This is a genomic window from Flavobacterium maritimum (genome assembly GCF_040049085.1).
Taxonomy (GTDB): Bacteria; Bacteroidota; Bacteroidia; order Flavobacteriales; family Flavobacteriaceae; genus Flavobacterium; species Flavobacterium maritimum.
The window spans coordinates 115,344-230,686 of the sequence record NZ_JBDLZY010000004.1; the positions used below are offsets into that span (position 1 = coordinate 115,344).

Genomic DNA, 115,343 nt, shown 5'->3' on the forward strand with positions numbered 1-115,343 from the left:
TTTGATTAGTGTTAATTTTTTCAGGTTCTTCTTCTAATAACTCGAAAACTCTTTCGGTTGCTCCAATAGCTTTCTGAACTTGTGCATACAATTCTGCAATTCCGCCGGAAGAAGCTCCTACATAACTGGAGTACAGTATAAAAGTAAATAATTCTCCAACCGTTATTTCGCCAGCAATACTCAACTGAACACCGTACCAAACAACTGCTACTATGGTTCCGAATAAACAAATGATTATAAATGAAGCGAAATAACCTCTGAGTTGTCCTCCTTTGATGGCTACTTTCACCACTTCTTTGATTTTTTCTCTATAGCGGTTGATCTCGTACCATTCGTTTGCAAAAGCTTTTACAATACTGATGCCTTGCATGGTTTCTTCAACAACGACCTGACTTTCGGCTACCTGATCTTGAACTTTCTTAGAATATTTTCTGATAAATCGACCAAAAACAACCGCAGCAACGCCAACCAGCGGCACTACAGAAACCATCATAACGGTCAACTTAATATTGATACTGGCCAACATTATAAAACTTCCGATAATCAATATAAATTGACGTAAAAATTCAGCAATTGTAGTCGTTAAAGTATCTTGAATTTGCGAAATATCATTGCTGATTCTGCTGTTTAATTCGCCCACACGTTTTTGCGAAAAAAAGGACATCGGTAATTTTACTAAATTAGTGTAGAGCGCCAAACGAACATTGGCCAAGGTGTTTTCAGTGAAATTCACAAAAAGTGATAGTCTGAAAAAAGAAAAAACCGATTGTAACACTAAAACCAACCCGAGCCCCAAAGCAATTTGATTAGCAAGGGCACTGTCTTTTTTGTTTACACAGTCTACGAGCATTCCCATGAATTTTGGAAAAGCCAAAGCTGTTACACTTGTGAGAAGTAAAAAAACGAGACCTACGTAAAATTTCCAACTGTTTTTGCCTGCATATTTAAAGATAATCTTTGCTTTATTAAGGGAACTTGCAGTAATTTTTGATTTTGGTAAATCGTTTTCTTTGAATCTTGCCATCTTATATTATTTATCTCCCAAATGTAACACTATACACATAACATTACAAAAAAATAATACGGTTTGATGGTAGTATTAAGGTGCTGTAAAAGAGTGGTTAAGAAATTTGAGCTATTTTTTTTTACTTATTTTTTATAAAATCACTTGTAAATACGATTTCTAGGTGTATATTTGCACACGCAATAGGGCGATTAGCTCAGCTGGTTCAGAGCACCTCGTTTACACCGAGGGGGTCGGGGGTTCGAACCCCTCATCGCCCACCATAAGAGACAAGTTAGAAATATTCTGATTTGTCTCTTTTTTATTTGAGTCTAATTGCTTGTTAATCAGATACATTAACTGTACTGCTTCATTGATTCTTGTGGTTCGAAATCCTATTCCGTCAAATATCAGATTCTCAGGATATATTGAACCTATCAAATCCCTACAAGCTACAAATTCAGAATTATCATAGATAGAATGAATCCTAAACAAATTTTCAATTCCCTGATTAAGTAATTTTTCAATATCATCTTGATCAGTATTTAAACCTGAATATCTTGCTTGAAGTTTTGATAATGTTTCTCCATAATCAGATTTTATATCCCTGTAATCTGCTGAATCAATTTGGTTCGTCATTAGTAAATCTCGAGCCTTGCTCAATCTACCTTCATAATCCTTTATTTGATTTAATAGTTGAGCCTTTTCATTTTGTCTTTCCCTTGTTTGTTCTTTATAAGCTTCTAGAATTATGATACTATATACTTTTTTATATTCTCGTTTTGGAGCATATTTTAAAAGTTCTTTTATAAACATTTTATTTACATCATCTGCATTCGAACGATGGGTGCAGCCTTTAAAACAATGGTAATAGGCATAATATTTATTACGCCCTTTTGATTTACTTCCAGACAGCACTTTTCCACAAACGGGACATATTAAAAAACCTCTTAAAGGAAGTTCTAAAATAGTTTCAACTTTAGGACGAATTACCTTCTTTCTTCCGTCCACTACATCTTGAACTTTATAAAACAATTCCTCGCTGATAATTGCTTCATGCTGTCCATTGGCAAAATAGCTCTCCTCATCCTTATACCGAGGAACTTTTATTTTCCCACAGTACAAAGGATTTCTAACTGCAAGCCAAAAGCTGTGCTTTCCTGTTTTTATTCCTTTTTTTCTTGCCAATCGATGAATATCTTCAGTGCTGAATATACCTTTTGCAATCTCATTAAACGCCCACCGCATTATAGATGCCTCTGGCTCTTTTACGGCAATGTATTTACTACCGTCGTCTTTAGATCTGTTGACGTATCCTATGGGTGCCTGGCTCATATATCTTCCTTCTTTCTTGGCTCTGCGCATGCCATGAAAAACATTTAATGCTCTTCTGTCATTTTCTACTTCAGGAACAGCCAGATAAAAAGCGAGCATCATTTTATTTTCAGGAACAGATAAATCCAAAGGCTGTTCTATTGCCTGTGGTTCAACTCCAAGTTTTCTCAAGGTATTAATCATTTGATATGCGTCTCCCGCATTTCTACTAAAACGATCCCATTTGGTAAATAAAAGTAAATCTGTTTTATTTTTAAACCTTTTTAAATTTACCAATAACAACTTCCATCTAGGTCTAACAAATGTTTTGGCAGAATGGTCTTCATATATAATATCACGTATTACAATATTATTTATCTGGCAATATTTTCTTAGTACTTCTTCTTGGTTTCTTTGTGAGTACCCTTTGTCTGCTTGCTCGTCTGTACTCACTCTCACGTAAAGGTCTGCTATCTGTTTCATTTTGCTGTTTTAAAAAATTAGATACTGTTATACTCGCTAGTTTGCGCATAAATTCCAAGATTATCCTTGCTTGGTCAAGTGTCAGGTCTAAATTTTCTTCTTTAAACATTTTTAAAGCCTGTTCAGCCGTAAGCCTTCCTCTTTCATTTCTTTCATCGTTCTCCATTTGACATCTCACTTCATTAAAAAAAGACCATCACTGGTCTTTCTTGTTCTACAATCACTCATCGCTATAAAGATAGATCTCATTTTTGATTTGATCATAGGCAAAATATAGCTATGATGGCTTTGAATTGTTATTTTTTGAGAACATTTTCATCTTCATTTCTAGAACTTACAGGAAATAATAAACTGATTTCATTTAACAGTTCAAATTCATCAATTGGAAATAATTGCAAGGCGATCCCCAGAATAAGCCCCACATCAATTGACTGGTTTTTTATTGTAATAGGAACTTCGGCTCCATCATGATCCAGAGCAACAATACATAATTTCAGTAGGTTCCTAATAACGGAGGCAAGTTCGTAATAATCATATACTCTAATTTCAGCATTGTGAATCCCGTGTTTATCCTGGGTTGGTTTCAAAGTATTGAGACAGCTGGAAGTTAATCTTTTAATAGTCTCTAGGTTTTTAATTTCATCTGTTTCCATAATCTTTAAGTATTGGTTTAATTTTCTCTCTACATCCTCCATCTTTTATGGTTCGTCATTACTTAATACTTTAATGCGCCCCAATTCAGCTTCTGCAAGTTCGCAAGCTCTTTCATAAAAGAGGTTACATCTTTTCTCTAGAAGTTCTGTATTTAAAAAACTTGAAGTTTTCAGATTAGCCCAACGCAGGGAACTTGGATGCACCTTCAATAAATCAAATAGCTTCTTATCTTCCTCTGTTTTTCTGGGAAATATTTCAGAGGTTAGTGAAGTGAATATTTCACATATATCAAAAAGATAAGCTAATGCAAAATGATTAGGACGATATCCTAAAAATACATTGATAAGTCCTAGACAAATTTGTTCAACAGCCATATGCAACATAGATTCCTGAATAAATTCAGTATCAAAACCATCGATTTGATTTTCGCTTTCCAAAAAAGTTTGAGCAATTTTATTTCGGTTATTCCAATGTGAGTGGATACAATCTACCTTACGTCTTGGGATTTGATCAAAGGCAAGATTTGGAGGAACATTAACATGTTCATAAACTATTTGACATTTAGTTAAAACCTCATAAAAAAAATATAATTTATGAGGTGTCTGATAGCGTACAGATGTGGCTTTATGCAATAACAAAGTTGCCGTGTAACGACCTTCCGTTTTGGTTTTTATAATATCACTAATGTCATTTACAGCATTAGTGTTATTTTCATTGGTAAAAACCAATAGATAAAAATGCGTGTGTTCTACTTGTTTGGAAGCAGATTCTTGGAATGGGTTTTGAACTGCCTGAATTTGTTTTTTTTCTCCAAAACAATAAATCCCGCTAGTGCTAATACTTTCAATAATAATATTGCTAAGTATTTGTAATCCTGTGTTGTCAATTGCTTTCATAATTTTGATTTTTTAATTGTTACATGTCCGAAAAATTGTATTTTTGTTTAATACACAGCAAGTAAGCAATAGATTGTACCGTACCGAACTATTCGAAATTGTATCGTACAAAGTCATACTTGTTTTTTACCAAAACAGAAAAACTTCAAGAATTTTAAATATCTTTGAACTATGAACACAGCAACAAAACCAAAACATATTGGCAGAAATATTAGCCGAATCAGAGAGCTTAGAGGTATGAAACAAGAGGCATTGGCTACTGCAATTGGTGTAAGCCAACAGTCTGTTTCTAATATCGAAGCAAGTGAGACAATTGAAGAAGAAAAATTAACAGAAGTTGCAAAAGCTCTAGGAGTAAGTGTTGAAGCAATTAAAAATTTCTCGGAAGAAGCAATGATTAACTATTTCAATACCTTTAATGATACTGATTTCAGCAATAGTCAAGGTGCATTTGGTCACAATCATCAATGTACTTTTAATCCACTTGATAAAGTAGTAGAATTGTACGAACGATTAGTTCAGGCTGAAAAAGATAAGGTTGAGTATTTGGAAAAATTACTAAAAGGGAAATAGCCTTTATAGATGACAAATTAATTCCAAAAAGAGACTCAACAGGGTCTCTTTTTTGTTTAGAGTATTTTTGTTTTATTGTTCAATATTAATAAGAAACCAACAAGATGGATAAAATTATTAAACTCCGTGTGAAAAAGGAAATTGGTAACAGCAATGAAGTTAAAGTATTGAAATTAAAAGGTGCATTAATTACTAAGGGATATACTGAAATCATTCACATCGCCGATGAAAATGAAGACTTTTATCTTAACTCATTTTCTTCTTCACCAGCCCACAAAAAAGAGGCAGAAGATTTCATACTAGATTATATTTCAAATCATAATCTTACAGATACTATTACTCTAGTTAGCACAAAGAATTAAATAGTTTTTGATTGCCAATATCCCCCTAAGATATCCACAAAAATCTTTCTGAAAGGAGTCAGAATTTTGTGGATGTTAAAAGTATATTGTTTGAAAAAGTACGCTTCTTTTCTCTATTATTTTTTTATTGGATTTTGAGAAGCGTACACTTTCAAAAGACATTAAAAATTAATTATTTTAAGCTTTTTATAAGTTTAAAGTAACTCCATCCAAAGGAGTAAAATCCAGCCAAGGTATTGGATATCGGCAACTATGTGCGCATAATGACAATCCTTGTTCCTCGTCATGTCACCCTTCGGGACTTATAGCACTCCGTTTGCCGATGTCCAATTTCAAATCTGCTTTCTTTTTTTCCTTTTCTTTTGGAAAGTATTAATTAATTCAAGTTGCTAGTTAATAGCTTTATTTAATTGTATCCCAAAGACAAATAGCGTTAGTTTTATTAGAAAGCCTTCCTCTCTAGTGCAATGTCTTCCAGCCCATAATCTGTATAAGCACTATCACCATAAAGTGATGCTTCTACAGGTAATTTATCAATCATTTTCCCTAATGCTTTTGCATCACCAGTTTTTCCGGGTGTAAAATGAAAAGCTATCGGAATTCCATCTTTTGTTTTCAATAACTGTGCTTTAACACCATAAAAATAACTTTGCATACTGGCAGTGTAACCTCTCCATTTCTTATCTGCAACAATTTTGCAATTTGCAATCCTCATAATTGCAAACTGCAACAGGAAAAGAATCGATGATATAATGCATCTCACAACAAAAATCTTTAAAAATAGGAACTTACTATCTCAAATATCTATAAAAGTTTACCAACTTTGTGCAAACGTCTGTTGAATCTGCTCTTATCAAGCATATTGGGGATGAATCCATATTGCTTCATAAATTTTATAGCCGAGCAATGATTGCCATAAAAGCTTTCGCTATCACTAACTTGTCGTCTTACATCTTCTACGTGATTAATTCCTTGTAAAATATCATCTATTAAACAAAAAATTGATATAATTTTGTCTTTACAAAGCATTGGTAAGGTTTATTGGTTAGCAAAACAAATTTACTTAACCTTTGCTTTGTTTTTATTTTACTCCAACTAGCAACTTGAATTAATTATAAAGATATATTTATACAAGCTAACCCACTTTTTTTACAAATAGCAGTTTTTATATACATGTTGATGTTGCAATCAAATAGGATTAACCATTTTAATACACTAAAAATTAATAACTTAACCATAACTATAAAACATTGTGTCGTTATACTATTTTTATATATATTTATTTACAAAAAAATAGAGCATTCAGAATTCTTCCAAATAGCACAAATGGATAATAAAAAATACCCTAAATTCATAAGGTGGTTCTTAGACAGGCCAAAAACAACGGGTTTTATCACTTTCATATTCCTGAGCTATGTTGTTGGATTTATCGTTTCTCAGCAATATCAACTTATAAAAGAAGATGAGCAACGAGAAATGAATAATACACTTCACATTGTTAGCCAAAACATAGAGAAATCACTAAAAAACTGTTATACGACCACATTAACATTAGCATTGACTATTAATGACTTGGGCGTTCCAGAAAATTTTGATGATGTAGGCAAAAAACTAATGGAATCAAATACCAATATTAATGCTGTCCAATTGGTCCCTAATGGAGTGATAAAGTACATTTATCCAATAAAAGGAAACGAAGGGGCTATAAATCTAAATATTTTAACTTCTCGTAATCTTAAAGAAGAAGCCTTAAAATCGATTTCCTCTCAAAAGATGTATTTTGCCGGTCCACTTAAATTAAAACAAAGCGGAATGGGAATTGTAGGAAGGTTTCCTGTTTTTCGAAACAATAAATTTTGGGGATTTTCAGCAGTTATAATTAAATTAGATAATTTATTGAAATCTTCAGGAATAAATACTGTTGATGATTCAAAATATTATTTTCAATTTTCAAAGAAAAATACAACTACCAAAAAGGAAATTTTTTACTTACCAAATAAAACTGATTTTTCTAAAAAATACAATATTTCTACAATTATTCCGGATGGTGATTGGAAATTATACCTCATATCTAAGCATTCGAATTATCTTTATGTCCAGATTCTAATTCCGGGAATTATTGGATTTATATTAGCCGCTCTTTTTGGTATTTTGATATACACTTTATTAAAAATACCGGAAGAATTACAGTTTTTAGTAAATACTCAAGCAACAAAACTCTTGAATAGTGAAATAAAATTTAAAACCATTTTCGATCAAGCCTCTGTAGGAATAGCACTTGTTGATGCCATTTCCGGTAATTATATTGAAATTAATCAGCAATATTGCAATATGTTAGAATATACACCAAAGGAAATAAGGGAACAAAATTTTCAACAGGTACCCAATTCTAATGATGTATCGAACAGGAAAAAAAAGGATGAAAAAATTATTCCGGAAAATTCCGGAATAAAACAATACCTCACTAAATCAGGGAAAATTGTTTGGGCAAACTTGACTGTTACTCCACTTTTGGAAACAAGTGCAAGACCAAGTACCAATATCATTATTGTTGAAGATATTACTTTACAAAAAGAAACCGATGAAATAATCAAAAAAAGTGAAATACGATTTAAAAGTCTCTTTGAAGATTCTCCAATACCTTTGTGGGAAGAAGATTTTTCGAAAGTGAAAAACTATCTCGAAGAATTAAACCTTATCCATAAAGATTCAAATGAGGTTTTACTTTATTTAAATGAGCATCCTGAGGTTGTAAGCGAATGTATTTCCTTAGTTAAAGTAATTGATATCAACAATGCATGTTTAAAGCTTCATGAGGTCAAATCCAAAAAAGAATTAATCGCAGGACTTGATCAAATCATTTCTAAAGATTCTATTGATGATTTTATAAAACAGCTCATTGCGATTACTCAAGGCGAAAAACAATTGATTACCGATTCTAAAATAAAAAATTCTTTTGGTGAATACCGAGATGTAAATTTAAGGTGGAATGTCATTCGAGGTTATGAAAAAACATTGGAAAGAATTATTGTCTCTACTGAAGACATTACAGACCGTAAATCATCGGAAAATTTAATTCTTAAATCACAACAAAAAGTTGAATCCCTAATTAATAGCATCGATGGAATAGTTTGGGAGTGTGATGCTAAAACCTTTGCATTTAATTTTATAAGTCAAAAAGTAGAAAAAATATTAGGATATACTTCCGAGGAATGGTTAGCGAGTGAAACCTTTTGGGCTGACCATATTCATCCTGAAGATAAGGAATGGACCATGAACTATTGTGCTTTAAAAACTAAAGAAAATTTAAATCATGATTTTGAGTATCGGATGATTGCAAAGAACGGAGTTGTTATTTGGCTAAGAGATATTGTAAATGTAGTTTTCGAAAATAATCAGGCATTTAGTTTGAGAGGGATAATGATTGATATTACAAAAACAAAAGAAGCAGAGAAAGATTTAAATGACTCTTTCAATTTAGTGACCGAACAAAACAAAAGACTACTGAATTTTTCTTATATTGTTTCTCATAACTTAAGATCACATACCAGCAACATTGCCTCTATTATGTCTTTGATAGAATCTTCTGAATCAGAAGAAGAGAAAGATGAAATGATACAATTGTTAAAATCTGCTTCTAATTCCTTAAATGAAACAATGGTTCATTTAAACGAGGTCATAAATATAAGGGCTAATATAGATTTAATATCTGAATCATTGAACTTACAGCAATATTTAGATACCGCTCAAAAAGTGCTTTCTGAGCAAATAACCTCAAAAGATGTCTCCATTTCTACTATCATGCCAGAGGATGTTATGATAAACTACAATCCAGCCTATCTGGAGAGCATCCTTTACAATATTATTTCTAACTCCATTAAATATAGTCATCCGGAACGAAAACCAATTATAAACATTAAATGGATAGAGGAAAAAGACACAAAAGTACTTCAGATTTCCGACAATGGTATTGGCATTGATCTTGTTAAAAACGCGGATAAAATTTTCGGGATGTACAAAACATTCTCTAATAATTCTGATGCAAAAGGAATTGGGTTATTTATTACAAAAAATCAAATTGATGCCATGGGCGGTAATATAACCGTGGAAAGCAAACCCAATATAGGAACAACATTCAAAATCTATATTCAATGACAAAAAAAGCAATCTGGGTAATCGATGATGATCCTATTTATCAAATTATCATTAATAAAATCATTCAAAGATCTGAAATGTTTTCAGTCGTTACTACTTTCAAAAACGGGAAAGAAGCTATAGACGCATTGCACGACACAGTACATAACAAACTGGATACTACTGAAATACTTCCGGATATAATCCTGTTGGATATCAATATGCCAATTATGGATGGCTGGGAATTCATGGAAAAAATGGGGGCAATAAAATCTAAATTCAACAAACCAATCACCGTATATATCGTAAGTTCTTCTATTGCTGCTGAGGATAAAAACAAATCGAAAACCTATACAGACATATTGGGTTATTTATCTAAACCTGTCACCATAAATGACTTAGTATTGGTTGCTTCGAATGATTAGAATGTAACTTTTGTAAATCATCGTAATCAAAATACTTCGCCCACGAAGTCAGATTAAATAAATTTCGGACTTGCTTGATTCTTTTTGTAGTTTCAAAACTGGTTCTAAGAATGGCTTTATTATCATAATTTGGATTCTTTTTATGTTGAAAATTGACCGTTTCCTTTAGATAATTGGCTTCTAAATAATATAATTCATCCAGAGCATTATCTGGATAAAAATTGATCCAAGGTGCAAAACCTAATTTTATTTTAGAATCTGTTTCAGGTTCTAATGGTTCTAAACTCCATTTGCTGTTGGCCAATCGTCCCCAATGATTCGACAAGCGATACATCCCCACTTTAGTATAATAATATTTACTTCCCGATTTACTGTCGTATTGAAGTTCTAATCCATTTATGCTTTCTTTTTTCCTTTTTTATTGGAAAGTGATTTTATGCTGTAGCGGTTTCTACCACTTCTTTTCATAAAATTACTCTTTTGCTATCCTAAAAAAATCAGTCAATTTTTTCAAATACAAACCAAGATTGACTTTTTAAAAATCTCCAAGATTGCCACGTTCCTGTAATCGGCAAGATGTCCGGTTGTATCACAACCGATATCCTGCTGCCCTTTCACTCGGAACTCGTGGGCAGTGACACTGGAAAAAGAGAGTTTGAAAACAATGAAAATGAAAGATGATAAAAAGAGAAAATTCAAACAGAACACGCATTTTTGGATTAAGATTTACACCTGAAGAATATGTAAAAATCGAAAGCAAATTTAGAGCTAGCACCTGCCGAAAATTAAGTAATCATATTCGAAAAAAAATTATTCAATAAACCGATAGCAACCACTTATCGAAATCAATCTTTAGGTAATTTTATTGTAGAAACAATTACGGTTACCAACCAGTTAATTCTATTGGAAACGACATTACCCAAATTGCTAAAAAGGTTAATACACTAAAATAAATTCCCGAATTTAGCGAACAGCTACTTCCTTTCAATTTTGAGAAAAGAATTGCTAACACAATATTATTGATAATAATTTTTTAATAGATACACAAAAGGCAATTAAAATAGTAATTTAGTACATTATAAAAAGATCTTAAATGGATGAACAAAATAATGTAAGAATTTACAAAGACAGATTAAGAATATTTTTAATATTATACTTCTTTGCTGAAGATTATTCAGACTCTTCTCATCCAACCTATAAAAAACTTTTCAAAAGTGAAGTTAGAATTCAAAAAATAGATTTTTTATTAAGAAACCCAGATTACCTAGCATTTGAATTGCTTAACATTGCAAAAAAAGAGAGCGCAAAAAGTTCTGGAATAAAAAAAATCGTAACAGATATTTTTAAGAGTAAGGAACCAACTATAAGGCGGCTCGAAATGGAGAGATTCTTTTTTGGAGCTTATGAAGATATTGATGATGTTATTGGGTTTTTAAAAAGTATAGATTTTATAGACTTTTCCAGTAAAAAAAGTACAAATTTAAAAACAATTGAAAAGCATTATTTTATTACAAGTACAGCAATAAATAAGATGGATGATAATATCTCGGCACTTCCTTCTTTAAAATGGTATGTCGACAGATGCCTGTTAATAAAAGAATATTTTGGTGATTTAAGCGGTACTCAATTAAAAGTTGCCCAATATCAAGTTGAAGAATACAGAGATACGTCTTATAAAAATTATATTGGAAGTATTCAAGGTTTAGTAGTTGATGAATATAAAAAAATATACAATGAGCAATTATGAAATTTGATTTAAAAAAATTTACTCAAGAACTACAAACAGAATATAAAGATTCATTGTCTCCGAAGGAAGTAGAAGATCTTTTAGAAATTAATGAGCCATATAATAAAGACAATCCTTTGTCTACTGGTAAAAGTCTTGCATTGAGCCATATTTCTTTTTTTGGTGAAAAATCAACAAGTGAAAATCAAGATTATTCAGGTAAAAGAATCGATTATCATCAAAAAATCGAAACAGGTATTAATATTTGGATAGCAGATAACTTCAAGGGAAAATCAAGTGTTCTAAAAGTCATTAAATATGCACTTACAGGTAGAGACTCATTGAAGCCAAATATTAAAAAGTGGATTAACCATATTTTATTAAACTTTAGTATTAGCAATAAAGATTACACAATATATTTAGATATTGAGGGAAGGCTAAAGGCACTTCTATTAAATGGAACAGTTAAAACATTAACCGAATTAGAAGAGTATGAAAATGAGCCTCTAATAAATGTAAAAAGCGAATCTGAATATCAAATACAGATTCAAGATTTTTTCTTTAAACAGTTTTCTTATTATTCATTAAAATGGACACAAAAAAGCTCAGCAAAAGAAAGTAATGAATTATTGGAATCAAGTGCAAGTTGGAGTACATATTTCAAATCCATTTTTCTTGAGTCAAAAGATTCAACCAGTTTTTTTGGCGGACAAGATAAAAAAGTGTTTCAAATGTTATTGGGTTTGGAGCTGACATATCCAATAAATCAATTAACAGTAAAAAAGGAAATGCTCAGCAATCATAAAGGCAAGCAACAACTATTTTCCGAAATGACCATTAAGAAACAATCAGGAAATAAAATTGAACTAGAAGATGAACTTGCCAATATAAACAAATTAATAATTGAATTAAATCAAAAAAATTTAGAAAAAAGCAACATCAATGAACTTTATTCTCAGTACAATACAATACTACAAGAAATAGAAACTGAAAATAGTAAATTGTTAGCATATGAAAATGAAAATCAGTCTTTAAGAAAATCATTGTCTTCTTTTCAATCAAAGCTTTCATATAATGAATCTGAGTTAAAAAGAATAAAAAATGAATTGGTCAAAAATGATAGAAAGACAACTGACTTAGAAGAATATTTAGATATTGGTATTTTCTTTTCTAATCTTGACATCAAACATTGTCCAAGTTGTAATCACACAGTTTCAGAAAATAAAAAAAAGATCAAATTAGAAGAACATAAATGTGCCTTGTGTAGTGAGGGAATTGAACATTCCGAAACTGATTTAGATAAAGAAATTTATACTAATAAAATTGTAAACTTGAAAATTGCTGGTGCTCAATTTGCCAAAGAAATAGAACTTTTAGATTCAGATAATGAAATTCAACAAAATCGATGTAATGAAATCCATTCTAAAATAAATAATCTCACAAAGCAGAAAGAAAGCTTTAAAAATACAACTTTACTTAATAATCAACTAAAAGATATTGAGGTAATTATAAATATAGAAAAAGAAAAAATTAAACCTGATGATTCAGACAAAGAAAAATATATAGCCCGTAAAGCAATTATAGAATATAAAATCTCTGAAATAGAAAATTTAGCAATTCCGAATGAAGTTATTAACTATGATAAACAAATTGAATTGCTAAATAATGCAATAAGTAAACTAAATGTAATGCGATATGAATTAGGCAAAAATGCTCTAAAAAGATTAGAAGAATTGATGTTAAATGAAATTCATGAATTTGGTCTTAACTCTATCACTGAAATATATATTTCTGAGAAGTTTGATATTCAATATAAGCAAGACGGAGATTTTATCTCATTTGATAATATTGCAGAAGGAGAACAATTAAGAACAAAGATTGCTTTCTATTTAAGCTTAATTCAATTAGATATTGAGTATAATTTCGGACGACATACCAGATTTTTAATGATTGATAGTCCAAGTAAAGAAGAAGCAGATGCAAAATATTTAGATGGTTTATCAAATGTTCTTAAAAGCGTTGAAAATAGATTCGGAAATCAATTGCAAATATTGATTGGAACTGCCGAGAGAGGTTTTATTGATGTTATAAAAAATCAATATATTACACCTCCAGAAACATATGTCTTTTAATGCGCAACTCAATTAACTTATTAAATTTTAACCATCTATCTCTTTCAGAAAAATTTTATTTTTTTGATTACGAAGTCAACGAGATAATATACTCATCTGAAAATATTGATTTTAATATTCTTTTTAGCAAAATAATTCTAGATGATTATGAAAACAGTAACATTAGAAAAAGGGCACTAGAAATATTTATAGAATGCGTTTTTTTAAAGAAAATAAAAACAAGGCAAGCATTAAATTTATTAGTAGATAACTGGAATAATAATTCTGATGTGTTCTTAAAATTACAACGCCTAAAAGATTTATTCTTTTTCTATGACCAGGAAAGTAGTGAAATAGAAACTATTTTTAAAGACTATTTAAAAGAAGAGGAAACTGAACTAATTTCAGAGGCATATTTTAATCTCGGTTTAATAAATATGCAAAAAGGTTTTTTAGCTTTAACAAAAGATGAAACCCTAACTTATCTAAAAAAAAGCGAGACTTTTTTTAGATTTTCAAACGAATTTATTGAAAATAGAATTGATGCTCAATTTTATATAATTATAGTTTCAATATTGACCGATTCTATGAATGGTCTAAAAGGTAACTTTCAGCAAAGTTTAAAGATGGCTGCTAATATATTATTCAATAAAGAAGCTTTTTCAAATATTCACGCGAATAATCCATTCTATTTAGGATTTTATAGAGTGTTGAATTCAGTTTATTTAATAGAGCAAGAAAATCCCGAAAATTGGCTTGATTATAGAATTAGTTTGACTCAGCTCTACAACCAATATTCTGAAATTAGTAACCACATATTAAAAGAGAGATTAAATAAAAGTCTTTTGTCTTCGACTTTTAACTCGTTGGTTGGTAACCAATTTATTGAACCATATTTTTCTTTAAATTTTAATTCTCAAATTTCTAAAATCAACACAAGACTTTGTGAATTAGATTCGAAAAGTGAGGAATTCATTTTTCTGAATTACCTCAAAGAGTCAGCAAGTAATCAAGATTCTAATAAGAAGGCTGAATCTAATTCAATAAGACAATCTCTTAAAAACTTATTTCCACAAAGAAGTTATACCAGCATAGATGAAACATTACTGAAAATAAAAAATGATAGAAGTACTTTGGATTTTTTAAATGTAATTGAAGAACTAAAAGCTCCTTCGATTAAAGAATTTACTGATAAACTAGTTAATGCATGTATAAAACTTCAAGGAAATAGAATATACCGAGGGAATTATTCAGAAGATGATAGAAATACTTTTGTAGCTTCTATATTAGAAGCTAGTGATTACAACACAAAAGATCAAACGAGATGGAGTAAATCTGCTGCTGGTAAATCGGCTGGAGAAATCGATATTTTTATATATGACAAAAAAGGTTCCCCATTTACAATTATTGAGGCTTTAAATTTAGATTCACTTAAAACTGATTACACAATACTTCATATAAATAAGATTTTTACATATGACACTTCTGGTCTTGAATGCAATTTTATTTTAGTCTATTCATCAGCTAAAAAATTTAGTGAATTTTGGATTAAATACACCAAATTCATTTCCAAACATACTTATCAGTATCAATTTTTATCATTTGAAGAAATAAATGACTACCCATTTACAGATATCAAAATAGGAAAGGCTAAACATTTAAGAAATGGCAAGGAAGTATTGTTATATCATATAATGGTTGACCTTATATAACTTATACTGTAAACCTAGTTATTTATGTCAAAATATCTGTAATATACGACCATTTATCAATTGTTTCTGTGAATCATAAATATTTAATAGAATCTGGTGTATTAAGTGCCGATTATAAATGGGTATTGATTATATCTTTATATGACTTAATGATTTTTGCTGATTTAATGGAGAATGAAAATGACTTTAAAGAGAATATCGAAAATAAATTAAAGTTGTATGAAAGAAATAATATTGAATTCCAAGACGAAATAGACATTTTGGTTTTTTTTCTTGAAAATAAATTCCCTTTACCAAAAGAAAAGGAAAATGAACAAACACTTATGTTTTCATATTGAGATGAAATCGAGAATAATTACACTAAAAAGGATGTTGGAATTGCTGGAATTATAAAAACCAATCAAAAAGAGATAATATTATGGATATTATCTAATTGAAATTGTAGAAACACAAATAGATAAAGTTAAATGAACAAATTAGATGAAATTGTACTTCAATATTTGAAGATGAAAACAAATTACGCCATTGTCATTTCGGGAGAATGGGGAAGCGGAAAAACATATTATTATGAGAATAATCTAAAAAACTTAATTAGTGAAACTCATCTAGTAACAAACAATAATAAAAAACATACTCCAATCTTAATATCACTATTTGGCATAAATTCAATAGATGAAATACAAACACAAATTGTCTTAAATCTTTATCCTATTCTAAAAAGTAGGAAAACCAAATTAGCTGCAAGTTTAGGTAAAGCCCTTTTTAAAGGTATTCTTAAAATTAAAGGACTTGATGATTATTATAATATTGTATCAGAGGTTGAAATAGACAAGAAAGATTGGATAAAATTTAATGAGTTAGTGATTGTATTTGATGATTTAGAGCGTATAAGCAAATCACTTGAAATAGAAGACGTAATTGGTTTTGTAAATTCTTTAGTAGAACATGATAATGTCAAAGTCTTACTTATTGCTAATGAAAACAAAATAGAGTCCTCTAATTATAAAAAAATAAAAGAAAAAGTTATTGGAAATACCATAGAATTTATCCCTAATTTATCTGAATCATTTAATGGATTAATTAATAACTATAATGGATTTTCACTATATCAAGAGTTTCTAAAAAACAACAAGGAATTAATTTTAGATTTTTTTGGTAAAGCATCTGTAAATCTTCGGATTTTAAATTTTGCATTAGATTATTTTCAATTTACTTTTTCAGAAACTAAAAATAATTTATCATCGAATAAATCATTACAAAAGTTTGAGAACAAAATCTTAGATGATTTACTAAAATTTTCGTTAGCAATAACGATTGAATATAAATTGGGTGAAATATCTTTTAAAGAACGTATGGAATTGGATAGCTTTATTCAAAAAGATTATATCCGAAAGTTTTTAAGAGATAAAGAAAAAGGAAGTGCAGAAAAGGAAGAGAAATCATTTGCAGCTATTTTTCAAGAAAAATACTTTCCAGGAATAGAGTATAATTTTTACACGTCAATTTATGACTACATAACTGGCGGTAATATTTTGGATGTAGAAAAACTAATTAAGGAGCTAAAAGGGTTTAATAATATAGAAGATGAAATTTTACCAGCTCATGAGCAAGTAATTAAAGACTTGACTTACAGACATTATTCTAATCTTTCAGATCAGGATTATAAAATTAAGACCCGATTAATGATTGTATATGCTAGTCAAGGAAAGTATGATTTATTAGATTGTTTAACTGTCTTCCATTTTGCAACACGCCTTTCAAATATTTTAAAACTAAATGTCAATAAAGTAAAAACATCCATTATTACAGGCATGAAGAAGGGAATTAACACTTTTGAGTATAATCCAAGCTTGGAGCGTTATTTGAATGTTGGTGAAAAGGCAGAATTTAAAAGCCAAATGGAAGAAATAAAAGCTGAGAGTCTCAAAATAAATGAAAAAATTAAAACGCAATCTGAAAAATCAAAAAGCTCTGATTTAGAAAATATTTACCCTCAAAACTTTGATGACTTTTATTCTGAAGTATTCCAAAAATTTCATTACGAAGCTATTTTAAAAAACTTCAATATTCACAAATTTTACTTGTATTTTCTGAATGCAAATAATTCTACAAAGGAGAAGATAGTTAATTTAATATCACTCCGTTATCATGATTACAATTCAAATCTAAAAGATGAGACAGTTTTTATTAAGGCTTTAGCTGTAAAAGTTGAGAAGAAAGCTGCTACCTTAAAAAATAATAAATTTTCAGATTTCTTCATTCAGGAATTAGATAGAGTTTTAAAGCATGCGTTAAATAGATTAGAATCATATTAATTACTAATTCAAAACTTAATTTATGTACAGTTATTTAGGAATATTAAGTTCTGATTCGCTGAATAGAGACGGATATGTAATAGCTTTTGAGGCTCTTGAAAAAAGTATGGGAGAAACTGCAATTAAGGGAATGCCTTCGCTGATAGATCATGATTTTCATAGACCAGCAGGATGGATATTTCCATTTGGAATACTTATTGAGCCTAAAATTAGTAAAACTGTCGGAAACTTTCATATTTGTGATAATGAAGAAGATAGAACTATTCTTTATCCCAAAATACAAGACTATTGGCAATTCATTAATTATGAAGCCTGTAAAGATTATATTGATGAATTCAAAGTGCTTCTTAAGGACAATTTTTCAAATGAAGGAAAGTTTATTCACAAAGGCTGTGTAGCTTATAATCTCTCTGACATTGCTGAAAAAGAGTTTCCAAAATTATTTGAAAATTTAGACAAATCCGGATTGATTTTTTTGGATGATATTTTAGTGGATTTTGAATATGTAGGTTCAGGAATTTTCAAAAGTAAGAGTAACAATTTTTGTATATTCTGTCATCAATTTTTCAAACGAAATTTTTCTCTAATAAACAATTATAATACATATTTTATTGATGAGTTTATTCAGATGAATTCCAATAAGGAAATAAGACTAAGAATAGCCATCGACCGTAATTTAATTGGATTATCAAAAACATACCAAGGAGTTTTGGAATTCGATTATTGGTGGGGACCAAAATTTAATGATGATATTTCAAGTCTCCCTGACCAAGTTACAAGATATGAATGTAATGAAGAGCAAAAATTCTTTAATGGTGTTTTAGGAACTGAATTCTGGTGGAAAACTGATGAAAATGAAAAAACCCTGGAGATTGAAGAAATTAAAGAAAAACCTTCATTAGGTATCGGTACGGATTCATATGGCTGTAGATACATACATTCCATATATGATAATGTCAAAAAGGAATTTAATCATTTTGATGGTGCTGTAAGAATGTACTCTGAAGACCAGATTATGAGTAGATGGGAGACAAACATTAATAAAGCAGGAAAAAATACTGATTACACAAAACTTTTTAGAATAGATGGGAAATTAGACCTTGCAGATTGGAAAAAGTTATGTATTCTTTATTACAAAGGAAATCCATTGTTATTTGAATATTTTGGAGCAAAAGATGAATACGATAGTGTAAAAGATTCTATCAAAGTTCAGGATGGATTAACAAAATATATACCAAATAAGATTAATGTAGAGGATGGTATTAGACTATTTACTTCTTATCATCCTAAAAGTTCAGAATATATTTCATTTCAAAGAAAAGTAATCAACCCTGACGTAATAGAATTTCAAAATGGTGAGGTAATTAATGTCATAGAATATGATATCATAGAAATTGAAAAGTATTTAAAGCGAATTGGAGAGAAAATAGATTATCCAACTGAAATAAATTTTTTAAAGCCATTCGATTTTTACACTAACTATCCTATTATTTTACATGGTTCAGAAAATACAGAAATCCTTTTACAAAAAACTATAGCAGCATTTAAAACAATTTTTGAAATTCAAAACAGAACGTTGAATAAAACTATTTCTTTCACAATAGGATGGGAAATGCAAGATTTTGAAGTTAGACTTTCAGTCTTTGGGAAGTCTTCTGAAATTATTAAATGGCTAAATGGATTTCAAACTATTCCAATTGATTATGATAATTTTAGACAATGGCTAATTAAACAAAGAAAATGGATATATGATAATTATAATTACTTTGAGAAAGATTTCACACATTTATTAAAAAATGATGGAGTATTTTATATTAAGCGAAAATCTATTGATCACAAAATGATTTCTTTTCCAAATGAAGATGATGAAAATTATTTTGAAATAAGGATAAATACAAACACTGAACTAAATAAATTTATTGAAAAAAAGTTTATTTTTCCATCACGTCTTGGAATTATAAAAAAAGTAACTTGCACTAAAACTGGTTTGGATTACTCCAGTTCCGATACTTCTAAATATTTAGATAATGATGTCAAAATGGCAATTGAAAAAATTGAATTAGCAGGTTTTTTCTGGACAGATGAAGAATACTATTAAAAAAACATTTTATGGAAAACTGTCCTCTTTGGTTTAAAATTTTGTGTCATTTTGACGATAATAATTATTTTGAAAACGGATTAACAATTCCCTTTCTTCTTGGAGCAAGTTCAATAATTAATCCTAGTGATGAGATATTATTGGTTGACGATTTTTTTTTACAAGCAATAGATGAATCTTTACCTAGAAAAATATCATTGCAAAAATGTGGTGCAATTGGTCAATATGTATTTGGAACCATTGATAGAGAAACTATTAATTATCCTTACGGGAAAGCTATTACAAAACAATTCGGAAATATATGCATTACTGACAATTCATTTTTTAATACTACAAATTCTGATGAAGTAAAAAAAGGACTTATAGATGAGTCACAAAATTTATTAAATTCGAATCTGTATTCAATAAACCAAGGAAGTTGGGGAGACTATTCGAATATTGAAAAATCAAGGTTAGAAGAATTGAAATAGAGTTTTTTACAAAATTTTAAAAAGCAATGACACAAAGAGACTTAAATATAATTAGTGAACTTTTAGAACGTACAAATGATTTGCCAGATATTCTTCATTTGAGAGCTGCACCAATTGGTTATGAATTAACAGGAACTGATAAAGAATTACTTTTTGATACTTATCAAAAATTAGATGATATATTAAAAGAAGTCGCCGCTTTTATTAATGTCAAATTTCCTGAAAGACAGGATTATATTCAACCTTGGAATGAAATTGATTTTGATACGAAAATAGGTGTATTTAAAATAGTTACCACTGATAGAGAGCATACAAAATCAGCATGGAAAAAAGGAATTTTTGATTTAACAAGCCTAATAAAGACCCTTATAAACGAAACTACTCTTCTTGTTGACGAAGAAAAAGAAATTAAAGAAAATCTATTGTTCAATGAAAATGAATGGGATAAATATTATGACCAACGTTTGGAAAAAAGAGCCGACGAAGCTGATTTTTTTCTTGATATGATAATTGAAAAAGGGCTTATAAATTTAGAGAAGCTAACGGTAAGGAAATATTTCAAGAAATGGTTTAATGAATCTCATGATTTCGATTTACAAATTGAAAATGGAGACTTCGTAATTGAAGATGGGGATTTTCAAACTGTTCCCAATTTTAGCAAAGATAACATTCCTGAATTTCTAAAATGGTTTGAAAATAAGGGAAACAATTTTATGGATTATTTAAAAGAACAAGGCGTGAATGTAAAGAAAGGCTCAAAGGAAACAATTATCAATAATGGTAATCTTATAATTAATCAAAAATCAAAAATCGAAAAACAAATATTAAAGAGCGAAACTGAATCAAAAGAATCAAGTTGGTCAAAAGCGAATGTAATTATAGCTTTAATAGTCGGAATAGCAACAATTGCTAGCGTTCTGTGGCAGATATTCAGCAAATCGTAATACTAAAAAAGAAAAATATGAGTCTTGATTTATTCAAAAAAAATGAAGGAGTTTCTGAAGAAGACTTACATCCAAAGTTTAAATTACTTAGAGATGAAATAACGCTTCAAGGCGAAAGAGATATTCTAGCACAATGGACTAATGGTTTTATAGACAGAGATAATAAAATTGTGAAGGAGTTTCAAACTACATTTCATTCCAGTTTTTGGGAATTCTACCTATTTAGCGTGTTTCGTGAAATGAGCTTCGAAATTGATTTTTCTAAAGACAGACCCGATTTTATAATTAAGAAACCTATTGAAATTTTTATTGAGGCTGTTGTCTCAAATATTAAAAAAGAAGGAATAGAGGAATCGGAAAGAAATAGTGATGATGTTTTATCAATGATTGTTCCTCCTAATAACCAAAAAGATTTTTTTGAATTAACAGATGAAGCTATTGTTAGAAACTCCAATGCTATCCACGGAAAAAGTGTTAAGTATCTGAAAAAATATATTAATTGTGAATGGGTAAATGAAAACGTTCCGTTTATGATTGCTTTAAGTTCTTATGACCAAATAAATTACGGAAGAGAATATTTTTATCCTATGTTGGCTTTGTTATACGGCTATTACTTTATTCCTAAAATTGATAATTATGTTATAAGAGAAAGCATAATAAAACCTGGTACAGATTCTCCTATTCCTATTGGAATCTTTAAGGATAAATCATTTGAACACATATCAGCAATTATCTTTTCTTGTACAACCACACTGGGAAAATTAACATCCTTATCCATTTCTGAGGATAATAGTGATGTGCAATTTAATCGTGTAATAAATATCCGCAACGACTATGAGCCACCACACTACAAAATTCAAGATGTCACAAAAGAAAACCCAGAATATTTGAGCGATGGATTATTTATATTTCACAATCCAAATGCAAAAAATAAAATAAATTATAATCAATTTGAAAGTTCAAATGCAACACAAGTTACTTTTGAAGATGGCAATTTCAGATTTGAAGGTGAAAATACACCCATTTATTCGAGATTAAATCTTCCAAAATTTATGTTACCTGATGAAGTAATAGAAATGATAATGATGGATTTTAACTGCAAATAATTTAAATTAATGGGACAAGCTAAACAAAGGTGGATTGAATTAAATGAACGGAATATTGGTAATGTGCCCGATAAAAAAGTCTGCGTTAAACATTTTGAAGATAAATACATAAAAAAGTTCATCAGGCAGAATTATGATGACGGCTTTTGCGATTATTGTCAAAAGGATTTAAAAGTTGTTGAACTGGAAGATTTAATGAAGTTCATCATGAGTGGTATATCGAATTTTTACGAGGATGCTGCAAACTTCATGGGTTATAACTCTCAAGAAGGAGGCTATTTAGGAGAGATTTACACGCCTGATGAATTGATACAAGAATTCGTAGAATTAGAAGCGGAGCCATTTGAACTCATTGAAGATATTGTAAATTCAATAGAAGATATAGCTTGGGCTAAACCTGATCAATATTATGACAATGAAGGGGATGAATTTATGTCACAATGGAGGTTTTTTAAAAATATAGTGAAGCACAAATCAAGATTTTTATTTAGTTCTGGTGACGATGAAGAATATAAAAATGTTTACAAAATTCTTAATGAAGTAGGCAGGTTAATTGTTTCGTTAAATTTAATTCATAAAGTTCCTAAAGGGTCAAAAATCTACCGATGTCGTCAACATGATTCAAAAAAAATTATCAGGGAAAAAAAACAAATGATTTCCCCACCAATAGAAAACGCTATCTATCCTAATAGATTTAGCCCATCAGGTATCTCAATGTTTTATTCAGCGTTTGATAAAGAAACAGCAATTTTAGAAACAGTAAGTAGGGAAAACAAAAAAAGTAAATATGTAACAATTGCTGAATTAGAACTTGAAGAAGATAGGTATGTAATTGATTTTTGTAAACTTCCGAATGTTCCAAGCATATTTGGGAAAATTAAGAACTATTATCTAATTTACTTGATACATGACTTAGTTCGGGATTTTACAAAAGATATTGCGAAGGATGGGAAAGAACATATTGAATATGTTCCCACGCAAGTTGTTACCGAATTTTTCCGATTTTCATTTAATAAAAATCGGAAAAATAAAATAGATGGGATAATTTACCCATCTTCAAAGAACAAGAAGAATAAAACTTCAGTGTTTTTTTGGGATCATGAAGAGAGTGAAAAATTAATGAATTTGAAATCTCTTAAAAGGGAGAGAATCAAAAGATCCTAGTTTTTTCAACTAACAGTATCAGTACATTTTTTTTGCGAAATTGATACCTTCTGTATGATTTGAGCCATTTTTTCTTTTTATTTTGTAATGTTTAATTTCTTCAAATCATGTAAAAAATGGTTCGTAAACAGGTTCGTAAGGACCACAAAACTTCTCAAGAAATTGAGAAGTTTTTTTTTGCCCTAAATTTTCCTAGAATTTAAAAAAATCCCAAAACGGATCATTATTTCTATTGCCTTAATTTACTGAGAAAATTAATTCGAACATTGTAAGGTTTCAACATAAGAATTAAAACAGAATTAAACTGATTTGTCTCACTGGTTCGAAATCCAATTCCGTCATAAATCCAATTCTCAGGATACACTTAAATATAAAGATTTTTAACTAAGAAGCTATTCTTAAAATTAGTGCTTCTCAACTATAATTTTATTTTCAACCACATTTTTACGATGTTCTATTCCCCATTTATGTAGTGCTAAAACAACTTCGGTAAGTGTTTCACTATAAGGGGTTAAAGCATATTCTACTGTGACTGGTTTAGTATCGCAGACAGTTCTGCTTACTAAACCATTTATTTCAAGTTCTCCCAATTCCTTTGATAGAATTCTTGGAGAAATATTTGCCTCTCTTGATAATTCTCTAAAGCGTCTTTTACCGTGTCTCAAAATAGAAATTAAAACTAATTTCCATTTACCTCCAACAACATCAAGTGCGTCGTGAATTGCCATTTGAGCTTTGACACAATCTGAGCTATTTCTGTCTGTGCAATAATTTTTCATGATATGGTATTGTTTTTGTAACCGGTTACAAAAATGTAACAGGTTACAAATGTATAACATATCTATTTAACTTTGTATCAATTAATTCAAAAAAAATATTTATGATTACTAAAACAAAAAAAGTAACTCAATGGATTCTTACAGGAGTTATAGTACTAATTTTTATTGGTAGTGGAATTTTTAAATTAACAGGTGGTGAAGCAACTATCCAAATGGCTAAAAGTGTTGGAGGAGTATCTAATTTAACTTCTTTAGCAATATTAGAATTTGCTATTGTATTACTCTTTATTATTCCAAGAACAGCACTTATTGGTTCATTATTAATAATGGCTTATATGGGTGGTGCGATGGCAGTACTTCTTGCAAATAACCAATCAATTATTGCACCAACTATTATTCAAATTTTGATTTGGGGTGTTAGTTTTTACCGCTTCCCTGAATTAAAACAAAGATTGATAAACATTAAAAATTAACATTTATAAATTTAAATAAGCACAATATGAAACTATTAGAAAACTTCGTATTAGGAAATAATACACTAAAAAATAGAATGGTTATGGCAGCAATGACAAGAAGTCGTGCTGACAAAGAAGGTATCGTTGGAGATATAACGACAAAATATTATACTCAAAGAGCCAGTGCGGGATTAATCTTAACAGAAGCTATAAATATTTCAGAGGATGCTATTGGTAGTCCGCTAACACCCGGTATATACACTAAAGAACAAATCAATGCTTGGAAAGAAGTAACTAAATCTGTTCATGAAAAAGGAGCATTAATTTTTGCACAATTATGGCATACCGGTCGTGTGGGGCATTCGGTAGATCGTAATGGAAAATTACCAGTAGCTCCATCTGCAATTCCAATTAAAAGTATGCAACATTTTACATCTCAGGGAATGAAAGAATATGAAACTCCTGAAGCGTTAACTTTTGAAGAAATTAAGCAAACTGTTCAAGATTACAAACAAGCTGCAATAAATGCTATTGAAGCTGGGTTTGATGGTGTAGAACTTCATGCTGCGAATGGTTATTTACCACATCAGTTTTTGTCTGACAGTGCAAATCTAAGAACTGATGAATATGGTGGAAGTATTGAAAATAAAAGTCGTTTTATTTTGGAAGTCATGAAAGAACTGATTGATGCTGTTGGTGGAGAAAGAGTTGGTATCAAAATTTCACCTTTTCATCCTTATGGTGATATCTCGTTTGATGATCCAATCAAGTCTTTTACTTATCTGATTGAAAAATTAAATGAATTGAATTTTTCTTTTGTTGAACTCATGAAGAAAAGTCCAATGTTTCCATTATTGTCACATTATCCTGAAACAGATGAAATTGAATTGTTTGGAAGCTTAGTGAAAACAAAATTGATTGCCAATACAGCCTATAGTAGAGAAACATCTGAATTAGAACTAGAAAAAGGTATTGCAGATTTAATTTCATTTGGAGTTTCGTTTTTAGCAAATCCAGACTTGCCTAAACGATTTGAAGTGAATGCCGAATTAAATCTACCTGATAAAACAACTATGTTTGGAGGAGGTGTTAAAGGGTATATCGACTATCCTTTTCTTAAGTAAAAAATACTATCTACTTAATCAAAAAATAATACATCATGAAAAAATTTAAAAAAGAAGACACAGTAATGTTGTTGATTGACCACCAAGTTGGTACACTTAATTTTTGTGCAAACAGACCTCATGAATTAATTATAAGTAGAACAAGAGGTCTTGCAAGAGTAGCTAAAGCATTAGGGATTCCTGTAGTACTTACAACAAGTCAAGAAGACCATGCTCAAGGTCCACTAATCAAGGATTTGCAGGAGCTATTACCTGAAGAGTATGCAAATCGTGTAAAAAGATCAGGTATTACTAATGCTTGGACTGATGAAGATTATAAAGCTGCTGTTTTGAATGTAGCAAACGGAAGAAAAAATGTAATTATGGCAGGGCTTACAAATGACGTTTGTATTGTATGGCCATCCATTTCAATGCAAGAAGAAGGTTTTGATGTTCAAGTGGTTATTGAAGCCGGAGGTTCGCCTACAGAAATTGGAGATGATGTGGCAAGAAAAACATGGGAAAATCATGGAGTAAGAACCACTTCATTTAACCAGTTAATTTCAGAATTGGTTTATAGTTGGTCAACTGAAGATGGAGAAAAAGTTGTTCCGATTCTTTTTGACGAAATTTTCTCTAAAATGTGATTGATTTAATCAGAGGTGCCAATATTCATTTTCACCTCTGATTAAATTTATAAGAATGAAAATTAAAATATGATGTTACAAAAAATAGAACAAAAACACTTTAGCGGTAGAGGTGGAATACAAATACTCTATCCTGGACTAGTTATGAATGAAGGAGATACTGGAATTGGCAGTATTGGAAGAATAGACCATGCAGAGATAAATGGTAACGGTACAATTCCAATGCATCCTCACGTAAATGATGAGATTCTGTCTTATTTCAGAAGCGGAAAAGGTTTGCATCGAGATAGCGAGGGCTTTGAAGAGATAATTGGAAAAGAGAAAATGATGTATATGAAGGCTGGAAAACTTTTCTATCATGAAGAAACAATGATGAGTGAAGATGAACCCTTAGAGGGCCTACAAATATTTATAAGACCAAGTGAAAAAGATCTGAAACCAGAAGTAGTCTTTTGGGATTTAGACAAACTGCATTCTGAAAATGAATGGCGATTAGTTGCCTCTGGTACGAAAGAAACCCTATTTCAGTTTAGCAGTGAAACTTGGATTTATGATACCAAATTGTTAAGTGGATTTTCAATTAATTTACCTGATTTGCCAATACAAGATTTAACTTGTTTGCTTTATGTATTTAAAGGAGCAATAACGGCCAATAATATAAACTTGCAAAAAAAAGAAAGTATTATAATTAGGAATGAAACAATAAATATTTCTTCTAAAAATGGTGCCGAATTAGTTTTGTTTGTAACAAATGAAAAAGGAACAATTTTTAGAGATGGAATGTTTAGTGGTAATAAAATGACATAATTCAGCTAATGTATAATGTGATGAAAAGTGCTATTGATTTTTTTCGAAACAATTGGATTTTAATTACAACTATTATTGTCGTTATCATTACAGGATATCAATGCTTTATTTACTTAAAATGAGGAATATGGAGGAAGCAAGTAAAATTCAAAAAGTACTAAATTCTTTAAAGTTCATTACTGAGAAATATATTACTTACCATTTTAGCAACTACTTATTTGATAATGGATGCTTAAATTTTGATTGGGCTGGTAGTGAAGACCCTGATTTATTAGAAGAAAATAAATTACCAGCAGCAAAAATTTCATTGGAAAAACTAGATGAATCAATAAATGATTTTTGGGTTCATAATGCTCGATTCTATGTTTTTTATTTATATCAAAATTTGGATTTGCATGTAAAAAACAATTTGGCTATAATTGACTACATAAACTATCATTCAAAGCAAGACATAATAAATGCTATTACTTGCTTATGTGTTACAGGAAGAATTTATCAAACACAGTACATTCAACCTGAAGAGGTAATAATTTTTACTGGAAGTTCAAACAAAACTTTAGCTGAACATTATGCTGATCTGGATTTGATCGCAATTCAAAAACTAGATAATAAACTTTTTTTTGAGTATATAAAAAAAATGACAATATGATTAAATTTGGAGGACTTGAAACTTTTTGTGATGTTTTATTAGATATATTTTTTCATCAATCCTCAACAAGACATCAAAACCACATTGCTTGTGGTATCCAAAGACAGACCCTATATATAATAGGCCAATCTCTTTAAATCCTGCAAAAAATGGTTCGTAAACAGGTTCGTAAGGACCACCAATTTTTAAAAACCTCCCAAATCATTTGATTTTGGAGGTTTTTTTTTGGTTCTAAAATTATTCGAATTTTATTCAAAATTTGATCGCTCCCTAAATTTACTTGAATTGTTGATTCTAACACCTTAAGTTCTACTAAGAAAAACAGGTCATGAAATTCTAATCGGTTTGCGTCGAGCTACTATGTAACAAATTAAGTAAAAAACTACATATACAAAATCAGTACAGATTTTAGCATCGGAAAATAACTAGTAAAGCTCAAAAAATATGAACTTATCACAATGGCTCGTTTTTGTTTTAATCATGCAAATTATTCATGGAATATCTACTTGGAAATTTTATAAAAAAGCGGGAAGAAAACCTGTAGAGTCATTTATACCAATTTACAATTTAATAATTTTAATGAAAATTATCAATCGCCCTGTTTGGTGGGTCTTATTACTTTTTATTCCTATTGTAAATCTTTTACTAATTCCTGTAGTTTGGATAGAGATTATTAGAAGTTTTGGGAAAAATTCCAGACTTGATACTGCATTAGTTTTGCTATCATTTGGATTCTATATTACTTTTTTAAACTATAATTCTGATAAGCTAATCTATATTAAGAATAGAGATTTACAGCCGAAAACTAAAACGGAAGATATTGTAAGTTCTCTTTTATTTGCTATTATTGTTGCCACATTAGTACATACATACATTATACAACCATTTACAATTCCATCTTCATCGTTAGAAAAAACGTTGTTTACTGGAGATTTTTTGTTTGTAAGCAAGCTTAATTTTGGAGCAAGAACTCCTATGACTGCAGTAGCATTGCCTATGGTACATGACTCAATTCCTTTTTTTGGTTTAAAATCATATTTATTTAATGATGATGCTGCAAAAAAAGAAACCTTATTATTAAACAAGTTTCAATTACCCTATTTTAGATTTCCTGCAATAGAATATATTAAACGTAATGAAATTGTAGTTTTTAACCAACCTGCAGACACGCTGCGTGATATGGATAATTTTCATCCAGATAGAAATTATTACAAACCAATTGATAAAAAAACAAATTTAGTAAAACGATGTGTTGGAATACCTGGAGATTCTTTAGAAATTCGTGAGGGAAATATTTACATTAATGGTAAAATATCAAAATTGCCAGAAAGTGCAAAACCTCAATATAATTTTTTGATAGATACAAAAGGGGAAGCTATCAATCAAGATGCTCTTGTACATAGATATGGAGCTAGAGAAGGCCTAAAGTATGCAAATGGCTATTTTGCTCTTACAAATACAGGAGAGTATTTTTTGACATTAACAGATGAAGAAGCTAAACTAATAGCAATTAACCCAGTTGTAAAGGGAGTTAAAAAACATTTAATGTCAAAAGGAGAGAATGGAAATGTATTTCCTCATATTTCTTCTTTGGGTTGGAATATCGATAATTTTGGACCTATTTATATCCCTAAAAAAGGGTCAACGATAAAGTTGAATATAAAAACACTGCCCATATATAAACGAATTATCGAAGAATATGAAAATAATAGTTTGGAAATTCATGACAAGGAGATTGTAATAAATGGAAAAGTAAGCAATACTTATACTTTTAAACAAGATTATTATTGGATGATGGGAGATAATCGTCAAAATTCTTTAGATGCAAGATTTTGGGGATATGTTCCTTTTGATCATGTAGTAGGTAAACCCGTATTCATCTGGTTTAGTTGGGATAAGGATGGTATAGGTATTAACAAAGTTAGATGGAATCGTGTTTTTTCTGTAGTAAACGGAAAGGGTGAACCTAAGTCTTATTTAATGCATTTTTTATTATTAATAGTTCTTTACACTGGAGCAAACAAAATAATAAAGAAAAAGAAAAAAGAATAGGCTCGTGAATGTTTAAGAAATTTTCTTCAAATCCTGCATAAAATGGTTCATAAACAGGATCGTAAGAACCACTAGGAAACCCCATTAGAAATAAGGGTGTTTTTTTATGATTCTTTTTTCTTCAAACACCGTCCTCTCGGCTCATCCCCCTCATGAAGTACAATTTCTGAATGTAGGAACTGTGCGGCCTCTGCCGAATCTTTCACTTTGGTAGCACTGCGTTCTAACATTTCAGATTCAAAATCAGTTAATACACTTTCCCTCAGTCCAGCTTTTCTCCATTGAGACAAAGGTCTGCATCCTCTTACGATTGCCCGAGCCAGCATGAGAGCATCCAGCAGCGCTTGATTTGCTCCCTGTCCTTTGAATGGACTCATTGGGTGAGCCGCATCTCCAATCAGAGTTACTTGTTCCCCTTTAGCCAACAATTCTGATTTGAGTAATTCACGGTCATACACAGGATAGCCAGAAATCTGAGCTTCCAGGGTCGCCGCTAAAATCTGAGGAATAGGGTCGTGCCACTGAGTTCTACGACATGCTTCTTCCTTGAGTGCCTGAGGTCCTTGAGCACTTAACGCCTGAGCCTCTTTTTCTGGCATTGGGAAGCTAAGTTGCCACATCACTGAGTCTGACATGTAAGGCATCATGTAGATCCTCTCATTCCCATTGGCGGTTTGAAATACAGTGGACGAGTCCAGTAAAGAACTAGTAAGACCTTCGAGAGCACTCAATGGACAAATACCCAATATCACAATACAGCCTAGGTAGCGTAAAGGTGTAATATCCTCACCAATAAGTAACCTCCGCACCGAACTACGAATACCATCGGCCCCAACCACAAGATCCGCCTTGCAGCTTTTCATCTCGCCGTTAACTTGAAAGCTTAGATTAACGCCGTTGCCCTCTGATTCCTTAAAACCGACTAACTGGTGTCCCCACTGTATTGCATCATGTCCGCCAAGTTGCTCAAGCAGTGCTAAGCGCAAAGACTGCCTTGCGATATGTACATTTGTACGCTTCGGAGCCGTTTTCGCATCTGACTGTATCCACTTTCTGACACCCCATTCACCAATCATTTTTCCTTCTGTAGTATGAACCACATGTCTTGTTGAAATTACCCCTTCTTCTAATGAGAAAACACCCAATCCCTCAATTGCTTTACTAGCTTGTTGCAAAGTGAGTCCGTAGCCCTGGGAGCGAGCGTCGAAGTGGCTATCGCGCTCAAAAAGGGTAAAAGGGATTCCGCGATGCAAACAAGCCACAGCTAGAGCCACACCTCCTATACCACCACCGATAATAGCAACATGCGGGTAGTTTTCTTTATCAGCTATAGGATGGCTGGCAGAAGGAATCAGTCCGGATCCTGAACAGTTCAAACATAAGGACAGGTGAGACTTAGGACGGACAGGAGCAGTCCCTTCTTCTTTAGTTTTTTCAAATTGATCGAGTGCTATCTGATAGCGGAGTCGTACTTTCTTGCTGAGCCTTTGACTTTTTTTGCCACGTCCCTGACATTCGGGACAAACAGTCCAGCTTGCTTTTTCATTTTCCACTTTTTTCACTTCCTCTTTATTTAACATGATCTTGACTCCCATCTATAAAAAAACTTAACCTATACAATTGATGTTGAGCATAATTGTGGTAGTTGTCTAAGTTTAAGACAAAAGATTGGCGGCGCAAAACTACCTTTTTCAAATTGAAATAGAAAGGATTTATCAGAGCTATTTTATTGAAATTTTCTTCAAATCCTGCAAAAAATGGTTTGTACACAGGTTCTTATGGCTCACAAAAATTACAAACCTCCAAAGTTATTTGATTTTGGAGGTTTTTTTATGGTTCGAAAAAGCTATCTTTTTTACGGAGCAAGGCCAAACTAGTTTAATGTTAAGGCCCCTAAAATTTCTTCGGATAGGAAAGGACCTCCAGGATAGGTAGCAGTGTAATCAAGGTTTAGCCAAACTTGATCTCGTTCATCGATGTGGTAATGCAATTTTTGTTTGTGACTCTCATCAACAAAAAGTACATTTTTAATCAGATAATTTATTTTGTCCAAATCATTACGGGTACCAATTAATATTTCAGGGTAAATATGTCCTTTGGTATGAATGAGTCGGGGCGTACCACCAATGGATCTTATACTCGCAGCCATTAGAATCGAATGGTCATCACAATCACCGGAGAAATACAGCAGGGTTTCACTAGCGGTCGCGATATAATCACCTTCTTTGGGATCATTTACATAATGCCATCTATGATTGATTTCTTTAAAAACAGCAAAACACTGAATTATTGTTCTGTATTCAGAATATCCTTTAATGTCTTTGAAATGTTTGGTAGTGGCCATGATGGCAAAGTTCCTCACTTTTGGGTTCTGGTATTCGATAGCACTAACTATAGCTGTCTTATTAGGGAACGGAAGCAGTTTGGCAATGATGATATCCTGAGGATGCGGATTGTCTGACATGGAATACACCATGGAATTATAGTCTTCAAAAACACTGCTAAAACCATAATTCCCTAACACGGTTCCATAAAATAAAAACATGAAATACAGCGAAATACAGATAATAATAATGGTTCGTAATGCCGTTAAAAATAACTGAATAATAAGCAATAAGAATAGGAAAAGTAAAATACGGTCGCTGTTAAAAGGCCAATCCGGGTTAACGAGATTTTGGTGTGCGATAATAAAAACCGGGAACGTAATTAATAAATTCAGAAAAAAAATAATAACATGATCCCAAGGTTTTTTCACCTGAAGTTTGGTTCTTATCTTTTGAAAATCAATTTTATTATTTGGTACCATATTATCAAAAAGCAGAAGTCTATATCGCTTTTACAATTTTAACAAATGTACTTTTTTTATCAATAATACCCAGTTCAAACAACTGATTTTGAATTTTGTTTAACACTTTTTCATCTAAATTGTTTTGAGACCATTCGGTTATGGACAACCATTCCTGAATATCTTCCTTTTTTTGGCGGAAAGTATCTGATAATGTTTGGTCTATGTTTGGAATATTCTTAAATTCTGAAGTTTTATTATTGATGATTTTAAGAATTTTCGAAATGATTTTGGGTTCTTTTTCCAGTATTTCATCACGAACGGCAATTACGAAGCAAGGCCAAGGCGTAGGGCAATCAGCAATTCGACGAAAAATACCATTGTCAACTAATGGTTTGGTCATAAAGCGTTCCCACATAAAATAATCGGCAGTTCCGTTAGTCAATGCTTCGACGGCACCATCAATGGTATTTACGATTTCAAATTGTAGATTATCTGTTTTCCATCCCTGATTATTGGCATTGACATAGGCCATTAATTGCGAACCGGAGCCTAATCTGGAGATAGCTGCTTTGGTGTTCTCTAAATCATTAAGTGTTTTATAACTCGATTTTGCTGCCACATGAATTCCCCAAATTAATGGACTTTCAACATAAACCTGAACAATTTTGCTTGGATTTCCGCTTACAATATCTTTTACGATTCCTTCGGTTAGGATTACAGCAATATCAGTTTCACCATTGCGAAGCATTTGGCACATTTTTCCCGTTCCTTCGGGAACATCGGTCCATTGCAAATCGATGTTTTCTTTTTCAAAATCACCATTTTCAATGCATAAATGCCAAGGTAAATTGAAATGTTCCGGAACACCTGCTATTTTTATTGTTATCATAGATTAGGATTTTTTAATTCATACCAGTTCCAAGAAATGCCATCTTCCAAATATCGGTCGGTTTCTACCAGTCCAATTTTTTGCAGTATTCTGTTTGAGGCAATATTATCTGTATGTGCTGCGGCTTCCATAAGTTTGATTTTCATTACATCAAAGCCATAATCTAACCACGCATAACTTGCTTCACTTGCGTATCCTTTTCCCCAGAATTTCTCGTTTAAACGATATCCGATGTCATAAAAATTAACCTTGTTATTCACCATTTCAGTATTGTATTTTAATCCTGCCCAACCGATTAATTCGTTTGTTTCTTTTAAAATGGCTACAAATCTTCCAATATTATTTTGGATGTATTGGTTTCTTACCGATTCGATGGTTGCTATTGTTTCTTCAATATTTTTTTGGGGTTTATTCCAAAGATACTTATGGACATTGGGGTTAGAGTCCATTTCGAAAAGCGCTTCAGCATCTGATGGAAGCATTTCTCTCAAAATCAAGCGTTGGGTTTCTAGAATAAGATTCATTGTCTTTACAAAAAAGTTGTTGTTTAACGATTTAGCCCTGATCGAAACGGCATCCTTTTGTGCTCTTTTTTGAGCACAAAAGATACAGTGTAGAGCAGGAAATAGCTCCTAAAATTACACATTAATATCTTTAAAATTATTCATTCTGGCGTAACGGATCATATTGGTAAACGCCTCCTGGTCCAGTTTTGGTATTTCCAGAATAGAGTTTAATAAAGTAGTATCGTATTCATTGGCTTCGGTGATAAGATAGGGTTTCAAGTGTTTGCCAATACTCTCGTAATACAATTTTTCAATGGTATTTTTGTATTTAAAATCGAGTGTGTTTTGGATTAAAGTAAAATTTGAATACCCAACTTCTTTCATAATCAATTGCAATCCTTTTACGATATTGAAACTCTTATCATTCACAATATTAAGTTGTTGAATGTCATTTCTTTCGAAAGTAGTAACAATTACTTTTGCCACATAGTCAACAGGAATAATGTTTAATCCAGTTTTTTCATTGATTATAAAACGCACATTTTCCTGTTCGTTTTTTCTTTGAGCCGTAAAATGGAAGAACTTCGCCAAGAGATAAAAAACCATGTATTTCGAAATAAAATAGTTGCTCTCTTTTCCCAACATTTTTCCACCGATAACGCTCGGACGTAATATTTGATAAGGCAATCCCAAAGATTTGCATTGTTGTTTTACAAAGTTTTCTGAATGGAATTTGGCTTCTTCATATGCATTGCGATGTTCCAGGTCAAAATCTAAATTGTGAAAATCATTATCAATAAGACCTTTTCTTTCACCTGATGAAAAAGCGGTACTGATGTAAATGAATTTTTTTATAAAAGGATGGAACAGATTGAAAAGTGATTTTGTGATTTTGGTATTTTCATCAAAAATTTTCTCCCGTTGATCTTCATCTGTTGACAAGTTGACGTATCCTGCCGAATGGATGAAGTAAGCATCTTTTATCTGACTGGAAAAAGAATCCTTAATTTCAGACAAATCCGTATCGATGATTTCAAGGTATTCGTGCAGCTTTGCAAGCCCTTTGTCTTTGATGATTTTTGGGGTATAACTACTGGATAATATTTCATTAATTCGATCTAAAGCCGTGTTTTTTCCCTTGTTTCTCGCAATAAGAAAAAGTTTGCCATCAGTTTTAGTTTTGATGAAAAGCTCCAGAATTTCATACATAATATGAGAACCTAAAACCCCTGTAGCACCTGTAAGTATTATTTTCATTATCTTTTTGTTCTAAAAAACAAAGATAGTTTTAAAAAAATTAAGTCAATAGCTTTAAAAGGAAAGTGTCTGTCAATTTGTGTGTTGAATTGTATAGATTGGAATGTACTGTTTCTATTGGACTTTCCCAGAGCCATAGGCTCGGCATATTTTGGATTTCAACCCGTCTATGATAAAAAAGCAATGCATTGTTCTCTAATGGCCCATATTTGCTCAAAAGTAATTTCAGAATTTGTTTTAGAAAGCCAATTTTTAATAAAGCTTTGATGATAATCCACTTTGAAAACGCCAACCTGAAAAGGTTCAATTTCGATTTCCTCGAGTACATCATTTTTTATTTTGTCAAAATTAGATGTTGCTGTCGTACAATCTACCCGTTCATTATTTATTTTCAAATAGCAGTGGGCCTCCGGAATGAATGGAATATTGTTTTGAGACAAAATAGTTCCAATTTTAGTATTAGTTTTATTCATTCTATAAATCCCGATAATTAATTTGATATTCGGAATCCCATTTTGATTCGCGATTTCTTTTAAAAAGGCATGTTTCGAACTGCAGCTGCCTTTGTTTTCTTTTAAAATTAAAGACAAATCTTCTCGATTGGCGTTTCGACCGTAGGGAATTTTTCGGGTAAAAAGCAACAAATCTTCCCAAGTATCAATTCCTGAAGATTGTACTTGCTGCGTTAAGGAATCAGAAGAAGTTAGAATGGTTTTAATCATTTATTTTGCCTTTAAAGGAGAAATAATAATTCGGAATCCATCAGGATCAAGGAACATTTTGCCTCCCGAAACTTGAGGATTATTCCAATATGGATTTTTTGAAATTACAAGCGAAACGTGATTTGCTGAAATTTTATTCAATAGATTTTCATATTCTAAAATTGTTTCGGGATAAAGCACTAGAATATCATCTTCATCAAAATAATGATTTGCTTTTTCATTTGATTTTGTAAATTCAAAATGCCAATCCAAATTTGGTTTTCCAATAAAAATTCCATCATAATTATTATGATTTTGAAAGCCACCTAGACGTTCAAAACCCAAAATATTTATATAAAAATTTTCTATTTTTTGTAAATTATCGGTATGTCTGGCAACTCGTAAAACCATGGCTAAGATCTAATTTGATTAATGTGATGTTCTAAATGCTCAACATAATCGATCATTAGAAATTTTAAATCAATTACAGATTGATCCTTCATGATAATTTGATAATCAAGTGCTTTTTCATCGACAGATTTAAAAATTCTAAAAATTTGCTTATTTATTGAAAGCCAAAGCTGTGTTAATTCGCTAATATCCATTGTTTGATATTGATTCAAATTAACTAAATCATTTTGACTATAAGACCTGTGGAGATAGGGCTTTTCGAGGTAATTTATTTCTGTAAAACGAACTAAATTATGAATAGCCGAATCTACTAAATGCCCTAAAATCTCTTTTTTAGACCATTTATCTGGATTTTTCGCTTCTAAAATGACAGTATCAATTGTTGTAAAATAAATGGCATTTTCATTAAGCAATTGCTCAAATTTAAAGATTGTATTTTGCATTTAGATACCGCTTGCAAGTTTATTTAATGTATAAGCAATCAGTTCATCCACTGCTTTGTATGGGTCTTCGCTAAAAGTTCCGGAAGCACGGTTGGCAATAATGGCGTTTAGCGAAAGCGCATGATGGCCTAAAAGAGCTGAAAGTCCATAAATAGCGCCTGTTTCCATTTCGAGATTGGTAATGCGATTACCTTCAAAGTTGAAATTATCCATTTTCGAATTTAAATTTTCATCCTGAATGTTCAAACGCAATACACGTCCTTGGGGACCATAAAAACCACCTGCTGTAGCTGTGATTCCTTTATGAATGCGATCGCTTTCGATTATTTTTTCCAGTTTTTCGGAACAGGCAATAACGTATGGTTTTCCTTTTCGCAAATCCCAATGGGTGTGTTGTACAAAGGCATCTTCGATTTCGATATTTGAAATTTTGTCAATCAAATAGGAGCGGAGCATATTGTCTAAACCTAGCCCAAACGTCGACATGACAAAACTATCCACAGGAATATCAGCTTGTAAAGAGCCAGATGTTCCTATGCGAATAATATTTAATGAGGTAAGATTTTCTTTGGGTTGTCTGGTTTCTAAATTGATATTGACCAAAGCGTCCAGTTCGTTCATGACGATATCAATATTATCAGGGCCAATTCCGGTCGACATCACCGTAATTCGTTTCCCTTTATACTTTCCGGTTTGGGTCTTGAATTCTCTTTTTTGAGCAGAGAATTCGATGCTGTCAAAAAGTTGTGTGATTTTTTCTACCCTGTTTTGGTCACCTACAAAAATAATGTCGTGAGCAATATGCTCTGGTTTCAAATTGAGATGGTACACACTACCGTCTGGATTGAGAATTAATTCCGATTGTTGTATAGCCATTGTTGTTTTTTTTAACCGCAAAGAGCACAATCCCGATAGCTATCGGAATACGCAAAGTTCGCAGGGTTTTTATTTGATTATATTGAAATTCTGTAAACTACAATTTGCAAACTGCAAACTGCAAACTGCGACTGAGAACTGTTTTTTTATCCCCCAACACGTTTTACTTTAAAGCCTTTTTCCTTTAAAATGGTCATGATTTTATCACGATAATCACCTTGAATGATAATGGAATCATCTTTGAAACTTCCGCCAACACTTAATTTAGTTTTAATTTCTTTGGCCAAAATTTTGAAATCCTCATCAGAGCCTTCGTAACCTTCAATTATAGTGGTTGCTTTTCCTTTACGTTTTTCGAATTTGCAAATCATAGGTTCTTTTTGAACATACAATTCGTGGGGAGCTTCTTCAGCAGGTTCTTCCGGACTTACTTGATGGTCCGGGAAAAGGTTTTTTAATTGGTCTTGTAAATCCATAGGTTTAAGATTAATTTTATTTTAAAACCATTAAGAAATTAAGGCTCATTGAGAAAAGTACAGCTTAATTTCCTTAATTTCTTACTGATAAAAAACAAAAAGACATTAAGCATACACTCAATGTCTTTTATAATTGATGTAAATTTAAGTTTTATTTTTTGATTAAACCCAAATCAACTAAACGCTCATATAAATATTCTCCGGCCGTAATGTCTTCGAATTTCTTTGGATTTTCAGCATCAATGCAATTTTCCAAACAATCCAATTTCATATCACTTACCGGATGCATAAAAAATGGAACAGAATAACGTGATGTTCCCCATAATTCTCGCGGTGGATTTACTACTTGATGAATGGTCGATTTTAATCTGTTATTAGTGTGACGTGACAACATATCACCAACATTGATAACTAGTTCATCCGATTCGGCAATAGCATCAATCCATTCGCCATCATGATTTTGAACCTGTAATCCTTTTCCTTGAGCGCCCATTAATAAGGTAATCAAGTTGATATCACCATGTGCAGCGGCACGAATGGCGTTTTCAGGTTCAGAAGTAATAGGAGGATAATGGATAGGTCTTAAAATGGAGTTACCATCTTTTGCATATTCGTCAAAATAAAATTCATCCAAACCAAGGTGCAATGCCAAAGCACGTAAGACATAAACTCCTGTTTTTTCAAGCATTTGATAAGCTTCTTTCCCCACATCGTTAAAACGGGGCAATTCTTTTACAACAACATTTTCAGGATATTCTGAAGCGTACTTTGAATCTTCAGAGACATATTGGCCAAAATGCCAAAACTCTTTCAAATCCCCTTCTTTTCTGCCTTTGGCATGTTCGGTTCCAAAAGATACATAGCCTCTTTGCCCTCCAATTCCGGGAATTTCATAGCCACGTTTTGTTTCTAATGGCAAAGCGAAAAATTTTCTAATTTCGCCATACAATTCATCAACCAATTGGTCGTTTAAAAAATGCCCTTTGAGTGCTACGAAGCCAATGTCTTCAAAAGCACTTCCGATTTCATTTACAAATTTTTGTTTACGTTTCGGGTCATCCGAAAGGAAATCACGCAAGTCAACACTAGGAATGTTTTGCATATAATATGAATTTTTATAAATTAGAAGTTTTGAAAACTTCCAACTACAAATGTAAAGAATAATTTTAAATCAATATTTTTAAATTTGTTAACTAAATTAAAAAATATAACAAAAAACACTAAAACTGTTATATTTTTTTATCTTTGAACCACACAATAAAACCAGAAAAAATGACTTTTGATAGAAAAGATCTCACCAACGATCAATTATTGGATTTATACAAAAGAATTCTTAAGCCTAGATTAATAGAAGAAAAAATGTTGATACTTATTCGTCAGGGAAAAGTATCCAAGTGGTTTTCAGGAATTGGTCAAGAGGCAATTTCTGTTGGAGTTACCGCAGTTTTGGACACAGACGAATACATTTTACCAATGCACCGAAACTTAGGTGTTTTTACAGGAAGAAATATTCCGTTATACAGACTGTTTTCACAATGGCAAGGCAAGGCTAATGGTTTTACCAAAGGTCGTGACCGTAGTTTTCACTTTGGTACTCAACAGTACAAAATTATTGGAATGATTTCACATTTGGGGCCACAGTTAGGGGTTGCCGACGGAATCGCACTAGCCAATAAAATAAAGAAAAACGGAAAAGTTACTGCGGTCTTTACAGGTGAAGGCGCTACAAGCGAAGGTGACTTTCACGAAGCCTTGAATATTGCTTCTGTTTGGGAATTACCAGTCATGTTTGTTGTAGAGAACAATGGTTATGGCCTTTCGACACCGACCAATGAGCAATATCGTTGTGAAAACTTGGCAGATAAAGGCGTTGGTTATGGAATGGAAAGTCATATTGTTGACGGAAATAATATTCTCGAAGTGTATAATTTATTGTCTGAGTTGAAAGCTTCGATGGTTGAGAATCCACGTCCTGTTTTATTGGAATTCAAAACCTTCAGAATGCGTGGTCACGAAGAGGCCAGTGGTACCAAATATGTTCCGCAAGAATTGATGGACATGTGGGCGGTAAAAGATCCGGTGGAGAATTACAGAAAATATTTAACCGAAAATGGAGTTCTGACAGAAGAATTTGATTCGGCCATTCGTACAGAGATTAAAAAAGATATCGATGATAGTTTGGCTGTAGCCAATGCTGAACCGGAAATAGAAGCTTCCTATGAAGAAGAGTTAAATGATGTGTACAAGCCTTATACATTTGAGTTGTTTAAACCAAATGCTGAAACTGAAAACATCCGTTTTATAGACGCAATTTCTGCCAGTTTGAGACAATCTATGGAGCGTCATGAAAACTCAGTTATTATGGGGCAAGATATAGCAGAATATGGTGGAGCTTTCAAAATTACTGATGGATTTGTAGCGCAATTTGGTAAAGAACGTGTTCGTAACACGCCTATTTGCGAAAGCGCAGTTGTTTCGGCAGGAATGGGATTGTCTATCAATGGATGCAAAGCTATTGTAGAAATGCAGTTTGCCGATTTTGTTTCAACAGGATTTAATCCGATTGTGAATTTGTTAGCCAAATCGCATTACCGTTGGTTAGAAAAAGCCGATGTTGTAGTTCGTATGCCTTGTGGTGGAGGGACGCAAGCGGGACCTTTTCATTCCCAAACCAATGAAGCCTGGTTCACTAAAACACCAGGATTAAAAGTAGTTTATCCTGCATTTCCTTATGATGCAAAAGGGTTATTGAATACTTCAATTAATGATCCTAATCCGGTATTGTTTTTTGAACACAAACAATTGTACCGAAGTATCCATCAAGAGGTACCAACAGATTATTATACCATTCCGTTTGGAAAAGCAGCTTTATTAAAAGAAGGAAATAATGTTACCATTATCTCATTTGGAGCAGCGGTACATTGGGCGTTGGATACCTTAGATAAGAACCCTGAAATTTCAGCTGACTTGTTGGATTTAAGAACATTACAACCATTGGATACTGAGGCTATTTATGCTTCAGTGAAGAAAACGGGTAGAGTAGTTATTTATCAGGAAGATTCAATGTTTGGAGGTATTGCAAGCGATATTTCAGCTTTGATTATGGAAAATTGTTTTGAATATTTAGATGCGCCTGTAAAAAGAGTAGCCAGTTTAGATAGTCCTATTCCGTTTACAAAGGCTTTAGAAGATCAGTATTTACCGAAAGAAAGGTTTGAAAAAACACTAAAAGAGTTGTTGAAGTACTAAGACTTTAGAGATATTGAAAGATTTTTTTCTTTCTAATTAAAATGCATCAAAAAAGCGGAAATTGTATAAACCGTTTTTATGATGCATTTTTTATTTGCTGTAATCTTTTGATACTATTTACGCTAGTTACTGAATTAATGCAAAAAAGAATAAAGTGATATTTATAAAATTGTACCAATATAAAATATGAATCTTTCGAAGTAAATATTTGCAAAATAGGAGTTATTGTGTGTTTATTATTTTTTTATGGTTAAATAAATACAAAGTTTTCAACACTACTACGTTTTCGTAAACGGATTTGACAGTTAGGGTGTTGAGGGTATAAAAATTTGCATAATTTTAACGCACAAAGAAAAAATAACCTACAAATACGTAAATAAATTCTAATATAATTAGGTATTATTTAAAAAATTAGCTTCAAAAAAACCTACAATTTAATAATTTAAGTTAATTTTTTATTTATGATTTCTATGATTATTGGTGTTTAGTTGCCGATTAATCTAACCTACTATTTATGCCAAATTTTATTTTGCAATCCCTTTTTGCCCCAAAAAAGAGATTATTAACCTTGATTGCATTTTGTTTTTGTATATCAATTTCCGGAAATGCTCAAAATCTTATTTCGAATGGAGGTTTTGAGAGCACCGGCGGATACACAAGTAATTATTCCCTTATTACAGCCCCGTTTAGCGGAAACAGTATCCCAGGTCAGTATGCAGTTACAACCAATCCTCAACCTGTAAATACTGCAAATTTTATGACCAGTACCGATCATTCTGGATCGGGTAACATGATGATTGTTGATGGGCAAAATAATGATATATTTTACAAATATGTGAATTTACCGATTCAAAGAGGTTTGAATTATACATTTACTTATTGGGTTAAAAACATTAATAATGTTACTAACGGGGCTAATCCGGCACCTAAGATTGATTTAACGTTATCCAATCAATGCCCGTGTGTTAAAACGTTAATAGCGGGTAATTCAGATGTAGGTGCAATGCCTGCCGGATGGAATAAAGTATCTTATACGATAAATGTGGCAGGTACAGGAACGGCATTTATCCATTTTGAACTTTCTACAAATGGTGCTGGTGGTGGCGGAAACGATTTTGCGATAGATGATGTGTCATTATATGCACCTCCGGCTCCTTTGACGATTTCAAGTTCAAATATTAATCCCAATTGCCCAACAAGTACAGATGGTACTATTGTAGCCTATCCTAATGGAGGAGTCGCTCCTTTCAGTTTTACATTATCAGGAACAAGTTCAGCTACAAATAGTACGGGTATTTTTCAAAATTTAGCAGGGGGGAACTATACTGTTTCTGTTACCGATTCAAATTCTCCAGCAAGTACGATTGCAACAGGGACAATCACTTTAGCTGCTCCTCCAGACATTACATTAGTAGAAAGTCCTATTGGTTGTCATTTGTCAGGCGATGCGGTAACATTAACTGCTGCTAACGGAAATGGTACCTATAACTGGACCGCATCTCCCGGAGGAGTATTAGTAGGTACAGGTAATAGTATAACAGTTAATCCAACAGTAACAACAACCTATACCGTGAGTTCTTCGATTGTTCCTCCATCGGTTGGAAATTTAATTGGGAATCCAGGTTTCGAAAATGGAACATCAGGCTTTTATTCGGATTATGGTTATTCATTAACGAATACAAGTGGAGCACAGTTTGCTTACGGTATCGTTACAAATCCTTCATTGTGGTATAATAAGTTTACTACTTGTACTGATAAAACAAGCGGTTCAGGGAATATGTTAGTCGCTGATGGAGCGACAACAGCAGATAGTGTCATTTGGTCTCAAACTGTACCTGTTGAAAATTCTAAGACATATAATTTCTCTTTTTGGGTACAAAATATCGGTGATGGAGTTAAAGCGACTTTTCAAGTTCTAGTAAATGGAAGTCCTATTACCATATCTCCAATTTCAGCAACCAATAATGTTACGGCCGGTACACCTGCTACCACAACGTGTAATTGGACAAATATTACCGGTACTTGGGCATCTGGAGGAGCGAGTTTAGCTACTATTAAAATTATTGATACTAATATATCTGGAGGTGGAAATGATTTTGCAATAGATGATTTATCATTCAGTACAACAAGTTCTAAAGTTTGTAATTTAACAAAATCATTGACAGTAAATATAGGAGGGACTCCACCTGTTACTACTTTTACCTACCCAACTCCGGTATGTAAGAATGGTACTAATCCAACTCCAACAGGAGCTACAGGATTTGTAACAGGAGGAACGTATAGTTCAACTTCTGGTTTAAGTATAAATGGTTCTACCGGTGTAATTGATTTGGCAACTTCAACAGCAGGAACCTATACGGTAACTTATGCTGTGATTTCAAATGCTTCAACTTGTCAATTGGCAGGTTCATCTACTTTTGATATAACAATTAATTCGCAACCAACAGCAGGGACTGATGGGAATACTACTGTTTGTGATAATAGTGTTGCAGTGATTAATCTTTATAGTTTGATTATAGGAGAACAAACGGGAGGAACATGGTCAAGAACTTCCGGAACTGGTGGGGCGTTTAATGGAGTAGCGGGAACATTTACGTCTGCAATGGGAGCGACAACAAGTACCTTTACATATACTTTAACAGGAGCGGCTCCATGTGTAGATGATTCAAGTATTGCAACAGTAAATATAAATGCAACACCAAATGCAGGAATAGATGGTACTACAACGGTTTGCGAGTCTAATACGACTGCAATAAATTTATCTACTCTACTTACTGGAGAACAATCAGGAGGAACATGGACCAGAACTACAGGAACAGGAGGAACATTTAACGCAGGAGCAGGGACATTTAGCCCTGCTATAGGAGCAACAACAAGTACGTTTACTTACACAGTCGCCGGAACAGCGCCTTGTTTAAGTGATGCGAGTGTCGCTACTGTGAATATAAACACACAGCCGATAGCGGGGTCTGATGGGAGTACTACCGCTTGTGACAATAGTGTTACGGCAATTGATCTTTATAGTTTAATTACAGGAGAACAAATAGGAGGAACTTGGTCAAGAACTACTGGATCTGGAGGGACATTTAATGCTGGAGCAGGAACATTTACTCCTGCAGTAGGAGCGACAACAAGTGCCTTTGCATATACTTTGATGGGAGTAGCTCCATGTATAGATGATTCAAGTATAGCAACAGTAAACATAAATGCGGCACCTCTCTTATCAATTAATTGTGGTACTCCAACAGCGACAAGTGTAACTTTCAATTGGAATACAATTGCAGACGCAACAAGTTACAGCTATAGTTATAGTGTTGCGTCAGGATCACCAGTAACCGGTTCTGTATCCAGTGCTATTACAACTCTAAGCATCAATAGTCTTTCACCTGGTCAAAATGTTGCCATTACAATTACACCTGTCGGAAGTGTTTGTGGGGTAGCGGCATCAGGAAATTGTGTGTCTTCAAATTGTCCTACACCAACGGTGGACCCAATTGCCAACATACCGGTTTGTGTGAATCAAACAGTAACTGTTCCAAGTTTTGCAAGTACACCCGTTGGTGCAATATTTAATTGGGCTAGTAATAATACTTCGATTGGCATTGCCGCAAACGGGACTGGCGATATACCGTCTTTTATAGCAGTTAATACAACAACAACTGTTCAAAAGGCAACTATAACAGTAACAGCAAATAATGGTATATGTACCGGTCCAGCCACAACATTTGATATTATTGTTAATCCATTACCAATAGTTACCTTAAATAGCCCAACAGTTTGTTCAGGAGCAAGCGCTACCGTGACTGCTACACCGGGAACGGTAGGAACATATAATTATGCGTGGACCGTGCCATCTGGAGCAACTAATCCGGGTAATGTGGCGAGTTTTACAACAACAGTTGCGGGGAATTATAGCGTTATTATTAGTAACACAACTACTACATGTGTCAGCGCTAGCGCATCAGGAACTGTAACTATAAATTCATTGCCAACAGTTACTGTAAACAGTCCAACAGTTTGTTTTGGTATGAACGCTACAGTAACAGCAACTCCAGGTATAGCAGGGTCTTATAATTACGTGTGGACTGTGCCATCTGGTGCAACTAATCCTGGTAATACAGCGAGTTTTACAACGACAGTTGCGGGGAATTATAGTGTTATTATTACTAACACAGCCACTACTTGTGCCAGTGCCAGTTCATCAGGAACGGTAACGATAAATTCATTGCCAACGGTTGCCGTAAACAGTCCAACAGTTTGTTCAGGTTCAAGCGCTACCGTGACAGCAACTCCGGGGACATCAGGAGCATATAATTATGTGTGGACTGTGCCATCTGGAGCAGTTAATCCCGGTAATGTGGCGAGTTTTACAACGGCAGTTGCTGGGAATTACAGTGTTGCCATTACTAATACAACAACAACATGTTCCAGTGTAGGTGCGTCGGGAATAGTGACCATTAATACTACACCAATCGCTACCGCAACTCCTGCGTCTCAAACCATTTGTTCTGGAGCCCAAACAGGAATAGCTCTTTCAAGTAATACAACTAACACAACATTCAATTGGATTGTTCTATCTCAAGTGGGAGTAACAGGAGCATTATCAGGTAGTGGAAACAATATTTCCCAGGTTTTAACTGCAACTGGAACAACTTTAGGAACTGTAATTTATTCGATTACTCCAACAGCTAGTGGCTGTATTGGTAATTCAATTCAGGTGTCAATTGATGTTACACCGGCTCCAAAAACAATTGCAACACCAAGTTCACAATCCATTTGTTCAGGTGATACTACTTCTTTTGTATTATCAAGTGATTTAATAGGTACAACATATGACTGGAATGTGGTGCAAACTAATGTGACGGGAGGAGCTGCAGGAAGCGGAACAGCTATTTCAGATGTATTAACAACGATAGGGAATAATGCTGGACAAGCAGTTTACACTATTACACCAAAATTAAATGGCTGTTACGGCTCACCTATTTCAGTAGTGATTGATGTAAATCCGATACCGGTAGTTTCGGCAAACCCGGCGGCCGAAACCCTTTGTTCCGGAGAAACGACCAATATTGCTTTATCAACCTCCAATGTAGTGGGAGCTACCTTTACTTGGACGGTTAGTCAAACTGGAGTTGCAGGTGCTTCTTCAGGAAGTGGAAATATGATTAATCAGGTATTAACAGCAACTGGACCAGTTCAAGGTACTGTAGATTATACCATTACTCCTTTGAAAAACGGATGTGCCGGTGTTCCAATAATAGTCACAGTAACGGTTAATCCAACTCCAGAGGTTTTTGGACCTGCAAGCACTACTATTTGCAGTGGAGAATCTCCAAATATAAGTTTGTCTCCAAGTATTGTAGGGACAACATTTGATTGGACTGTCATTCAATCTGGAGTGACAGGAGCAACAGATGGTTCCGGAGATGTCATCAATCAAATTTTGGAAACTTCAGGGACTGCACAGGGATCAGTAATTTACAGGGTTACACCAACTCTAAATGGATGTGTAGGAACATCTTTGGATATAAAAGTACTTGTAAATCCATTACCATTGCCAGAGTTAACAGACGGGGTAATATGTGTTGATCAAGCAACAAATGTTGCATTTCAAACGCATACATTAAATACAGGATTGAGTATTTCATCTTATAATTTCGAATGGTATTTTGAGAATGTACTTATTGCAGGTGCAGTATCAAATACGTATGAGGCAACTTTAGCGGGGAATTATGAGGTAATCGCAACTAATAAAGTTACAGGTTGTGTTTCTTCTCCAGTTTCGGCAAATGTTGCAGCTTCATTTCCAGGAGAATCGATAGCAACTACACAAACACCGGCATTTGCCGATGATGCGACAATAACAGTTACCGTAACCGGCGGGAATGGTATTTACGAATACAGATTAGACGACGGACCTTTTCAGGCATCTAATATATTTACAAACGTAACTGCAGGGCCGCATACAGTAACTGTTGGTGATACCAATGGCTGTACCAATTTAACCCAAGATGTTTTTATCATTGGATATCCTAAATTCTTTACCCCAAATGGCGATGGATTTAATGATTCCTGGAATCTTATCGGATTAAGTAATCAACCACAGGCAAAAATTTATATTTTTGATCGCTATGGGAAATTGCTTAAACAAATCAGTTCTGCCGGGGATGGTTGGGACGGTACTTATACAGGACAATTAATGCCTGCAACCGATTACTGGTTTACGGTAGAATATACAGAACTATCTGCAACAAAAATTTTTAGAGCTCATTTCTCTTTGTTGAGGTAAAAGTATAAACACGCTGAAAAATTAAAATGGCTTCCGGTTTGAGGAAGCCATTTTTGTTATAATGAAATTATTCTGAATAGAAACTTTATTGTTTTTACTTTATTTCAAAGTGGCAAGTTCTGCCTATCTTATATTTTATTGCAGTTCCATAAAAATTTTCTTGATCAGGGCTATTTCTTCCTGATACATTGTTTTTTTTCGGGTAGCAAAATAAAGAGTGTTTTTAAGAGGTGTTTTGCCTTGCCAAATGAGTTTAACGAGTCCATTATCAATTTCTTTTCGGCATAAAAAATCAGGTACAACTGCCAATCCTTTGCCGCTACTCAAACAACGTATAATGGAATTTAGATTAGGAACAATATAATTAGGCCTGAAATCAGGATGTTTATTAAAATTCAACTGCCAAAAGCGACGTAAATGCTCCATGTCTCCAGTGGTTCCATACCATTTTTGTTGTTTTAACCACAGTTCTATATCTTGATCAGTCCCATTCTTTTCTACAGTACCAAATTCTAAATCGTCAATTTCACTACCACCAACAAGTACAATGGTTTCAGAAGAAAACGGCTGATAATCAATACTGCTTTTAATCACCATTTGTGGCGTAATAATTAAATCTAAAATTCCTTTTTCTAAACTTTCTACCATTTCAGGATATTCTCCAAACTGAATGATAACATTAAAAGGTAAAGTTGAAATGTATTGTTCCAACGTAATTTGAAATGTTTCGAAACACATGCCTACGCTGATGGTTGGCGTATTTTTTTCGGTACTTCTTTGGAAATTCTTTTCAGCTTCTTCCAGTTTAGTCATAGCCTCAATGATAAAATTATAAAGAACTTTTCCTTTTTCGGTGGGAATCATTTTTCTGCCGGTTCGGTCAAATAATTTATAACCCACATAATTCTCGAGAGAACTCAAATGCAAACTCACACCGGGCTGTGATATAAATAGAACTTCCGCTGCATTTGTCAGGGTTCCTGTTTTATAAACCGCTTTAAAGGTTCGATACCATTCTAAATTTACCATAGCTATTATAATTATAATGCAAAGGTATGAATTAAGTTATTTTAATAATAGAACTTGTGGTTATAACTTTGCATCATCAAATTAAAAAAAGTAAAATCATGACAAAAATATTTATAATCAATGGCGGGCAAAAGTTTGGCCATTCCGGCGGTAGGTTTAATGAAACCATTTCAAATGAAACCTTGAATTTTTTTAAAAGCAATACAGCTTTTGAAATTAAAACAACAAATATAAATGATGACTACAATCCGGCGACAGAAGTCGAAAAGTTTGTATGGGCAGATGTAATTATTTATCACACTCCAATATGGTGGTTTCAGTTGCCACACGGATTTAAAAAATACATCGATGTGGTTTTTACTGAAGGCCATGCCAAAGGAATTTACAAAAGTGATGGGCGATCTTCAGAAAATCCATCTGTTAATTACGGAACAGGAGGGATGCTTCACGGTAGAAAATACATGTTGACCACATCCTGGAATGCACCAAAAGAAGCTTTTACATTGCCAGGAGAATTTTTTAACCAGCATAGTGTTGATGAGGGACCGTTATTTGGTTTTCATAGAATGAACGCTTTTACCGGAATGAAACCATTGGAAAGCATCCATTTTCATGATATTGAAAAAAATGCTAATGTAGAAAATGACATTAAATTATATCATAAGCATTTGACACAGTTATTTCTAAATTAATTATAGAATAATATTAATTGGTATAAAAAGGCTCCTCATATTAGTAGATCTATGAGGAGCCTTTTTTTATACATAAAATAGTAGAAATTACCTGTTACTCAACATTGCCTTTTCCTTGATAATATCACTAATTTTTCGATTCTCGATTTTGCTTTCCAACCAAGAGATAATATCAAGATAAAGAAAGGCCCTTTTCTCGTATTTGTTTTTTTCTAATTCGATAAAGCGTTTTCTCATTTTCACAAACTCCTTTTTGATATCACTTGGATATATGGAGTTTAAGTTTTTCAAAAAGCGAATGATTTCTTTTTGGACTTCATGTAAATCATTCATTTTCAGTAAAAACTTATACGTGTTTTTCAATTGGTTTTCCAAATAATAATCTTTGCCTAATTCATAATGGGCAATCAAACAAAGGATACGGGAAAAACACATTAAATCCTCACGCATCGTAAGATTTTTATTGTTTATGATTTTCTCCAAATAATAGATAGACTCCGTATATTTCTCGTTACCAAAATAAATAGAAGCTATTTTATAGTAAAACAACATTTCGTGATGTTCATCAAGATGTTCACTGTGAATTTTTAATTTTTCTAAAACTTCGGGAATTAAGTATTCTGCTTCCGCAAAAGTGCCTTCCAGAATATGATAGTTCAATTTGTTATTATACAAATATAGGAATGATAAGGAAGCGATATTGTCATTTACCGGAAAACGTTGGTCTTTGAGGGTTTCCTCCAGACGCGATAAATAGTTTTTGAATTTCGATTTGTATTTGAGCATATATAATGACTCCAGTAAATAATGATTTCCTTTAAGAAAAAATACGGGATTCAGATAAATCATATTTGGATTTTCATAAAAAAGAGTTACCCATTTATCTGCGTATTTATAGCAGGAAAGAAAATCCTGAACTAAAAAACTTCTCCAAAGGTTGGCATTGTAAAACCAATATTTCTCTCTGAAGCCAAATTTATCCTCATCGTATTTAGGAATGTGTTTGTGAAAGTAGTCATCTATATATTTATATTCCTCATCACTTTTCACATATCCTGTTTTAAGCATAATGCCATATAATTGCAGGGATAAGTTGGACAATTTACTGGAAATTGTATTTCGGTAATTTAATTCTTTTGCCTGAATAACTAATTCGTCTGCTCGTCCTTGGATACTTCTGGTTATGTATTGTGATTCAATTAATTTTTCGAATTCCACAATTTCATAGGCCATGAGTTTTTCATCATTTTCCAATGCCTGCTGTTTGGTCTTATCCAAGATTTTTAGGCTTTGCTTGTACAAACCTTTATTGTACAATATAGTAGCAAAATCAATTTGCTCCCTTAATTGATAGCGGATGTTTTGACTCGGGATATTTAAACGGATACTTACTAAAATTTGCTTGTACAGATAGGATTTCAGATTGGATAATTGTACTTTTTTGATGATGCCACTTTTTAAAATAAGTTTCTCATCATACACTTCAGATTTATCTAAAATATTGAATAATTCTATAAATTTTGTATTTGAACTTGTTTCAAGCCGGCTTGCAAAAATCTTAAATTGTCTTTTTTCGGATTTTGAAAGTGATTTAATTAATACAAATAAGAAATCTTTTTGATGGTTAGCCATTGTAAAATAAAGTAATGTAAGTTGTTGTTTTTCAATGAGTTACAAAGTTTTTATTTCCTTTATAAACAGTATATTCTATTAAAATGGTTTTTATAACTAAGTATTGAGATATAAATTTGTTATTAAGATGTGAAATTACATTAAATAAATGAAAATGAATAGAGAGAAAGTTCAAATTTTTGATACCACTTTAAGAGATGGAGAACAGGTCCCTGGATGTAAATTAGACACCAACCAAAAATTAGTTATAGCAAATCGCTTAGACGAAATGGGTGTTGATATTATAGAGGCTGGTTTTCCCGTTTCCAGTCCTGGTGATTTTTTATCAGTTTCAGAAATAAGCAAGGTTGTGAAAAACGCTACTGTTTGTGGCCTTACCAGAGCGGTGAAAAATGATATTGATGTTGCTGCCCAAGCTTTAAAATATGCCAAAAAACCACGTATTCATACTGGAATTGGCACTTCAAATTCACATATACAACACAAACTCAATACAACAAGAGAAGACGTGATAGCAAGAGCTAAATATGCTGTATCACACGCTAAAAGTTATGTTGAAGATGTTGAGTTTTATGCAGAAGATGCTGGTAGAACTGATAATGATTTCTTGGCCAAAGTTTGCGAAGAAGTTATAAAATCAGGTGCTACTGTACTTAATATCCCAGATACGACGGGTTATTGTTTGCCTGAAGAATATGGTGCTAAAATAAAATACCTAAAAGAAAACGTTAAAGGAATTGAAAACGTTATTATATCCTGTCACTGTCATAATGACTTAGGGATGGCGACGGCTAATTCAATTGCGGGAGCTGTAAATGGAGCGAGACAAATAGAATGTACAATAAACGGTATTGGTGAGAGAGCTGGAAATACGGCCCTTGAAGAAGTGGTGATGATTTTTAAACAACATCCTTATTTGAATTTGGATACCAATATTAATACCAAGCAGCTTAACGAAATGAGCCGATTGGTTTCTGAAAGTATGGGTATGATTGTGCAGCCTAATAAAGCTATTGTTGGTGCAAATGCATTCGCTCATAGTTCTGGGATTCATCAGGATGGTGTGATTAAAAACAGAGCTACTTATGAAATCATGGATCCTTTGGATGTTGGCGTCAATGAGTCTTCAATTATTCTTACAGCTAGAAGTGGTAGAGCGGCATTGGCTTACAGAGCTAAAAAAGTAGGTTATGAACTTACAAAAGTACAATTGGATATTGTATATGTCGAGTTCTTGAAGTTTGCTGATATAAAGAAAGAAGTATTGGATGATGATATTCATCAAATTATTGAAGCTTGTAAAATACAAAGTGATTTAATCAGAAATTAAAAAAAAGTTTAGAATAGAACAGCCTTGGATTAACACACAAAATCAAAATTATGAACTTAAAAATAGCAGTATTACCAGGAGACGGAATAGGTCCAGAGGTTGTTTTACAAGCCAAAAAAGCTTTGTATGCAGTAGGTGTGGTGTATGATCATGAGTTTGTTTTTGAAGATGCTCTGATTGGTGCTGTAGCTATTGATAAAACCGGAAACCCATTACCGGAGCAAACATTGAATCTTTGTTTAAATACAGATGCAGTAATTTTTGGTGCTGTTGGTGAACCAAAATATGATAATAATCCTGATTCAAAATCACGTCCGGTTCAAGGATTGTTGAAATTACGTCAGGCTTTGGGGTTGTATGCCAACATAAGACCAATTAAACCGTATAATGATTTATTGGATTTATCTCCTTTGAAAAGGAAAATAATTGAAAATACAGACTTTGTAATTTTTAGAGAACTTTCAGGAGGATCTTATTTTAGCGAGAAGAAATTAAATGAAGAAGGGACTGTCGCTTCTGATCTTTGTGAATATTCTGAAGAAGAAATAGCGCGGATTACCCATTTGGCTTTTAAAGCTGCATTGAAAAGACGTAAAAAAGTGACTTTGGTTGATAAAGCCAGTATTCTGGAAACGTCCAGGTTGTGGAGGAAAGTTGTAACAGAAGTTAGCGCAAATTATCCGGATGTTGTTTTGGATTTTCTGTTCGTGGATAATGCTGCAATGCAAATTATAATTAATCCAAAGCAATTTGATGTTGTTTTAACGGAAAATTTATTTGGTGATATTTTGTCTGATGAAGCTAGTGTAATTACAGGATCGATCGGATTGTTACCTTCTGCTTCTTATGGAAACTCAAACGCACTTTTTGAGCCAATTCATGGATCGCATTCACAGGCGAAAGGGAAAAATATAGCCAATCCAATTGCTTCAATATTATCAGCAGCAATGCTTTTGGAACATTTTGGACTTCATGCTGAATCCCAAAAAGTATATGAAGCTGTGCAAAAAGCAATTGAATTGAATGTGGTAACAGTAGATTTAAATCCATATTCAAAATTTGGAACAAATGAAGTGGGAGATTTCATCTCAAACTATATTTTAAGTAAAGACGATTTGTTGTATTTCAATAATGACAACGTCTACATAGGGCAATCAACTATTGTTTAGAAGACAATAGAATAAAATGCATTTATAATTGAAATGCATATAATAATGAGATTATGTTTTTTTAGTTCTATTTGTTTTGTACTTTTGGAACACAAAAAATAAAAAAATGCAAATCAACACTATTATTTCCTCAATTATTAATGTCATTGTGATCATCACAGATGCAGGGGAAATGGTATAGATATAATTAAAAAAATATTTAAAACCTCCCAAATCAATTTGGGAGGTTTTTTTTTAGAATGAATTTAAAACATACAAACATAAATACAATGGAATTAAATAAATACAGTAAGACAATAACGCAAGACGTAACACAGCCAGCAGCACAAGCAATGTTGTACGGAATTGGATTAACAGAAGAAGATCTTAAAAAAGCGCAGATTGGAATTGTAAGTATGGGTTACGAAGGGAATACTTGTAACATGCACTTAAATGATCTGGCAAAAGATGTTAAAAAAGGAGTCTGGAATGCGGATTTAGTTGGATTGATATTTAATACTATTGGTGTTAGTGACGGTATTTCAAACGGAACAGACGGAATGCGTTATTCATTAGTTTCCCGTGATGTAATTGCAGATTCTATCGAAACGGTAATGGGAGCACAATGGTATGATGGTTTGATTGCCATTCCTGGTTGTGATAAAAATATGCCAGGAGCCTTAATTGCTATGGGAAGAGTAAATCGCCCTTCAATTATGGTTTACGGTGGAACAATCCATTCCGGAAGATGGAAAGGAGAAAGCCTTAATATTGTTTCTGCTTTTGAGGCATTAGGAAAAAAGTTCCAAAAAACTATTTCTGATGAAGATTTTAAAGGAGTTATAAAAAACTCTTGTCCTGGTCCTGGTGCTTGTGGTGGAATGTATACTGCTAACACAATGTCTTCTGCTATTGAAGCTTTAGGGATGAGTTTGCCATATAGTTCGTCAAACCCAGCTTTGAGTGAAGATAAAAGGAAAGAATGTGATGCTGCTGGAAAAGCAATCAGAGTTTTGTTAGAAAAAGATATCAAGCCTAGAGATATCATGACGCGTAAAGCTTTTGAAAATGCGATTACAATTGTAGCTGTATTAGGAGGTTCAACGAATGCGGTTATGCACTTAATTGCTATGGCACATTCGGTAGATATCGAAATAACTTTAGAAGATTTTCAATCAATAAGTGATAAAACACCTGTACTTGCTGATTTGAAACCAAGTGGTAAATACATGATGGAAGATTTACATGCTGTTGGAGGTGTTCCCGCAGTAATGAAATATTTGTTGAAAGAAGGATTTATTCATGGAGATTGTTTGACCGTAACCGGAAAAACAGTAGCTGAAAATTTAGCGATTGTTCCTGATTTGCATGATGGACAAGAAGTAATTCATGAAATTCAAAAAGCATTAAAATCAACCGGAAACATCCAAATATTATACGGAAACCTTGCTTCTGAAGGATGTGTTGCCAAAATTAGCGGGAAAGAAGGAGAGTATTTTGAAGGAACTGCGGTTGTTTTCGAAAGCGAATTTGATGTTATTCCAGGTATTCAAAATGGATTGGTAAAACCAGGAGATGTAGTCGTCATCAGGTATTGTGGACCAAAAGGTGGTCCAGGGATGCCTGAAATGCTAAAACCAACATCAGCTATTATGGGTGCTGGATTAGGAAGTAGTGTTGCTTTGATTACAGATGGTAGATTCTCTGGAGGTTCACATGGATTTGTGGTAGGTCACGTAACACCAGAAGCGTATGATGGTGGTGGTATAGCATTAGTTGAAAATGGTGATTTAATTACTATTGATGCAGTTAAGAATACGATCAACTTGAAAATTAGTGAAGAAGAATTTGCAAAAAGACGTGCCAATTGGGTACAACCTCCTTTGAAAGCAACAAAAGGTGTTCTTTTAAAATATGCAAGATCTGTGTCAAGCGCATCTACAGGATGTGTTACCGATAAATAAACAAAGAAAAAGCAATAACAAAACTCAATTGCTAAAGCATTTTGAAATTTGTAAAAGCTAAAAAGATAAAAAATGAAAAACAATAAAATATCTGGTGCCGAAGCGGTTATCAGATGCCTGTTAGAAGAAGGAGTAAACATCGTTTATGGCTACCCAGGAGGTGCAATAATGCCTGTTTACGACGAGTTATATAAATTTCAAGATCAGCTGCATCACGTTTTGGTGCGTCACGAGCAAGGTGCAACTCATGCTGCACAAGGCTTTGCAAGAGCTACAGGAAAAGTAGGAGTGGCTATTGCTACTTCAGGACCTGGAGCAACGAATTTAGTTACAGGAATAGCAGATGCTCAAATAGATTCCACTCCATTAGTATGTATTACGGGTCAGGTTGGGAAGCATTTATTAGGTTCCGATGCATTTCAGGAAACCGATATTATTGGAATTTCAACTCCAGTGACCAAATGGAATTATCAAATTACTGAAGCGCACGAAATTCCAGAAATCATTGCCAAAGCTTTCTTTATAGCAAGATCGGGTCGTCCAGGTCCTGTTTTAATTGATATTACTAAAAATGCGCAATTTGATGAGTTGGATTTTAGTTATAAAAAATGTACCAGTATTAGAAGTTACACTCCAAAACCAACTTTAAATCTTGATAAATTAAAAGAGGCTGCAGCGTTAATTAATAGTGCAAAAAAACCATTAATAATATTTGGTCAGGGAGTTATCCTTAGTGAAGCGGAAGCCGAATTAAAAGCGTTTATAGAAAAATCAGGAATACCTGCAGCTTGGACAATTTTAGGTCTTTCTGCATTGCCAACAGATCACGCCTTAAATGTTGGAATGGTGGGAATGCACGGTAATTATGGTCCAAATGTTTTGACTAACGAATGTGATGTTTTGATTGCGCTTGGAATGCGTTTTGATGATCGTGTTACCGGAAATTTAGCTACTTATGCAAAACAAGCCAAGGTAATTCATTTTGAAATTGATCCGGCAGAGGTTGATAAAAATGTAAAAACAACTGTGGCTGTTTTAGCAGATCTAAAAGAGTCTTTGACCGCTATATTGCCACTTATCGAGAATAATTCGCATGATTCATGGCATAATGAATTTAAAGAAAAATATAAAATTGAATTAGAGGCTGTAATTAATGATGAGTTGAAACCGAAGAAAGAAGGGATTTCTATGGGAGAAACTATCGAAATGATTAATAAACACTCTAAAGGTGATGCGATAATGGTTTCGGATGTGGGACAACACCAAATGTTCGCTTGCCGTTATGCTAAATTCAATTCGACCAAAAGTAATATTACCTCGGGTGGGTTAGGTACCATGGGATTTGCATTACCGGCTTCGATTGGTGCCAAAATGGGAATGCCTAATCGCGAAGTGGTTGCTATCATTGGTGATGGAGGTTTTCAAATGAACATTCAGGAATTAGGAACTATTTTTCAAACACAGGTTCCGGTAAAAATAGTCGTTTTAAACAACGAATTTTTAGGAATGGTGCGTCAATGGCAGCAATTGTTTTTTGACAAAAGATATGCTTCTACTGAAATGATCAACCCTAATTTCATCGCTATTGCTGAAGGATATTATATTAAAGCCAAAAAAGTGACAAAGAGAGAAGAGTTAGATGCAGCTGTAGCAGAAATGATGGCTTCAAAAGATTCTTATTTCCTTGAAGTTATGGTAGAAAAAGAGAATAACGTATTCCCAATGATTCCAACAGGAGCTTCTGTTTCAGATATCCGATTAAGTTAATATTATGGAAAATAAAACATTCACCATTTCTGTTTATTCAGAAAACAACGTTGGCTTATTAAACAGAATATCAGGAATATTCTTAAAACGCCATATCAATATTTTGAGTTTAAATGTATCCGAATCTGAAATAGAAAATGTTTCCCGATTTATTATTGTGGTAAACACTACTGAAAAATGGGTACAAAATATTGTAGGTCAAATCGAAAAACAAATAGAAGTTATCAAGGCGTTTTACCACGTAGACGAAGAAATAATTTCTTTAGAGAGTGCTATATTCAAAATTGAATCTGGTTTGTTATTTGACGAAAGACAAATTCAAAATATCATCAAAGAAAGTCATTCTGAAATCGTTACTGTTTCCAGAGATTTTTTTGTGATTTCAAAATCAGGAAAACATTCTGAAATAGTAGCATTATACGAGAAATTAAAACCTTTTGGAATCATGCAGTTTGCTCGATCAGGAAGGATATCAATTTCCAAATCAAAAATGGAAATTTCAACATTATTAGAAGAACTTAAACAGTAATTGGACTGCCGTTTAAAAGGCATCTGTTTAGTTTTTTCAACTATATTAAATCTATCAATTATTAAATTTTACATTCATTAAATATTAAAAAAAATGGCAAATTATTTCAATTCATTACCACTTAGATTACAATTGCAACAATTAGGAGTTTGCGAATTCATGGATCAATCCGAATTTGCAAATGGAGTAACAGCTTTAGCAGGAAAAAAAGTAGTTATAGTAGGTTGTGGAGCTCAGGGTTTGAATCAAGGTTTAAACATGAGAGATTCTGGATTAGATATTTCTTATGCGTTGCGTGCAGATGCAATCGCTGAAAAAAGAGCTTCTTTCAAGAATGCTACTGATAATGGTTTCAAAGTGGGAACTTATGAAGAATTAATTCCAACCGCTGATTTGGTATGTAACCTTACTCCGGATAAACAACATACTGCTGTAGTAACAGCTATTATGCCTTTGATGAAAAACGGTTCAACTTTGGCTTATTCTCACGGTTTTAACATCGTTGAGGAAGGAATGCAAATTCGTAAAGACATTACAGTTATTATGTGTGCTCCTAAATGTCCGGGATCTGAAGTTCGTGAAGAATATAAAAGAGGTTTTGGTGTACCAACTTTAATTGCTGTACACCCAGAAAATAATCCAAACGGTGAAGGATTTGAACAAGCAAAAGCTTATGCAGTTGCTACTGGAGGACATAGAGCAGGAGTTTTGAACTCTTCATTTGTAGCCGAAGTAAAATCGGATTTAATGGGAGAACAAACAATCCTTTGCGGAATGTTGCAAACAGGTTCTATTTTATGTTTTGACAAAATGGTTGAAAAAGGAATCGAGCCGGGTTATGCTTCAAAATTGATTCAATACGGTTGGGAAACTGTAACTGAAGCTTTGAAACATGGTGGAATTACCAATATGATGGATCGTTTGAATAATCCTTCTAAAATTGAAGCATATGAATTGGCTGAGGAACTAAAAGATATCATGCGTCCATTATTCCAAAAACATATGGATGATATTATCTCTGGTGAGTTTTCAAGAAACATGATGATTGACTGGGCTAATGATGATATTAATTTATTGACTTGGAGAGCTGCTACTGCAGAAACTAATTTTGAAAAAACAGCTCCAACGGAAGCTCCAATTTCAGAACAAGAATATTTTGACAATGGTGTATTGATGATTGCCATGGTAAAAGCAGGAGTTGAATTGGCTTTCGAAACAATGACTGAGTCTGGAATCATTGAAGAATCAGCTTATTATGAGTCTTTACACGAATTGCCTTTGATTGCCAATACCGTAGCAAGAAAAAAATTATATGAAATGAACCGAATCATTTCGGATACAGCGGAATATGGTTGTTATTTATTTGACCATGCTTGTAAACCATTATTGACTGATTTTATGAAAACAGTTGAAACTAACGTAATTGGAAAACCATTTTCAACTGCAAACGGAGTAGATAATTCAGTATTAATTGCTGTAAACAAAAGTATTCGTCAACACCCTATCGAAGAAGTAGGTGAGTGGTTGAGAGAATCGATGACAGCTATGAAAAAAATAGGCTAATGAAAAAATTAGGAATTACCACACATGAGGGTGTGCTGGAATTTGCATTATATCATTTGAATCCATAATATTTTGAATTAGTAAACATCTATTAAAAGACCAAAAAAGCGATATTGATGCATAATTACATTCACTTAGCTTCGAATGAGCTTGAAAGTTAAGTGAAGTAATTCCTTATCATAATTGAAATTTGTAATAGGATTTTTTTATTACTAAATTATTTGTTGTTAAATATTGTTGAGATAAAAGCGGGGTAGTACATCTATCTCGCTTTTTTTATAGCCTATAAATTTCTAAAAGTAGCAGAAAACAAACAAATAACGACAAAAATGTTCTTTTTTTTATGTCATATTTAATTTTTCATAGGAATTAATAAATTAAATAATTTTAAGAATTGAGAGAGATTTAATACTTTTATAAAAAATTAAAAAGGATGAGCTATTATAAGATTGATAATTTAGAACAATATTTTAAACATTACAATAAATCAGTTCGAGAACCAAGAAAATTCTGGGGAAAAATAGCCGAAGAAAATTTTACTTGGTACCAATATTGGGAAAAAGTTGTTGATTTCAATATGGCTGAAGCCGAAGTAAAATGGTTTACTGATGCCAAAGTTAATATTACCAAAAACTGTATTGACAGGCATCTCGCAAAAAGAGGTGACAAAACGGCAATTATATTTGAGCCAAACGATCCAAGCGAAACGGCATTACACATAACTTATAATGAATTGTACGAGCGTGTTTCTAAAATGGCAAATGTGTTGCGTGAACAAGGAATTAAAAAGGGAGATCGTGTTTGTATCTATTTACCAATGATTCCGGAATTGGCTGTGGCTATTTTAGCTTGCGCCAGAATCGGAGCCATTCATTCAGTTGTATTTGCCGGATTCTCATCTTCGGCTGTAGCTGCAAGGATAAATGATTGCGAGTGCAAAATGGTGATTACATCTGATGGCGGTTATCGTGGAAATAAAACGATTGATTTAAAAGGGATTATAGACGAAGCTTTAGAAAATTGCCCTTCTGTGAAATCTGTTTTGGTTATCAAAAGAACCAATACAGAGGTGAATATGAAAGAAGGACGTGACCAATGGTTGCAGCCGCTTTTAGATCAGGCATTAGGTAATAATGTTGCAGAAATAATGGATGCTGAAGATCCTTTATTTATTCTTTATACATCCGGCTCTACCGGAAAACCTAAAGGAATGGTTCATACCACCGCAGGTTATATGGTTTATACAGCTTATACTTTCAAAAATGTATTTAATCATGAAGAAAATGACATTTTTTGGTGTACAGCCGATATAGGTTGGATTACCGGTCATTCTTATACTTTATATGGTCCGCTTTTAAATGGAGGAACAACGGTAATTTTTGAAGGTATTCCATCATATCCGGATTTCAGTCGTTTTTGGGAAACGATCGAAAAACATAAAGTAACCCAATTTTATACAGCGCCAACAGCTATTCGTGCTTTGGCAAAAGAAAGTTTAGAATATGTTCAGAAATATCCTTTAAAGTCTTTGAAAGTGATTGGCTCTGTTGGAGAACCAATTAATGAGGAGGCTTGGCACTGGTACAATGACCATGTTGGCGATAAAAGATGCCCAGTTGTAGATACTTGGTGGCAAACAGAAACAGGAGGTATTATGATTTCTCCAATAGCTTTTATTACTCCGACGAAACCCACCTACGCCACATTGCCTTTACCTGGAATTCAACCCGTTTTGATGGATGAAAGACGTAATGAAATTGAAGGTAATCAAGTGGTTGGAAGTTTATGTATTAAATTCCCATGGCCAGGTATTGCGAGAACAATTTGGGGAGATCACCAGCGATACAAAGACACTTATTTCTCTACCTTTCCAGGTAAATATTTCACAGGGGATGGGGCATTGCGTGACGAAGTAGGTTATTATAGAATTACGGGCCGTGTAGACGATGTTGTCATTGTTTCAGGACATAATCTTGGTACAGCTCCGATTGAGGATGCTATTAATGAGCATCCTGCTGTTGCTGAATCAGCTATTGTAGGTTTCCCTCATGACATTAAAGGGAATGCATTATATGGTTTTGTGATCTTAAAAGAAACCGGAGAATACAGAAATAAGGAAAACTTAACTAAAGAGATTAATCAACATATAACGGATCATATCGGGCCGATTGCTAAATTAGATAAAATCCAATTTGTTTCCGGTTTGCCTAAAACACGTTCAGGAAAAATTATGCGTAGAATTTTACGTAAAATTGCAGAGGGTGATTATTCAAATTTTGGTGATACATCTACTTTACTAAATCCTGAAATTATTGATGAGATAAAAGAAGGACGATTGTAAATAAAATAAGAAGGTTTAAAATAAAAAATGCTTTATCTGTTTTGATAAAGCATTTTTTTTATTTCAAATTTTTAGCGCTGAGATATGATATAAATCTAAAATCAATTTGCTAAATTTACTACAATATGAAAAGCAATCAAGTACTAATTATTGGTGGAGGATTGGCAGGATTGACTGCGGCTATACATTTGTCTAAAATTGGTTTTCAAGTTATTCTGGTTGAAAAGAATGAATTTCCTAAACACAAAGTTTGCGGAGAATACATATCTAATGAAGTATTGTCATATATGGATTGGTTAGGGATAAATGTTCAGGAGCTGCAACCAACAAACATAGCAAGACTTCAGTTTTCTACTTTCAATGGGAAAACGATAAATTGTATTTTGCCCTTAGGAGGATTTGGTGTTAGCAGGTATGCTTTAGATGAATTTCTCTATAAAAAAGCTATTAAACTAGGGTGTCAAATAATTTCAGATACTGTTGAAGATATCGTTTTTGAAAATAATCATTTTACTGTAAGTACTTCAAAAGGTGTTGTTTTAAAGTCTGAAATTGTAATTGGTGCTTTTGGAAAACGTTCCACGATTGATCAAAAACTAAATCGTAATTTTATTAGAAAAAAATCACCTTGGTTAGCTGTTAAAGGGCATTATTCAGGTGTTTTTCCTAATGATTTGGTAGGTTTACATAATTTTAAAGGTGGTTATTGCGGTGTTTCAAAAGTGGAAAATGACATCATCAACGTATGTTATTTAGCGGATTATGAAACATTCAAAAAATATAAAAACATTGATGATTATCAAAAAGAAGTCCTTTTCCAAAATCCTTCTTTGAAATTCGTTTTTGAAAATTGCTCTTTGCTTTTTGATAAACCCTTAACGATCAGTCAAATTTGTTTTGAAAAAAAGCAAGCCGTTGAAAACCATATTTTAATGATTGGAGATACGGCAGGATTAATCCATCCCTTGTGCGGAAACGGAATGGCAATGGCTATTCACAGTGCAAAAATTGTTTCAGAATTGGTTAATGATTACTATAAAATTGAAAGTAAAACCAGAGCCGAATTAGAGAATGAATATATTCAGAAATGGAATTTTAATTTCAAAAAACGGCTGGAGACAGGGCGGTTTTTAGCTATGATTTTACAAAATCAAAGAATTTCTACTGTGTTAATGTGGTTATTAGTTAAATTTCCTGTGGTATTGTCAAAAATTATAGAAAGGACCCACGGACGACCAATAATTATAGAACGATAAATGACATTAAATACAAAATACAGAACTGACAAACTGGAAACCATGGATGATTTTTCCATGGAAGGTGAGGTTTTAAGAGATGCTTTGGATAAAATTGCCAAAATCAATCATCTGTTGGGAGGAAACAAACTAACTTTAAGAGGAATCCGGAAATTAATTGCATCCCTACCAAACTCAAGAAGAATAACAATTGTTGATGTGGGTTGTGGAAATGGTGATATGTTGCGTACGATTGCTGATTTTGGATTGAAGAATGATTTAAAATTTAAATTAATCGGAATTGATGCAAACGCTTTTACAATAAACCATGCTCGGAAGTTATCTGATTTTTATCCCAATATCACTTATAAATGTCAAGATATTTTTGATAAACCTTTTACAGAATTAAAATACGATATTGTTTTGTGTACCTTGACTTTGCATCATTTTAAGGAAGAAGAAATATTAAAATTGATGACTGTTTTTTATTCTAATGCGGATATTGGGATTGTAATTAATGATTTGCAAAGAAGTGCGATTGCTTACCGATTATTTCAGTTACTGTGTTTTGTTTTCAGATTGAATGAAATGTCACGGGAAGATGGGTTGACTTCAATATTGAGAGGTTTTAAAAAAGAAGATTTGATTCGGTTTTCAGAAAAATTAAATTTCAAAAAATATACAATCCAATGGAAATGGGCTTTCCGTTACGAATGGATTATAAAAAAAGATAACGAGATAATAAACAAATAGAAAAAAGATGTAAAAAGCTTAAACCTGTTATCTATTCGTCTTTCATCTAAAAGTCTTAAAAAAATATGAGTGTAAAAATAAAAACGGTTACAAAACAGCTGCCCAAATATTCCAGAACAACTGAAGAAATTATCCCTTTCCTTGATTCTTGGCTGAATGGTCAAGAGGAACGCTTTATTAGAAAAGTAAAAAAAATTTTCGAAGGTGCCGCTGTTGACAAAAGATATTCGATTATGGATCCAATTGAGGTTTTTACTAAAACTTCATTTGAAGAGAGAAATGATATTTATGTCCGTGAAGTAATTGATTTGGGTGAAAAAGTACTCGAAAAAGCTTTAAAAAAAGCAGATTGGAAACCAGAAGATTTGGATTATATCATTACCGTTAGCTGTACTGGAATTATGATCCCGTCATTAGATGCATATTTGGTTAATTCGTTGAAATTACGCCAGGATATTGTGCGACTTCCCGTAACTGAAATGGGCTGTGCCGCCGGGATTTCAGGAATTATTTATGCCAAAAATTTTTTACAGGCTAATCCAGGGAAGAGGGCTGCGGTAGTTGCAGTCGAAAGTCCTACAGCTACATTTCAATTGGATGATTTTTCGATGGCAAACATTGTCAGTGCTGCAATTTTCGGAGATGGTGCGGCTTGTGTTTTACTTTCGTCTCACGAAGATGATCATGGGCCGGAAATAGTAGCGGAAGAAATGTATCATTTTTATGACAACATTCATATGATGGGTTTTAAATTGACCAATTCTGGTTTGCAAATGGTATTGGATATTGAAGTTCCTGAAACGATCGCATCTCACTTCCCCGATATTATCCATCCTTTTTTAGAAAAAAACAATTTAAAAATGGAAGATGTTAGTCATTTGATTTTTCATCCCGGTGGGAAAAAAATTGTTCAGACAATAGAAACCCTATTTTTCAATATGGAAAAGAATATAGATGACACGAAAGAAGTTTTGCGTTTGTACGGTAATATGTCAAGTGCTACTGTTTTATATGTTTTAGAACGAATAATGAACAATAATCCTCAAGAAGGTGAATTAGGATTGATGTTGAGTTTTGGGCCTGGATTTTCAGCGCAAAGGGTTTTGTTGCGATTTTAATAATAGAAATTATTTTGTCAAGAAATGAATAATCGAGAAATTATATCCAAATTACCGTATTCCAAACCATTTTTGTTTGTGGATGAGATAATCCAAATCAATGAAAATGGAGTGGAAGGCACCTTTACTTGCGATGAAAATCTTGATTTTTATAAAGGACATTTTAAAGACAAACCCGTGACACCAGGTGTAATTTTAACGGAAGTTATGGCGCAAATTGGGTTGGTTTGTCTGGGAATATTTCTGTTAGATGATACATTTAATAAAAACACTTCAATTGCTTTAACGTCAACAGATATTGAGTTTTTGAAACCTGTTTTTCCAAATGAAAAGGTTACTGTGATTTCAGAAAAAGTATATTTTAGATTTGGGAAATTGAAGTGCAAAGTCAGTATGAAAAATGAAAAGGATGAAACCGTTTGTACGGGAGCAATTTCAGGAATGATGGTTTGACCCGGTTGTAAAATACTATTGTCATTGAAAACTAAAACTTTAATAAATGAATAAACGTGTAGTAATTACAGGTCTCGGTGTTGTCGCTCCAAATGGAGTGGGGCTTGATGCATTTACGCATGCTATTAAAAACGGTATTTCGGGAATTAAGCATGATGTCGAATTGGAACGATTGCAATTCTCTTGTCAAATTGCCGGAAAGCCTGAAATTTCAACAGAATTTGCATTGAATTATTTTTCCGAATTGGAATTGAGGAATTTTAATTCATCAGGAATTTTATATGGCGTAATTGCAGGGATTGATGCATGGGCTGATGCTGGTTTGTTAATTGAAATAAATGAGGAGCCAGATTGGGACAGCGGAACTATTTTTGGAACAGGTACTTCGGGGATTGATAAATTTAGGGAGAGTATTTATAAAATTGATGATTTTCAAACCCGACGCTTAGGTAGTACAGCAGTGGCGCAGACTATGAACAGTGGTGTGAGCGCTTACTTAGGCGGGAAATTAGGATTGGGAAATCAGGTGTCTACCAATTCATCAGCATGCACTACGGGGACAGAAAGTATTTTAATGGCTTTTGAACGTATAAAATCAGGTCAGGCAAAACGTATTTTAGCAGGAAGTACAAGTGATTCTGGGCCATATATTTGGGGAGGATTTGACGCTATGCGAGTTTGTACCTTTAAACATAATGATTCGCCTGAAAATGGTTCCAGACCGATGTCTGAGAGTGCTTCGGGATTTGTTCCGGGGAGTGGGGCAGGCGCTCTGGTTTTAGAAGATTTAGAAAGCGCACTAGAACGTGGTGCAAAAATTTATGCTGAAGTTTTAGGCGGAAATGTCAATTCAGGTGGACAACGCGGCTCAGGATCCATGACAGCTCCGAATTCTGTAGCGGTGCAAAAATGTATTAAAAGTGCTATCGAGAATGCTGGAATTCAACCAGGTGATATTGATGCTATAAATGGTCATTTGACAGCAACCACAAAAGATAGTTTGGAAATTCAAAATTGGAGGGAGGCATTAGGAAGATCTGGTGTGAATTTTCCATATATCAATTCTTTAAAATCAAGTGTGGGACATTGCTTATCAGGAGCAGGGAGTATTGAAAGCGTTGCTTCGATATTGCAGCTGCATCAAGGATTTATTTTTCCGAACCGTAATTGTGAGGATATAAATCCTGAAATTACTGCTTTAATTGATTCATCCCGGATTCCGCAAAAGTTGATAGAAAAAGAGCTTAATATTGTGGCAAAAGCCAGTTTTGGTTTTGGGGATGTAAATGGATGTGTGATTTTTAAGAAATATAGCTAGTCTAAGATCTTAGATTTATCTATTGAATTAAAGCTATAAATAATATCATTCAAATTATTGAAAATGTATAAATTAGTATAATTAATAAAGTAAAAACATGAATAAACAAGAAACAATCGAGAGGTTAAAAAGTATTGTAAAGCCATTCATTCAGAACCAACTAGCTTTTGATAATCTTACTGAAGACACGGATTTTATCAATGATTTGAAAATTAATTCAGCCAATCTTGTTGACGTAATTCTCGATATTGAAGAAGCTTTCGAAATAGAAATTGATAATCAGTCTATGGAACGAATGCTAAATTTAAAAGCAGCGATGGAGATTATTGAAACCAAATTATCCGAAAAATGATTGGGAATGACATTGTAGATTTGGCTTTAGCGAAAAAAGAAAGCAACTGGAAGCGATCAGGGTTTCTGAATAAAATTTTTACTTCAAGAGAGCAATTGCTGATTGCTGATGCTGTAAATCAGGATGTAATGGTCTGGAATTTATGGGCAAGAAAGGAAGCGGCTTACAAAATCTACAATAGAGAAACAGGAATTCGAGGGTATTTCCCATTGCAATTGGAATGTGAATACGAAAATCAAAACTCAGGAACGGTAATTATTAATAATTATACTTATTTGACGGAAACTACTATTTGCAATGATTGTGTTTATGCAATTGCGGTTACTGAAAAAGCGTATTTTAAGCAAATAAGGATTTTAGATTCCGAAACAAAAATCAGCAAAAGAAAAGGGATTCCATTTTTAACAGATGATTTTGGCAAAAATGAAATCCCGGTTTCTATTAGTCATCACGGTCGTTTCTGGAAAGGAATTAGTCTTTGAAAACTTATTAAAAAAGGGTTTACTGGATTCCTAATCTTGCTTTTAACTTCAGAAATAGCAAAGCAATTTTATAGGCATCTTCTGAGGAAGAATTTCGGTCACTTTTTGGGATTTTATAGATAGTGCACAATTCGTCAAGTGAAAATTGTCTGTCAGTGATGTCGTGTAGTTTACGGTACATTACATCAATATCCAAAGCTTCATTTTTTAGTCTGCCGCAGTCCAGTTTTTCCAATGCCGCATTGATCATTTCTACATCGAAATCAATATGATGACCAACCAAAACTGCATTGCCAATATAATCGATGAATGATTTTATAGCGTCTGGTTCCACCATTTTTTTCATTTTACTTTCGATAATAAACTCATTGGAAAGTCCATTGTCATGAAGAAATTTATACTGCAATAATACCGTTTCGAAGCTGTCACCAATAAGAATGCTGTTATCTACCACTGCAAATGAGCCAATAGATAAGATTACGTCTTTATGGGGATTCATGCCTGAAGTTTCAGTGGATAAAACAACGAAACGCTTTGATTTATGCTCGAATTTTGAAAGATATGTTTTCCAAAACTCAGGATGTTCTTTGTTGATGTTTTTCAGCCAGTCTAGCATAATTATGAAAATTGGGTAAGTTGAAATTTACTTTTAATTAATTCTTCCAATTCTCTCATTGGAGCTAAAGCGTTTTTCAATTTTTCTTTATCAATTTTTGTTAACTCACTTAAATTTATAAATTGTCCTGAATCATCATTTTTTAAACCTTCAAGGGCTCTAAATTTAGATAAAGTTAAAAAAGCTTCGGCACAATTTAGATAAATTTCAGCGTTTTTAGGATCTATAATGGCTAATTGTTTGAAGCGTAAGTAGGTGTTATTGATTCCTTTGACGCCATGGCTTAAAGCAAATAGACGAGCACCATCAATTAGAGGCATCAAAGCACGGGTTTTGATATCAAATTTATTTTTGTTTGGACCTTCTTCCTCTTCAACAATGAATTTTTTGAAAAAACTTAAAGGAGCGTTTTTTCTCAAAGCATCGTTACCAAGGAAATCAAAGAAAAGCGTGTTGTTTTGTGTGTTATTCAGAATAACAGTTTGAATGGCTTCTTCGATTTTAGGCTCTCCAAAAACAATTTCATAGTCAAAGAAAATACTGCTTAAATCATTGCTGTTTTCACCTGGAGTATTCATCCAGCTGTTGTATTGTTTTGCCCAGTCTGTCAGAGACTTACACCACATCATATTGCTTCCCATATGACCGTAAGGACAGAGTTCATAACCCACTTTTTCAAGTGTTACAGTTGTTTTTTTACCTAGTTTAAGGAAGTAATCTTTTACGTCACGGTATTTGTCTGGAGTGACATCTTCAAAAACTAAAATACTGTCTTGGTCAGTTAATAGCAATTGTTCTTTTCTTCCTTGACTACCAATACTTAACCAGGCGAAACGGGCAGGAGGGGAGCCTAAATCTAAAATAGATAGTTCTACGGCACGTTTAATTAATGCCAAATTGATTTCGCTGGCAATGTTGTTAATATGAGAAAGAGGTATATTTTTAATAATTGAGTTTTGAATGAGGTCAGTCATTCGGTCTCTAATTTGCTTTAAATCTTTTGCTGATTGTGAACGTTTGATTTCTTTTATTAAAACTCCTGGATTACTGGCTTGCGCAACAATCAAATCGTGTTCTGAAATAATTCCTTTTACGACAGATGTATTGGTTCCGTCTAATGTAACGCATAAATGAGTCACATTATGCTTTAACATAAGTAATTGGGCTTCTGCCAAAGAAACATTCTCGACAACAGTTACCACAGGAGAGGACATGATTTTGTCAATTGTATCCGTTATAGGGAACCTGCCGGTCGCAACTTTGGTGCACATATCAGTATGTGTGACAACGCCAATAGGAATGTTGTTATCGCAAATAATAATACTGTTGATTAAATTATTAGTCATCGCTTGCGCAACGTCTTTGATTACATCATTAACGGTTGAAGTCAACGGAGATTTATTATATGACAAGGGCTGAAAATTCATTATTTCCGATTGTTGATCAGAATAGAATATGTTGTCTGAGATAAGTTTACCCCGTATATTTTCCCTGTCTTTAGAATTGGTTGTATTGGTAGCAAAACTTTCCAATAAGAAATCCAAAACTTTTGGATTATTTGCGACAAACGGTCGGAAAGTAGCAATAGGAATAGCATAAACAATGCTTTCTTCACGAGCTTTGGCTGTCATCATGTAATTGTTTTTGGCAAAAAAAGGACGCAAGCCAAAAATATCACCTTCATGACATTTGTTTAATAATGTTTCTTCAGCATCTGCAATTACAGATAAATTGATAAGCCCTGATGCCACAACATAAAAACTGTCATGCAAAACATCATCAATTTGGAATAAGGTTTTATGTTTTTCTAAATTTACAACGCGAATACTTGTGGCGATTTCTGATAATTCTTCAAATGTTAAATTATCAAAAGGTTGGTATTCTTTCAAAAAATCCGCAATGTGCTCTGCAATTGTATTCATAAGATTTGATAAGTAAATAAAGTATCGTTTGTAAAAATAATAAATTAATAAATTATAATACCGCGATTAATAGAGTAATGCGATTAATTTATAAATTTCTTAATTTTTTCTTAAAATTATTAAGAATTATGACAAATTTAATTAAGTTATTTTAAATTTAGGACTTAAACTAAAACATTTTAAATCATGGGATTACAAAAGAAAATTCATCTGTTCCTTATTGTATTACTGACGGCAACCTTCGTTAATGCACAAGATAAACCTGCAAGTCCGGCAACTGTTGCAACAGGTAAAATTAATGGCGCTACAATTACTGTTAATTATAGCAGCCCATCTGTAAAAGGCAGAAAAATTTGGGGTGAACTAGTACCTTTTAATAAAGTTTGGCGCGCTGGTGCCAATGAGGCAACGACTTTTGAAACCGATAAAGATCTTATGATTGAAGGTTCAAAATTACCGGCAGGAAAATATTCTTTTTTTGTAATACCAAATGAAAAAGAATGTGTAATTATCTTTAATAAAGAAGCTAAACAATGGGGAGCTTATAAATACAAAGAAAAAGATGATCAGTTACGAGTAACCGTGAAACAGAAAATTACAGATTCAAATGCTGAAAATTTAGTGTACACGATAAATGAAAATGATATTGTTTTAAGTTGGGAAAAATGGAGTATTCCAATTTCTGTGAAATAGAATAAAAAATAGTTGTTTTTAAAAAGCATTATCAAGATTGGTAGTGCTTTTTTGTTTTACAGAAGAGACAAAATGAACGGGACATAAAAAAGAAAAGAATATAGAGAACTATAGCTTCTAATGTAAAGGTTTAAAAATTCTATTTTACATAATATAAATTATAGTGCAAAATATATACATTTTAATTCAATGCTTTTAAATGTGCTTTTTACTCTTTTTATTAAAAAGAAACGAACAATAAAAGCTTTACTGTCCGTTTTCTTTACTTATACAGTAACGTTAAGCTAAATTACTGAAACTTTGATTTCATTACTTGTTTTAATCTTTTTGGATGCTTTATAAGTGCTATAGCCATAAAGAGTTACAATGGTCAAACAGATTAATGGTAAAATAAATGAAAAGTTAACTTCAGGTATAAATCCTAAAATTTTGACATCTGAAAATCCAGATCCGCCCCAATCCAAAATACTTCCTTGCATAACAGGCATCAATGCTCCACCAACAATAGCCATAACTAAACCGGCAGATCCAATTTTTGCTTCATCGCCCATGTCTTTTAGTGCTATACCATAGATAGTTGGAAACATAATTGACATAAAAATCGAGATGCAAATTAGAGCAACTAATCCTGGCATGCCTTGTAATATAATCGCGCCAGCTGCGCAGATTACTCCTCCAATACCAAATACCATTAATATTTTTGATGGATTTATGGTTTTCATCAAACCAGTTCCAATCCATCGGCCCAATAAAAATAAAATCATTGCAGTTATATTGTAATACGTGGCGGTTAATTCTAATCCAAATGTTTTGTTGATGTTGTCTACATATTGAAAAATAAATGTCCAACACATAATTTGCGCACCAACATAAAAAGCCTGAGCAATAACGCCATGTTTGTAATTTTTATTGGCGAATAACTTCTTGAACGATTCAGAGATTGACATTTTATCTTCGTGAGCTGTTTTAGGCATTTTTGTCATAATAATAATGATCAAAATTATTAAGACAAAAATTCCTAATCCAATGTAAGGAATACTGATGATACCTAAATCATTTTCGCGGATACTGGCTAATTCGCTTGAATTTAAAGCTTTATAGGCTTCTTGTGTGTAATCATCGGATTTTATTTCTTTAATGACTAAAAACTGGGCCATGACCAATCCGGTAATTGCTCCAATTGGGTTAAATGCCTGCGCTAAATTTAAACGTTGAGTTGCGGTTTCTTTATTGCCCAAAAATAAAATCAAGGGATTTGAAGTGGTTTCAAGAAAGGCTAAGCCGCAAGTAATTACCCATAAGGAAACAAGGAAGAAAGTGTAACTTTGGTAATGTGCTGCGGGATAGAATAAGAAAGCACCTGTCGCATATAATAGCAGTCCTAATATTATTCCAGATTTATAGCTGTATTTTCTAATGAATAATGCAGCTGGTAAAGCCATGAAGAAATACCCAAAATAAAAGGCAAATTGTACTAATGATGCTTGTGTATTGGAAAGTTCCGGCATTACTTTTTTGAAAGTAGAAACCATCGGAGTTGTTAAATCATTGGCGATTCCCCAAAGGGCAAATAGTATGGTAATTATTATAAACTGAAAAACGAATTCTTTACTTACTACAGGGATTTTTTTAGTTAGATTCATTGTCTTAATTATTTAATTAATTGAAAATGCATTTGATTCCTTGACTTTAGAATCGGTTTGTTCAAAACCACATAAAAACTCATCTATTTCCGATTGTGAAATTACTGGGTTCGCTCCTTCGCTCTGGGCAACAATAGATCCAACAGCACTAGCAAAATTGATGGCATACTGCGGGTCTTTTCCGTTAAGGAGCATTATGATTAATGAAGCCAGGAAAGAATCTCCCGAACCTACAGTATCTACGACATTTACTTTGAAACCTGAATTGTGATAAAATTTATTTTCATGATATAATACGGCTCCGTGAGATCCTAAAGTAACACAGACCGTAGGTGTTTTGGTTTTCTCAGCTATGAATTTAATATTTTGTTCCAATGACTTTTTATTTGAATTCAAATCATCACAAATTTCATTCAATTCATCATCGTTAAATTTCAGAAAATCAGCCTCATTCAATAAATCCAATACATTTTTTTTAGTATAATGCGGGATTCTTAAATTCACATCAAATATTTTATATTTCGCCACAGCCAAAAGTTCTTTCAATGTATCTCTGGAAACAGAATCTCTTGAAGATAAACTTCCATACACAAAGAAATCGGCGTCTTTTACAATTGCAATATTCTCAGCAGAAGATTCGATTTTGTCCCAGGCAGCCGGATAATTGATGTCATAGGAAGCATTCCCTTTTTCATTTAAAATTACATTGACGATACCTGTTGGATACGTATCGTTTACTTGAACCGCTTTGGTATTAATGCCCAAATTATTTAAATAATCGACTAATTTTTTTCCATTAGCATCATTTCCAACACCACTGATCATTGCGATATCACCTCCTAGCGAGTTTAATCGCGAGGCTACATTTAGTGGTGCTCCACCAATTTTTTTATGTTCCAGGAAAACATCGAAAAGGATTTCTCCAAAACTCACACCTTTTAATTTATTTTTCATTTTTTCTTTTTTTTGCGTCAAACAATATATTTAGGTAATTACTTTTATTATTGATTAATGGTACCATTTGTCGACCATTTTCCTCATGAACAACAAGCTGCCTTTTGCAAGGTCTTCTGAATTATATTTAGAGGGCCTCCATAAGGAAGTTGGTCCGACCAATTCTTTAATCTGTGAGGAAAAATTTTCAAGAACTAAAGGTCCCTGGTAATTAATTTCGGCTAAAGCTTTGAAAAAATCATCCCAATGCACATTGCCTTCTCCTGTCATTCCTCGGTCACTTTCGGTGATATGCACATGTTGCAATCTGTTTCCGGCGCGAATAATCGGATCATAAAAATTACTTTCTTCAATATTCATGTGAAATGTATCCAGATGTAATCCGATATTAGGTTTGCTGATACGTTCAATCATGTCCAGGACTTCATCTGCAGCTGTAAATACATAGCTTTCGTAACGGTTGATGGGTTCTGGAGCAATAATTATGTTGCATTTTTCGGCATAATTGGCTACTTCTGTAAATACCTGCTGAATTATTATTTTCTCTTCTGTTGTGCAAGGATTTCTTGTGAATGTTCCGATAGCTGAATGTAGCACCCCTCCTAGAAAATCACCATCCATTTCGGCTACTTTGTCAACTGCAGATTTAATCAGTGCTACCGCTTGTTCCGGGTAAAAAGGGATATGACAGTTGGCCGGTAAATTCAATGTGCAACGCCCTGAAATACCGTGTTCTTCAAGTTGTTTTTTGGTTGTTTTGGGATCGAAATCTAATGAGGCCGGTAAAATAATTTCAAGCATGTCAAAACCGTATTCAGCAGTTTTTTTTATGGCAAAACGTCCGCCTTCAACACTCCATCCGGGGATAAATGATAAAATTGTTGTTCCAAAAAGTGGCATATTTATATAGTTTTAAAGTAGTTATAGTTTTGGCTTAGCGGATGGTCTGTCTAAAATAGCCACCATTCTGTTTTTACTCCGATGTAAGTTCCCCAACTGTTTTGGTTCACTTGTAAATAGGGAGAGTAATTATGATCACGAGCGTAATCGTTATAGTGCGCTACCGTAAAAACAAGACGGATGTGGGGACGACTCCAAGGGTCTTTTTGTCCTAATGGTACAATGGTGGGCGCAAAAGAAAATTTCCACATATTTGCCTCTGGATTATCCCCATCTTTTCGCACGGAATAATGAACTTCTTCAATTAAGTGCAACCATTTGGTAACATAATAGAAGCTTCTGAATCCCACCACAAAATCGGTTTTTTGATTGTACAATTGGTTGCCGTTGAAATATTCGTCGGTATTGGTACTCGCAGAACCTCCTTTGCTTTTTGTAAAAACACCATATCCATTAATACTGAACTTCTGTGAGAGGTTTAGCAAAAAATGTTCTACCATCGTAAGTGAATAAGCATTGCTATACTTTCCTTCATCATCAGGTGCTCCGTAGGTTGCCCAAGTGAAAGTGTTTCCGTTATCACCACCATTTGCGATTCCGGCCCCATAACGAACAGATAGCTGATTGAACGAACCGGGTAAAGTCGTTTTAAACGGATTGCTGTATTTAATTCCGGCTACCCATCCGTTGTCGGCTGGATAATTTTTAGAAGCATTTTCAGAATTGGCAGCAACATGATGAAATTCCCCCAAAAGCTTAATAATGCCGTTGTTTTTCAGGTTTATACTGTGCTCCCCTATCCAGACCATGCGCTGACGAATAGCGGGATTGGTGGCTCCCGCAACGGTAATCTCGTAATTATAAGGATAAACATTTGTCGAATCAGCCGAAGCAGGCATTAACATGGTCAGTTCCGTGTTTTTATAGCTTACGCCAAATCCTTGAGAGGAATGATCGTCGAAATAGAAGTAATCACTAATATGTATGTCATCGTAGCGACGAAAACGGGCGCCCACCCAAGCGGACCATTTGCTTCCCATAATATTTCTCGCTTCAATAAAAGCTTCAGGAAGAATAAAGGTCAATCCTTCATTGGAACGGGTGCTGACGTTGCCAACAAATTGGCCGTTGGCGGAGTACATTCCCATACGCATTTGGAAGGTTACATTAGTGCTATCTTTTCCAATAATCTTTGGAGTGAAATGTACTGCAGGTAAAATATCAATGTAATCCGTTTGTTCCATACGTCCGCCTAAAGAACCTTGACCTGAAAGGTTTAATGGTTTCCACATATTTCCTTCTCCATTTGGGGAAAATCCAACACCTATTCGGCCGGTTGTTCCTAAAGAAAAATTGGGATTAGTAATAACCACTTGTGAATAGGTACATATAGAAGATATTGAAAGTATTAGTAAAAGAAGTTTGGTTTTCATGGACTTGTATTTAAAAATGAAAGTTCATTTTTTGGTTTATTATTTAATTATTTTAATAAACGTCAATATGACTATTAATATTCAAATGTAAAAATTAATTTAATACAACAATAAAAAAATATTAATTATTTTAAAAATTCAATAAATTTAAAGCTTATATAATAGTAATGTAATAAAATTATATCTAATTGTTATATTTTATATAAAAAGTATATATGACGTTTAATTTGTAAATGATGCTAAAATAATAGTAAATTTGAAATCATAAATAAATCATTACTTTTGTATCTATAAATGATGTGTGTAAAAACAACAAGTCATTTAAAAACAGTATTAATCTTATTTTTATCCACTTCATGAAACCTAAAATAATACCTAATATATCTGTAGACTGTGTTGTTTTTGGTTTCGACGTCAATGCAAAATCGCTAAACGTATTGTTGCTGGAACGTTATTTAGAATCTGCAGAAAGTCATGAAACTCTTGTAAATGATTATGTTCTAACAGGATATCATACACTTGAAAATGAAACTATAGATGAAACTGCCAGCAGAGTTTTGAGGGAGTTAACTGGACTCGATAATCTTTATAAAAAACAGTTTAAAGTTTTCGGAGACCCCAATCGTTTGATGAATGAAAAAGATGTTATTTGGGCCAAAAGCGAGAATTTTAACCAACGTACCATCACTATTGCTTATTATTTTTTAGTAAAAACACATGAGGTTAACTTAGAAAATAACCAACATCAACCACAATGGTTTCCGATAAATAATTTGCCTGAATTAGGATTTGACCATAGAAAGATTATCAACGAAGCTTATGCCGATTTAAAAGCGAAATCATTATACCAACCGATTATTTTTGAACTTTTACCTGATAAGTTTACCATTAAGGAGTTGCAGGATGTGTATGAATGTATATTAGGGGTTGAAATTGACAACAGAAATTTTAGAAGAAAATTGTTGACGAAGAAATACCTGATTGAACTGGATGAAAAACAAGTGGGTGTTTCCAAAAAACCTTCAAAGCTTTTTATGTTTAGTAAAGATATTTACCAAAAAATCTATAAGGAAAGTTACTTAATAAGTATTTAATTCACTGTATTGCGTTGCGTTATTGTCCGAAATAAAAATCCGAAGACTTCCTCCTCTTATCACCTATTAAGAGTTACTTTTGCAAAAAATTAAAAAAGGATTCCTAAAATGACTAAAACAAAATATTTCGAATTAATTCTGATTTTAGGATTACTAACAGCTCTTGGTCCGTTTTCTATTGATATGTATTTACCTGGTTTTTCAGGAATTGCTAAAGATTTAAATACTTCCGTTGCTAATGTTTCATTAACATTATCCAGTTATTTCATAGGAATATCTGCCGGACAATTATTATATGGGCCATTGTTAGATCGTTTTGGAAGAAAAAAACCATTGTTTATAGGAACCCTTGTCTATATTTTAGCTTCTTTGGGATGTGTTTTTGTAGCCGATATTGATACTTTTATTGGGCTACGGTTTATACAAGCGATTGGCAGTTGTGCTGCGACAGTAGCTTCAGTTTCGATGGTTCGGGATTTATTTCCTGTAAAAGATATTCCAAAAGTCTTTTCAATGCTGATGCTGGTAGTTGGGCTTTCACCAATGCTAGCGCCAACTATTGGAGGTTATGTTACAGAATATTATGGCTGGCATACCGTATTTTTCATCTTAATGTGTATTGGAATCGTTATTCTTGTAGCAGCGCAAATTGTACTCCCGAACACTTATGAACCTAACGTTTCCATTTCATTAAAACCAAAGCCTATTATCGCCGAATTTATAAGTATTATAAAAGTGCCTCAGTTTTATACCTATGCGTTTGCAGGTGCTATCGCTTTTTCCGGATTGTTTGTTTATGTGGCAGCCTCCCCTATTTTATTTATGAATATCTTTGAGGTAGGTCCTAAAATCTATGGTTGGATATTTGCCTTTATGTCTCTGAGTTTTATAATTGCCAGTCAGCTTAATTCGTTGTTATTAAGAAAATTTACAAGTGAACAGATGATTTTTGGAGCATTAATCAGTCAATCCGTTATTAGTATTGTTTTCTTAGTACTGGTCATGAATGATGTTCTGGAATTGTATGGAACGATTACCATGATGTTTTTATTCTTGGCTTGTTTGGGTATATCAAATCCCAATACAGCAGGACTTACCCTTGCTCCTTTTTCAAGAAATGCAGGAAGTGCATCGGCTTTGATGGGCGCTATTCAGCTGGGATTGGGTGCTTTTGCCTCGTTTTTAGTAGGTGTTTTTGTAAAAGATTCGATGGTGCCAATGGTTGTCATTATGACTTGTACCACAATTATTGCTTTTATTATTTTAAATATTGGTAAAAGAAAAATTAAAGAAACTATTGTGAATTCAGGAGACGAGGAAATTCCAATGGTTCATTAATTTGTTATATGGACAAAGAACTATAACTTTTGCAAATAGACAGATTTGCCATTCACCATTACATCATACTGACCTGACTTTTCATTAAAAGTTGTTCTAACATAATTTCCTTTAAAAACAATAACGGCACCATAAATTTTTCCATTGCTAGCTGATACAAAATCGAATACAACTCTTTTGTTATCAGGGCTAATGCTCAGTTTGTAACTGCTAAAGTCTGTGTTTATTATAGCAAATTCTTGTTTTGTGTCAATTATTTTATCGTCTACATAAAAATTGACAACTTTTTCGCTTAAGCTAATATCTGGATAATATTCATTGACTTTTTTTAGCAATTCATATTGTGCCGGACTTGCAGTCTCATTTTTAGATGCAATAGTTTGTGAAAATGAAGCTACCGAAAACATAAAACCCACTAGTAAAATGTACTTTTTCATAATGCTGATTTTTAAATTTTTTAAAAGATAGGTTTAAACCATTGAGCAATTTACGGATTTATTTTGTAAAAAACTGAAAAACAGAAGTTTGTGTTGTTTTGTTATAACGTTAATCCTTGTTCCTTTTGCAAAAAAAAATACTAGAAGTATATCATATTGGCAGGCAAGAGTGGGACACTCGCGCTGGCGGGGTCTTACAATCGCTTTACTAATTCTGTGATTGTAGTATATAATGCAATTAAGAGAATAAATAAAATGCCAAGCAATCTAAAGTCTGTAAATTTCTCTAATACATTGTTTTTATTTTCACAAACTAAGTTTTTATTTTCACAAACTAAACCTCCCCTTTCATTCTTTTTTCTGGTCTGATTATCATTCTTAACGATTGGTCTTTCGAAAAATAAGCAATCATCCAATGGTAAAAGGTGTTGATTCGGTTGCGATAGGTTATCAATGACATCAGGTGAACAAATAACCAAATCATCCAGGCCAAGAAACCTTTGAAATGCATTTTGGGTTTCGGTAAATCCACTACAGCTTTGTTTTTTCCAATGATGGCCATCGAACCTTTGTCGTTGTACTTAAAAGGTTTTAACGGTTTATTTTTAAGCATTAACTTGAAATTTTCGGCCAAATTCACTCCTTGTTGAATCGCTACCTGCGCCACCTGGGGATGACCATCAGGGAAATCAGCATCGTTCAGTTGGATACAAGTGTCTCCAATAGCGTAGATGTTATCGGTAGCATTTACTTTGTTGAAAGCATCCGTAGCCATTCGTTTGCCACGACCATAACTTTCTGCCGGAATTCCTTCAAATTCTCTGGCTGAAACTCCTGCCGCCCAAATTAAATTTTTGGTTTTAATGTTTTTTCCATCAGCAAAGAAAACAGTATCGTCTTTATAATCTACTACACGGGTGTTTAGTTTTACGACTACTCCAAGTTGGGTTACTGCTTCCAGCGTATCTGCTTGCGATGCTTCGCTCATAGGTGATAATAAAGCGTCTCCCCCATCGACCAAATAAACATTACTGGCAGTCGTTTCTAATTCAGGATATTCTTTGAGTAATATACTTTTTCGCATTTCGGCAAACATTCCTGATACTTCAACTCCTGTAGGGCCACCTCCAACAACTACAATAGTTAACAGGGTTCTTCGTTTACGAATGTCTTTACAAATAGCCGCTTTCTCTAAATTCTTTAAAAGAGTGTTGCGCATCTCAATGGCATCATTGAGCGTTTTCATTGGAATAGCATTTTTCTTGACATTTTCCATTCCGAAATAACTGGTTTCTGCACCAGTGGCAAAAACAAGATAATCATAATTCAATTCTCCGTTATTCAGGATTATTTTATTTTCGGCAGGAATTACTTTTTGCAATTCTCCTAAACGAAACTGAAGGTTCTTTTTACCTGCAAAAAATTTACGGAAGGGATAACTGATGCTGGAGGGTTCTAAAAAGGCTGTGGCTACCTGATAAATGAGTGGTGGAAAGAAATTATAGTTGTTTTTATCCACCAGAGTTACATGAATTCCCTCTTGATTTTGTAGTTCTTTAGCAAGATTGATTCCCGCAAATCCGCCACCTATTATTACAATTTCTATATCGTTGTTTTCCATGATGTGATTAAAAAAAATAGCATCCATAAATATACGTTATTTATGGATGCTATAAAAATCAGTTTTTCAGTCTAAGCTTTGAGTATTATATATAACAACTCTGAAAACTGCAACTAAAATTCAAATAACTAGTTTCTTTTAAGCTTTTTAACGGGCTTTTCTGAAGGTTCGTTTTTGTTTTGCAACAAATAATTGGCCAATAATTTTTCTATTAATTCGTCTTTTGTCAAATGATGAAAAACGGTTTTTATTTTTGTTTTTAATTCAGGGTCCACCTCATGATTGGGTTTTGTTTTAAAAATCTGCTTTGCCCATAATAAGGTGTTGTTCTCTTCGATACTGGCAACAGTTGGTTTTTTGAACTCGGTGAATTTAATTCCCAATTCTCTTTCAAACTCGGCAATTTCTGAAACTTCTTCCGGTTGTAATACGGTCAACGAGAGTCCTTTTGCTCCTGCTCTGGCTGTTCTTCCGCTGCGGTGCACGTACACTTCATAAACATCTGGTAAATGGTAATTGACTACATAAGAGATTTCTTTTACGTCAATTCCTCTGGCGGCCAAATCTGTGGCTACCAAAATATTGATATGACCTTCACGGAATTGCTCCATAATACGGTCACGAATACCTTGTGACAAACTGCCATGCAAAGCTCCTGATGAAAATCTGTTGATGGCTAAATTCTTAGCGAGCTTATTAACGGCAGCTTTTGTTTTACAAAAAATAATACCGCGTTCACCTTCTTTTGAATTTAAAAAATGCATCAAAACATCTAATTTTTCAATAGGATCAACAACTATATATTCGTGGTCAATACCTTGATTACCTACTGTTTCCATGTTCGAACTTACCTGAACCACGTTTTTATTTAAGTAGTTTTGAATAAGTTGTTTTATGGTTCCCGGCAAAGTAGCTGAGAATAAAAAGGTTTTATGGTTTTTAGGTAACTCGGCAATGATTTCGTCTAAACCTTCTTTTAAGATAGTAACCATTTCATCAGCTTCATCAAGCACAAGGAATTTGGTTTCTTTTAAATTTACCGCTTTACGTTGTATTAAATCGATTAAACGTCCCGGAGTGGCAACAACAATATGCGTTGGAGATGCCAATCTTTCGATTTGTGGTTTTATTGGAATTCCACCACATGTGGCAGCAATAGAAACCTCCGGTAAATATTTTGCGAAATCTTCTAAGTTTTTAAAAATCTGATGCCCTAATTCACGGGTTGGAACCAGAATAACAGCTTGAACAACAGGAAGACTGGTGTCAATTAATTGTAAAATAGGCAATCCAAAAGCAGCTGTTTTTCCCGTTCCGGTCTTGGCCAACCCAACAAGATCTGTTGTGTTTGCTAAAAGTAGCGGAATAGTTTTTTGCTGAATTTCTGTTGGCACAACAATTTTCAAATCAGAAAGTGCATTCAGTATCGGAGTGGAAATTCCTAAATTAGAGAATTGTTTTGACATTTTTTGGATTTTATATTTTGTAAAAAAGTGATTTTGAAAACATGATTTTCAGTAGAGACGCACTGCAGTGCGTCTCTACTGATTACATTTCGATTAAATTTTAATCCGGTTCATTCATGATTTTTTCACGATACTTCTTCCCTATCAATAATGTTAATTTTTGTTTGTAATCATCCATCAACCATTCACGATAGTTTTTGCTGCATTGGCTTAAACATTTCGAATAGCGTTTGACACGACATTCTATATCTTGTTCTAATTCACGCGACAGTGCTTTTGCTTCCTGTAATTCTTCGGTATTATCCACGCACATGGCGGCATGCTGATCCAAAGATTTTTCGAGAACCACTTTTGAACGTAAATTTTGTTTAATAGCTAATTTATGCTCTTCATCAACATCAAAAGTCACGACTTCGGTTTTACTGAATTTGGCACGCAATTCCGGTGGCATCGAGTATTTGAAATACATTTCGATTTCGGTATCATCACGTAAATTTTCTAAATAAAACTCAGGTGATTTGAAAATGTGTTGCCAGTTTACCGGCTCGCTCCATAAACCAAAACGTGCGGCATTATTTCCTAAGTCAATAACGGTAAATTCGTCTTTATTAGGTAATTTTCGAGAACCACGACCAATCATTTGAAAATATAGAGTCAATGATTTCGTTGCTCTGTTTAAAATAATCGTTTCAACGGTAGGCTCATCAAAACCGGTTGTTAGGATACCTACAGAGGTTAATATGGCGTCCGGAGTATGCTTGAACCAATGTAAAATTTCTTTTCGTTCTTCGTTATTACTGGTGTTGTCAAGGTGACGAATACCGTATCCTGCTTCTCTGAAAGTCTCGTACACATACAGTGAAGTGTTGATTCCGTTATTAAAAATCAAGGTTTTTTTACCTAATGATTTCTCGGTATAGGCATGTAACAATTTTTCCTGCATAGCCATATTGGTATACAAATCGTCGGAAGATTTTACTGTATAATCTCCATTGATACCCACTTTAAGCGAAGTCAAGCCCACGTCATAACTATAGGTTACGGCTTTGGCCAAAAATCCTTTGTCTATTAAAGAACCAATAGCATCCCCCACAATTAACTCATCATAACTTTCATGCATAGGCAATTTGATATTCGAGCTTAAAGGGGTTGCGGTAACACCTAATATAAATGCTTTTTTGAAAGAACTTAATAATTTTCTGAAGGAGTTGTAATGCGCCTCGTCAATAATAACAAGTCCAATATTATCCAAATGCAATTTTTCATCATTGATTCGGTTTTTTAAAGTTTCCACCATGGCAACAAAACAAGAATAATCGTTTTGGTCCGGTAGATCTTTTACTTTACTGTTGATGATTTTGTTTTTTACACCAAAACCTTTTAGCATTTTTGAGGTTTGCTTACAAAGTTCGATTCGATGTGTTAAGACCACAACTTTTTTATCATGTTTAGACAAATAGCGTCTTACAATTTCAGAAAAGACTACTGTTTTTCCTCCACCGGTAGGCAATTGATATAATAAATGATGCTGCTCAGGACCATTGTCTATACGCTGAAAAATGGCATCGATATCCCCTTTTTGATACGCATAAAGTTCTTTTTTGTCTTCTATTTCTATTTCTAAAGTATTTTCCGGCATTGATTTTTGTTGGATTTTTGCAAAAGTACGCCTAAAAAACAGTTTATCCGTTAATTTTAATTTAAAAGAAATAGGACTGATTAAATAAAATTGATTTAGGGGGGCAATTTTAGTAGTCTAATCGCTCTATAATTGCTTGAAATTCTGATTTATTTTTCCACTTTTGGGCTACTGTCTCATCATGAATAGCGATTATTCTTTTTTTAAATTCGGCGAGAATTCCGTTTGAAATTAAGAAAGTTACGGCCTGCTCAAAGGAATTGAACATGCTTTTGTAAAAAAGTTCTTGTTTAATTGTGTTTTCAGACGAGAAAGCTTGGGCGATTTCAATATTGTAGAGCATTACATCTGCAATCACAAAAGGATCAACACCTAAAAGAATGAAGTGTTTGATGTATTTCTGGGCAACAGAACGTCGCATTTTTGGTTTGCTTCGTCTGCCTGAACTTTTTACAGGAAAATATTCATTCGAAATTTTAAGTTTGCATTCCTGCAAAAGCGTTTCTTCTTTTGGATTGAAAACAAAATTATAATACACTTTTACGGGACTGAATTTTTCATACAATTCGATGATTTGCTCTTCGAGTTGTGCTTTATTGAGTTCAGACAGGTATTTTTTTAAATCGCGTTTGCTCATATTAAAAGTTTACTATTACAAAAGTATATTACTTTGTTAATGGATAGATCGAAAATCAATGATATTACTTAATTTTGCGCGCTAAATCACCAAATTTTATTTTTATGCTTAAGTTTTTTAAGATTGTCGCTTTACTTGAAGGGGTTTCCTATCTGGTTTTATTTTCAAATATGCTTTTTGTAAAACCTATTCATTTTGATTTATATAAAACATTATTATTTCCGATAGGAATGTCACATGGTTTATTGTTTGTGGGATACATCATTTTGGCAACTATGCTAAAATTTGAAGACAGTTGGAATATGAAGAAATTTGGATTGGTCTGTGCTGCTTCTGTAGTTCCTTTTGGTACTTTCTTTGTAGAGAAGAAATACCTGAGAAATGTATAAATTTATTGAAAAGTTGTTTACTTTCTTTTATCCTATTTTCAAGAAATGGGGATTGGGAAGCAGCTTTTCAAGTTACCTGAGTCTCATCCTGAATATTGCGATACTTTGTTTTGTTGCCTATGCAATCTATTTAGTATTCCGATTTGTTTTAGTTACCATTATGGCAATTGTCGCGCATAAAACTAAAACTAAATTTGATGATATAATAGTGTCTAATAAGACGGCAAAGTACATTGCTCATTTAATACCATTGCTATTCATTTACAAATCTGTTCCAATAATTTTGGATCGATTTGAATATTGGGAAGGGATTTTCGGAAAATTAGTCAGTACATATATTGTACTACTACTGTTATGGATTATCCGCACCATTTTTAATTCATTAAGAGATTATTTAAAGCAAAAACCACGATTCAGTGATAAACCGATAGACAGTTTTATCCAGGTTATCATGATTGTGCTGTGGATGTTTGGAATTACCGTAATTATATCCAAATTATTTGAGATTAATCAAAGTGAACTCTTGACTATTTTAGGAGCGGTATCTGCCGTAATTATCTTGGTTTTTAGAGATACCATTTTGGGATTTGTAGCCAGTGTGCAGGTAGCCATAAATGATATGGTTCGTATCGGCGATTGGATTACTATGGATAGATATGGTGCGGATGGGGATGTAATCGAAATAAATCTGGCCACAGTTAAAGTTCGAAATTTCGATAATACCACCACCACGATTCCTACCTATAGTTTGATTTCAGATTCTTTCCAAAACTGGCGCGGCATGCTTAATTCTGATGGAAGGCGTATTAAAAGGCATGTTCTTATAAAAACAGGAAGTATTCGTTTTTTAGAGGATTCTGAGTTGAATAATTTGAAGAAAATTGAGCTAATAAGCGCTTATATTGATTCCCGTAAATCAGAAATTGACAACTATAATTCGAGTCATAAAATAGATAAATCTCTTCCTATTAACGGTAGAAACATGACCAACTTTGGATTGTTTCGTAAATACATTACCCAATATTTGCAGCAGCATCCGGGATTAAATAAAGAGATGCTTATGCTTTGTCGCCAATTACAGGCTACTTCTCAAGGAATTCCACTTGAGATTTATGCTTTTTCACATGATAAACGTTTTGAAAACTATGAATATATCATGGCAGATATATTTGATCATGTCACAGCCTCTGTTGGTTATTTTGATTTAGAAATATTTGAATTACCTTCTGGTAATGAGGGTTCTGGGCGTAATGAGGCAATAGGATATTAATCGATTTAAGAACTACTTTTTACAAAATAGATTCCGCAACTAAATTAGCAGTAACATTGTTGCTGCTTTTTTTAGTTAAAAAAAACACCTTTGAAGGAATAGAAATACGAATTAAAAATAAATTTCAGTTTGTAATTACAAACGATCTTTTACATATTCGATTTCTGTTTTTCCATGTGCTTTTGGTTTGCCATCGGGTCCCAAACCTACCATAGTGGTGTTATCTATCGTAATAATTGTTTCGCGTGTCATCATATTTCGGACTTCACATTTTAAAGTAAGGGAAGTGTTTCCAAATTTGACCACATCAATACCAATTTCTACAATATCTCCTTGTTTAGCCGAACTTCTAAAATTGATTTCCGACATGTGCTTGGTAACAATTCTTGAATTTTCTAATTGGATAATGGTGTATAAAGCCAGTTCTTCGTCAATCCAAGCTAATAATTTACCACCAAATAAAGTCCCGTTAGGGTTTAAATCTTCTGGTTTTACCCATTTTCTAGTATGAAATCGCATAATTATATTTTGTTAATGCAAAAATAGTACATTCTTATCGCTATTTTTTCTATTTTTAAAGAAAAAAAGATGAGTCAACGAGATGGTTTTTTAAAGGAATTCCGAGGAGAAACAATTGGTACTGTAACCACTCAATCATCATCTGATGAATTGTTTCAAAATGAAGTCCTACGCCCTATTTTGAAATTACAAAACGATTTGTTTATTGCTTCTTTCGCAAATTATGTAAGTAAAAATAAAATGGATTTTTACACGCTTAGTGCGGAGAAAAAAATGGCAGTGATGGAAAATGCCATTCAAAAAGACATTAAGTTTCGAAATTCTTTAAAAGGGATGGTGATTGGATTATTTACTTCTGATGAATATGCGACCTACATAAAGAATTCTTCCAGCCTGAACAAAAGAATGATGGGCATGTTAATCGAAAGATTGAAAAACCAGGTGCAATTGTTTGAAGTGATTGTCGATTTGTAATCTATCATTAGTTTAATTTACTAAAAAATCCCAATAATTTAAGCGATTATTACAGGGAGGCATAGTTTTGTTTGCATACCAATGATTTTTGAACAGTTTGCTGTTTTTCTAAAAAAATCTTAAACTCTAAAAAATTCAATTCTTTGTTTATAATTTAAAAAATACCAGCTAAATAAGATAAAAATTACCATTTCATTATCATTTTATTATCTATGTATTTTTTGTAATAAATATTTATTAAGCTTAGTTATTTATGTAATTTGCTCTATTTTTTTCATTATAATTGTTAAAAATAAAGCTGTGGTGTCGCCGTGATTTCAAATTGGAATCAAAACTTAAGAATAGCGATTCCTTAAATTCCATCAAAAAACTAATAGTATCAATATGAAAGAAGAATATTTCAAATGGTATTCGCCTAATCTGAACAGAGATATTGAAATGTTAGTTTTTGGACATGCTGGATATCCGGTAATTTTATTCCCCACCTCAATGGGAAGTTTCCATGAAAATAAAGACATGGGGTTGATTGATTCGGCAAAATGGTATATAGAGCAAGGTTTAATACAGGTTTTTTGCCCAGCAAGTATCGATAAAGACAGTTTTTACAATAAGCAGATACATCCTGTTCATCGCATAGAAAATCATGTTTTGTATGACAAAATGATTTGCCATGAAATCGTTGAACGAGTAAAGAACAACAGGTCTTCAGGGAAAGTTGTTGTTGCGGGCTGTAGCTTCGGAGGTTATCATGCAGCTAATTTTGCTTTTCGTCATCCGGGCTATGTAAGTCACCTATTTTCTATGAGTGGCGCATTTAGTATCAAAAGTTTTATGGAAGGTTTTCATAATGATGATGTGTTTTACAATAGTCCGGAAGATTTTTTATATGGCCTCAATGATCACGAATTATGGAATATGGATATTGTTCTGGGTACTTCGAACTGGGACATTTGTTTTGATGCGAATCTAAAATTAAACAAAGTGCTAAGTGATAGAGATATACAGCATTGGTTGGATATCAGGCCAGACAGGGAACACGATTGGCCTGTATGGAAAGAGATGTTTCCTCATTATTTATCACGAGTTAAGTTCTTTTAAAAATAGAGAAGATGAAAAAAATCGGAATTTTATTTGGAATGGAAGACACCTTTCCGCAGGCATTTATAGACAGGGTAAATTCAAAAAATGAAAAAGGAATTATTGCCGAAGCGGTTGCAATTGATAAAGTAGTTCAGAATCAGGGAGGGGAATATGCGGTGATTATTGATCGAATTTCTCAGGATGTTCCTTTTTATCGTGCTTATTTAAAAAATGCTGCTCTAATGGGGACTAATGTTATCAATAATCCATTCTGGTGGAGTGCCGATGATAAGTTTTTCAATAATGCTTTGGCAGATACACTGGGAGTCCCGCTGCCGAATACCGTCATTCTTCCTTCGGCAGAACATCCGACAGATACTACGGAGAAGTCATTTAGAAACCTGAAATACCCCATGGATTGGCAGGCTATTTTTGATTACGTAAAATTTCCAGCTTATATGAAACCTTATGCTGGTGGTGGTTGGAAAAATGTGTATCGTCTGGAAAATAAAGAAGAGTTTTGGGAAAAGCATCAGGAAACAGGGCAATTAGTGATGTTATTGCAGGAAGAAATTGTTTTTACAGAGTATTTCAGAGTATACTGTCTGGGATGTAAAGCAGTCCGGATTATGCAGTACGAACCCCGAAATCCGCATCATTTGCGCTATGTAATTGATGGGCCGCCTGTCAATAAGAAATTATTAGCAACCATTAAAGACTATACATTGCGTCTTTGTAAAGGTTTGGGCTATGACTTTAATACTGTTGAATTTGCGGTACGTGACGGAATTCCTTACGCCATAGATTTTGGAAATCCTGCCCCAGATGCAGAGCTTACTTCTGTTGGAGCAGAGAACTTTGAATGGGTAGTCGAAGAGGCCGCAAAAATGGCTATCGCTGCCGCAAAAAAGCAAAAACCCGGTAAAATCAACTTGACCTGGGGAGACTTTATTAAAGAAGCTGTTGCCGGAAAATAATATATAAGTTCAGATTAGAAATAGGGTCTGAATGAAACTCTTGGAAAAGAGAATTGTTTAAAAAATTACGAAAATGAAAAAGTTACCAGTTTTTACACTTGGTGTTGAGGAAGAATATCAGATTATAGATCCTGTTACCAGAGATCTGCGTTCGCATTTGTCGAAAATTGTGGATGGCGCTAAAATCATATTAAACGAGCAGGTAAAAGCCGAAATGCATCAATCGGTTGTGGAAGTGGGCACCAATATTTGCACAAATGTGGCTGAAGCTAAATGCGAAATCAAATTTTTGAGATCCAAGATTGTTGAATTGGCTGACAAGCAAGGTTTGATTGTAGGCGGCGCAGGAACACATCCTTTTTCTAAGTGGCAAGATCAGCCTATTACAGATGACCCGCGATATCATGATATTGTAAATGAATTGCAGGATGCAGCACGTTCCAATTTGATTTTCGGGATGCATTGTCATGTGGGTATCGAAAATCGCGAAATTGGATTGCAATTAATGAATCAGGCAACCTATTTTTTGCCACATATATTTGCCCTTTCTACCAACTCCCCTTTTTGGGAAGGAAGACAAACCGGATACAAATCGTTTAGAACTAAAGTTTTTGATAAATTTCCAAGAACGGGATTACCGGAATATTTTGATTCGGTGAGTTCATACGAGAATTATTTGGATACCTTGGTTAAAACAAATTGTATTGATAATCCCAAGAAAATATGGTGGGATTTGCGTTTGCATCCGTTTTACAATACCATCGAATTCAGAATTTGTGATATGTGTTTGACTGTTGATGAGACGATGTGTATCGTGGCCATTATTCAAGCTATTGTAGCTAAGTTGTACAAGCTGAACATGAATAATACCAGTTTTAATATCTATCGTTTGGCTTTGATTAAAGAAAATAAATTTCGTGCGGCCCGCTACGGAATTGATAACAATATGATTGATTTTGGCTTACAAAAAGAGGTAGAGACCAGATTGCTTATTTTGGAATTATTAGAATTTATCGATGATGTGGTGGATGAATTGGGAAGCCGTGATGATATTAATTTTGTACATGAAATATTGAAGAGCGGAACTGGTGCTGACAAACAATTGACTGTTTTTCAGGAAACGAATGATTTATCTAAAGTAGTCGATTTTATCACCGGGGAATTTACCAAGGGGCTATAAATCAGAAAGTGAATCGCTGATGTTATTTCGATATATTTGCAATGTTTTATAAAGATAGTTTGATGAGTGAGAAGGTTATAAAAATAGCGCTTTTAGATATGTATAACGGAGAGCCCAATCAGGGAATGAGGTGTATTATTGATATTATAAAGCGATTTACTCCGGTTGTTAGTTTTGAGATTTTTGACGTAAGAAGAAAAAAGGAATTACCGGCTATTGAAAAATTTGATATTTATATTTCTTCCGGAGGGCCCGGAAATCCATTGATTGGAGATGGTGACTGGGATTTGAAATATTATGAATTTCTGGATGCATTGAATATCTGGAATTCGAAAAATGACAGAAAAAAACATGTGTTGTTTATTTGTCATTCCTTTCAAATGGCTTGTTTGCATTTTGGATTGGCAACTGTGACCAAACGAAATGATACTTCGTTTGGAGTAATGACCATTCATAAAACCAAAGAAGGAACTACTGATCCTCTTTTTGAAGGTTTAGCAGATCCATTTTATGCTATTGATTCGAGAGATTATCAAGTGGTACAGCCTAAACTAAGTGTTTTTGCCAAGAAAGGAGCTAAGATTCTTTCACTTGAAAAAATTCGAGACCATGTACAATACGAACGGGCAATTATGGCAGTTCGTTTTACAGACTATTTTGTTGGAACCCAATTTCATCCGGAAGCTGATCCCATAAGTTTTGTTTCGTCCCTAAGAAATAAAGAAACAAAAGATAAAATTAGAGCGATGAAAGGAAAAAGAAAGTTCAGAAACATGCTCGAAGATTTATTGGATGACGATAAAATTTACAGAACGAATGAGACCTTGATTCCTAATTTTCTTCGTTCCGCTATAAATAACCTATTGAAAACAGAGAAAACACTATCTAATTAATAAATCCAACCGTGCATGATTTCAAAATATAGGGAGTTGTTTAATGCCCAATTTACAGAACAAAAATATCAGGAATTTAAAGATGATATTGCTTCCGATTTTGATTACATGCCCACTTTCCGAATAGGAGAAACACCTTTCTTTATCTCAAATGAGTTAAAAAGCCAGTTGATTGAAGGTTCAAATGAAGTTATAGCATTAATTAAACGAGAAGACTTTAAGTGTTTAACAGATAAGTCTTTAGAATTAAATCATAAAGTACCAAATGAGGACGAACACACTACATTTTTGGCAATTGATTTTGGAATATGTGAAGAAGATGGGCTTGTTATTCCGAAATTGATTGAAGTCCAGGGATTTCCTTCTTTGTATAATTATCAGATTAATTTGTACGAAAAATTTAAGAAGCATTATCCTTTTCTATCGGAACTGACCCCTTTTATTAACGGAATAGATTCTAAAGAATTTCTGTCGATTCTTGAAGAAGCAATTTGTAACAATCATCCCAAAGAAAATGTTATTCTGCTTGAAATAGAGCCAGAAAAGCAAAACACAAAAATTGATTTTTACTACTGTAGAAGAGATATTGGTATTCCGATAGTGTGTGTTACCGATATAATTAAAAAAGGCAAACAGCTTTTTTATAAAAACTCAGAAAACCAAGAAATTCTTATAAAAAGAATTTACAACCGTGTTATTTTTGACGAATTAGACTTAAGGACCGATTTGAAGCTTGATTTCCATTTCTCTGATGATCTTGATGTGGAATGGGCTGGTCATCCCAATTGGTTTTTCCGAATCAGCAAGTTTATTTTACCTTACCTAAAAGGAAAATATTTTATAGAAACCACCCTCTTAAGTGAGCTTAAGGAAATTCCTGAGGATTTAGAGAATTATGTATTGAAACCTCTATTTTCTTTCTCAGGAACCGGAGTTATTTTTCATGTCAAAAAAGAAGATATTGAAGCAGTGGTTGATAAAGAGCTTTACATTCTGCAAAAGAAAGTGAATTATATCCCAATCGTGCAATCTCCTGATGGGAAAGTAAAAGCGGAGGTACGTGTACTCTGCGTTTGGAAAAAAGGTGATTCATCTCCTACTCTACTTTGTAATTTGGCGCGATTGAGTCGTGGTGAAATGATAGGAGTGAAATTCAATCAAGATAAAGATTGGGTTGGTGGTACTTTGGCATTATTTGAAAGATAAAAGGTGTTATACATTTATCATTTTTAGAAGTGCGTTTTTTATTTTGAATAGTTGACCCGCTTTTGGCTTCAAATATTTTTTACATAAATCTTCTTTTTTATAATTTGTTGCAGTTTTCTTTCTAAATTAGTGACTTATTCTAATGAGGCTTTTTTTTAAGTCTTTTTCTATCTTAAAATGTCATTTTAACGCAATGATATTCGAAATGCGGATATTTATTTTGTTTTTAATAAGTTTAAACTTACAATATGCAATCTAAAAACAGTCTGTTTTTTGTCAGATCAACCATTCTAATTATTGAAAAGATAATTTTCTCTTATTTTTAATTAATTATGAATAGTGTTTAATGAATTTTTAAAAGTGATTTCCTTAATAATTTATAAATTATTTAATTCTACCAATAATTTAACATTAAAAAAATGAATCTGTCTTTTTTTTATTTATTATTGTAAGGATGTAATAATTACATAATTTTTAATATTTATTAATACTATTAATAATTAACCAAATGAATAGACGGGAAGCACTAAAAAAAGTGGCATTTTTAATGGGAGGCGCAATTTCTGCGACTACAATGGGCGTTTTATTTGAAAGTTTTACTGTTCTGGAAAAAGATAGAAACTTCGTTTCGTTTTCTGCAACAGATGAAGAAATTTTGGCTGAATTTGCCGATATTATTTTACCGACTACGCAATCTTCTCCCGGAGCGAAAGCTGCAGGACTTGGCGCTTTTATTCCTATGATGATAAAAGATTGTTATCCTGCTGAAATGCAAGAAATTTTTGCTTCAGGAATGAAAGCCATGCAAGCAAAATGCTTAAAAGATTTCAATAAAGATTTCTTAACTATGACAATCGAAGAACGTCAGAAATTAATGAAAGATTTAACTGCAGAAGCAATCGCTACAGAGAAAGCTCCTTCTTTCTTCTTATTAGCAAGAGATTTGACTATTCTTGGATATTTCTCTTCAGAAATTGGTTGTACACAAGCTCGTGAATACCTTCCTGTTCCCGGCAGATATGATGGTAATGCAGAATACAAGCCTGGACAAAAAGCTTGGGCTACCAATTAATAATTATCGATCTATTCGTTTAAAAATATTTTAAAAATCAAAACTTACTACACGTGAATATAAATACCAATTTAAAAGAACAAAATACCTATGACGCGATTGTTGTAGGATCAGGAATAAGTGGTGGTTGGGCAGCAAAAGAACTTACTGAAAAAGGTTTGAAAGTTTTGATGTTGGAACGCGGAATGAACATTGAGCATGTTAAAGATTATGAATCGGCAATGAAAGCTCCGTGGGAATTTCAACATGCCGGGAAACTTACGCAAGAGCAAAAAAGAACACATCCTGTACAGACGCGTGATTATCCTTATAACGAAGCTACCGAAAAATGGTGGGTAAATGATTTGGAATGCCCGTATACCGAAGACAAACGTTTTGACTGGTACAGAGGATTTCATGTGGGAGGAAAATCATTAATGTGGGGACGTCAAAGTTACCGTTTCAGTGATCACAATTTTGAAGATAATTTAAAAGATGGTCATGGTAATGACTGGCCTATTCGTTATAAAGATCTGGAAAAATGGTATGATTATGCAGAGAAATTTGCTGGAATCAGTGGACAGGCAGAAAATTGGCCTTTATTACCAGATGGTCAGTTCCTTCCTCCTATGGATATGAACTGTGTTGAAAAATCGGTTAAGGAAAGAATTGAAAAGCATTATAATAAAACCAGAATCATGACTATTGGCCGTACTGCTAACTTAACAGTTCCTCATAATGGTCGTGGCAGTTGTCAATATAGAAATTTATGTAGTCGTGGTTGTCCGTTTGGAGCTTATTTCAGTACACAATCTGCGACACTTCCAGCTGCAATGGCAACGAAACGATTAACGGTAAGACCTTACTCTATTGTGAATCATATCATTTATGATAAAGACACCAAGAAGGCAAAAGGAGTTATGGTTATTGATGCAGAAACCAATGAAACAATGGAGTTTTACGCTAAGATTGTTTTTGTAAATGGTTCTACACTTGGATCCACTTTTATTTTATTGAATTCTACTTCAGAAGCACATCCAAATGGATTGGGTAATGCCAGTGGACAATTAGGACATAATTTGATGGATCACCATTTCCGTTGCGGTGCAGAAGCAACTGCAGAAGGATTTGAAGATAAATACACTTACGGAAGAAGAGCCAATGGAATTTATATTCCAAGATATCAAAACGTAGGCAATGATAAAAGAGATTATTTAAGAGGATTTGGATATCAGGGAGGCGCCAGCCGAGGATCATGGCATAAAGAAGTTGCCGAATTAGCTTTTGGTGGTGATTTCAAAGAAACCATGTCACGTCCTGCAGATTCTTGGAGCATGGGATTAGGTGGATTTGGAGAAATGTTGCCTTACTATGAAAATAAAGTTTACATTGATCATTCTAAAAAAGATAAATGGGGACAACCAGTTTTAGCTATTGATTGCGAGTACAAAGAGAATGAGGCAAAAATGCGCGAAGACATGATGAATGATGCTGCCGAAATGCTTGAAGCAGCCGGAATGAAAAATGTTAGAACTTATGATAATGATTGCTATCCTGGTATGGCGATTCATGAAATGGGAACGGCCAGAATGGGTAACGATCCTAAAACATCTGTTTTAAACAAATGGAATCAAATGCATGAGGTAAACAATGTGTTTGTTACAGATGGTTCTTGTATGCCTTCAATTGCATGCCAAAATCCATCCTTAACGTTCATGGCATTGACCGCTCGTGCTTGTGATTACGCAGTAAAAGAATTAAAGAAGAAAAATATCTAGGTTCCTTATTATGAGAAAATTAAGAATGGGTATGGTCGGTGGTGGCCAAGATGCTTTTATCGGTGCAATCCACCGCTTAGCCGCTAATATGGACGGTTTAATAGAATTAAGTTGTGGTGCCTTAAGCATCAATCCTGAAACGGCTGTAGCATCAGGGAAAGCTTTGTTTCTTCCGGAGTCAAGGACATATTTGACTTATGAAGAAATGATTAAAGCAGAAGCAGCCTTACCTGTCGATGAAAGAATAGATTTTGTAACTATTGTGACACCAAACTTTGCCCATTTTGCACCTGCAATGATGGCTTTGGATTATGGGTTTAATGTGGTTATCGAAAAACCGATCACTTTTTCATTAGAGGAAGCAAAATTGTTAGAACAAAAAATAAAAGAAACAGGTCTGATACTTTGTTTGACCCATACCTATTCCGGTTACCCAATGGTGAAACAAGCGAAAGCTATGGTCAGAGAAGGGAAACTGGGAAAAATACGTAAAGTATGGGTTGAATATCCACAGGGATGGCTAAGTAAATTATCTGAAAGAGAAGGAAACGCACAAGCGGCTTGGAGAACAGATCCTAAAAAATCTGGAAAAAGTTCTGTCATGGGCGATATTGGTACCCACGCAGCCCATTTAGCCGAATACATAACAGGAGCTAAAATTACAGATGTTTGTGCTGAACTGAATACTTTAGTGGAGGGACGTGTAATGGATGATGACGGAGCAGTACTTTTAAAATTTGATAATGGTGCTAAAGGTGTTTTGATGGCCTCTCAGGTTGCCGCAGGTGAAGAAAACGCATTAAGAATCAGAGTGTATGGTGAAAAAGGCGGAATTGAATGGTTTCAGCATGATCCAAACACTTTGATGGTAAGATGGTTGGAAGAGCCGGCACAGATTTTAAGAGCCGGTGGAAATTATGGTGCCCATTTGTCTTCATTTGCAACTCATAATTGCCGTACTCCTGGCGGACATCCGGAAGGTTATTTAGAAGCATTTGCTAATATCTATCGCAACTTTGCATTGACATTAGGATGTAAATTAGACGGAAAAGAACCTACACCTGAAATGTTAGACTTTCCTTCTGTTGAAGACGGATTAAGAGGTATGGCGTTTATTGATAATGTTGTAGCTTCAGCGCAGTCCGATAAAAAATGGACTCCTTACGTTTTATAATAAATGGGCATTCAAAAAGTTTAGACAAAGTATAATATGACAACAATACAAGGACCTGCAGTTTTTCTGGCACAGTTTATTAGTAATGAAGCTCCTTTTAATTCCTTGGATGGAATTTGTAAATGGGCAGCTGATTTAGGTTTCAACGGAATTCAAATGCCAACATTAGATTCCCGTTTTATCGATTTGCAAAAAGCAGCAGAAAGTAAAACCTATGCCGATGAGTTGACCGGAAAGATGGCTTCTTATGGATTACAAATTACAGAATTATCTACTCATCTACAAGGACAGTTAGTGGCGGTTCATCCTGCTTATGATGATTTTTTTGACGGTTTTGCACCTGCACATCTTCGAGGAAATCCAAAAGCAAGACAAGAATGGGCTGTCCAGCAATTAAAATATGCTGCAAAGGCTTCTCAAAATTTAGGGTTAAATGCACACGCCACTTTTAGTGGCTCTTTGCTTTGGCAATATTTCCACCCTTGGCCACAGCGTCCTCCGGGTTTAATTGAAGAAGGATTTGCGGAATTAGCCAACCGTTGGTTACCTATCTTAAATGAATTTGATAACAATGGTGTGGATGTTTGCTATGAGATTCACCCGGGAGAAGATTTATTTGATGGAGAAACGTATGAGATGTTTTTAAAAGCAGTGAATAATCATTCCAGAGCCTGCTTATTATATGATCCGTCCCATTTTGTTTTACAGCAGTTGGATTATATCCAATACATCGATTTTTATCATGAACGAATTAAAGCTTTTCATGTTAAGGATGCCGAGTTTAATCCTACGGGAAAACAAGGAACATTTGGAGGTTATCAAAGTTGGGCAAATCGTGCAGGACGGTATCGTTCACCAGGGGACGGGCAAATTGATTTCAAAACAATCTTTAGTAAATTAGCTCAATATGATTATAAAGGTTGGGCGGTTATGGAATGGGAATGTTGTATCAAAAATCAGGAAGATGGCGCTCGTGAAGGTGCTGAATTTATAAAAAACCACATTATAAAAGTAACAGACAAAGCGTTTGATGACTTTGCTGCCGTGGATACTAACAGGGAATTGAACAGAAAAAATTTAGGATTATAAAAATATAAAAAACATGAAACTTACTTATTTATTATTAGGTGCTGCGATGATTACTTTAACTTCTTTTTCTAAAGACAATTTTGAAGAAAAATACAGCAAAAAAACGAATACTATTGAACAACAATCAGATGGAGAAAAATTAATCTCTAAAATGGATTGTGTGGGTTGTCACAAATTGGACAAAAAATTAATAGGTCCCTCCTATTTAGACATTGCAAAAAAATATCCATTGAATGACAAAAACATCAATTACCTTTCAAATAAAATTATTAAAGGAGGATCAGGTGTTTGGGGAACTGTTCCTATGGCGGCGCATTCTACTTTAAAAAAGGATGATGCCAAAAGTATTGCTAAATATATCTTGTCTTTAAAAAAATAAGTAATTAGTAGTTACTTATTTCTATTTGACTTTTTAATAATCTAAAACGAAATCTCATTTATTGTCTTGTTTTTATATTGACAAACTTAACCCCCATTTAAAATAAATGAAAAAAGAAGAAGAAAAGAAAATTACCAATAATCGTCGTGATTTCATAAAAACAGGTGCTTTGGCAGCTGCAGCATTCATGATTGTTCCTCGTCATGTTTTAGGAAGGGGATTTGTTGCACCAAGCGATCGTTTAATAATAGCTGGTATCGGTGTTGGTGGAAAAGGAAAGTCGGATATTGCCATGTTTGATAAAAGTGGAAAAGCAAATATTGCTTTTTTATGTGATGTGGATACCAGGAGAGCGGCTGCCAGTGTAGCAGCATTTCCTAAAGCCAAATTTTATAAAGATTGGCGTGAAATGTTAGACAAAGAACATAAGCACTTCGATGCTGTTTCAGTGTCAACTCCAGATCACAACCATGCTATTCAAGCTTTGGCAGCCATGCAATTAGGAAAACATGTGTATGTTCAGAAACCATTGACTCATGATATTTATGAGGCACGTATTTTGACTCAAGCAGCCAAAAAATACAAAGTGGTAACTCAGATGGGGAATCAAGGAGCTTCTAATGATGGCACAAGAATAATGAAAGAATGGTATGAAGCCGATTTAATTGGAGATGTTCATACAATACATGCCTGGACCGATCGTCCGGTTTGGCCACAAGGAATTCCTTGGTCAACCAATATAGCTGAAATTCCAAAAGAATTAGATTGGGATTTATGGTTAGGAACTGCTCCAAAAAAAGAATATGTTGACAAATTAGTTCCATTTAATTGGCGCGGATGGTGGGATTATGGTACAGGTGCTTTGGGAGACATGGGATGTCACTTACTTGAGGCTCCTTTTAGTGTATTGAATTTAAAATATGCCAAAGATGTGCAATGCAGTGTAGGTTCTGTTTATGTTGATGAGTTTAAAAGAGGATATTTTCCGGAAAGTTGCCCGCCTTCAAGTCACGTAACTTTAACTTTTCCAAAAACGGAAAAAACAAAAGGAGATGTTACAGTGCATTGGATGGACGGTGGTATTCAGCCAGAAAGACCTACAGAGTTAGGACCAAATGAAATTTTTGGAGATGGCGGTAACGGGACATTATTTATTGGAACAAAAGGAAAAATGATGTGTGATACTTACGGTTTGAATCCACGATTACTTCCACTTAGCAAAAATGAAAATCTTAACGTAGCTCAAAAATACACCAGAGTTCAAGACGGTTCAGAAGGTCATTATAGACAATGGATTGAAGGTGCTATCGCAGGTTACGGTAAAAAGGAATTGAGTTCTCCTTTTGAAATTGCCGGTCCTTTAACAGAAGCATTGTTAATGGCTAATTTGGCTATCAGAGGATATGATGTGATGAGAGAAGAGCTGGGAGAAGAAGTGTATCCAGGACGTTCTGCCAAATTATTATGGGATAATGAGGCTATGAGAATTACAAACTTTGATGAGGTAAATCAATTTGTAAAAAGAGATTATCGTGAAGGTTGGAAAGCTTTAACTTTATAAATCATATCCAATTTGTAAATTAAAAAAAAATTAAATTAAAAATAAAAATGATTAAAAATATTTGTACTTCATTGTTTCTGATGGCATTTATTCAAATGACAAACGCACAGACATTACCAAAAGGATTCAAATCGATATTTGACGGAAAGACAACAACCGGATGGCATAATTACGGAAAAACAGCTGTTGGATCAGGTTGGAAAGTTGAAGACGGCGTTTTGCATTTTGACCCTACAGCTGCAAAAGACGGACAAGGAGGAGATCTTGTTACAGACCTGGAATATACTAATTTCCACTTAAAATTAGAATGGAAAGTGGCTGCAAAGTCCAACAGTGGTATTCTTTTTTATGTTAAAGAAGATGCTAAAAAATACCAAAACACTTACAATACCGGATTAGAAATGCAAGTGTTGGATAATGAAGGGCATCCTGACGGAAAAATAACCAAACACAGAGCTGGAGATTTATATGATTTAATCAAAAGTACTTCTGAGCCTGTTAAACCGGTTGGAGAATGGAATTCTGTTGACATCGTATGTAAATATGGAAAACTAACTATGCTGCTTAATGGAGTTAAGGTAGTAGAAACAACGCTTTGGGATGACAATTTTAAAGCTTTGGTCGCAGGAAGTAAATTTGCTACTTGGGAAGGTTTTGCTTCCTTCAAAACAGGTAGAATTGCCTTGCAGGATCATGGCGATAATGTGTGGTACCGAAATATCATGATTAAAGAATGGAATGCAGTCAATGTAACTACGGGATGTGAAAACGGAATGTAGTAGTAGATAACTAATTAACAACAACCAAAAAACAAATTTATCAATCTCTAATAATAAACCAAATCGAATGAATATTACTACCCGAATTAAATTATCTATTATGATGTTTCTGGAATTTTTTATCTGGGGAGCCTGGTTTGTCACCCTTGGTACTTTTCTGGGGAATAATCTTAATGCTTCCGGATCTGAAACAGCCGCAGTATTTTCAACACAATCCTGGGGTGCTATTATAGCTCCTTTCATCATAGGATTAATTGCTGACCGTTATTTTAATGCTGAAAAAATCTTAGGGATTCTTCATCTTATCGGAGCATTTTTGATGTATCAAATGTATCAGTCAGAAGAGGTAGGAATGTTTTATACCTATGTTTTAAGTTATATGATTTTATACATGCCTACATTGGCATTAGTAAATTCGGTTTCTTTTAATCAAATGAAAGATCCGGAGAAAGAATTTGCAAACATCAGGGTTTGGGGAACTATTGGTTGGATTTTAGCCGGCTTGTCTATTAGTTTTGTTTTCCATTGGGACGCTGCTGCAGCAGTTTCTGAAGGGATGCTTAAAAATACTTTCCTTTTAGCGGGAATAGCTGCTTTAGTTTTGGGAATATTTAGTTTTACATTGCCTAAAACGCCACCAAAAGTAAGTGATGAAAAAATTAAAATTGGAGATATTATTGGTCTTGATGCGTTGAAGCTTTTGAAAGATAAAAATTTCGCTATCTTTTTTATCTCATCTATTCTGATTTGTATTCCCCTAGCCTTTTATTACCAAAATGCACATCCGTTTTTAACGGAAGCCGGAGTTGAAAATCCAACAGGAAAAATGGCGATTGGTCAAATTTCAGAAGCTTTATTCTTATTATTGATTCCTGTATTTTTTACTCGTTTTGGATTTAAGAAAACCATTTTAGTTGGTATGCTAGCTTGGGCCGTTCGTTATGTTCTTTTTGCTTATGGTAATGGTGGTGATTTGAGTTTTATGCTTATTATCGGAATCGCTTTACATGGCATTTGTTATGATTTCTTTTTTGTATCTGGCCAAATTTATACGAATTCAAAAGCAGGAGAAAAATACAAAAGTGCCGCTCAAGGTTTAATCACATTAGCTACTTATGGTATAGGTATGTTGATTGGTTTTGCTGTTGCAGGCTGGATAACTGATAATTATAAAACGGTAGATGGTGCTATAAACTGGGAAATGGTTTGGATTATTCCAGCAGGAATAGCTCTTGCAGTGTTTTTGATTTTCGCACTTTTATTTAATGATAAAAACAAAACAGAAGAAGCTATTTCTTCTGCTGCATAATATTTAAAAAAATGAGTACCAACGTAAACAGAAGATCAGCTATAAAAGGAATTCTTGCAGGAACTGCTGCGATAAGTATTCCGTCTGGATTTTCAGCTTTGGCTATGCCAAAAAACGAAACAGAAACACAATTGGGTATGTTGAAAGGAAATATAAATCATTCTGTTGCCAGATGGTGTTTTAATGATTTTGATATAGAAACACTTTGTATTGAAACAAAAAAATTAGGAGTCACAGGAATTGATTTAGTTGGTCCTAAAGATTGGCCAATATTGAAGAAATACGATATGGTATCTACCATGTGTAATGGCGCAGAGATCAATTTAGTTGATGGTTTCAACGATGTTCAATTTCATGAAACACTGATAAAAAATTATACAGAAATGATTCCGCTGGTTGCAAAAGCCGGGTATAAAAATCTAATTTGCTTTAGCGGAAGCAGAAGAGGAAAAACCGATGAAGAAGGTTGGAATAATTGTATTACCGGTCTAAAAAAACTACTCCCATTAGCAGAGAAGCATAATGTAGTTTTGGTTATGGAATTGCTAAACAGTAAAATAGATCATAAGGATTACCAATGTGACAAAACACAATGGGGTGTTGAATTAGCTAAACGTCTAAATTCGGAAAATTTCAAACTTCTTTACGATATTTATCATATGCAAATTGATGAAGGTGATGTGATTAGAACTATAAGAGACAACCATCAATATATTGCTCATTTTCATACCGCAGGCGTTCCGGGAAGAAATGAAATTGATGATACACAGGAATTAAATTATCCAGCCATTATGAAAGCAATTGCAAAAACTGGATATAAGGGATTTGTGGGACAAGAATTTATTCCAAAAAATCCAGAGAAATTAGCTTCTTTGAAACAGGCAATTGCAATTTGTGATATATAACTAATTTAAAAAAAAATAGACTCATGATAAAAAGAAGAGATTTTTTAATTAATGCAGGTTTGGCATTAGGGGCATTAGCCATTGCACCGACATTTGCATTTGATTCAAAGAAAAGAGCCATAGGAATTCAATTATGGACACTACATGATACTTTACCAAAAGATGTAAAAGGCGTATTGGCTCAGGTTGGAAAAATTGGGTTTACAGAAGTGGAAACTTTTGGATATTCAGCAGAAAAGGGCTTCTTTGGTACTTCAGTACATGATTTTAAATCGATGCTGGATGATAATGGTTTAAAGGCTACCAGTAATCATTTCGATTTTAATTCAATGATTAAAGATGGTTCAACAGATCTTGTAAAATCATATATCGAAACTGCCAATCATTTAGGAAGTGAATATGTAACCGTACCGTACATCGTTTCAGAATTACGTGGAACTAGTGGTGATGATTACAAAAAATTGGCATTACAAATAAACAAGGTTGGTGAACTTTGTCAATCGGCTGGTTTAAAATTAGCCTATCACAATCATGATTTCGAATTCACTAAATTCGGATCAACAAATGGGTATGAGATTCTATTGAACGAAACAGATAAAAAATTAGTTGATTTCGAATTAGATTTATATTGGGCTGTGAGAGCGGGTCACAATCCATTGGATTTATTCAAACAACATCCGGGACGTTTCAAAATGTGGCATGTGAAAGATATGGATAAAATTAATCCGGAGTGGAATGCAGAAATTGGCACTGGAACAATTGATTTCAAATCGATTTTTGCTCAAGCAGAACTTGCCGGAATGAAACGTTTCTTTTTGGAACACGAATCAAACTACAAACCGAATCCAATAGAATCTGCAGTGACAAGTTATAATTACATTAAGAAAAACTTAATCTAATTTTTCTAAAGGAATAACCATAAAAAAGGGATACTTGAAGTATCCCTTTTTTTATTTCATTACTCGGTTATATTAAAACTCGCAACGTAAAAATTCTTGTCGATTTCCAATTTTGGAGTTTCAGTTTTGCTCTCAAGACTATTCCATTCTGTCGTAGGATTTAATAGTTTTTCTGTTCCGTTCAAAGTTATTTTTACGGACATATTAAAACCGGGAACGCAATTGGTCCAACGATATCCAAGTTTTGCATCTTTGAAATAATATTCTAAAGTAGGGATGCGTGTGTCTCTTAAATATTGATTGAAGAATGTGTTTAAATCAATTCCAACTTGTTGACTGATGTAATCTTCGATTTGTTTAGTTGTTACTGTTTGATGGTAAAAAGTGCTGTTCAAACCTCTTAGGATATTTCTCCATTTTTCATCGTTATTTACAATTTGACGCAAAGTATGCAACATATTCCCTCCTTTTGGATACATGTCACCTGATCCTTCACTATTTACATCATAATGTCCAATGATTGGTTCGTCGTTTTTTATTCCTTTTCGGGTTCCTCTAACATATTCAAAACCGGCATCTTTTCCGTAATAATATTCTACAAAAAGACTTTCAGAGTAGTTGGTAAAACTCTCGTGAATCCACATATCAGCAATGTCTTTGTAGGTAATGTTGTTAGCAAACCATTCGTGTCCTGATTCATGAATGATAATAAAATCAAATTTTAATCCCCAACCTGTACCGCTTAAATCCCTTCCCAGGTATCCGTTTTGATAACCATTACCATAGGTTACACAACTTTGATGTTCCATTCCTAAGTAAGGTGTTTCAACTAATTTATAACTGTCTTCATAAAAAGGATAAGGTCCAAACCAATGTTCGAAAGCTTTCAACATACGAGTTGCATCCTTGAATTGTACTTTGGCTTTGGCCAAATTGTCTCTCAATACATAGTAGTTGCAATCAAGATTTCCTTTTTCTCCTTTGTATTTTTCTGAGAAGTTGACATAATCGCCAATGTTAATATTAACACCGTAATTATTAATTGGATTTGAAACATACCAATTATAGGTTTTCGTTCCGTCTTTTAATTGTTTTACACTTTGCAAACGACCATTTGAAATATCCATTAAACCTTTAGGAACATTGACGCTAATCAGCATGTTTTCGACTTCGTCATACATATGATCTTTATTGGGCCACCAAACGCTGGCTCCTAATCCCTGACAGGAAGAAGCTATAAACGGATTACCATTGGCATCTTTTTTCCAGGTGATTCCTCCGTCCCATGGTGGTCTTACGGCAACTTTTGGTTTACCGCCATAAAACACAGTAAGTTCTTTTATGGCTCCTGGTTTTTGAGGAGCAACCAATTCTATGAAAAAAGCGTTGCCTTCTCTTTTGTATTTCAATGGTACGCCGTCTTGAATTACTTTTTGTATTTCCATTGGGTTTTGCAAATCAATTTGCATGCGATTGTATTCCTGTAATACTTGATATCGAATGGTGTTAGATCCTGTTATTGTGCTATCTGAAGGATTTACTTTTATGTCAAGATGATAGTATTTTACATCCCACCATGCTCTCTCTTTTGTGATACTTCCTCGTAAAGTATCTTGTCTGGTAAAAGTTACATCCGATTTACCCAGCAGGTTTTGGGCCTGTGAAGTATTAAAAAATAAAAAAGATGTAAAAATAATGAAGAACTGTTTTTTCATGAATTAAAAAAATTAAATAAAACTATAAATTGGGGTTTTCTGAAAATTAATATTTTAATGTAAATTGGAGACTTTGTTTTGTTCAACCACAGCCGTAAAATGGTTAACCAATCGGTCGCTATAATCATTTAATAACTCTAAAACCCGTTCGTTTTTATCGGATTTCACAATTAGTCCAGCGTGATAATCCAATGGAACTCTAAAACAGACTTCCGGATCTGAAAATGAGGATAAGTCGGGATGCTGGAACTTCGATAAAGTCAATACAATTCCGGCATAGCCTTTTTTTACTTTTGGCAAACTGTAATTGCTTTCTTTTACTAATGAATTCTCAATGGCAGCCCACTCTTTCCATAAATTGATATCAGAAGCTTCGGCCACCATTTCGGCTAAATGAGCACCACCGACGCGTGAGGAAGTTTCCAGAAAATAAATTTTTCCATCTTCCTTACACTTTATGAATTCGGTATGTGCTGCGCCATGTTTAAGGCCAAAACCTTTTAAGACCTGCTCATTAACCGCTTTTATCGCTTTATCATCATCGGAATCATAAGGGATGTTGGCAGAACGGAAAACGCCTCCACCTTGCGAAATCTCCATCGGTGTTGCCAAATATTTAGAAGTTATACTAAATAAAATTTTACGGTCTAAAATCAAGCTGTCACAATGGTACACATCGCCAGGTTTGAATTGTTCCAATAAATATTTGAACCGATTATTGCCTAATTCATTAATATGCAGCCACAGACTTTCCTTGTCGTATACTTTAATAATTCCGGCAGCCGAAGCTTCAGAACGTGGTTTTAAAACCCATGGAGCCGAAACAGTGTCTGCAAAAGTATTGATATCGTGATCGTTGAATAAAGAACAAAAAGCAGGAATTGGGATGCCGCAACTTTTAGCTCTCATACGCATAGCCAATTTATCTCTAAAATAGCGTCCCGTGGTTTGTCCCATTCCGCCAATTCGCAAGTTTTCCCTAAGATAGGTTGCTTTCTCCACATCGTAATCATCCAGCGCTACGATGGCATCTATTTTGGTAGATTTCATCAAATTCCCCACACCCAGAAGTAAATGCTCTAAATTCCATGCAATGTCCTGTCCTTCCATGTAGAATATTTCGTCAATATAGTCATGAGGCCAAGGTTTATCCCTTAATTTTTCTGAAGTAACAAGAAATACACGATTTCCTAGTTTCTTTAGATTAATCAAAAAATCTACGCCTTTAAAATAATTTGAAATACAAAGGAATGTTTTAGCATTTTCCATAACTTCTATAGATTTTCGATGAACTTAGTTAGTAAATGAACTCCGTATGCAGTTGCATGCTTGCTTTTTGCAAATTCATCGTCAATAAAAGTTACGCCAGCGACATCCAAATGTGCCCAAGCTTTATGTTCCTGTGTGAAATATTCCAAAAACTTGGCAGCACTAATGGCGCCTGCAACAGGTTTTCCACTGTAGTTTTTCACGTCTGCAATGTCACTTTCAATATCTTTTTTGTAAACATCCCAAAGCGGTAATGGCCATAATCTTTCGCCAATTGCATCTCCAGTCTGTTGTAATTTCTTGGAGATCTCCTCATTATTGGTAAATAAAGCACCGCATTCGTATCCAAAAGTCCCTACACTACTTCCTGTAAGTGTTGCAATATTAACAACGTACTCGGGTTTGTAATTGGTGATCAGATAAGAAAGTCCATCTGCCAAAACAAGTCGTCCTTCGGCGTCAGTATCAATTATTTCTATCGAATGTCCGCTGTAGGTATGTATGACATCACTTGGTAGAAAAGAGTTTGCATCGACTGCGTTTTCGGTACAAGGTAAAATGGCAGTCACTTTTACCGGTAATTGCAAATCAGCAATCAGTTGCATGGCTCCTAAAACGGCACCTGCACCAGCCATATCACATTTCATATTGACCATGGCCGCCGTTTTTATGTTCAGACCACCAGTGTCAAAAGTGATTCCTTTTCCAACCAATCCTATATGTTTCATGGAAGGGACTTCCTCTTTTGGAGTGTAATTCATGATAACAAACTGTGGTTCGTTTGCACTGCCTTTACCTACCGCCAAAAAAGCGCCCAGTTTCACTATTTTAGAAGCTTCAAGACCAAGAACTTCCACTTCGAATCCATATTTTTCGCCAGCTTCTTGTGCCCATTTGGCCATATATTTTGGTGTCACAATATTGGGAGGTAAATCAACCAGATTGTAGGTTTCCAATTGTGCGTTTGCAATTTTATTTCCTTTTTTGGCTGCAGCCAAATAATCCTTTTTTGTGACCAAAATGAAATTGAAACCAGCGTTTAGAAAGGGATGATTTGTTTTGTCAGATTTAAAATGACCTAAATCGTAAGTACCTAATTTTAATCCTGATGCAGCTGCTTCCACTAAATTATCGTCAAAACCTTCAGGAATAATTACGGCTAATTGGTCCTTTATAATCTCTTTTTGCTTGAAACTTGCTCTTCTGAATATGGTTTTTACCGATTGATAATCAGTGGTTTTTCCAAGTCCTAAAAAAACAAAGGTAATTTTTGAAATTCCATCATTTTGAATGTAAACGCTGTCTTTTTTTCCGGAGAATATAGAGGCAGGAATTAGTATTTTTTCAAATTCAAAACGGTCTTCTGAAATTTCAAAAACAGGAACCAAAACAACACCTTGAAAATCAACTAAATTCGGCTGGAGAACTATTTTCATTTTTTTATTATTTTAGTGCTTATTGCAGTTGTACAATGATATAAAACCTGGAACAATCAAAGCTTTTGAAAAACAATTGGTTGTAATCAAATGCCGTTAGAGTGCAGGGTAAATTTACAAAGAAGTTAAATATAACCCATTGTATTTTAATTATTTGTGTTGAAAAAACAACCATTCAATCGCTTTGGGGAATTCATCGCTCCAATAGGTTTCACTATGTTTTCCATACCTGTTTATACTGACATTAATTTTAGATTCATCCTTTACAAATTCACTTGAAATCAAGTCTTCCTGAAACTTTTTTACGTGTTCAATCATGGTTTCACTTTCCCTTCCACCGGCATACAAATATACTTTTGTATCGGCTGTATTTGCTTTTTTAGGATTGATTTTGAGTTCAGGGACTACCCAAAGTGAGGGTGAAAAAATCATCAGTTTTCCATATACTTCCGGATTTCTCAATCCGCTGAAAATACTCACTAAACCGCCCATTGAACTACCACCAATTCCAGTAAATTCTCTTTCTTTTTTGGTTTTGAAGTGAAGGTCCACATAGGGTTTTAAGGTGTCGGTCACAAAACGGATGTATTTTTTGCCTTGTCCTTTTCCTAATACGGTTTTACCGACATTGTATTCTTTTATTCGGTCTTCTTCAGCATGTTCGACAGCTATGATTATGATTTTTCCGATTTTATACTCGGACATCACCGCTAGCTTTTTGTCGATTTCCCAATTTCCGTATTTCGCCTCTTCATTGAATAAGTTTTGGGCATCCTGTAAATACATCACCGGATATCTTTCATCCGTTTTATCATAATCATGAGGAAGTAAGGCCCATATTTTTCTCGTTTTATTGAGTTGCGGAATTTCAAATTCATCCGAAATAAGTTGAACTTGGGGTAAAAAAGGTTGTTTGAATGGCAGCCAGTTTTTTCGCCATCGGGCTACATGTTCTTTTTGGATTCCGGAATGTAGTTTTGTCGAACGGTTTTCTGTGCGATTTCCGTTAGAGTCAATTTCCACCTCGCTCCAGTCGCCTTTGGTAAATTTATACAGAAGGGTTTCCGGATACTCAAAATCAGGGGGGAATTTGTAATGATAGGAACTTTCTCCTATTTTTTCCATCAAAAAATCTTTATCCTGGGTTCTCCATTGGTTGAAATTCCCCGATATATAAACGGGGCGCTCATCATCTTCGTCTGTGGTTAAAACAATATAAAGTCCCGTTTTTGTATTATTTAAATCTTGCATTATGATGGCATTTTCTGAATTCTTCCCTTGTGTTACGGCACTTCTATTTTTGAAATAAAAAAGTAAATATAGTAGATTGCCATTGGATAAAAAAAGAAAAAAGAAAACCCAATAGTAAATGAATATACTATTGGGTTTTTATGGGTGAAAATTCTGAATACGGAATTTCTACTTTTGACGGCTTTTTAAAATAGTAATAACATCATCTAACTGAAAACCTTTTGCTTGCAATAAGATCAGGTAATGAAACAATAAATCAGCACTTTCGCTTAAAAATAAATCATCATTATGATCCTTGGCTTCAATCACAACTTCTACAGCCTCCTCGCCTACTTTTTGGGCAATTTTATTGATTCCTTTTTCGAATAAAGAAGCTACATAACTTTTTTCGGAATCAGCATTTTCTCTACGAACTTTGATGGTTTCTTCCAAATGCGAAATAAAACCGTAATTAGGTTTGTTCTCTTCAGCCCAACAATTATCGGTTCCTTTGTGACAAGTTGGACCTTCCGGACGTACCTGTATCAATAAAGTATCGTTATCACAATCATTTTTGATTGAAATCAGATTTAGGAAATTACCGCTTTCCTCACCTTTTGTCCAAAGTCTCTGTTTCGAACGGCTGTAAAAAGTTACTTTTTGAGTGTCAATAGTCTTTTGATATGCTTCGGCATTCATGTAACCCAACATCAAAACGGTTTTAGTTTCGTTGTCTTGAATAATTGCAGGAATTAACCCGTGTGCACTTTTTGAGAAATCTATATTCATTTTTTCTAAGTATTAAGTCGTATGTATTATGTTTTAAGTATTAGGTCGTATGTATTAAGTAATTTAAACTTAATAATTCATCCTTAAATATTTGCTTAAATACGTACTTCTATATGATTGTTTTTTAACTCTTTTTTCAATGTTTTGATTTCAATTTCTTTAAAATGAAATACACTTGCTGCTAAAGCGGCATCTGCTTTTCCTTTCAGAAAAGTATCCGTAAAATGTTGAATAGTTCCCGCTCCACCTGAAGCAATTATGGGGATATTTACCAATTCTGAAAGTGTTGCCAAAGCTTCATTGGCAAATCCATTTTTGGTTCCATCGTGATCCATTGACGTAAAAAGGATTTCACCTGCTCCACGTTGTTCTACTTCCTTTGCCCAATCAAATAATTTTAGCTCTGTCGGGACTTTTCCGCCAACTAAATGCACAATCCATTGCCCGTCAATTTGTTTGGCGTCTATCGCAACAACTACACATTGGCTGCCAAATTTTTGCGCCAAATCATTAATCAACTGCGGGTTTTTTACTGCCGATGAATTAATAGAAACTTTATCAGCTCCGTTTTGCAACAAAATTTCAACATCTTCTACAGATGATATTCCACCACCTACAGTAAACGGAATATTAATCGTAGCTGCTACTTTTCGTACCAAATCTACTAAGGTTCTGCGTCTTTCTTCTGTTGCCGAAATATCCAGAAATACTAATTCGTCAGCACCTTCATCCGAATATATTTTCGCCAATTCAACAGGGTCTCCAGCATCTCTTAAGTCCACAAAATTAACACCTTTTACGGTTCTTCCGTTTTTTATATCGAGACAAGGAATAATTCTTTTTGTCAGCATCGTATTGTTGTTTTACGTAGAGACGCGATTAATCGCGTCTTTACATTATATATTGTTCCAATTGTTTTAACGAAATTCTACCTTCGTAAATGGCTTTTCCGATGATAGTTCCTTCGCAACCCAATTCGGCCAGCTTAGGTAATTCATCAAATGTTGAAATTCCACCCGAGGCGATTAGTTTTATACCATTGGCTTCCGCCAAAATTTTAGCATACAAATCAAAGCTAGGCCCTTCAAGCATACCGTCTTTGGCGATGTCAGTGCAAATAACGTATTGAATGCCTTTTGTTTGGTAATCTTGTATAAATGGAATCAGATCTTCATTAGAATCTTCCAGCCAACCCGAAACTGCGACTTTTTCATTGTTGGCATCTGCTCCCAAAATGATTTTATCAGAACCGTATTCAGCAATCCATTTTTCGAAGATTTCTCTATTTTTTACAGCAATACTTCCTCCTGTGATTTGATTGGCACCACTTTCGAAAGCAATTTTTAAATCGGCATCCGATTTCAATCCACCACCAAAATCAATTTTTAATTTGGTTTGTGTGGCAATCTGTTCCAATATTTTATAATTGACAATTTTGCTCGATTTGGCGCCGTCTAAATCAACTAAGTGCAGGTATTCAATTCCGTGCGCTTCAAATGATTTGGCTACTTCAAGCGGGTTTTCATTGTATATAATCTTAGTGTCGTAATCGCCTTTCGATAAACGAACACATTTTCCTTCTATGATATCTATTGCAGGTATTATTCTCATTTTATTTTTTATTTAAAGATTAAAAAATTTAAAGATTTGTTATAAAGACGTTTAATTTTTAAATCTTTCAATTGTTCAATTCAAGAAAATTTCCAAGGATTTTCTCTCCCACATCACCACTCTTTTCAGGATGAAATTGGGTTCCATAAAAATTATCGTTTTCTAATGCAGAAGAATATTCCAGCTCGTAATTTGTTCTAGCAATCGTTTCGGAACATAGAGGAGCATAAAAACTGTGTACCAAATACATGTATTCGTTTTCACTGATTCCTTTAAACAGATCTGATTTCAAATTATAAATCTGATTCCAGCCCATTTGCGGTACTTTTACTTTTGGGGAGAACTTGATTACGTTCACATCAAAAATTCCTAATCCTTTGGTATTCCCCTCTTCCGATTTGTTACACATCAATTGCATGCCCAAACAAATTCCTAAAACAGGTTGTTTCAAGGTTGGAATCAAAGCATCCAAACCGCTTTCCTTAAGCATTTTCATAGCGTAACTCGCCTCGCCTACTCCTGGGAATATTACTTTATCTGCCGCTTTGATTTCTTCAGCATTATTACTTAAAACCGCTTTGAATCCCAGTCTTTCGATGGCAAACATAATGCTTTGAATATTTCCTGCTCCGTAATTTATGATAACAATTTTCATTTCTTTTTAACCGTTAAGAAATTAAGTTTTATTAAGAGTTTAATACTTAATAAATCCTAATTTATAATTCATAATTTTTTAAAGCATCCCTTTCGTACTCGGTAAAATCATTTTTTCCGTATCGCGTTTTACGGCTACTTTTATCGCTTTGGCGAAAGCCTTAAAAATGGCTTCAATCTTATGGTGCTCGTTGGTTCCTTCTGCTTTGATGTTGATGTTGGCTTTGGCTCCATCCGAAAAGGATTTGAAGAAATGGTAAAACATCTCTGTTGGCATTTTTCCAACCATTTCGCGTTTGAATTCCGTTTCCCAAACCAACCAATTTCTTCCACCAAAATCAATGGCTACTTGTGATAAGCAATCATCCATTGGTAAACAAAAACCGTAACGCTCGATGCCCAGTTTATTTCCTAATGCTTTCGCGAAAACCTCTCCAAGGGCAATAGCAGTATCTTCTATGGTGTGGTGCTCATCTACTTCTAAATCTCCTTTAACGGTGATTTCCAAGTCCATTTGCCCGTGACGTGCAATTTGATCCAGCATGTGGTCAAAAAACGCTATTCCGGTATCTATTTTGCTTTTTCCGGTACCGTCTAAGTTTAATTTGATATAAATATCGGTTTCATTTGTTTTTCTTTCTATCGAAGCCGAACGTGCTTCCAATTTTAGAAACTCATAAATTAGTTTCCAATCCGTAGTTTGTAATGCAATAACTTCGTCTAATTCCTCTCTTTTGGCAGCAATTTCATTACTTCCAGGACCTTCTGAGGTATTCAGAAAAATAGCTTTCGAACCTAAGTTTTTAGCTAATTCTACATCAGTCAAACGGTCGCCCAGAACAAATGAATTTGCTAAGTCATAATTTGGATTATCCAAATATTTGGTCAGCATTCCGGTTCTTGGTTTGCGAGTTGGTGCATTGTCTTCCGGGAAAGAACGGTCCACAAAGATTTCATCAAAAAGAACCCCTTCGTTTTCGAATGCTCTTAAAATAAAATTTTGTGTTGGCCAAAAAGTGTCTTCTGGAAAACTGTCTGTTCCCAAACCATCCTGATTGGTTACCATGGCTAATTCATAATCCAGTTCTTTGGCAATTTTAGCCAAATATTGAAAGGCTTTCGGGTAGAATTCTAATTTTTCTAAACTGTCTAATTGAAAGTTTTCCGGTTCTAAAACGATGGTTCCGTCACGATCTATAAAAAGTATTTTTTTCATTTTATTGGCTTTTGGTTAACTGCTTTTGATATTTAGCAAATAGCTAAAGAACAATTGCTTGTAACGCTTCTATTAATTTTTTATTTTCAGGTTCTGTTCCGATGGTCAAGCGCAAACAGTTTTCACACAAAGGCTGAGTGGTTCTGTTTCTGATTACAATTCCTCGCGCAATTAATTCGTCGTATCTTTTATTGGCGTCATCTACTTTTATCAATATAAAATTAGCTTCTGTCGGGTATATTTTTTTAACAAATTTTACATCAAGTAATACTTTAAGTAATTGTTCTCTTTGTGCTATAATAGATTTAATTTCTGCTTTAATTTTGTCTTGATCGACTAATCGGTCTAAAGCTCTTTTTTGTGTCAGTTCATTAACGTTATAAGGAGGTTTTATTTTGTTCAAAACCGAAATTATTTCGGCAGAAGCATAACATATTCCTAAACGAATTCCTGCCAAACCATATGCTTTTGATAATGTTTGGGTGATGATTAAGTTTGGATATTCATCTAATTCATTGATCCAGCTTTCTTTTTCTGAAAAGTCAATATAAGCTTCATCAATAACTACCAAACCATTGAAGTTTTTCAATAAATAGGCAACGCTTTCGTCTGAAAAAGAATTTCCTGTTGGGTTATTTGGTGAGCACAAAAAGATAATTTTGGTGTTTTTATCAACAGCATCAATAATTTTATCAATTTGAGGCTGAAAATCATTTGAAAGCAATACTTCTTTATTTTCTATCGCATTGATATTTGCCAAAACACCATACATTCCATAAGTTGGCGGTAAAGTTATTACATTGTCCTTTCTCGGTTCACAAAAAGCCCTGAATAATAAATCCAATACTTCATCACTACCGTTTCCAAGTAAAATCTGATTGGGTTTTACCTTTCTTTGTTTGGCCAATATGGTTTTAACATTGCTTTGTTGTGGATCAGGGTATCTGTTTACTCCACTTTCAAAAGGATTTTCATTGGCATCCAGAAAAATCATATCCGCAGTATCGAAATCCTCAAATTCATCGCGTGCCGAAGAATAGGGCTTTAATATCTTTACATTTTCTCTAATTATATTATTTATGTTGAAACTACTTTCCATTTTCAATTGCTTTTAATCGTAATGTAACTGCATTTTTGTGTGCTTGTAAACCTTCGGCTTCGGCCATAATTTCGATTGCTTTGCCTATATTTTGCAATCCTTCTTGTGATATTTTTTGAAAAGTCATGGCTTTTGTGAAACTATCCAGATTTACACCGCTGTAATTTTTTGCATAACCGTTGGTTGGTAAGGTATGATTAGTTCCTGAAGCATAATCACCAGCACTTTCCGGAGTGTAATTACCAATAAAAACAGAACCGGCATTATAAACACCATTGCTGTAAAAATCATCAAATTCAGAACAAATGATAAAATGTTCCGGTCCATATTCATTAATTAAATCTAAAGCAATTTTATCGTTTTCAACGAAAATTAATTTAGAATTGGCAATAGCTTTTTCGGCAATAGACTTTCTAGGCAGTAAATCCATTTGAATTTGGATTTCATTTTCAACAGCATCAATTAGTTTTTTTGAAGTAGAAACTAAAATTACCTGGCTGTCTCCTCCGTGTTCTGCTTGCGAAAGCAAATCAGAAGCCACAAAAGCTGGAACAGCGGTATCATCGCCCACAATCAATAATTCGGATGGTCCGGCGGGCATATCTATTGCCACTCCAAATTGGGTTGCTAATTGTTTGGCTACTGTTACAAATTGATTTCCGGGACCAAAGATTTTATATACTTTAGGAATCGATTGGGTTCCAAAAGTCATTCCCGCGATAGCCTGAATCCCGCCCACTTTCAAGATTTTGGTTACTCCGCATAAATTGGCAGCGTATAATATAGCAGGATTAATGTTTCCATTTTTATCAGGAGGTGAACACAAAACAATCTCGTTACAGCCTGCGATTTCGGCAGGAACGGCAAGCATTAAAACAGTCGAAAACAATGGAGCTGTTCCTCCGGGAATGTACAAGCCTATTTTTTGAATCGGTCTTTTTTCTTGCCAACAATTTACTCCTTCGATAGTTTCTACAGTAACTCGCTCTGTTTTTTGTGCCGAATGGAATTTTTTAATATTTGCCTTGGCCAGTTGTATTGCCTCTTTTAATTCGGTATCGATAGAAGCAATTGCCTGATCAATTTCAGATTTCGAAACTTCAATGTTTTTTATTGTTGCTCCGTCAAAAAGTGAAGTATATTTTGCAACAGCATCATCCCCTTTTTTCTGTACTTCCTTAAAAATTTCTTTTACAGTAGCTTCAATGTCGTCAACAGTTTTGGTAGGTCTTTCTAAAATGGAAGACCAAGTATCAGGTTTTGGATTGTATATTTTATTCATTTTTTTATGCTTTATGCTATAAGCTGTAAGCTGTAAGCAATTTGAAATATATTTAATTTTTTGGTATTAAAGCTTAAAGCTTTTTAAAGAACCATTTTCTCAATTGGACAAACTAGGATTCCTTCGGCTCCAGCCTCTTTTAATTGGTCAATAACATCCCAAAA

The 115,343-nt window shown here is 33.7% G+C and carries 102 protein-coding genes, 1 tRNA gene and 1 pseudogene (2 of these 104 cut by a window edge); 59 read left to right on the forward strand and 45 right to left on the reverse strand.

Annotated features, from left to right (window positions below; all coding sequences use genetic code 11):
• Positions 1 to 1,024 carry the 5' portion of an ABC transporter ATP-binding protein gene (locus ABEB23_RS09865; RefSeq protein ID WP_348812428.1) on the reverse strand. 761 nt of this gene lie to the left of the window's left edge, so 1,024 of the gene's 1,785 nt are visible here — the first part of the coding sequence; it begins with the start codon at positions 1,022 to 1,024; its stop codon lies off the left edge, out of view.
• 185 nt (positions 1,025 to 1,209) lie between these two features.
• Here ABEB23_RS09865 and ABEB23_RS09870 point away from each other — a divergent pair.
• Positions 1,210 to 1,287: transfer RNA gene (locus tag ABEB23_RS09870), tRNA-Val, on the forward strand.
• Here the strand turns inward: ABEB23_RS09870 and ABEB23_RS09875 are convergent.
• The 4 genes from ABEB23_RS09875 to ABEB23_RS09890 form a co-directional block, all read right to left on the reverse strand.
• Positions 1,244 to 2,800, reverse strand: a complete 1,557-nt coding sequence (locus tag ABEB23_RS09875) for a recombinase family protein (RefSeq protein ID WP_348812746.1) — start codon at positions 2,798 to 2,800, stop codon at positions 1,244 to 1,246. The two genes, ABEB23_RS09870 and ABEB23_RS09875, sit on opposite strands and share 44 nt — an antisense overlap.
• The gene (locus ABEB23_RS09880; protein WP_348812429.1) at positions 2,688 to 2,966 is read right to left on the reverse strand and encodes a hypothetical protein; all 279 of its coding nucleotides are present in this window, start codon (positions 2,964 to 2,966) and stop codon (positions 2,688 to 2,690) included. Before ABEB23_RS09880 ends, ABEB23_RS09875 begins: the two co-directional genes overlap by 113 nt.
• Positions 2,967 to 3,096: 130 nt before the next feature.
• Positions 3,097 to 3,453 carry a hypothetical protein gene (locus tag ABEB23_RS09885; RefSeq protein ID WP_348812430.1) on the reverse strand — a complete coding sequence of 119 codons (357 nt, stop codon included), beginning with the start codon at positions 3,451 to 3,453 and terminating at the stop codon, positions 3,097 to 3,099.
• A 45-nt stretch (positions 3,454 to 3,498) separates the two neighbouring features.
• Complete coding sequence (locus tag ABEB23_RS09890; protein WP_348812431.1) at positions 3,499 to 4,350, reverse strand: hypothetical protein; 852 nt, start codon at positions 4,348 to 4,350, stop codon at positions 3,499 to 3,501.
• Positions 4,351 to 4,521: 171 nt separating this feature from the next.
• Between ABEB23_RS09890 and ABEB23_RS09895 the strand changes: the two genes are divergently transcribed.
• Entirely contained in the window at positions 4,522 to 4,923 is a 402-nt protein-coding gene (locus tag ABEB23_RS09895) for a helix-turn-helix domain-containing protein (RefSeq protein WP_348812432.1), read from the forward strand.
• 104 nt (positions 4,924 to 5,027) lie between these two features.
• On the forward strand, positions 5,028 to 5,285 hold the full coding sequence (locus ABEB23_RS09900; RefSeq protein WP_348812433.1) for a hypothetical protein: 258 nt from the start codon (positions 5,028 to 5,030) through the stop codon (positions 5,283 to 5,285).
• A 389-nt stretch (positions 5,286 to 5,674) separates the two neighbouring features.
• Here the strand turns inward: ABEB23_RS09900 and ABEB23_RS18335 are convergent.
• A pseudogene (locus tag ABEB23_RS18335) lies at positions 5,675 to 6,314 on the reverse strand (transposase).
• 297 nt (positions 6,315 to 6,611) lie between these two features.
• Here ABEB23_RS18335 and ABEB23_RS09910 point away from each other — a divergent pair.
• Positions 6,612 to 9,440 carry a PAS domain S-box protein gene (locus ABEB23_RS09910; RefSeq protein ID WP_348812435.1) on the forward strand — a complete coding sequence of 943 codons (2,829 nt, stop codon included), beginning with the start codon at positions 6,612 to 6,614 and terminating at the stop codon, positions 9,438 to 9,440.
• The gene (locus tag ABEB23_RS09915; protein WP_348812436.1) at positions 9,437 to 9,844 is read left to right on the forward strand and encodes a response regulator; all 408 of its coding nucleotides are present in this window, start codon (positions 9,437 to 9,439) and stop codon (positions 9,842 to 9,844) included. The genes ABEB23_RS09910 and ABEB23_RS09915 overlap by 4 nt, the downstream gene beginning before the upstream one ends.
• Here ABEB23_RS09915 and ABEB23_RS09920 read toward each other — a convergent pair.
• Positions 9,804 to 10,178, reverse strand: a complete 375-nt coding sequence (locus ABEB23_RS09920) for a hypothetical protein (protein ID WP_348812437.1) — start codon at positions 10,176 to 10,178, stop codon at positions 9,804 to 9,806. The two genes, ABEB23_RS09915 and ABEB23_RS09920, sit on opposite strands and share 41 nt — an antisense overlap.
• Before the next feature lie 759 nt (positions 10,179 to 10,937).
• Here ABEB23_RS09920 and ABEB23_RS09925 point away from each other — a divergent pair.
• The 10 genes from ABEB23_RS09925 (at position 10,938) to ABEB23_RS09970 (ending at position 23,490) form a co-directional block, all read left to right on the forward strand.
• Entirely contained in the window at positions 10,938 to 11,591 is a 654-nt protein-coding gene (locus ABEB23_RS09925; RefSeq protein WP_348812438.1) for a hypothetical protein, read from the forward strand.
• Positions 11,588 to 13,702, forward strand: a complete 2,115-nt coding sequence (locus ABEB23_RS09930; RefSeq protein WP_348812439.1) for a hypothetical protein — start codon at positions 11,588 to 11,590, stop codon at positions 13,700 to 13,702. The genes ABEB23_RS09925 and ABEB23_RS09930 overlap by 4 nt, the downstream gene beginning before the upstream one ends.
• On the forward strand, positions 13,702 to 15,393 hold the full coding sequence (locus ABEB23_RS09935) for a hypothetical protein (RefSeq protein WP_348812440.1): 1,692 nt from the start codon (positions 13,702 to 13,704) through the stop codon (positions 15,391 to 15,393). Before ABEB23_RS09930 ends, ABEB23_RS09935 begins: the two co-directional genes overlap by 1 nt.
• Positions 15,394 to 15,461: 68 nt before the next feature.
• The gene (locus ABEB23_RS09940) at positions 15,462 to 15,731 is read left to right on the forward strand and encodes a hypothetical protein (protein ID WP_348812441.1); all 270 of its coding nucleotides are present in this window, start codon (positions 15,462 to 15,464) and stop codon (positions 15,729 to 15,731) included.
• A gap of 129 nt (positions 15,732 to 15,860) precedes the next feature.
• The gene (locus ABEB23_RS09945; RefSeq protein WP_348812442.1) at positions 15,861 to 17,708 is read left to right on the forward strand and encodes a P-loop NTPase fold protein; all 1,848 of its coding nucleotides are present in this window, start codon (positions 15,861 to 15,863) and stop codon (positions 17,706 to 17,708) included.
• 22 nt (positions 17,709 to 17,730) lie between these two features.
• Positions 17,731 to 19,806 carry a hypothetical protein gene (locus tag ABEB23_RS09950; protein WP_348812443.1) on the forward strand — a complete coding sequence of 692 codons (2,076 nt, stop codon included), beginning with the start codon at positions 17,731 to 17,733 and terminating at the stop codon, positions 19,804 to 19,806.
• Between the two features lie 11 nt (positions 19,807 to 19,817).
• Complete coding sequence (locus ABEB23_RS09955) at positions 19,818 to 20,276, forward strand: hypothetical protein (RefSeq protein ID WP_348812444.1); 459 nt, start codon at positions 19,818 to 19,820, stop codon at positions 20,274 to 20,276.
• A gap of 26 nt (positions 20,277 to 20,302) precedes the next feature.
• Positions 20,303 to 21,220 carry a hypothetical protein gene (locus ABEB23_RS09960; RefSeq protein WP_348812445.1) on the forward strand — a complete coding sequence of 306 codons (918 nt, stop codon included), beginning with the start codon at positions 20,303 to 20,305 and terminating at the stop codon, positions 21,218 to 21,220.
• A gap of 17 nt (positions 21,221 to 21,237) precedes the next feature.
• The gene (locus ABEB23_RS09965; RefSeq protein ID WP_348812446.1) at positions 21,238 to 22,326 is read left to right on the forward strand and encodes a hypothetical protein; all 1,089 of its coding nucleotides are present in this window, start codon (positions 21,238 to 21,240) and stop codon (positions 22,324 to 22,326) included.
• 9 nt (positions 22,327 to 22,335) lie between these two features.
• Complete coding sequence (locus tag ABEB23_RS09970; RefSeq protein WP_348812447.1) at positions 22,336 to 23,490, forward strand: HEPN-associated N-terminal domain-containing protein; 1,155 nt, start codon at positions 22,336 to 22,338, stop codon at positions 23,488 to 23,490.
• Positions 23,491 to 23,894: 404 nt separating this feature from the next.
• Here ABEB23_RS09970 and ABEB23_RS09975 read toward each other — a convergent pair whose 3' ends face one another.
• Complete coding sequence (locus tag ABEB23_RS09975) at positions 23,895 to 24,269, reverse strand: winged helix-turn-helix transcriptional regulator (RefSeq protein WP_348812448.1); 375 nt, start codon at positions 24,267 to 24,269, stop codon at positions 23,895 to 23,897.
• 101 nt (positions 24,270 to 24,370) lie between these two features.
• Between ABEB23_RS09975 and ABEB23_RS09980 the strand changes: the two genes are divergently transcribed.
• The 6 genes from ABEB23_RS09980 (at position 24,371) to lepB (ending at position 29,982) form a co-directional block, all read left to right on the forward strand.
• Positions 24,371 to 24,742, forward strand: coding sequence for a DoxX family protein (locus ABEB23_RS09980; protein WP_348812449.1), 372 nt, complete (start codon positions 24,371 to 24,373; stop codon positions 24,740 to 24,742).
• Positions 24,743 to 24,768: 26 nt separating this feature from the next.
• Positions 24,769 to 25,848, forward strand: a complete 1,080-nt coding sequence (locus ABEB23_RS09985) for an alkene reductase (protein ID WP_348812450.1) — start codon at positions 24,769 to 24,771, stop codon at positions 25,846 to 25,848.
• Between the two features lie 35 nt (positions 25,849 to 25,883).
• The gene (locus ABEB23_RS09990) at positions 25,884 to 26,474 is read left to right on the forward strand and encodes an isochorismatase family protein (protein WP_348812451.1); all 591 of its coding nucleotides are present in this window, start codon (positions 25,884 to 25,886) and stop codon (positions 26,472 to 26,474) included.
• A 69-nt stretch (positions 26,475 to 26,543) separates the two neighbouring features.
• The gene (locus tag ABEB23_RS09995; protein WP_348812452.1) at positions 26,544 to 27,281 is read left to right on the forward strand and encodes a pirin family protein; all 738 of its coding nucleotides are present in this window, start codon (positions 26,544 to 26,546) and stop codon (positions 27,279 to 27,281) included.
• Positions 27,282 to 27,408: 127 nt separating this feature from the next.
• Positions 27,409 to 27,930: a hypothetical protein gene (locus tag ABEB23_RS10000; RefSeq protein WP_348812453.1), complete on the forward strand. Its 522-nt coding sequence runs from the start codon at positions 27,409 to 27,411 to the stop codon at positions 27,928 to 27,930.
• A 444-nt stretch (positions 27,931 to 28,374) separates the two neighbouring features.
• The gene (lepB, locus tag ABEB23_RS10005; RefSeq protein ID WP_348812454.1) at positions 28,375 to 29,982 is read left to right on the forward strand and encodes a signal peptidase I; all 1,608 of its coding nucleotides are present in this window, start codon (positions 28,375 to 28,377) and stop codon (positions 29,980 to 29,982) included.
• 104 nt (positions 29,983 to 30,086) lie between these two features.
• Here lepB and ABEB23_RS10010 read toward each other — a convergent pair whose 3' ends face one another.
• From ABEB23_RS10010 to ABEB23_RS10060, 11 genes are all read right to left on the reverse strand, one after another.
• Positions 30,087 to 31,577: an FAD-dependent oxidoreductase gene (locus ABEB23_RS10010; protein WP_348812455.1), complete on the reverse strand. Its 1,491-nt coding sequence runs from the start codon at positions 31,575 to 31,577 to the stop codon at positions 30,087 to 30,089.
• A 278-nt stretch (positions 31,578 to 31,855) separates the two neighbouring features.
• Positions 31,856 to 32,788 (reverse strand): transglutaminase-like domain-containing protein, encoded by a 933-nt coding sequence (locus ABEB23_RS10015; RefSeq protein ID WP_348812456.1) that lies wholly within the window; start codon positions 32,786 to 32,788, stop codon positions 31,856 to 31,858.
• A 19-nt stretch (positions 32,789 to 32,807) separates the two neighbouring features.
• Positions 32,808 to 33,659: a substrate-binding domain-containing protein gene (locus ABEB23_RS10020; RefSeq protein ID WP_348812457.1), complete on the reverse strand. Its 852-nt coding sequence runs from the start codon at positions 33,657 to 33,659 to the stop codon at positions 32,808 to 32,810.
• Entirely contained in the window at positions 33,656 to 34,183 is a 528-nt protein-coding gene (locus ABEB23_RS10025; RefSeq protein ID WP_348812458.1) for a GNAT family N-acetyltransferase, read from the reverse strand. Before ABEB23_RS10025 ends, ABEB23_RS10020 begins: the two co-directional genes overlap by 4 nt.
• A 114-nt stretch (positions 34,184 to 34,297) precedes the next feature.
• Complete coding sequence (locus ABEB23_RS10030) at positions 34,298 to 35,422, reverse strand: SDR family oxidoreductase (protein ID WP_348812459.1); 1,125 nt, start codon at positions 35,420 to 35,422, stop codon at positions 34,298 to 34,300.
• Positions 35,423 to 35,589: 167 nt separating this feature from the next.
• Positions 35,590 to 36,144 (reverse strand): hypothetical protein, encoded by a 555-nt coding sequence (locus tag ABEB23_RS10035; RefSeq protein WP_348812460.1) that lies wholly within the window; start codon positions 36,142 to 36,144, stop codon positions 35,590 to 35,592.
• Complete coding sequence (locus tag ABEB23_RS10040; RefSeq protein ID WP_348812461.1) at positions 36,145 to 36,534, reverse strand: VOC family protein; 390 nt, start codon at positions 36,532 to 36,534, stop codon at positions 36,145 to 36,147.
• Between the two features lie 2 nt (positions 36,535 to 36,536).
• Positions 36,537 to 36,977 (reverse strand): DinB family protein, encoded by a 441-nt coding sequence (locus ABEB23_RS10045; protein WP_348812462.1) that lies wholly within the window; start codon positions 36,975 to 36,977, stop codon positions 36,537 to 36,539.
• Positions 36,978 to 37,853, reverse strand: coding sequence for a nucleoside phosphorylase (locus ABEB23_RS10050; RefSeq protein ID WP_348812463.1), 876 nt, complete (start codon positions 37,851 to 37,853; stop codon positions 36,978 to 36,980).
• A 146-nt stretch (positions 37,854 to 37,999) separates the two neighbouring features.
• Positions 38,000 to 38,329, reverse strand: a complete 330-nt coding sequence (locus ABEB23_RS10055; protein WP_348812464.1) for a translation initiation factor — start codon at positions 38,327 to 38,329, stop codon at positions 38,000 to 38,002.
• Positions 38,330 to 38,480: 151 nt separating this feature from the next.
• The gene (locus ABEB23_RS10060) at positions 38,481 to 39,431 is read right to left on the reverse strand and encodes an isopenicillin N synthase family dioxygenase (RefSeq protein ID WP_348812465.1); all 951 of its coding nucleotides are present in this window, start codon (positions 39,429 to 39,431) and stop codon (positions 38,481 to 38,483) included.
• Between the two features lie 170 nt (positions 39,432 to 39,601).
• Between ABEB23_RS10060 and ABEB23_RS10065 the strand changes: the two genes are divergently transcribed.
• Complete coding sequence (locus tag ABEB23_RS10065; protein ID WP_348812466.1) at positions 39,602 to 41,578, forward strand: alpha-ketoacid dehydrogenase subunit alpha/beta; 1,977 nt, start codon at positions 39,602 to 39,604, stop codon at positions 41,576 to 41,578.
• Between the two features lie 514 nt (positions 41,579 to 42,092).
• Entirely contained in the window at positions 42,093 to 47,867 is a 5,775-nt protein-coding gene (locus ABEB23_RS10070; protein ID WP_348812467.1) for a PKD-like domain-containing protein, read from the forward strand.
• 135 nt (positions 47,868 to 48,002) lie between these two features.
• Here the strand turns inward: ABEB23_RS10070 and ABEB23_RS10075 are convergent, their stop codons facing one another.
• Positions 48,003 to 48,896, reverse strand: a complete 894-nt coding sequence (locus ABEB23_RS10075) for a LysR family transcriptional regulator (protein ID WP_348812468.1) — start codon at positions 48,894 to 48,896, stop codon at positions 48,003 to 48,005.
• A gap of 98 nt (positions 48,897 to 48,994) precedes the next feature.
• On the opposite strand from ABEB23_RS10075, the gene ABEB23_RS10080 reads away from it, so the two are divergent.
• Positions 48,995 to 49,588, forward strand: a complete 594-nt coding sequence (locus ABEB23_RS10080; protein ID WP_348812469.1) for an NAD(P)H-dependent oxidoreductase — start codon at positions 48,995 to 48,997, stop codon at positions 49,586 to 49,588.
• An 87-nt stretch (positions 49,589 to 49,675) separates the two neighbouring features.
• Here the strand turns inward: ABEB23_RS10080 and ABEB23_RS10085 are convergent, their stop codons facing one another.
• A complete protein-coding gene (locus tag ABEB23_RS10085) occupies positions 49,676 to 51,220 on the reverse strand; it encodes a hypothetical protein (protein WP_348812470.1) in 1,545 nt (514 codons plus the stop codon).
• Between the two features lie 154 nt (positions 51,221 to 51,374).
• Between ABEB23_RS10085 and ABEB23_RS10090 the strand changes: the two genes are divergently transcribed.
• The 14 genes from ABEB23_RS10090 to ABEB23_RS10155 all read left to right on the forward strand — a co-directional run bounded on the left by ABEB23_RS10090 (position 51,375) and on the right by ABEB23_RS10155 (position 67,573).
• Positions 51,375 to 52,550 (forward strand): 2-isopropylmalate synthase, encoded by a 1,176-nt coding sequence (locus tag ABEB23_RS10090; RefSeq protein ID WP_348812471.1) that lies wholly within the window; start codon positions 51,375 to 51,377, stop codon positions 52,548 to 52,550.
• A gap of 50 nt (positions 52,551 to 52,600) precedes the next feature.
• On the forward strand, positions 52,601 to 53,719 hold the full coding sequence (gene leuB / locus ABEB23_RS10095) for a 3-isopropylmalate dehydrogenase (protein WP_348812472.1): 1,119 nt from the start codon (positions 52,601 to 52,603) through the stop codon (positions 53,717 to 53,719).
• Positions 53,720 to 53,988: 269 nt separating this feature from the next.
• The gene (gene ilvD / locus ABEB23_RS10100) at positions 53,989 to 55,662 is read left to right on the forward strand and encodes a dihydroxy-acid dehydratase (RefSeq protein WP_348812473.1); all 1,674 of its coding nucleotides are present in this window, start codon (positions 53,989 to 53,991) and stop codon (positions 55,660 to 55,662) included.
• A gap of 72 nt (positions 55,663 to 55,734) precedes the next feature.
• Complete coding sequence (gene ilvB / locus ABEB23_RS10105; protein ID WP_348812474.1) at positions 55,735 to 57,429, forward strand: biosynthetic-type acetolactate synthase large subunit; 1,695 nt, start codon at positions 55,735 to 55,737, stop codon at positions 57,427 to 57,429.
• 4 nt (positions 57,430 to 57,433) lie between these two features.
• Positions 57,434 to 57,958: an acetolactate synthase small subunit gene (ilvN, locus tag ABEB23_RS10110; protein WP_348812475.1), complete on the forward strand. Its 525-nt coding sequence runs from the start codon at positions 57,434 to 57,436 to the stop codon at positions 57,956 to 57,958.
• A 93-nt stretch (positions 57,959 to 58,051) separates the two neighbouring features.
• Positions 58,052 to 59,521 carry a ketol-acid reductoisomerase gene (ilvC, locus tag ABEB23_RS10115; protein WP_348812476.1) on the forward strand — a complete coding sequence of 490 codons (1,470 nt, stop codon included), beginning with the start codon at positions 58,052 to 58,054 and terminating at the stop codon, positions 59,519 to 59,521.
• A gap of 433 nt (positions 59,522 to 59,954) precedes the next feature.
• Positions 59,955 to 61,862, forward strand: coding sequence for an acetate--CoA ligase (gene acs, locus ABEB23_RS10120; RefSeq protein ID WP_348812477.1), 1,908 nt, complete (start codon positions 59,955 to 59,957; stop codon positions 61,860 to 61,862).
• 125 nt (positions 61,863 to 61,987) lie between these two features.
• Positions 61,988 to 63,118, forward strand: a complete 1,131-nt coding sequence (locus tag ABEB23_RS10125) for an NAD(P)/FAD-dependent oxidoreductase (protein ID WP_348812478.1) — start codon at positions 61,988 to 61,990, stop codon at positions 63,116 to 63,118.
• On the forward strand, positions 63,119 to 63,850 hold the full coding sequence (locus tag ABEB23_RS10130) for a methyltransferase domain-containing protein (RefSeq protein ID WP_348812479.1): 732 nt from the start codon (positions 63,119 to 63,121) through the stop codon (positions 63,848 to 63,850). It begins immediately after the preceding gene.
• 65 nt (positions 63,851 to 63,915) lie between these two features.
• On the forward strand, positions 63,916 to 64,968 hold the full coding sequence (locus ABEB23_RS10135; RefSeq protein WP_348812480.1) for a type III polyketide synthase: 1,053 nt from the start codon (positions 63,916 to 63,918) through the stop codon (positions 64,966 to 64,968).
• 24 nt (positions 64,969 to 64,992) lie between these two features.
• Positions 64,993 to 65,421, forward strand: coding sequence for a 3-hydroxyacyl-ACP dehydratase FabZ family protein (locus ABEB23_RS10140; protein ID WP_348812481.1), 429 nt, complete (start codon positions 64,993 to 64,995; stop codon positions 65,419 to 65,421).
• A 46-nt stretch (positions 65,422 to 65,467) separates the two neighbouring features.
• Complete coding sequence (locus ABEB23_RS10145; protein ID WP_348812482.1) at positions 65,468 to 66,739, forward strand: beta-ketoacyl-[acyl-carrier-protein] synthase family protein; 1,272 nt, start codon at positions 65,468 to 65,470, stop codon at positions 66,737 to 66,739.
• A gap of 97 nt (positions 66,740 to 66,836) precedes the next feature.
• Positions 66,837 to 67,091 (forward strand): phosphopantetheine-binding protein, encoded by a 255-nt coding sequence (locus tag ABEB23_RS10150; protein ID WP_348812483.1) that lies wholly within the window; start codon positions 66,837 to 66,839, stop codon positions 67,089 to 67,091.
• A complete protein-coding gene (locus ABEB23_RS10155) occupies positions 67,088 to 67,573 on the forward strand; it encodes a 4'-phosphopantetheinyl transferase family protein (RefSeq protein ID WP_348812484.1) in 486 nt (161 codons plus the stop codon). The genes ABEB23_RS10150 and ABEB23_RS10155 overlap by 4 nt, the downstream gene beginning before the upstream one ends.
• 19 nt (positions 67,574 to 67,592) lie before the next feature.
• Here ABEB23_RS10155 and ABEB23_RS10160 read toward each other — a convergent pair whose 3' ends face one another.
• Both ABEB23_RS10160 and ABEB23_RS10165 read right to left on the reverse strand, forming a co-directional pair.
• Positions 67,593 to 68,189 carry a 3'-5' exonuclease gene (locus tag ABEB23_RS10160; RefSeq protein ID WP_348812485.1) on the reverse strand — a complete coding sequence of 199 codons (597 nt, stop codon included), beginning with the start codon at positions 68,187 to 68,189 and terminating at the stop codon, positions 67,593 to 67,595.
• Positions 68,190 to 68,191: 2 nt separating this feature from the next.
• Positions 68,192 to 70,111, reverse strand: a complete 1,920-nt coding sequence (locus ABEB23_RS10165) for a DUF294 nucleotidyltransferase-like domain-containing protein (RefSeq protein WP_348812486.1) — start codon at positions 70,109 to 70,111, stop codon at positions 68,192 to 68,194.
• Positions 70,112 to 70,297: 186 nt separating this feature from the next.
• On the opposite strand from ABEB23_RS10165, the gene ABEB23_RS10170 reads away from it, so the two are divergent.
• Positions 70,298 to 70,804, forward strand: a complete 507-nt coding sequence (locus ABEB23_RS10170; RefSeq protein ID WP_348812487.1) for a DUF2911 domain-containing protein — start codon at positions 70,298 to 70,300, stop codon at positions 70,802 to 70,804.
• Positions 70,805 to 71,088: 284 nt separating this feature from the next.
• Here the strand turns inward: ABEB23_RS10170 and fucP are convergent, their stop codons facing one another.
• The 4 genes from fucP to ABEB23_RS10190 are packed head-to-tail and all read right to left on the reverse strand — an operon-like array spanning position 71,089 to position 75,734.
• Positions 71,089 to 72,447, reverse strand: a complete 1,359-nt coding sequence (fucP, locus tag ABEB23_RS10175) for an L-fucose:H+ symporter permease (RefSeq protein WP_348812488.1) — start codon at positions 72,445 to 72,447, stop codon at positions 71,089 to 71,091.
• A 12-nt stretch (positions 72,448 to 72,459) separates the two neighbouring features.
• On the reverse strand, positions 72,460 to 73,401 hold the full coding sequence (locus tag ABEB23_RS10180; RefSeq protein WP_348812489.1) for a carbohydrate kinase family protein: 942 nt from the start codon (positions 73,399 to 73,401) through the stop codon (positions 72,460 to 72,462).
• Positions 73,402 to 73,455: 54 nt separating this feature from the next.
• Positions 73,456 to 74,301 carry a sugar phosphate isomerase/epimerase family protein gene (locus ABEB23_RS10185; RefSeq protein WP_348812490.1) on the reverse strand — a complete coding sequence of 282 codons (846 nt, stop codon included), beginning with the start codon at positions 74,299 to 74,301 and terminating at the stop codon, positions 73,456 to 73,458.
• 50 nt (positions 74,302 to 74,351) lie between these two features.
• On the reverse strand, positions 74,352 to 75,734 hold the full coding sequence (locus ABEB23_RS10190; RefSeq protein ID WP_348812491.1) for a carbohydrate porin: 1,383 nt from the start codon (positions 75,732 to 75,734) through the stop codon (positions 74,352 to 74,354).
• A 356-nt stretch (positions 75,735 to 76,090) separates the two neighbouring features.
• On the opposite strand from ABEB23_RS10190, the gene ABEB23_RS10195 reads away from it, so the two are divergent.
• Together ABEB23_RS10195 and ABEB23_RS10200 are read left to right on the forward strand one after the other, a co-directional pair.
• The gene (locus ABEB23_RS10195; RefSeq protein ID WP_348812492.1) at positions 76,091 to 76,828 is read left to right on the forward strand and encodes an NUDIX hydrolase; all 738 of its coding nucleotides are present in this window, start codon (positions 76,091 to 76,093) and stop codon (positions 76,826 to 76,828) included.
• A 108-nt stretch (positions 76,829 to 76,936) separates the two neighbouring features.
• Positions 76,937 to 78,166: a multidrug effflux MFS transporter gene (locus tag ABEB23_RS10200; RefSeq protein ID WP_348812493.1), complete on the forward strand. Its 1,230-nt coding sequence runs from the start codon at positions 76,937 to 76,939 to the stop codon at positions 78,164 to 78,166.
• A gap of 20 nt (positions 78,167 to 78,186) precedes the next feature.
• Here ABEB23_RS10200 and ABEB23_RS10205 read toward each other — a convergent pair whose 3' ends face one another.
• From ABEB23_RS10205 to ABEB23_RS10225, 5 genes are all read right to left on the reverse strand, one after another.
• On the reverse strand, positions 78,187 to 78,603 hold the full coding sequence (locus ABEB23_RS10205) for a hypothetical protein (RefSeq protein WP_348812494.1): 417 nt from the start codon (positions 78,601 to 78,603) through the stop codon (positions 78,187 to 78,189).
• 334 nt (positions 78,604 to 78,937) lie between these two features.
• Positions 78,938 to 80,209 carry an NAD(P)/FAD-dependent oxidoreductase gene (locus ABEB23_RS10210; RefSeq protein ID WP_348812747.1) on the reverse strand — a complete coding sequence of 424 codons (1,272 nt, stop codon included), beginning with the start codon at positions 80,207 to 80,209 and terminating at the stop codon, positions 78,938 to 78,940.
• 143 nt (positions 80,210 to 80,352) lie between these two features.
• Positions 80,353 to 81,690: a DEAD/DEAH box helicase gene (locus ABEB23_RS10215; protein WP_348812495.1), complete on the reverse strand. Its 1,338-nt coding sequence runs from the start codon at positions 81,688 to 81,690 to the stop codon at positions 80,353 to 80,355.
• A 100-nt stretch (positions 81,691 to 81,790) separates the two neighbouring features.
• Positions 81,791 to 83,329, reverse strand: a complete 1,539-nt coding sequence (locus ABEB23_RS10220; RefSeq protein ID WP_348812496.1) for a DEAD/DEAH box helicase — start codon at positions 83,327 to 83,329, stop codon at positions 81,791 to 81,793.
• 109 nt (positions 83,330 to 83,438) lie between these two features.
• On the reverse strand, positions 83,439 to 83,966 hold the full coding sequence (locus ABEB23_RS10225) for a DUF6155 family protein (protein WP_348812497.1): 528 nt from the start codon (positions 83,964 to 83,966) through the stop codon (positions 83,439 to 83,441).
• Positions 83,967 to 84,070: 104 nt separating this feature from the next.
• On the opposite strand from ABEB23_RS10225, the gene ABEB23_RS10230 reads away from it, so the two are divergent.
• Together ABEB23_RS10230 and ABEB23_RS10235 are read left to right on the forward strand one after the other, a co-directional pair.
• Positions 84,071 to 84,355 (forward strand): DUF3817 domain-containing protein, encoded by a 285-nt coding sequence (locus ABEB23_RS10230; RefSeq protein ID WP_348812498.1) that lies wholly within the window; start codon positions 84,071 to 84,073, stop codon positions 84,353 to 84,355.
• Positions 84,348 to 85,625, forward strand: coding sequence for a mechanosensitive ion channel family protein (locus ABEB23_RS10235; protein WP_348812499.1), 1,278 nt, complete (start codon positions 84,348 to 84,350; stop codon positions 85,623 to 85,625). The genes ABEB23_RS10230 and ABEB23_RS10235 overlap by 8 nt, the downstream gene beginning before the upstream one ends.
• A gap of 135 nt (positions 85,626 to 85,760) precedes the next feature.
• Here the strand turns inward: ABEB23_RS10235 and ABEB23_RS10240 are convergent, their stop codons facing one another.
• On the reverse strand, positions 85,761 to 86,144 hold the full coding sequence (locus ABEB23_RS10240) for an acyl-CoA thioesterase (protein ID WP_348812500.1): 384 nt from the start codon (positions 86,142 to 86,144) through the stop codon (positions 85,761 to 85,763).
• A 69-nt stretch (positions 86,145 to 86,213) separates the two neighbouring features.
• Between ABEB23_RS10240 and ABEB23_RS10245 the strand changes: the two genes are divergently transcribed.
• From ABEB23_RS10245 to ABEB23_RS10320, 16 genes are all read left to right on the forward strand, one after another.
• On the forward strand, positions 86,214 to 86,618 hold the full coding sequence (locus ABEB23_RS10245; RefSeq protein ID WP_348812501.1) for a glyoxalase: 405 nt from the start codon (positions 86,214 to 86,216) through the stop codon (positions 86,616 to 86,618).
• Between the two features lie 384 nt (positions 86,619 to 87,002).
• On the forward strand, positions 87,003 to 87,716 hold the full coding sequence (locus tag ABEB23_RS10250) for an esterase family protein (protein ID WP_348812502.1): 714 nt from the start codon (positions 87,003 to 87,005) through the stop codon (positions 87,714 to 87,716).
• 11 nt (positions 87,717 to 87,727) lie between these two features.
• A complete protein-coding gene (locus tag ABEB23_RS10255; RefSeq protein ID WP_348812503.1) occupies positions 87,728 to 88,675 on the forward strand; it encodes an ATP-grasp domain-containing protein in 948 nt (315 codons plus the stop codon).
• 73 nt (positions 88,676 to 88,748) lie between these two features.
• Positions 88,749 to 89,855 carry a carboxylate-amine ligase gene (locus ABEB23_RS10260; protein WP_348812504.1) on the forward strand — a complete coding sequence of 369 codons (1,107 nt, stop codon included), beginning with the start codon at positions 88,749 to 88,751 and terminating at the stop codon, positions 89,853 to 89,855.
• Positions 89,856 to 89,917: 62 nt separating this feature from the next.
• Positions 89,918 to 90,748: a type 1 glutamine amidotransferase gene (locus tag ABEB23_RS10265; RefSeq protein ID WP_348812505.1), complete on the forward strand. Its 831-nt coding sequence runs from the start codon at positions 89,918 to 89,920 to the stop codon at positions 90,746 to 90,748.
• Positions 90,749 to 90,763: 15 nt separating this feature from the next.
• On the forward strand, positions 90,764 to 91,954 hold the full coding sequence (locus tag ABEB23_RS10270; RefSeq protein WP_348812506.1) for a hypothetical protein: 1,191 nt from the start codon (positions 90,764 to 90,766) through the stop codon (positions 91,952 to 91,954).
• 508 nt (positions 91,955 to 92,462) lie between these two features.
• Complete coding sequence (locus ABEB23_RS10275; protein ID WP_348812507.1) at positions 92,463 to 93,026, forward strand: gluconate 2-dehydrogenase subunit 3 family protein; 564 nt, start codon at positions 92,463 to 92,465, stop codon at positions 93,024 to 93,026.
• 53 nt (positions 93,027 to 93,079) lie between these two features.
• Positions 93,080 to 94,783: a GMC oxidoreductase gene (locus tag ABEB23_RS10280; RefSeq protein WP_348812508.1), complete on the forward strand. Its 1,704-nt coding sequence runs from the start codon at positions 93,080 to 93,082 to the stop codon at positions 94,781 to 94,783.
• Between the two features lie 10 nt (positions 94,784 to 94,793).
• Positions 94,794 to 95,957: a Gfo/Idh/MocA family protein gene (locus tag ABEB23_RS10285; RefSeq protein WP_348812509.1), complete on the forward strand. Its 1,164-nt coding sequence runs from the start codon at positions 94,794 to 94,796 to the stop codon at positions 95,955 to 95,957.
• Positions 95,958 to 95,993: 36 nt separating this feature from the next.
• Positions 95,994 to 97,046, forward strand: coding sequence for a sugar phosphate isomerase/epimerase family protein (locus tag ABEB23_RS10290; RefSeq protein WP_348812510.1), 1,053 nt, complete (start codon positions 95,994 to 95,996; stop codon positions 97,044 to 97,046).
• Positions 97,047 to 97,059: 13 nt separating this feature from the next.
• Positions 97,060 to 97,425 carry a c-type cytochrome gene (locus tag ABEB23_RS10295; protein ID WP_348812511.1) on the forward strand — a complete coding sequence of 122 codons (366 nt, stop codon included), beginning with the start codon at positions 97,060 to 97,062 and terminating at the stop codon, positions 97,423 to 97,425.
• A gap of 106 nt (positions 97,426 to 97,531) precedes the next feature.
• The gene (locus ABEB23_RS10300) at positions 97,532 to 98,986 is read left to right on the forward strand and encodes a Gfo/Idh/MocA family protein (protein WP_348812512.1); all 1,455 of its coding nucleotides are present in this window, start codon (positions 97,532 to 97,534) and stop codon (positions 98,984 to 98,986) included.
• 47 nt (positions 98,987 to 99,033) lie between these two features.
• Positions 99,034 to 99,765, forward strand: a complete 732-nt coding sequence (locus ABEB23_RS10305) for a 3-keto-disaccharide hydrolase (protein ID WP_348812513.1) — start codon at positions 99,034 to 99,036, stop codon at positions 99,763 to 99,765.
• A gap of 67 nt (positions 99,766 to 99,832) precedes the next feature.
• On the forward strand, positions 99,833 to 101,074 hold the full coding sequence (locus tag ABEB23_RS10310) for a nucleoside permease (protein ID WP_348812514.1): 1,242 nt from the start codon (positions 99,833 to 99,835) through the stop codon (positions 101,072 to 101,074).
• Positions 101,075 to 101,085: 11 nt separating this feature from the next.
• Entirely contained in the window at positions 101,086 to 101,979 is an 894-nt protein-coding gene (locus ABEB23_RS10315; RefSeq protein ID WP_348812515.1) for a hydroxypyruvate isomerase family protein, read from the forward strand.
• Positions 101,980 to 102,002: 23 nt separating this feature from the next.
• Entirely contained in the window at positions 102,003 to 102,878 is an 876-nt protein-coding gene (locus tag ABEB23_RS10320; RefSeq protein WP_348812516.1) for a sugar phosphate isomerase/epimerase family protein, read from the forward strand.
• A gap of 59 nt (positions 102,879 to 102,937) precedes the next feature.
• On the opposite strand, the gene ABEB23_RS10325 is transcribed toward ABEB23_RS10320, so the two are convergent.
• From ABEB23_RS10325 to hisG, 12 genes are all read right to left on the reverse strand, one after another.
• On the reverse strand, positions 102,938 to 104,593 hold the full coding sequence (locus ABEB23_RS10325; protein WP_348812517.1) for a M1 family metallopeptidase: 1,656 nt from the start codon (positions 104,591 to 104,593) through the stop codon (positions 102,938 to 102,940).
• A gap of 54 nt (positions 104,594 to 104,647) precedes the next feature.
• On the reverse strand, positions 104,648 to 105,862 hold the full coding sequence (locus ABEB23_RS10330; protein ID WP_348812518.1) for an ATP-grasp domain-containing protein: 1,215 nt from the start codon (positions 105,860 to 105,862) through the stop codon (positions 104,648 to 104,650).
• A gap of 5 nt (positions 105,863 to 105,867) precedes the next feature.
• Positions 105,868 to 107,298: a leucyl aminopeptidase family protein gene (locus ABEB23_RS10335; RefSeq protein WP_348812519.1), complete on the reverse strand. Its 1,431-nt coding sequence runs from the start codon at positions 107,296 to 107,298 to the stop codon at positions 105,868 to 105,870.
• A 150-nt stretch (positions 107,299 to 107,448) separates the two neighbouring features.
• Positions 107,449 to 108,549, reverse strand: coding sequence for an alpha/beta hydrolase (locus tag ABEB23_RS10340; RefSeq protein ID WP_348812520.1), 1,101 nt, complete (start codon positions 108,547 to 108,549; stop codon positions 107,449 to 107,451).
• Between the two features lie 168 nt (positions 108,550 to 108,717).
• Positions 108,718 to 109,317 (reverse strand): bifunctional phosphoribosyl-AMP cyclohydrolase/phosphoribosyl-ATP diphosphatase HisIE, encoded by a 600-nt coding sequence (gene hisIE, locus ABEB23_RS10345; RefSeq protein ID WP_348812521.1) that lies wholly within the window; start codon positions 109,315 to 109,317, stop codon positions 108,718 to 108,720.
• Positions 109,318 to 109,412: 95 nt separating this feature from the next.
• Complete coding sequence (gene hisF, locus ABEB23_RS10350; RefSeq protein ID WP_348812522.1) at positions 109,413 to 110,168, reverse strand: imidazole glycerol phosphate synthase subunit HisF; 756 nt, start codon at positions 110,166 to 110,168, stop codon at positions 109,413 to 109,415.
• A 40-nt stretch (positions 110,169 to 110,208) separates the two neighbouring features.
• The gene (gene hisA / locus ABEB23_RS10355) at positions 110,209 to 110,928 is read right to left on the reverse strand and encodes a 1-(5-phosphoribosyl)-5-[(5-phosphoribosylamino)methylideneamino]imidazole-4-carboxamide isomerase (protein WP_348812523.1); all 720 of its coding nucleotides are present in this window, start codon (positions 110,926 to 110,928) and stop codon (positions 110,209 to 110,211) included.
• Positions 110,929 to 110,995: 67 nt separating this feature from the next.
• The gene (gene hisH / locus ABEB23_RS10360) at positions 110,996 to 111,583 is read right to left on the reverse strand and encodes an imidazole glycerol phosphate synthase subunit HisH (protein WP_348812524.1); all 588 of its coding nucleotides are present in this window, start codon (positions 111,581 to 111,583) and stop codon (positions 110,996 to 110,998) included.
• Positions 111,584 to 111,661: 78 nt separating this feature from the next.
• A complete protein-coding gene (gene hisB, locus ABEB23_RS10365; protein WP_348812525.1) occupies positions 111,662 to 112,798 on the reverse strand; it encodes a bifunctional histidinol-phosphatase/imidazoleglycerol-phosphate dehydratase HisB in 1,137 nt (378 codons plus the stop codon).
• Between the two features lie 43 nt (positions 112,799 to 112,841).
• Positions 112,842 to 113,897 (reverse strand): histidinol-phosphate transaminase, encoded by a 1,056-nt coding sequence (gene hisC, locus ABEB23_RS10370; protein WP_348812526.1) that lies wholly within the window; start codon positions 113,895 to 113,897, stop codon positions 112,842 to 112,844.
• Positions 113,887 to 115,179: a histidinol dehydrogenase gene (gene hisD / locus ABEB23_RS10375; RefSeq protein WP_348812527.1), complete on the reverse strand. Its 1,293-nt coding sequence runs from the start codon at positions 115,177 to 115,179 to the stop codon at positions 113,887 to 113,889. The genes hisC and hisD overlap by 11 nt, the downstream gene beginning before the upstream one ends.
• An 83-nt stretch (positions 115,180 to 115,262) precedes the next feature.
• Positions 115,263 to 115,343: the final stretch of an ATP phosphoribosyltransferase gene (hisG, locus tag ABEB23_RS10380; protein ID WP_348812528.1), read on the reverse strand. 777 nt of this gene lie beyond the right edge of the window; only the last 81 of its 858 coding nucleotides appear in the window; its start codon lies beyond the right edge, outside the window; its stop codon occupies positions 115,263 to 115,265.

Excerpts from the sequence above, each read along its gene's own strand:
- ABEB23_RS10230 (WP_348812498.1), top strand. The coding sequence starts at position 84,071 with ATGCTTAAGTTTTTTAAGATTGTCGCTTTACTTGAAGGGGTTTCCTAT.
- ABEB23_RS09885 (WP_348812430.1), bottom strand. The coding sequence starts at position 3,453 with ATGGAAACAGATGAAATTAAAAACCTAGAGACTATTAAAAGATTAACT.
- ABEB23_RS10085 (WP_348812470.1), bottom strand. The coding sequence starts at position 51,220 with ATGGCTAACCATCAAAAAGATTTCTTATTTGTATTAATTAAATCACTT.
- ABEB23_RS10185 (WP_348812490.1), bottom strand. The coding sequence starts at position 74,301 with ATGCCACTTTTTGGAACAACAATTTTATCATTTATCCCCGGATGGAGT.
- ilvB (WP_348812474.1), top strand. The coding sequence starts at position 55,735 with ATGAAAAACAATAAAATATCTGGTGCCGAAGCGGTTATCAGATGCCTG.
- ABEB23_RS10270 (WP_348812506.1), top strand. The coding sequence starts at position 90,764 with ATGATTTCAAAATATAGGGAGTTGTTTAATGCCCAATTTACAGAACAA.
- ABEB23_RS10300 (WP_348812512.1), top strand. The coding sequence starts at position 97,532 with ATGAAAAAAGAAGAAGAAAAGAAAATTACCAATAATCGTCGTGATTTC.
- ABEB23_RS10190 (WP_348812491.1), bottom strand. The coding sequence starts at position 75,734 with ATGAAAACCAAACTTCTTTTACTAATACTTTCAATATCTTCTATATGT.
- ABEB23_RS10340 (WP_348812520.1), bottom strand. The coding sequence starts at position 108,549 with ATGCAAGATTTAAATAATACAAAAACGGGACTTTATATTGTTTTAACC.
- ABEB23_RS10330 (WP_348812518.1), bottom strand. The coding sequence starts at position 105,862 with ATGGAAAATGCTAAAACATTCCTTTGTATTTCAAATTATTTTAAAGGC.
- hisB (WP_348812525.1), bottom strand. The coding sequence starts at position 112,798 with ATGAAAAAAATACTTTTTATAGATCGTGACGGAACCATCGTTTTAGAA.
- hisF (WP_348812522.1), bottom strand. The coding sequence starts at position 110,168 with ATGCTGACAAAAAGAATTATTCCTTGTCTCGATATAAAAAACGGAAGA.
- ABEB23_RS10165 (WP_348812486.1), bottom strand. The coding sequence starts at position 70,111 with ATGAATACAATTGCAGAGCACATTGCGGATTTTTTGAAAGAATACCAA.
- ABEB23_RS09875 (WP_348812746.1), bottom strand. The coding sequence starts at position 2,800 with ATGAAACAGATAGCAGACCTTTACGTGAGAGTGAGTACAGACGAGCAA.
- ilvC (WP_348812476.1), top strand. The coding sequence starts at position 58,052 with ATGGCAAATTATTTCAATTCATTACCACTTAGATTACAATTGCAACAA.
- ABEB23_RS09945 (WP_348812442.1), top strand. The coding sequence starts at position 15,861 with ATGAACAAATTAGATGAAATTGTACTTCAATATTTGAAGATGAAAACA.
- ABEB23_RS10320 (WP_348812516.1), top strand. The coding sequence starts at position 102,003 with ATGATAAAAAGAAGAGATTTTTTAATTAATGCAGGTTTGGCATTAGGG.
- hisA (WP_348812523.1), bottom strand. The coding sequence starts at position 110,928 with ATGAGAATAATACCTGCAATAGATATCATAGAAGGAAAATGTGTTCGT.
- ABEB23_RS10220 (WP_348812496.1), bottom strand. The coding sequence starts at position 83,329 with ATGCCGGAAAATACTTTAGAAATAGAAATAGAAGACAAAAAAGAACTT.
- ABEB23_RS09950 (WP_348812443.1), top strand. The coding sequence starts at position 17,731 with ATGTACAGTTATTTAGGAATATTAAGTTCTGATTCGCTGAATAGAGAC.
- ABEB23_RS10150 (WP_348812483.1), top strand. The coding sequence starts at position 66,837 with ATGAATAAACAAGAAACAATCGAGAGGTTAAAAAGTATTGTAAAGCCA.
- ABEB23_RS10015 (WP_348812456.1), bottom strand. The coding sequence starts at position 32,788 with ATGGTACCAAATAATAAAATTGATTTTCAAAAGATAAGAACCAAACTT.
- ABEB23_RS10055 (WP_348812464.1), bottom strand. The coding sequence starts at position 38,329 with ATGGATTTACAAGACCAATTAAAAAACCTTTTCCCGGACCATCAAGTA.
- ABEB23_RS10075 (WP_348812468.1), bottom strand. The coding sequence starts at position 48,896 with ATGGTAAATTTAGAATGGTATCGAACCTTTAAAGCGGTTTATAAAACA.
- ABEB23_RS10020 (WP_348812457.1), bottom strand. The coding sequence starts at position 33,659 with ATGATAACAATAAAAATAGCAGGTGTTCCGGAACATTTCAATTTACCT.
- ABEB23_RS10155 (WP_348812484.1), top strand. The coding sequence starts at position 67,088 with ATGATTGGGAATGACATTGTAGATTTGGCTTTAGCGAAAAAAGAAAGC.
- ABEB23_RS10290 (WP_348812510.1), top strand. The coding sequence starts at position 95,994 with ATGACAACAATACAAGGACCTGCAGTTTTTCTGGCACAGTTTATTAGT.
- ABEB23_RS09980 (WP_348812449.1), top strand. The coding sequence starts at position 24,371 with ATGATTACTAAAACAAAAAAAGTAACTCAATGGATTCTTACAGGAGTT.
- ABEB23_RS10040 (WP_348812461.1), bottom strand. The coding sequence starts at position 36,534 with ATGGTTTTACGAGTTGCCAGACATACCGATAATTTACAAAAAATAGAA.
- ABEB23_RS10200 (WP_348812493.1), top strand. The coding sequence starts at position 76,937 with ATGACTAAAACAAAATATTTCGAATTAATTCTGATTTTAGGATTACTA.
- hisIE (WP_348812521.1), bottom strand. The coding sequence starts at position 109,317 with ATGAATATAGATTTCTCAAAAAGTGCACACGGGTTAATTCCTGCAATT.
- ABEB23_RS10035 (WP_348812460.1), bottom strand. The coding sequence starts at position 36,144 with ATGATTAAAACCATTCTAACTTCTTCTGATTCCTTAACGCAGCAAGTA.
- ABEB23_RS09910 (WP_348812435.1), top strand. The coding sequence starts at position 6,612 with ATGGATAATAAAAAATACCCTAAATTCATAAGGTGGTTCTTAGACAGG.
- ABEB23_RS10310 (WP_348812514.1), top strand. The coding sequence starts at position 99,833 with ATGAATATTACTACCCGAATTAAATTATCTATTATGATGTTTCTGGAA.
- ABEB23_RS09920 (WP_348812437.1), bottom strand. The coding sequence starts at position 10,178 with ATGTATCGCTTGTCGAATCATTGGGGACGATTGGCCAACAGCAAATGG.
- ABEB23_RS10080 (WP_348812469.1), top strand. The coding sequence starts at position 48,995 with ATGACAAAAATATTTATAATCAATGGCGGGCAAAAGTTTGGCCATTCC.
- ABEB23_RS10260 (WP_348812504.1), top strand. The coding sequence starts at position 88,749 with ATGAAAAAGTTACCAGTTTTTACACTTGGTGTTGAGGAAGAATATCAG.
- ABEB23_RS10025 (WP_348812458.1), bottom strand. The coding sequence starts at position 34,183 with ATGAATCTTATTCTAGAAACCCAACGCTTGATTTTGAGAGAAATGCTT.
- ABEB23_RS10245 (WP_348812501.1), top strand. The coding sequence starts at position 86,214 with ATGAGTCAACGAGATGGTTTTTTAAAGGAATTCCGAGGAGAAACAATT.
- ABEB23_RS10205 (WP_348812494.1), bottom strand. The coding sequence starts at position 78,603 with ATGAAAAAGTACATTTTACTAGTGGGTTTTATGTTTTCGGTAGCTTCA.
- ABEB23_RS09890 (WP_348812431.1), bottom strand. The coding sequence starts at position 4,350 with ATGAAAGCAATTGACAACACAGGATTACAAATACTTAGCAATATTATT.
- ilvD (WP_348812473.1), top strand. The coding sequence starts at position 53,989 with ATGGAATTAAATAAATACAGTAAGACAATAACGCAAGACGTAACACAG.
- ABEB23_RS10180 (WP_348812489.1), bottom strand. The coding sequence starts at position 73,401 with ATGAAAAATAAATTAAAAGGTGTGAGTTTTGGAGAAATCCTTTTCGAT.
- ABEB23_RS10265 (WP_348812505.1), top strand. The coding sequence starts at position 89,918 with ATGAGTGAGAAGGTTATAAAAATAGCGCTTTTAGATATGTATAACGGA.
- ABEB23_RS10010 (WP_348812455.1), bottom strand. The coding sequence starts at position 31,577 with ATGGGAGTCAAGATCATGTTAAATAAAGAGGAAGTGAAAAAAGTGGAA.
- ABEB23_RS09955 (WP_348812444.1), top strand. The coding sequence starts at position 19,818 with ATGGAAAACTGTCCTCTTTGGTTTAAAATTTTGTGTCATTTTGACGAT.
- ABEB23_RS10275 (WP_348812507.1), top strand. The coding sequence starts at position 92,463 with ATGAATAGACGGGAAGCACTAAAAAAAGTGGCATTTTTAATGGGAGGC.
- ABEB23_RS09965 (WP_348812446.1), top strand. The coding sequence starts at position 21,238 with ATGAGTCTTGATTTATTCAAAAAAAATGAAGGAGTTTCTGAAGAAGAC.
- ilvN (WP_348812475.1), top strand. The coding sequence starts at position 57,434 with ATGGAAAATAAAACATTCACCATTTCTGTTTATTCAGAAAACAACGTT.
- ABEB23_RS10135 (WP_348812480.1), top strand. The coding sequence starts at position 63,916 with ATGAGTGTAAAAATAAAAACGGTTACAAAACAGCTGCCCAAATATTCC.
- ABEB23_RS10315 (WP_348812515.1), top strand. The coding sequence starts at position 101,086 with ATGAGTACCAACGTAAACAGAAGATCAGCTATAAAAGGAATTCTTGCA.
- ABEB23_RS09935 (WP_348812440.1), top strand. The coding sequence starts at position 13,702 with ATGCGCAACTCAATTAACTTATTAAATTTTAACCATCTATCTCTTTCA.
- ABEB23_RS09930 (WP_348812439.1), top strand. The coding sequence starts at position 11,588 with ATGAAATTTGATTTAAAAAAATTTACTCAAGAACTACAAACAGAATAT.
- ABEB23_RS09900 (WP_348812433.1), top strand. The coding sequence starts at position 5,028 with ATGGATAAAATTATTAAACTCCGTGTGAAAAAGGAAATTGGTAACAGC.
- ABEB23_RS09970 (WP_348812447.1), top strand. The coding sequence starts at position 22,336 with ATGGGACAAGCTAAACAAAGGTGGATTGAATTAAATGAACGGAATATT.
- ABEB23_RS10250 (WP_348812502.1), top strand. The coding sequence starts at position 87,003 with ATGAAAGAAGAATATTTCAAATGGTATTCGCCTAATCTGAACAGAGAT.
- ABEB23_RS10215 (WP_348812495.1), bottom strand. The coding sequence starts at position 81,690 with ATGTCAAAACAATTCTCTAATTTAGGAATTTCCACTCCGATACTGAAT.
- ABEB23_RS09960 (WP_348812445.1), top strand. The coding sequence starts at position 20,303 with ATGACACAAAGAGACTTAAATATAATTAGTGAACTTTTAGAACGTACA.
- leuB (WP_348812472.1), top strand. The coding sequence starts at position 52,601 with ATGAACTTAAAAATAGCAGTATTACCAGGAGACGGAATAGGTCCAGAG.
- ABEB23_RS09880 (WP_348812429.1), bottom strand. The coding sequence starts at position 2,966 with ATGGAGAACGATGAAAGAAATGAAAGAGGAAGGCTTACGGCTGAACAG.
- ABEB23_RS10125 (WP_348812478.1), top strand. The coding sequence starts at position 61,988 with ATGAAAAGCAATCAAGTACTAATTATTGGTGGAGGATTGGCAGGATTG.
- fucP (WP_348812488.1), bottom strand. The coding sequence starts at position 72,447 with ATGAATCTAACTAAAAAAATCCCTGTAGTAAGTAAAGAATTCGTTTTT.
- ABEB23_RS09975 (WP_348812448.1), bottom strand. The coding sequence starts at position 24,269 with ATGAAAAATTATTGCACAGACAGAAATAGCTCAGATTGTGTCAAAGCT.
- lepB (WP_348812454.1), top strand. The coding sequence starts at position 28,375 with ATGAACTTATCACAATGGCTCGTTTTTGTTTTAATCATGCAAATTATT.
- ABEB23_RS10295 (WP_348812511.1), top strand. The coding sequence starts at position 97,060 with ATGAAACTTACTTATTTATTATTAGGTGCTGCGATGATTACTTTAACT.
- ABEB23_RS10045 (WP_348812462.1), bottom strand. The coding sequence starts at position 36,977 with ATGCAAAATACAATCTTTAAATTTGAGCAATTGCTTAATGAAAATGCC.
- ABEB23_RS09925 (WP_348812438.1), top strand. The coding sequence starts at position 10,938 with ATGGATGAACAAAATAATGTAAGAATTTACAAAGACAGATTAAGAATA.
- ABEB23_RS10090 (WP_348812471.1), top strand. The coding sequence starts at position 51,375 with ATGAATAGAGAGAAAGTTCAAATTTTTGATACCACTTTAAGAGATGGA.
- ABEB23_RS10240 (WP_348812500.1), bottom strand. The coding sequence starts at position 86,144 with ATGCGATTTCATACTAGAAAATGGGTAAAACCAGAAGATTTAAACCCT.
- ABEB23_RS09995 (WP_348812452.1), top strand. The coding sequence starts at position 26,544 with ATGATGTTACAAAAAATAGAACAAAAACACTTTAGCGGTAGAGGTGGA.
- ABEB23_RS10130 (WP_348812479.1), top strand. The coding sequence starts at position 63,119 with ATGACATTAAATACAAAATACAGAACTGACAAACTGGAAACCATGGAT.
- ABEB23_RS10030 (WP_348812459.1), bottom strand. The coding sequence starts at position 35,422 with ATGAAAATAATACTTACAGGTGCTACAGGGGTTTTAGGTTCTCATATT.
- ABEB23_RS10170 (WP_348812487.1), top strand. The coding sequence starts at position 70,298 with ATGGGATTACAAAAGAAAATTCATCTGTTCCTTATTGTATTACTGACG.
- acs (WP_348812477.1), top strand. The coding sequence starts at position 59,955 with ATGAGCTATTATAAGATTGATAATTTAGAACAATATTTTAAACATTAC.
- hisD (WP_348812527.1), bottom strand. The coding sequence starts at position 115,179 with ATGAATAAAATATACAATCCAAAACCTGATACTTGGTCTTCCATTTTA.
- ABEB23_RS10140 (WP_348812481.1), top strand. The coding sequence starts at position 64,993 with ATGAATAATCGAGAAATTATATCCAAATTACCGTATTCCAAACCATTT.
- ABEB23_RS10065 (WP_348812466.1), top strand. The coding sequence starts at position 39,602 with ATGACTTTTGATAGAAAAGATCTCACCAACGATCAATTATTGGATTTA.
- ABEB23_RS10050 (WP_348812463.1), bottom strand. The coding sequence starts at position 37,853 with ATGGCTATACAACAATCGGAATTAATTCTCAATCCAGACGGTAGTGTG.
- hisH (WP_348812524.1), bottom strand. The coding sequence starts at position 111,583 with ATGAAAATTGTTATCATAAATTACGGAGCAGGAAATATTCAAAGCATT.
- ABEB23_RS10305 (WP_348812513.1), top strand. The coding sequence starts at position 99,034 with ATGATTAAAAATATTTGTACTTCATTGTTTCTGATGGCATTTATTCAA.
- ABEB23_RS10225 (WP_348812497.1), bottom strand. The coding sequence starts at position 83,966 with ATGAGCAAACGCGATTTAAAAAAATACCTGTCTGAACTCAATAAAGCA.
- ABEB23_RS10235 (WP_348812499.1), top strand. The coding sequence starts at position 84,348 with ATGTATAAATTTATTGAAAAGTTGTTTACTTTCTTTTATCCTATTTTC.
- ABEB23_RS10255 (WP_348812503.1), top strand. The coding sequence starts at position 87,728 with ATGAAAAAAATCGGAATTTTATTTGGAATGGAAGACACCTTTCCGCAG.
- ABEB23_RS10000 (WP_348812453.1), top strand. The coding sequence starts at position 27,409 with ATGGAGGAAGCAAGTAAAATTCAAAAAGTACTAAATTCTTTAAAGTTC.
- ABEB23_RS09915 (WP_348812436.1), top strand. The coding sequence starts at position 9,437 with ATGACAAAAAAAGCAATCTGGGTAATCGATGATGATCCTATTTATCAA.
- ABEB23_RS10060 (WP_348812465.1), bottom strand. The coding sequence starts at position 39,431 with ATGCAAAACATTCCTAGTGTTGACTTGCGTGATTTCCTTTCGGATGAC.
- hisC (WP_348812526.1), bottom strand. The coding sequence starts at position 113,897 with ATGGAAAGTAGTTTCAACATAAATAATATAATTAGAGAAAATGTAAAG.
- ABEB23_RS09895 (WP_348812432.1), top strand. The coding sequence starts at position 4,522 with ATGAACACAGCAACAAAACCAAAACATATTGGCAGAAATATTAGCCGA.
- ABEB23_RS10285 (WP_348812509.1), top strand. The coding sequence starts at position 94,794 with ATGAGAAAATTAAGAATGGGTATGGTCGGTGGTGGCCAAGATGCTTTT.
- ABEB23_RS10335 (WP_348812519.1), bottom strand. The coding sequence starts at position 107,298 with ATGAAAATAGTTCTCCAGCCGAATTTAGTTGATTTTCAAGGTGTTGTT.
- ABEB23_RS10160 (WP_348812485.1), bottom strand. The coding sequence starts at position 68,189 with ATGCTAGACTGGCTGAAAAACATCAACAAAGAACATCCTGAGTTTTGG.
- ABEB23_RS09985 (WP_348812450.1), top strand. The coding sequence starts at position 24,769 with ATGAAACTATTAGAAAACTTCGTATTAGGAAATAATACACTAAAAAAT.
- ABEB23_RS09990 (WP_348812451.1), top strand. The coding sequence starts at position 25,884 with ATGAAAAAATTTAAAAAAGAAGACACAGTAATGTTGTTGATTGACCAC.
- ABEB23_RS10070 (WP_348812467.1), top strand. The coding sequence starts at position 42,093 with ATGCCAAATTTTATTTTGCAATCCCTTTTTGCCCCAAAAAAGAGATTA.
- ABEB23_RS10145 (WP_348812482.1), top strand. The coding sequence starts at position 65,468 with ATGAATAAACGTGTAGTAATTACAGGTCTCGGTGTTGTCGCTCCAAAT.
- ABEB23_RS10325 (WP_348812517.1), bottom strand. The coding sequence starts at position 104,593 with ATGAAAAAACAGTTCTTCATTATTTTTACATCTTTTTTATTTTTTAAT.
- ABEB23_RS10195 (WP_348812492.1), top strand. The coding sequence starts at position 76,091 with ATGAAACCTAAAATAATACCTAATATATCTGTAGACTGTGTTGTTTTT.